The sequence below is a fragment of the Burkholderia sp. Bp8991 genome (assembly GCF_003853795.1).
Taxonomy (GTDB): Bacteria; Pseudomonadota; Gammaproteobacteria; order Burkholderiales; family Burkholderiaceae; genus Burkholderia.
In genome coordinates, this window is sequence record NZ_QTQJ01000018.1 from 1 (window position 1) to 115,343 (window position 115,343).

The 115,343-nt window shown below is 65.2% G+C and carries 88 protein-coding genes, 1 tRNA gene, 1 pseudogene and 1 riboswitch (1 of these 91 running past the window's edge); of the genes and pseudogenes, 45 read left to right on the forward strand and 45 right to left on the reverse strand.

Features of this window, described 5'->3' with window-relative positions; translation table 11 throughout:
- Positions 1-224: pseudogene (gene glyA / locus DIE02_RS20700) on the reverse strand (serine hydroxymethyltransferase); the annotation flags it as partial.
- Positions 225-361: 137 nt separating this feature from the next.
- Positions 362-462: riboswitch (ZMP/ZTP riboswitch) on the reverse strand.
- A gap of 180 nt (positions 463-642) precedes the next feature.
- Here glyA and DIE02_RS20710 point away from each other — a divergent pair.
- The 9 genes from DIE02_RS20710 to DIE02_RS20750 all read left to right on the forward strand — a co-directional run bounded on the left by DIE02_RS20710 (position 643) and on the right by DIE02_RS20750 (position 7,219).
- The gene (locus tag DIE02_RS20710; protein ID WP_044844094.1) at positions 643-1,389 is read left to right on the forward strand and encodes an SDR family NAD(P)-dependent oxidoreductase; all 747 of its coding nucleotides are present in this window, start codon (positions 643-645) and stop codon (positions 1,387-1,389) included.
- 108 nt (positions 1,390-1,497) lie between these two features.
- Positions 1,498-1,986 carry a tol-pal system-associated acyl-CoA thioesterase gene (gene ybgC, locus DIE02_RS20715; RefSeq protein WP_124487920.1) on the forward strand — a complete coding sequence of 163 codons (489 nt, stop codon included), beginning with the start codon at positions 1,498-1,500 and terminating at the stop codon, positions 1,984-1,986.
- A gap of 144 nt (positions 1,987-2,130) precedes the next feature.
- Positions 2,131-2,808: a protein TolQ gene (gene tolQ / locus DIE02_RS20720; RefSeq protein WP_010091489.1), complete on the forward strand. Its 678-nt coding sequence runs from the start codon at positions 2,131-2,133 to the stop codon at positions 2,806-2,808.
- A 10-nt stretch (positions 2,809-2,818) separates the two neighbouring features.
- Positions 2,819-3,268 (forward strand): protein TolR, encoded by a 450-nt coding sequence (gene tolR, locus DIE02_RS20725; RefSeq protein WP_124487921.1) that lies wholly within the window; start codon positions 2,819-2,821, stop codon positions 3,266-3,268.
- Positions 3,265-4,332: a cell envelope integrity protein TolA gene (gene tolA / locus DIE02_RS20730; protein ID WP_044844091.1), complete on the forward strand. Its 1,068-nt coding sequence runs from the start codon at positions 3,265-3,267 to the stop codon at positions 4,330-4,332. Before tolR ends, tolA begins: the two co-directional genes overlap by 4 nt.
- A gap of 109 nt (positions 4,333-4,441) precedes the next feature.
- The gene (gene tolB, locus DIE02_RS20735) at positions 4,442-5,737 is read left to right on the forward strand and encodes a Tol-Pal system beta propeller repeat protein TolB (RefSeq protein ID WP_124487922.1); all 1,296 of its coding nucleotides are present in this window, start codon (positions 4,442-4,444) and stop codon (positions 5,735-5,737) included.
- A 17-nt stretch (positions 5,738-5,754) separates the two neighbouring features.
- The gene (pal, locus tag DIE02_RS20740) at positions 5,755-6,264 is read left to right on the forward strand and encodes a peptidoglycan-associated lipoprotein Pal (RefSeq protein WP_044844089.1); all 510 of its coding nucleotides are present in this window, start codon (positions 5,755-5,757) and stop codon (positions 6,262-6,264) included.
- A 19-nt stretch (positions 6,265-6,283) separates the two neighbouring features.
- On the forward strand, positions 6,284-7,033 hold the full coding sequence (gene ybgF / locus DIE02_RS20745) for a tol-pal system protein YbgF (RefSeq protein WP_124487923.1): 750 nt from the start codon (positions 6,284-6,286) through the stop codon (positions 7,031-7,033).
- A 109-nt stretch (positions 7,034-7,142) separates the two neighbouring features.
- A tRNA-Lys gene (locus DIE02_RS20750) sits at positions 7,143-7,219 on the forward strand.
- Positions 7,220-7,407: 188 nt separating this feature from the next.
- Here DIE02_RS20750 and DIE02_RS36345 read toward each other — a convergent pair.
- Together DIE02_RS36345 and DIE02_RS20760 are read right to left on the reverse strand one after the other, a co-directional pair.
- Entirely contained in the window at positions 7,408-7,560 is a 153-nt protein-coding gene (locus DIE02_RS36345; RefSeq protein ID WP_409364371.1) for a hypothetical protein, read from the reverse strand.
- A 151-nt stretch (positions 7,561-7,711) separates the two neighbouring features.
- Positions 7,712-8,662 (reverse strand): AraC family transcriptional regulator, encoded by a 951-nt coding sequence (locus tag DIE02_RS20760; protein WP_124529692.1) that lies wholly within the window; start codon positions 8,660-8,662, stop codon positions 7,712-7,714.
- A 130-nt stretch (positions 8,663-8,792) separates the two neighbouring features.
- Between DIE02_RS20760 and DIE02_RS20765 the strand changes: the two genes are divergently transcribed.
- The 6 genes from DIE02_RS20765 to rfbD all read left to right on the forward strand — a co-directional run bounded on the left by DIE02_RS20765 (position 8,793) and on the right by rfbD (position 14,110).
- Complete coding sequence (locus DIE02_RS20765; protein WP_057926191.1) at positions 8,793-9,122, forward strand: carboxymuconolactone decarboxylase family protein; 330 nt, start codon at positions 8,793-8,795, stop codon at positions 9,120-9,122.
- Between the two features lie 149 nt (positions 9,123-9,271).
- Entirely contained in the window at positions 9,272-10,105 is an 834-nt protein-coding gene (locus DIE02_RS20770) for a class II glutamine amidotransferase (RefSeq protein ID WP_044844085.1), read from the forward strand.
- A 591-nt stretch (positions 10,106-10,696) separates the two neighbouring features.
- A complete protein-coding gene (gene rfbB / locus DIE02_RS20775; RefSeq protein ID WP_124487933.1) occupies positions 10,697-11,758 on the forward strand; it encodes a dTDP-glucose 4,6-dehydratase in 1,062 nt (353 codons plus the stop codon).
- An 11-nt stretch (positions 11,759-11,769) separates the two neighbouring features.
- Entirely contained in the window at positions 11,770-12,663 is an 894-nt protein-coding gene (gene rfbA / locus DIE02_RS20780; RefSeq protein WP_044844083.1) for a glucose-1-phosphate thymidylyltransferase RfbA, read from the forward strand.
- On the forward strand, positions 12,648-13,199 hold the full coding sequence (gene rfbC, locus DIE02_RS20785; protein WP_124529694.1) for a dTDP-4-dehydrorhamnose 3,5-epimerase: 552 nt from the start codon (positions 12,648-12,650) through the stop codon (positions 13,197-13,199). Before rfbA ends, rfbC begins: the two co-directional genes overlap by 16 nt.
- Before the next feature lie 8 nt (positions 13,200-13,207).
- Positions 13,208-14,110 (forward strand): dTDP-4-dehydrorhamnose reductase, encoded by a 903-nt coding sequence (gene rfbD / locus DIE02_RS20790; RefSeq protein WP_124529696.1) that lies wholly within the window; start codon positions 13,208-13,210, stop codon positions 14,108-14,110.
- A 9-nt stretch (positions 14,111-14,119) separates the two neighbouring features.
- On the opposite strand, the gene DIE02_RS20795 is transcribed toward rfbD, so the two are convergent.
- The 23 genes from DIE02_RS20795 to DIE02_RS20905 form a co-directional block, all read right to left on the reverse strand.
- Complete coding sequence (locus DIE02_RS20795) at positions 14,120-14,797, reverse strand: N-acetyltransferase (protein ID WP_124529764.1); 678 nt, start codon at positions 14,795-14,797, stop codon at positions 14,120-14,122.
- Positions 14,797-16,134, reverse strand: coding sequence for an aminotransferase class I/II-fold pyridoxal phosphate-dependent enzyme (locus DIE02_RS20800; protein WP_124529698.1), 1,338 nt, complete (start codon positions 16,132-16,134; stop codon positions 14,797-14,799). The genes DIE02_RS20795 and DIE02_RS20800 overlap by 1 nt, the downstream gene beginning before the upstream one ends.
- Before the next feature lie 37 nt (positions 16,135-16,171).
- On the reverse strand, positions 16,172-17,086 hold the full coding sequence (locus DIE02_RS20805; RefSeq protein WP_124529766.1) for a UDP-3-O-acyl N-acetylglycosamine deacetylase: 915 nt from the start codon (positions 17,084-17,086) through the stop codon (positions 16,172-16,174).
- Positions 17,083-24,696, reverse strand: a complete 7,614-nt coding sequence (locus DIE02_RS20810; RefSeq protein WP_124529700.1) for a type I polyketide synthase — start codon at positions 24,694-24,696, stop codon at positions 17,083-17,085. Before DIE02_RS20810 ends, DIE02_RS20805 begins: the two co-directional genes overlap by 4 nt.
- A 2-nt stretch (positions 24,697-24,698) precedes the next feature.
- Entirely contained in the window at positions 24,699-26,279 is a 1,581-nt protein-coding gene (locus DIE02_RS20815; protein WP_124529702.1) for an LTA synthase family protein, read from the reverse strand.
- Complete coding sequence (locus tag DIE02_RS20820) at positions 26,233-27,018, reverse strand: SDR family oxidoreductase (protein WP_044844076.1); 786 nt, start codon at positions 27,016-27,018, stop codon at positions 26,233-26,235. The genes DIE02_RS20815 and DIE02_RS20820 overlap by 47 nt, the downstream gene beginning before the upstream one ends.
- A gap of 1,105 nt (positions 27,019-28,123) precedes the next feature.
- Complete coding sequence (locus DIE02_RS20825; RefSeq protein ID WP_044844075.1) at positions 28,124-29,599, reverse strand: glycosyltransferase; 1,476 nt, start codon at positions 29,597-29,599, stop codon at positions 28,124-28,126.
- Positions 29,600-29,614: 15 nt separating this feature from the next.
- The gene (locus DIE02_RS20830) at positions 29,615-30,700 is read right to left on the reverse strand and encodes a glycosyltransferase (RefSeq protein ID WP_124529704.1); all 1,086 of its coding nucleotides are present in this window, start codon (positions 30,698-30,700) and stop codon (positions 29,615-29,617) included.
- A complete protein-coding gene (locus tag DIE02_RS20835; RefSeq protein ID WP_260441516.1) occupies positions 30,681-32,021 on the reverse strand; it encodes a glycosyltransferase in 1,341 nt (446 codons plus the stop codon). Before DIE02_RS20835 ends, DIE02_RS20830 begins: the two co-directional genes overlap by 20 nt.
- On the reverse strand, positions 32,018-33,082 hold the full coding sequence (locus DIE02_RS20840; protein WP_235879350.1) for a polysaccharide deacetylase: 1,065 nt from the start codon (positions 33,080-33,082) through the stop codon (positions 32,018-32,020). Before DIE02_RS20840 ends, DIE02_RS20835 begins: the two co-directional genes overlap by 4 nt.
- A complete protein-coding gene (locus DIE02_RS20845; RefSeq protein ID WP_124529706.1) occupies positions 32,995-33,546 on the reverse strand; it encodes a hypothetical protein in 552 nt (183 codons plus the stop codon). The genes DIE02_RS20840 and DIE02_RS20845 overlap by 88 nt, the downstream gene beginning before the upstream one ends.
- A complete protein-coding gene (locus DIE02_RS20850; protein WP_124529708.1) occupies positions 33,543-34,655 on the reverse strand; it encodes a glycosyltransferase in 1,113 nt (370 codons plus the stop codon). Before DIE02_RS20850 ends, DIE02_RS20845 begins: the two co-directional genes overlap by 4 nt.
- A complete protein-coding gene (locus DIE02_RS20855) occupies positions 34,652-35,821 on the reverse strand; it encodes a nucleotide sugar dehydrogenase (protein WP_124529710.1) in 1,170 nt (389 codons plus the stop codon). The genes DIE02_RS20850 and DIE02_RS20855 overlap by 4 nt, the downstream gene beginning before the upstream one ends.
- A gap of 345 nt (positions 35,822-36,166) precedes the next feature.
- On the reverse strand, positions 36,167-37,558 hold the full coding sequence (locus tag DIE02_RS20860) for a BNR-4 repeat-containing protein (protein WP_124529712.1): 1,392 nt from the start codon (positions 37,556-37,558) through the stop codon (positions 36,167-36,169).
- Positions 37,559-37,685: 127 nt separating this feature from the next.
- Positions 37,686-43,424, reverse strand: coding sequence for a glycosyltransferase (locus tag DIE02_RS20865; protein WP_124529714.1), 5,739 nt, complete (start codon positions 43,422-43,424; stop codon positions 37,686-37,688).
- A 12-nt stretch (positions 43,425-43,436) separates the two neighbouring features.
- Entirely contained in the window at positions 43,437-45,293 is a 1,857-nt protein-coding gene (locus DIE02_RS20870) for a BNR repeat-containing protein (protein WP_124529716.1), read from the reverse strand.
- Positions 45,290-48,007 carry a hypothetical protein gene (locus DIE02_RS20875; protein ID WP_124529718.1) on the reverse strand — a complete coding sequence of 906 codons (2,718 nt, stop codon included), beginning with the start codon at positions 48,005-48,007 and terminating at the stop codon, positions 45,290-45,292. Before DIE02_RS20875 ends, DIE02_RS20870 begins: the two co-directional genes overlap by 4 nt.
- A gap of 6 nt (positions 48,008-48,013) precedes the next feature.
- The gene (wecC, locus tag DIE02_RS20880) at positions 48,014-49,282 is read right to left on the reverse strand and encodes a UDP-N-acetyl-D-mannosamine dehydrogenase (protein ID WP_044844067.1); all 1,269 of its coding nucleotides are present in this window, start codon (positions 49,280-49,282) and stop codon (positions 48,014-48,016) included.
- On the reverse strand, positions 49,276-50,394 hold the full coding sequence (wecB, locus tag DIE02_RS20885) for a non-hydrolyzing UDP-N-acetylglucosamine 2-epimerase (RefSeq protein WP_124529720.1): 1,119 nt from the start codon (positions 50,392-50,394) through the stop codon (positions 49,276-49,278). The genes wecC and wecB overlap by 7 nt, the downstream gene beginning before the upstream one ends.
- A 15-nt stretch (positions 50,395-50,409) precedes the next feature.
- Positions 50,410-51,582 carry a chain-length determining protein gene (locus tag DIE02_RS20890; protein ID WP_260434487.1) on the reverse strand — a complete coding sequence of 391 codons (1,173 nt, stop codon included), beginning with the start codon at positions 51,580-51,582 and terminating at the stop codon, positions 50,410-50,412.
- Positions 51,579-52,241: an ABC transporter ATP-binding protein gene (locus DIE02_RS20895; protein WP_044844064.1), complete on the reverse strand. Its 663-nt coding sequence runs from the start codon at positions 52,239-52,241 to the stop codon at positions 51,579-51,581. Before DIE02_RS20895 ends, DIE02_RS20890 begins: the two co-directional genes overlap by 4 nt.
- Positions 52,238-53,053, reverse strand: a complete 816-nt coding sequence (locus DIE02_RS20900; protein WP_044844063.1) for an ABC transporter permease — start codon at positions 53,051-53,053, stop codon at positions 52,238-52,240. Before DIE02_RS20900 ends, DIE02_RS20895 begins: the two co-directional genes overlap by 4 nt.
- A gap of 6 nt (positions 53,054-53,059) precedes the next feature.
- Positions 53,060-54,226: a polysaccharide biosynthesis/export family protein gene (locus tag DIE02_RS20905; protein WP_044844062.1), complete on the reverse strand. Its 1,167-nt coding sequence runs from the start codon at positions 54,224-54,226 to the stop codon at positions 53,060-53,062.
- A 715-nt stretch (positions 54,227-54,941) separates the two neighbouring features.
- On the opposite strand from DIE02_RS20905, the gene DIE02_RS20910 reads away from it, so the two are divergent.
- On the forward strand, positions 54,942-55,754 hold the full coding sequence (locus DIE02_RS20910; RefSeq protein WP_124487949.1) for a mechanosensitive ion channel family protein: 813 nt from the start codon (positions 54,942-54,944) through the stop codon (positions 55,752-55,754).
- Between the two features lie 174 nt (positions 55,755-55,928).
- Here DIE02_RS20910 and DIE02_RS20915 read toward each other — a convergent pair whose 3' ends face one another.
- Positions 55,929-56,612 (reverse strand): DedA family protein, encoded by a 684-nt coding sequence (locus DIE02_RS20915; protein ID WP_044844060.1) that lies wholly within the window; start codon positions 56,610-56,612, stop codon positions 55,929-55,931.
- Between the two features lie 171 nt (positions 56,613-56,783).
- Between DIE02_RS20915 and mutL the strand changes: the two genes are divergently transcribed.
- Together mutL and miaA are read left to right on the forward strand one after the other, a co-directional pair.
- Positions 56,784-58,787, forward strand: a complete 2,004-nt coding sequence (gene mutL, locus DIE02_RS20920; protein WP_124529722.1) for a DNA mismatch repair endonuclease MutL — start codon at positions 56,784-56,786, stop codon at positions 58,785-58,787.
- Positions 58,784-59,761 (forward strand): tRNA (adenosine(37)-N6)-dimethylallyltransferase MiaA, encoded by a 978-nt coding sequence (miaA, locus tag DIE02_RS20925; protein ID WP_124529724.1) that lies wholly within the window; start codon positions 58,784-58,786, stop codon positions 59,759-59,761. Before mutL ends, miaA begins: the two co-directional genes overlap by 4 nt.
- 169 nt (positions 59,762-59,930) lie before the next feature.
- On the opposite strand, the gene purM is transcribed toward miaA, so the two are convergent.
- Positions 59,931-60,986 (reverse strand): phosphoribosylformylglycinamidine cyclo-ligase, encoded by a 1,056-nt coding sequence (gene purM / locus DIE02_RS20930; RefSeq protein WP_124487953.1) that lies wholly within the window; start codon positions 60,984-60,986, stop codon positions 59,931-59,933.
- Positions 60,987-61,233: 247 nt separating this feature from the next.
- Between purM and hda the strand changes: the two genes are divergently transcribed.
- The 8 genes from hda (at position 61,234) to DIE02_RS20970 (ending at position 67,330) form a co-directional block, all read left to right on the forward strand.
- Entirely contained in the window at positions 61,234-61,968 is a 735-nt protein-coding gene (hda, locus tag DIE02_RS20935) for a DnaA regulatory inactivator Hda (protein WP_044844057.1), read from the forward strand.
- An 11-nt stretch (positions 61,969-61,979) separates the two neighbouring features.
- Positions 61,980-62,657: an HAD family phosphatase gene (locus DIE02_RS20940; protein WP_124529726.1), complete on the forward strand. Its 678-nt coding sequence runs from the start codon at positions 61,980-61,982 to the stop codon at positions 62,655-62,657.
- Between the two features lie 5 nt (positions 62,658-62,662).
- The gene (pcnB, locus tag DIE02_RS20945; RefSeq protein ID WP_124487954.1) at positions 62,663-64,198 is read left to right on the forward strand and encodes a polynucleotide adenylyltransferase PcnB; all 1,536 of its coding nucleotides are present in this window, start codon (positions 62,663-62,665) and stop codon (positions 64,196-64,198) included.
- Positions 64,199-64,233: 35 nt separating this feature from the next.
- On the forward strand, positions 64,234-64,776 hold the full coding sequence (folK, locus tag DIE02_RS20950) for a 2-amino-4-hydroxy-6-hydroxymethyldihydropteridine diphosphokinase (RefSeq protein ID WP_044844054.1): 543 nt from the start codon (positions 64,234-64,236) through the stop codon (positions 64,774-64,776).
- Entirely contained in the window at positions 64,773-65,459 is a 687-nt protein-coding gene (locus DIE02_RS20955; protein ID WP_124487955.1) for a deoxynucleoside kinase, read from the forward strand. Before folK ends, DIE02_RS20955 begins: the two co-directional genes overlap by 4 nt.
- Before the next feature lie 43 nt (positions 65,460-65,502).
- Positions 65,503-66,318 (forward strand): 3-methyl-2-oxobutanoate hydroxymethyltransferase, encoded by an 816-nt coding sequence (gene panB, locus DIE02_RS20960; protein ID WP_044844052.1) that lies wholly within the window; start codon positions 65,503-65,505, stop codon positions 66,316-66,318.
- A gap of 248 nt (positions 66,319-66,566) precedes the next feature.
- Positions 66,567-66,884: a BPSL0067 family protein gene (locus DIE02_RS20965; protein WP_260426185.1), complete on the forward strand. Its 318-nt coding sequence runs from the start codon at positions 66,567-66,569 to the stop codon at positions 66,882-66,884.
- A complete protein-coding gene (locus tag DIE02_RS20970) occupies positions 66,884-67,330 on the forward strand; it encodes an STY0301 family protein (protein WP_124487956.1) in 447 nt (148 codons plus the stop codon). The genes DIE02_RS20965 and DIE02_RS20970 overlap by 1 nt, the downstream gene beginning before the upstream one ends.
- A gap of 7 nt (positions 67,331-67,337) precedes the next feature.
- On the opposite strand, the gene DIE02_RS20975 is transcribed toward DIE02_RS20970, so the two are convergent.
- The 5 genes from DIE02_RS20975 to grpE form a co-directional block, all read right to left on the reverse strand.
- Positions 67,338-69,275, reverse strand: coding sequence for a chorismate-binding protein (locus tag DIE02_RS20975; protein WP_124529728.1), 1,938 nt, complete (start codon positions 69,273-69,275; stop codon positions 67,338-67,340).
- A 4-nt stretch (positions 69,276-69,279) separates the two neighbouring features.
- A complete protein-coding gene (dnaJ, locus tag DIE02_RS20980) occupies positions 69,280-70,416 on the reverse strand; it encodes a molecular chaperone DnaJ (RefSeq protein ID WP_044844050.1) in 1,137 nt (378 codons plus the stop codon).
- A gap of 264 nt (positions 70,417-70,680) precedes the next feature.
- Complete coding sequence (dnaK, locus tag DIE02_RS20985) at positions 70,681-72,624, reverse strand: molecular chaperone DnaK (protein ID WP_044844049.1); 1,944 nt, start codon at positions 72,622-72,624, stop codon at positions 70,681-70,683.
- 147 nt (positions 72,625-72,771) lie between these two features.
- Positions 72,772-73,212: a thioredoxin family protein gene (locus tag DIE02_RS20990; protein ID WP_124529730.1), complete on the reverse strand. Its 441-nt coding sequence runs from the start codon at positions 73,210-73,212 to the stop codon at positions 72,772-72,774.
- 10 nt (positions 73,213-73,222) lie between these two features.
- Complete coding sequence (grpE, locus tag DIE02_RS20995) at positions 73,223-73,768, reverse strand: nucleotide exchange factor GrpE (protein ID WP_044844047.1); 546 nt, start codon at positions 73,766-73,768, stop codon at positions 73,223-73,225.
- Positions 73,769-74,117: 349 nt separating this feature from the next.
- On the opposite strand from grpE, the gene DIE02_RS35585 reads away from it, so the two are divergent.
- Complete coding sequence (locus DIE02_RS35585; RefSeq protein WP_006476841.1) at positions 74,118-74,279, forward strand: hypothetical protein; 162 nt, start codon at positions 74,118-74,120, stop codon at positions 74,277-74,279.
- Here the strand turns inward: DIE02_RS35585 and DIE02_RS21005 are convergent.
- From DIE02_RS21005 to hrcA, 3 genes are all read right to left on the reverse strand, one after another.
- A complete protein-coding gene (locus tag DIE02_RS21005; RefSeq protein WP_124487960.1) occupies positions 74,251-74,658 on the reverse strand; it encodes an RNA-binding S4 domain-containing protein in 408 nt (135 codons plus the stop codon). The genes DIE02_RS35585 and DIE02_RS21005 overlap by 29 nt on opposite strands.
- A gap of 5 nt (positions 74,659-74,663) precedes the next feature.
- Positions 74,664-75,728 (reverse strand): ferrochelatase, encoded by a 1,065-nt coding sequence (gene hemH / locus DIE02_RS21010; RefSeq protein ID WP_044844045.1) that lies wholly within the window; start codon positions 75,726-75,728, stop codon positions 74,664-74,666.
- 137 nt (positions 75,729-75,865) lie between these two features.
- Positions 75,866-76,888, reverse strand: a complete 1,023-nt coding sequence (gene hrcA / locus DIE02_RS21015; protein ID WP_011544637.1) for a heat-inducible transcriptional repressor HrcA — start codon at positions 76,886-76,888, stop codon at positions 75,866-75,868.
- Positions 76,889-77,018: 130 nt separating this feature from the next.
- On the opposite strand from hrcA, the gene DIE02_RS21020 reads away from it, so the two are divergent.
- Both DIE02_RS21020 and recN read left to right on the forward strand, forming a co-directional pair.
- Positions 77,019-77,921, forward strand: a complete 903-nt coding sequence (locus DIE02_RS21020; RefSeq protein ID WP_124487961.1) for an NAD kinase — start codon at positions 77,019-77,021, stop codon at positions 77,919-77,921.
- Positions 77,922-77,940: 19 nt separating this feature from the next.
- Positions 77,941-79,590 carry a DNA repair protein RecN gene (recN, locus tag DIE02_RS21025; RefSeq protein WP_124519945.1) on the forward strand — a complete coding sequence of 550 codons (1,650 nt, stop codon included), beginning with the start codon at positions 77,941-77,943 and terminating at the stop codon, positions 79,588-79,590.
- Positions 79,591-79,840: 250 nt separating this feature from the next.
- Here recN and glnE read toward each other — a convergent pair whose 3' ends face one another.
- A complete protein-coding gene (gene glnE, locus DIE02_RS21030; protein ID WP_124520277.1) occupies positions 79,841-82,642 on the reverse strand; it encodes a bifunctional [glutamate--ammonia ligase]-adenylyl-L-tyrosine phosphorylase/[glutamate--ammonia-ligase] adenylyltransferase in 2,802 nt (933 codons plus the stop codon).
- Between the two features lie 227 nt (positions 82,643-82,869).
- On the opposite strand from glnE, the gene DIE02_RS21035 reads away from it, so the two are divergent.
- The 4 genes from DIE02_RS21035 (at position 82,870) to aroG (ending at position 90,979) form a co-directional block, all read left to right on the forward strand.
- Complete coding sequence (locus tag DIE02_RS21035) at positions 82,870-87,069, forward strand: YhdP family protein (protein WP_124529734.1); 4,200 nt, start codon at positions 82,870-82,872, stop codon at positions 87,067-87,069.
- Positions 87,070-87,120: 51 nt separating this feature from the next.
- The gene (locus tag DIE02_RS21040) at positions 87,121-87,948 is read left to right on the forward strand and encodes a carbon-nitrogen hydrolase family protein (protein WP_044844040.1); all 828 of its coding nucleotides are present in this window, start codon (positions 87,121-87,123) and stop codon (positions 87,946-87,948) included.
- Between the two features lie 92 nt (positions 87,949-88,040).
- Positions 88,041-89,507, forward strand: a complete 1,467-nt coding sequence (tldD, locus tag DIE02_RS21045) for a metalloprotease TldD (protein ID WP_059451318.1) — start codon at positions 88,041-88,043, stop codon at positions 89,505-89,507.
- Between the two features lie 398 nt (positions 89,508-89,905).
- Entirely contained in the window at positions 89,906-90,979 is a 1,074-nt protein-coding gene (aroG, locus tag DIE02_RS21055) for a 3-deoxy-7-phosphoheptulonate synthase AroG (protein ID WP_059465445.1), read from the forward strand.
- A gap of 114 nt (positions 90,980-91,093) precedes the next feature.
- On the opposite strand, the gene hmpA is transcribed toward aroG, so the two are convergent.
- Positions 91,094-92,302, reverse strand: a complete 1,209-nt coding sequence (gene hmpA, locus DIE02_RS21060) for an NO-inducible flavohemoprotein (RefSeq protein ID WP_124529736.1) — start codon at positions 92,300-92,302, stop codon at positions 91,094-91,096.
- Positions 92,303-92,395: 93 nt separating this feature from the next.
- Positions 92,396-92,947 carry a cob(I)yrinic acid a,c-diamide adenosyltransferase gene (locus DIE02_RS21065; protein ID WP_124519953.1) on the reverse strand — a complete coding sequence of 184 codons (552 nt, stop codon included), beginning with the start codon at positions 92,945-92,947 and terminating at the stop codon, positions 92,396-92,398.
- A 140-nt stretch (positions 92,948-93,087) separates the two neighbouring features.
- Here DIE02_RS21065 and DIE02_RS21070 point away from each other — a divergent pair, with 140 nt between their 5' ends.
- The 6 genes from DIE02_RS21070 (at position 93,088) to proC (ending at position 100,512) form a co-directional block, all read left to right on the forward strand.
- Positions 93,088-94,497 (forward strand): FAD-binding oxidoreductase, encoded by a 1,410-nt coding sequence (locus DIE02_RS21070; protein ID WP_124487967.1) that lies wholly within the window; start codon positions 93,088-93,090, stop codon positions 94,495-94,497.
- A 37-nt stretch (positions 94,498-94,534) separates the two neighbouring features.
- Positions 94,535-96,028: an FAD-linked oxidase C-terminal domain-containing protein gene (locus DIE02_RS21075; protein WP_044844032.1), complete on the forward strand. Its 1,494-nt coding sequence runs from the start codon at positions 94,535-94,537 to the stop codon at positions 96,026-96,028.
- Between the two features lie 180 nt (positions 96,029-96,208).
- On the forward strand, positions 96,209-97,297 hold the full coding sequence (gene glcE, locus DIE02_RS21080) for a glycolate oxidase subunit GlcE (RefSeq protein ID WP_124519955.1): 1,089 nt from the start codon (positions 96,209-96,211) through the stop codon (positions 97,295-97,297).
- A 290-nt stretch (positions 97,298-97,587) separates the two neighbouring features.
- On the forward strand, positions 97,588-98,814 hold the full coding sequence (gene glcF, locus DIE02_RS21085; protein ID WP_124519957.1) for a glycolate oxidase subunit GlcF: 1,227 nt from the start codon (positions 97,588-97,590) through the stop codon (positions 98,812-98,814).
- Between the two features lie 136 nt (positions 98,815-98,950).
- Positions 98,951-99,649, forward strand: a complete 699-nt coding sequence (locus tag DIE02_RS21090) for a YggS family pyridoxal phosphate-dependent enzyme (protein ID WP_124519959.1) — start codon at positions 98,951-98,953, stop codon at positions 99,647-99,649.
- A gap of 50 nt (positions 99,650-99,699) precedes the next feature.
- The gene (gene proC / locus DIE02_RS21095; protein WP_124487970.1) at positions 99,700-100,512 is read left to right on the forward strand and encodes a pyrroline-5-carboxylate reductase; all 813 of its coding nucleotides are present in this window, start codon (positions 99,700-99,702) and stop codon (positions 100,510-100,512) included.
- A 102-nt stretch (positions 100,513-100,614) separates the two neighbouring features.
- Here the strand turns inward: proC and ubiA are convergent, their stop codons facing one another.
- The 6 genes from ubiA to recG form a co-directional block, all read right to left on the reverse strand.
- Positions 100,615-101,487, reverse strand: a complete 873-nt coding sequence (gene ubiA, locus DIE02_RS21100; protein WP_124487971.1) for a 4-hydroxybenzoate octaprenyltransferase — start codon at positions 101,485-101,487, stop codon at positions 100,615-100,617.
- Positions 101,488-101,784: 297 nt separating this feature from the next.
- Entirely contained in the window at positions 101,785-102,273 is a 489-nt protein-coding gene (gene dpsA, locus DIE02_RS21105; RefSeq protein ID WP_044844027.1) for a non-specific DNA-binding protein DpsA, read from the reverse strand.
- A gap of 120 nt (positions 102,274-102,393) precedes the next feature.
- The gene (locus DIE02_RS35590; protein ID WP_185500316.1) at positions 102,394-102,549 is read right to left on the reverse strand and encodes a hypothetical protein; all 156 of its coding nucleotides are present in this window, start codon (positions 102,547-102,549) and stop codon (positions 102,394-102,396) included.
- Positions 102,550-102,653: 104 nt separating this feature from the next.
- A complete protein-coding gene (gene katG, locus DIE02_RS21110; protein WP_124519961.1) occupies positions 102,654-104,840 on the reverse strand; it encodes a catalase/peroxidase HPI in 2,187 nt (728 codons plus the stop codon).
- Positions 104,841-105,392: 552 nt separating this feature from the next.
- Positions 105,393-106,352 carry a hydrogen peroxide-inducible genes activator gene (locus DIE02_RS21115; protein WP_044844025.1) on the reverse strand — a complete coding sequence of 320 codons (960 nt, stop codon included), beginning with the start codon at positions 106,350-106,352 and terminating at the stop codon, positions 105,393-105,395.
- Between the two features lie 137 nt (positions 106,353-106,489).
- Positions 106,490-108,838 (reverse strand): ATP-dependent DNA helicase RecG, encoded by a 2,349-nt coding sequence (gene recG / locus DIE02_RS21120; protein WP_124529738.1) that lies wholly within the window; start codon positions 108,836-108,838, stop codon positions 106,490-106,492.
- A gap of 167 nt (positions 108,839-109,005) precedes the next feature.
- Between recG and queA the strand changes: the two genes are divergently transcribed.
- From queA to DIE02_RS21150, 6 genes are all read left to right on the forward strand, one after another.
- Positions 109,006-110,073, forward strand: a complete 1,068-nt coding sequence (gene queA, locus DIE02_RS21125; protein ID WP_124487974.1) for a tRNA preQ1(34) S-adenosylmethionine ribosyltransferase-isomerase QueA — start codon at positions 109,006-109,008, stop codon at positions 110,071-110,073.
- A gap of 207 nt (positions 110,074-110,280) precedes the next feature.
- Positions 110,281-111,480 (forward strand): tRNA guanosine(34) transglycosylase Tgt, encoded by a 1,200-nt coding sequence (tgt, locus tag DIE02_RS21130; RefSeq protein ID WP_124529740.1) that lies wholly within the window; start codon positions 110,281-110,283, stop codon positions 111,478-111,480.
- A 231-nt stretch (positions 111,481-111,711) separates the two neighbouring features.
- Positions 111,712-112,035 (forward strand): preprotein translocase subunit YajC, encoded by a 324-nt coding sequence (gene yajC, locus DIE02_RS21135; RefSeq protein WP_006476868.1) that lies wholly within the window; start codon positions 111,712-111,714, stop codon positions 112,033-112,035.
- Positions 112,036-112,141: 106 nt separating this feature from the next.
- A complete protein-coding gene (secD, locus tag DIE02_RS21140) occupies positions 112,142-114,172 on the forward strand; it encodes a protein translocase subunit SecD (protein ID WP_124529742.1) in 2,031 nt (676 codons plus the stop codon).
- Positions 114,173-114,190: 18 nt separating this feature from the next.
- Positions 114,191-115,141, forward strand: coding sequence for a protein translocase subunit SecF (gene secF, locus DIE02_RS21145; protein ID WP_044844020.1), 951 nt, complete (start codon positions 114,191-114,193; stop codon positions 115,139-115,141).
- A gap of 160 nt (positions 115,142-115,301) precedes the next feature.
- Positions 115,302-115,343 carry the 5' end (the start) of a S41 family peptidase gene (locus DIE02_RS21150; protein ID WP_185702643.1) on the forward strand. The gene runs 1,530 nt beyond the window's last position, so the window shows 42 of its 1,572 coding nt (coding positions 1-42); it begins with the start codon at positions 115,302-115,304; the stop codon falls past the right edge of the window.

Here is a 115,343-nt window from a genome sequence, read left to right on the forward strand (position 1 = left end):
ACCACGTCGACGTACTCACAGCCGCCGTAGTAGCGCTTGCCCGGATAACCTTCCGCGTACTTGTTCGTGAGCTGCGAGCCCTGTGCGGCCATCACGGCCGGGCTCGTGTAGTTTTCCGACGCGATCAGCTCGATGTGATCTTCCTGGCGGCGGTTTTCCTGCTCGATCGCTGCAAAGAGTTCGGGATCGACGTTCGCGATGGTGCTTTGGGCTCTGTCAAACATACGGTTTCCGTTAAGTGTGTACAGGTTGACCGGGGCGGCCGAGTACATTGCGCTGCTGGCGGAACCAGCTCGACGTGGCGGAAGAATCCGTATGACGCGAGACGGGACAGCCACCGGCGATGCACGCAACGGCGCACAACGGCTGCCCAGGCGAACGGCAAAAACGGCGCCCCGCGCTTCACGGTGGGATGCTCCACCTTGAACCCGAAGGGTTCTATCGCCAGTCACGCAGGGGTGATGAGCGCGTTAGTTTATTGGATGCGTCATGAATAGGCAACCGCGCGGCAGCGGCCCCGAAACAATAAGGGCCAGATTTTACGCACCCGTGCCGACGCGCTTTGGCGCCTTGCCGCGGTGCGGCAATCTCAGTAGGCTTGCGGGATACTATCCGCTACTTTGTTACCGACCAGGAGCAGCAATGATCGTGTTCGTCACAGGCGCGTCCGCCGGCTTCGGCGCCGCAATCGCCCGAGCCTTCGTCAACGGCGGCCATCGCGTCGTCGCAACCGCGCGCCGCAAGGATCGTCTCGATGCGCTCGCGGCCGAACTCGGCGAGGCACTGCTGCCGCTCGAGCTCGACGTGCGCGACCGCGCCGCAGTAGAAGCCGTGCCGGCCGCCCTTCCCGCCGAATTCGCGGCGCTCGACGTGCTCGTCAACAACGCCGGTCTCGCGCTCGGTGTCGAGCCGGCCCACAAGGCCAGCCTCGACGAGTGGCAAACCATGATCGATACGAACTGCTCGGGCCTCGTGACCGTCACGCACGCGTTGCTGCCCGGCATGATCGAGCGCGGCCGCGGCCATATCTTCAACCTCGGTTCGGTGGCCGGCACCTATCCGTATCCGGGCGGGAACGTATACGGCGCAACCAAGGCTTTCGTCAGACAATTCAGCCTGAACCTGCGCGCCGACCTGATCGGCACGCCGTTGCGCGTAACCGACATCGAGCCGGGCCTCTGCGGCGGCACGGAATTCTCGAACGTCCGCTTCCGCGGCGACGATGCGAAGGCGGCGAACGTCTACCAGAACGTCCAGCCGCTCACGGCCGAGGACATCGCCGACACGATCTACTGGATCGCGACGCGCCCCGCGCACGTCAACATCAACACGATCGAGATGATGCCGGTCGCCCAGGCTCCGGCCGGCCTCACGATCCATCGCGGCTGACACGACGGGCGCAGCCGCGGGCCCGCCTCCGGCCGGCCCGCGGCATGCTGCGCCGTACTACATTCCGTTACGAATCGGTTACGAATCCGGCCTCGGCCTTCCGGTAAAATGCGCGCCATGACTCAGCCTACCCGCTCCCCGGACTCGCACTCCGGCTTCACCTGGCCGGTACGCGTGTACTACGAGGACACCGACGCAGGCGGCATCGTCTTCTATGCCAACTACCTGAAATTCTTCGAGCGCGCTCGCACCGAATGGCTGCGCGCGTGCGGCATCGACCAGCGTCGGCTCGCCGACGACACGGGCGCGATCTTCATCGTCCGCAGCACGACGCTCGACTACCGCGCTCCGGCGCGACTCGACGACACGCTGACGATCACGAGCCGGCCCGGACGCATCGGCCGCGCCTCGGTGGAATTCACGCAGGAAGCATGGCGTGGCGACACGCTGCTCGTCGCCGGACACATCCGCCTCGGCTGCGTCGAACAGATCGGCATCCGGCCCGCGGCGATCCCGCCGGTCGTGCTCGACGCGCTGCAACGCGGGCCCGTCATCGACGCCGGGCAGACTGCCGTACTGTCAACGAAGCTCGGATGAGCACCGTTTAGACAAGGCCCATGAACTTGCCTTCCTGAATCGATACTAAGCAAGGTTCGGCGCCAGGCCAGGCCGGCGCGCCGCGCCACACGCATACCGTGCGCCCTCGCCGGACACCCCCGAAGGGACGTTACTCAAACCTCTATGAACACTTCTCAAGACCTGTCGATCATTTCCCTCGTCCTCAACGCGAGCGTGCTGGCCCAGGCCGTGATGGGGCTGCTGTTGCTGCTGTCGCTGATGTCGTGGACCTTCATCTTCCGCAAGTGGTTCGCGATCCGCCGCGCACGCGCGCAGACCGAACGCTTCGAAAGGGATTTCTGGTCGGGCGGCGACCTGCAGGCGCTGTATCAGAGCGCGGCCAACAACCGTCACACGATCGGCGCGCTCGAGCGGATCTTCGAATCGGGGATGCGTGAATTCCTGAAGGCGAAGGAAAAGCGCATCAGCGACCCGGGCCTCGTGCTCGACGGGGCACGCCGCGCGATGCGCGCGTCGTTCCAGCGCGAAATGGACGTACTCGAAGCGAACCTCGCGTTCCTCGCGTCGGTCGGCTCGGTCAGCCCGTACATCGGCCTGTTCGGCACCGTCTGGGGGATCATGAACTCGTTCCGCGGCCTCGCGAACGTGCAGCAGGCGACGCTCGCGAACGTCGCACCGGGCATCGCCGAGGCACTCGTCGCCACCGCGATCGGCCTGTTCGCCGCGATTCCGGCGGTGGTCGCGTACAACCGCTACGCGCACGACATCGACCGCCTCGCGATCCGCTTCGAGACCTTCATCGAAGAGTTCTCGAACATCCTGCAGCGCCAGGCCCAGTAAGGAGCACGCCATGGCAGGAAGCCCCATTCGATCCAGCATGCGCGGCGGCCGCTCGCGCCGCGCGATGGCCGACATCAACGTCGTGCCGTACATCGACGTGATGCTGGTGCTGCTCGTGATCTTCATGGTCACGGCACCGCTCGTCGCCCCGTCGATCATCAATCTGCCGACCGTCGGCAACGCAGCACCGCAGGAACAGACGCCCCCCGTCGTCGTCAACATCAAGGCCGACCGCACGATGAGCGTCAAGTACAAGAGCGACGCCGGCGCGACGCAGGAAGACACGATGACCAAGGCCGAGCTCGACAGCTTCATCTCGGCCCGGCAGGCCGATCATCCCGACCAGCCCGTCGTGATCGCGGCCGACAAGACCGTGCAGTACGATGCGGTCATGACCGTGATGTCGGATCTGAAGGCGCGCGGCGTCAAGCGCGTCGGCCTCCTCGTCAAATCGCAATGAACCGGCAGCAATCCACGCGCGGCAACGCCTACCCGTCTCAGCCCCCGCGCGAGCGCGGCACCTGGCGCGCGTTCGCGCTCGCCGCGCTGATGCACGTGCTGCTCGCGCTGTTCCTCTATCACGGCGTGCAATGGCAGAACAGCACGCCGGCCGGCTCCGAGGCCGAGCTGTGGACCGAGGTACCCGACGTGCCCGCGCCGCGGCCCGTCGTCACGCCCGCGCCGCCCGCGAAGCTCGCACCGCCCCCTCCCCCGGTCCGGGACGAGCAGGCGGACATCGCGCTGCAGCAGAAGAAACGGCAGCAGGAAGCGGCCGCGCGCGAAGCGCTGCTCGAGCAGCAGCGCCGCGCGCAGCAACTGAAGGCCCAGCAAGAGGAAACCCGGCGCGAGCAGCTCGCGGCCCAGCAGGCTGCCGCGCTCGCCGCGCAGAAGGCCGCCGAGCGCGAACGGCAGAAGCAGGCGGACAAGCTCAAGCAACAACAGCTCGTGGAGCAGCAGAAGCTCGAACAACAGAAACTCCAGCAGCAGAAACAGCAGCAACAGAAGCAGGCGCAGCTGGAAGCGCAGCAGGCAGCGAAGGCCAGGGCCGACGCGGCCGCGAAGGCGAAGGCGGAAGCCCAGGCCAAGGCGAAGGCTGAAGCGACGGCGCGCGCGAAGGCCGACGCGGCAGCGAAGGCGAAGCTCGACCGTGAGCGCAACGCGCGCCTCGCGCAGATGCAGGGCATGTCCGGCGCCGGCGAAGGCGGCGGCGAGGGCCTCGCGAAAAGCGGCACCGGCACGGGCTCCGGCGGCAATGCCGCATCGCCCGGCTATCCCGACAAGGTGCGTCGCCGCGTGAAGCCGAACATCGTCTGGGGCGGCGAGCGCGCGGGCCTGACGACTGTGGTCGCGATCCGCTGCACGCCGTCGGGCGACGTGCTCAGTGTTTCGATCCGCCGTTCGAGCGGAAATTCGGGGTGGGATCAAGCCGTGGTCAATGCGATCCAGTCGTCGGTCCCATTGCCGCCCGATTCTAACGGTCGTACCCCGTCCGACATTACGATTACCTTCAAGGCGGCGGAGTGATCGCAAATGCGCTTACACTCCGTGCGTCGCTGCCGGACGGGAACGAATCGGGTATTTTTACTGTCTCTGCGGTTGCGCAGCGATCCAAGTCACATGGGAAGCAAGAAGCATGAGTTTGATGACGAAACTAGGTTTCAGGGCACTCGTGGCCTCGTGTCTGATTGCGGCCGGCGGCGCCGCTAACGCGCAGGTCAACGTGCTGATCACCGGCGTCGGTTCGACCCAGTTCCCCATCGCCACCGCGAACTTCGCGAACGAGGCAGGCCTGCCGCAGCAGGTCACGTCGATCGTCCGCTCCGACCTCGCCCGTAGCGGCAAATTCACCAACATCGACGCGGGCAGCACGCCCGTGCCCGAGACCGCATCGGTCGATCTCGGCGCATGGAAGGCCAAGGGCGCGAATGCGTTCGTCGCCGGCAGCGTGAACCGCGAAGCGAACGGCCAGTACAAGGTGAACTTCATCCTGTACGACACCGTGAAACAGCAAAGCCTCGGCGGCCTGTCGCTGACGGCCACCGACACCACGCTGCGCACGGCCGGCCACAAGATCGCCGACTACATCTACCAGAAGCTGCTCGGCGTGCGCGGCGTGTTCGCCACGCGCCTGTCGTACGTGATCAAGACGGGTAACCGCTACCAGCTGCAGATCTCGGATTCGGACGGCCAGAACCCGCGCATCGCGCTGTCGAGCACCGAGCCGATCATCTCGCCGTCGTGGTCGCCGAGCGGCACGAAGGTCGCGTACGTGTCGTTCGAGCGCAAGAAGCCGATCGTCTACATCCATGACCTGCCGACCGGCCGCCGCTACATCGTCTCCGACCAGAAGGGCAACAACAGCGCGCCGGCGTGGTCGCCGGACAGCAACACGCTGGCCGTTGCCCTGTCGCTGACGGGCAATACGCAAATCTATACGGTCAATGCAACCGGTGGCGGTCTGCGCCGGCTCACGCAGAGCAGCTCGATCGATACCGAGCCGTTCTACTCGCCGGACGGCCGCTGGATCTATTTCACGAGCGATCGCGGCGGCGCGCCGCAGATCTACCGGATGCCGGCGCAAGGCGAAAGCGCCGGCGCGGCACAACGCGTGACCTTCACCGGCAGCTACAACACCAGCCCGCGCATCAGCCCGGACGGCAAGCTGCTCGCCTACATCTCCCGCACGGGTGGGGGGTTCAAGCTGTACGTTCAGGATCTGCAATCCGGGGCGGCGAACGCCGTCACGAATACCAATCGCGACGAATCGCCGAGCTTCGCGGCAAACGGCCAGTACCTTCTCTACGCGACCCAGTCGGGTGGTCGTAACGTGCTGGCAGCAGTGCCCTCCGACGGCAGCGCGCCGCCGCAAATCCTGTCCGTCCAGGGCGGCTCCGTTCGTGAGCCGTCGTGGGGGCCCTTCATGCAATGACCACAAGGAGAGTAACCATGATGTCGAATAAAGCTCGTCTGGCCCTGGCCGTGATGATGATCAGCGCGCTCGCAGCGTGCAAGTCGGGTGTGAAGCTCGACGACAAGGCCAACGCGGGTGCGATGAGCACGCAGCCGAGCGCCGACAACGTCGCGCAAGTGAACGTCGATCCGCTGAACGATCCGAACAGCCCGCTCGCAAAGCGCAGCATCTACTTCGACTTCGACAGCTATTCGGTGAAGGACGAGTACCAGCCGCTGATGCAGCAACACGCTCAGTACCTGAAGAGCCATCCGCAGCGTCACGTGCTGATCCAGGGCAACACCGACGAGCGCGGCACGAGCGAGTACAACCTCGCGCTGGGCCAGAAGCGTGCGGAAGCTGTCCGCCGCGCGATGGCACTGCTCGGCGTGAACGACTCGCAGATGGAAGCCGTGAGCCTCGGTAAGGAAAAGCCGCAAGCAGCGGGTCACGACGAAGCATCGTGGGCGCAGAACCGTCGCGCCGACCTCGTCTACCAACAGTAAGTAACGGAAGAGTTGCCGTATGACGCACCGTGTATCCTGGCTGCGCATCGCCGCAGCGTTCTGCGTCGTCGGCGCGGCGTGGTCGGCCGCGCCGGCGCACGCCGGCATGTTCGACGACAACGAGGCGCGCCGCGCCGTGCTCGATCTGCGCAGCAAGAGCGACAACCTGTCCAGCCAGCTGTCGGCCGCCCAGCGTACGATCCTCGATCAATCCGGCCGTATCGACCAGCTGAACCAGCAGGTCGCGACGCTGCGCGGCGAGAACGAGGATCTGACGAATCGGCTGACGACGCTCGAGCGGCAGCAGAAGGAGTATTACCAGGATCTCGACACGCGGCTCAAGAAGTTCGAGCCGCAACAGGCGACGATCGATGGTGTCGAAGGCACCGTGCAGCCGGGTGAAACGGATGCGCTCAGCGCGGCGCAGCAGCAATTCCGCAACGGCAACTTCAAGGCGGCCGCGGCCTCGTTCCGCAGCTTCATCGCGAAGTACCCGCAGAGCCCGTACCAGCCGACTGCGCAGTACTGGCTCGGCAATGCGCAATACGCGCTGCGCGACTACCGCGGCTCGACCGCGACGTGGCAAGCGATCGTGAGCAAGTATCCGCAGCATCCGCGTGCGGCCGACGCGCTCGTCGCGATCGGGACGAACCAGCTCGAGCAAGGCCAGAAGGCGGCCGCGAAGAAGACGTTCGAGCAGGTCGTGTCGCAGTACGCCGGATCGAACGCTGCGCAGACCGCGCAGGGCAAGATCGAGAGCATCAAATAAATTACCGTGTCGAATTGTTGACAGCCCTTCAATTCGCCGATATAATCTTTTGCTCTTTGGGTCGTTGAGCAAGTTGTCAGCGCAACGGACCAACCGGTTTCAAGAACGTGGGGTGGTAACTCAGTTGGTTAGAGTATCTGACTTTTAATCAGAGAGTCGAGGGTTCGAGTCCCTCCCACCCTACCAACTATCTTTGATAGTGCAATAAAAGCCTCCCGAGTGGAGGCTTTTTTGCGTCTGCTTCCCGCAGTATTGCGCTCGGCATCTCGATGATGCTCGCGCCGCTTTCGACGAAGTCGATCGAACGGGGAGCCGGCGCGTGCCATGCGACACAGGCGGCCCGCTCGGGCGCCACGCTTCGCGTGGCGTCACCGTCACTCCTGAACGGTCGGCGCGGAATCCGCGTCGGTGAAGCGCGGCTTGGCGCGCTGCATGTCGCGCGTATTCTTCTGCACGGTCACCGCACCGAACGAACAGCACGAGCACGAACGACAAATCGCGTAGAAGCCCTTCTCGCTCGGTTGCAGCGTCGCATTGAAGAATGCCGACGACCAGCAGCGCGATCGCGATCAACAGCGCGACCCAGCCATTGGGTCTTGTTCGAAATCGTTTTCATCGGAATACATTTCGCGCATGGTAGCCGCGTTGCCGCACCACACGACGATCGCGCTGCCGGTCTTACGTGTCCCGCTGCGCGCGCCGCCAGCGCCCAGGCGTCGTGCCGAGCACCGCGCGAAACGCCTTGCCGAACGCCGCCTCGGACTGATAGCCGACCGCCTGCCCGATCTCCGCCTGGCCGCGCTGCGTGTCCTGCAGCAGCGCGCATGCATGCATCATCCGGATCTGCGCGACGAACGCGCCGACGCTCATCCCGGCCTTCTCGCGGAAATGCCGCGCATAGGTCGCGCGCGACATCGCGGATGCCGCGCCGAGCGATTCGACCGTCCACGCTTGCGCCGGCGCCTGCAGCACGGCCTGGACCGACGGGCCGAGCCGCGCATCGGCAGCCAGCGCGAGCCAGCCGGCCGGCACGCGCGCATCGCGGCCGTACGCACGCAACGCGTAGGCGAGCAATGCCTGCCCCAGCGCGTTCACGATCGCGCGCGCACCCGGCTGCGCGCTCGATGCCTCGGCACGCAGCACGCTCGTCAGCAGTTGCAGCGACGCGGGCCCCGACGCCGCGCGCAGCCCGACATGCAGCACCCGCGGTAACGTACGCATCAGCAATTCACCTGCGCCGCGCGCATAAATGAAGCGCCCGCAAAGCAGGTCGACGCTCGCATCGGCCGGATCCGCGGGATCGCGATTCGACTTGACCGGCAGCACCGCACCGCCGGCCACGCCCGGCTCGCGCAGCGACGCGACCGGCGGCCGCGCGCCACTACCGCCGACATCGGACAAATCGTGCGCGTCGCCCGCCGGCAGCAGCACGAAGTCGCCGTCGGCCAGCCGCAGCGTGCGCCCGTCGGCCGTGCGCAGCCGGCACGTTCCGGACAGCAGCAGGTGAAACGCCGCCTCGCCGGGCGGCAACGGATCGTGCGGCATCGCGAACGGGCCGTCGAGCAGGCAGCGCACGTCGAGCTCGACATGGCTGCGGCCCAGCGACAACAGTTGACTCAATGCGTCCATGAGACGTTTGCGCTAAAAATTGACACTCTAGCGTATCGAAACCCTCAGCGCGAACGCTCAGAATAAGTCCTGCATCGCCCGAGATCGCGGCATCCGCCGCCTGATCCACCTCTTCTCGAAAGGACGCATCATGCTGAACTGGAACGAATACCGGAAGGAACTCTCGACGCGCATCGGCGACATCGCGAAGCTCTCGCCCGACACGCTGGCCGGCTACAAGGCGCTGTCCGGCGCCGGCGCCAAGACAGGCCATCTCGACGCGAAGACGCGCGAACTGATCGCGCTCGCGGTGGCCGTCACGACACGCTGCGATGGCTGTATCGCGGTGCACACGGCTGAAGCCGCGAAGCATGGCGCAACCAAGGAGGAAGTGGCCGAGGCGCTCGGCGTCGCGATCGCGCTGAATGCGGGCGCGGCGCTCGTCTATTCGGCCCGCGTGATGGACGCGCTCGGCGAGTGACGCGCACCTGAAGGGTGCGGCGCCCGCCGCATCCTTCGCGGACGATCGCCGGCGCGGCCGGCCAGCCGGCGGACGCGCCGCGGTCGCGTACGCCGGCGCCGCGAAGTCGGCTACCATGCGCGAGAAGATTCATCGCGAAGGAGCGCTCCATGTGCCGCTGGCTCGCCTATACGGGTAATCCGATCCATCTCGAGACCGTCCTGTTTCGCGCGAAGCATTCGCTGATCGACCAGAGCCTGCATTCGGAGCTGGGCGCCACGACCACCAACGGCGACGGGTTCGGCATCGGCTGGTACGGCCGCCCCGAGGAACTGCCGTTCCGCTATCGGTCGGTGCATCCCGCATGGAACGACCGCAACCTGCGCGAAGCCGCGCGCGCGATCCGCTCGCGGATGTTCATCGCACATATCCGCGCGGCAACCGACACGCCCGTCCAGGAAACCAACTGCCATCCGTTCCGCCACGGCCGCTGGCTGTTCGCGCACAACGGGCTGATTCGCGATTTCCACAAGCTGCGCCGCGACCTGACGATGAAGGTCGACCCGGCACTGTTCCCGACGATCGAAGGGACGACCGACTCCGAGCTGATGTTCCGTCTCGCGCTGACCTTCGGCCTGGAGCAGACGCCGCTGCCGGCGCTCGAACGGATGGTCGGCATGGTCGAGGAAACCGCCGCGCGATACCGCGTTGCCGAGCCGCTCAACATGACGATCTGCGCGACGGACGGTGAGCGGATCATCGCGGTGCGCTACTCGAGCGAACGGCAATCGCGCTCGCTGTTCCACAGCACGTCGTTCAAGCATCTGCACGAACTCTATCCGCACAACCCGCGCATCGCGGAAGCGGGCGACGACGCGTTCATGGTCGTGTCGGAGCCGCTCGTCGACTTGCGCGGCGCATGGGAGGAAGTGCCGGAAAGCATGGCGATCGTCGCGCAGGGGGCGGATGTGCAGCAGCGGCCGTTCAATCCGCGGCATAAGTAGGTTGAAGCTGCGTTTCAACTCCTGCCGCCACGGCGAAATGTGTCCGAATCAAACCGGATTTAGCGAATAAACTGACAGGCGTGCCAACGACCACGGCGCCACCAGCCGTGACGGCAAAGCAAAGACACGGCAATACTAAATCACGACATAAAACGAGTGATTCGCACCGACTGAATCGAGCATGGTATAGTTATCGCCGATTTCAAGTATCGCAAAAACCATCACCGCATTCGACATCAACTCCCGCTTGCCGTTTCTTTGCTGCGGTTCGCGCAAATGTTTGCGCGAGATTGCATGTCTGATGAATTCCCCGCAAGAGCACGGGAAATCGTGATACCCCGTACGCAACCGGCACCGGCCGGGTCCCGCGGTATAGAGAATTAATAGTCTTTCAACGCAGACTGTCCGGTTGGCACATGCGTTGCCCCCGAGGAATATCCTAGAATATGCGTGCAATCCAGCCCGCCACGTCCGCCACGTCCGCCAGGCTCGCACGATTTCTTGATATTCTTCAACGCGCGTCAACCGAGGGCAGCGCGCGAACGAGAACAAGGCAGGATTCACTGCCATTAACGTAATGAGAGAGGCTACATGATATTGGTTACAGGTGGCGCCGGCTTTATCGGTGCCAACTTTGTGCTTGACTGGCTGCGTCAATCGGACGAATCGGTTCTGAACGTCGACAAATTGACCTATGCGGGCAATCTCGGAACGCTAAAATCGCTGCACGGAAACCCGAAGCACGTGTTCGCGCACGCCGATATCTGCGACCGTGCAGCACTCGACGCGCTGTTCGCGGAATACAAGCCTCGGGCGGTCCTGCATTTCGCTGCGGAAAGCCACGTCGATCGCTCGATTCACGGGCCGGCGGATTTTGTTCAGACCAATGTCGTCGGGACATTTACGCTGCTCGAAGCCGCGCGCCAGTACTGGAATACGCTGCCGGAGGCGGACAAGGCCGCATTCCGTTTTCTGCACGTTTCCACGGACGAGGTATTCGGTTCGCTGTCGCCTGCCGATCCGCAATTCTCCGAAACGACTCCGTACGCACCGAACAGCCCCTATTCGGCGACCAAGGCCGGTTCCGATCATCTCGTGCGCGCGTATCAGCATACGTACGGCCTGCCGACGCTGACCACGAACTGCTCGAACAACTATGGCCAGTACCAGTTCCCCGAGAAGCTCATTCCGCTGATGATCGCCAACGCGCTCGCCGGCAAGCCGCTGCCCGTGTATGGCGATGGCCAGAATGTACGAGACTGGCTGTATGTCGGCGACCACTGCAGTGCGATCCGCGAGGTACTCGCGCGCGGCCAGACCGGCGAAACGTACAACATCGGCGGGTGGAACGAGAAAACAAATCTCGAGGTCGTGCACACGCTGTGCGACCTGCTGGACGAACTGCGACCGAAATCGGCGGGCTCGTACCGCGACCAGATCACTTACGTGACCGACCGGCCGGGCCATGACCGACGCTACGCGATCGATGCGCGCAAGCTCGAGCGCGAACTCGGCTGGAAGCCCGCCGAAACGTTCGAAACCGGTCTCGCGAAAACGGTGCGCTGGTATCTCGACCATCAGGAATGGGTCGACGAAGTCGCTTCGGGCGAGTACCGCAAGTGGGTCGCAACGAACTACGCGCACCGCGCGTGAGGGGAACGGACATGGCGCGCAAGGGCATCATTCTCGCCGGCGGTTCCGGCACACGGCTCTATCCGATCACGCATTCGGTCTCGAAGCAGTTGCTTCCTGTCTACGACAAGCCGATGATCTATTACCCGCTGTCGACGCTGATGGTAGCGGGCATTCGCGACGTGCTGATCATCTCGACGCCGCAGGACACCCCGCGCTTCGAAGCCATGCTCGGCGACGGTAGCCAGTGGGGGATGAACATCCGGTATGCGGTGCAGCCGTCACCGGACGGTCTTGCGCAGGCGTTCGTCATCGGCCGCGAATTCGTGGGCAACGACCCGTCGGCGCTTATCCTCGGCGACAACATCTTCTATGGTCACGACCTGGCCAAGCAGCTCGAGCACGCAGACGCGCAGGACGCTGGCGCAACGGTGTTCGCCTATCACGTACACGATCCGGAGCGTTACGGCGTCGTCGAGTTCGACCAGCACTTCCGTGCCGTATCGATCGAAGAGAAGCCGGCCAAGCCGCGTTCGCACTACGCCGTGACCGGCCTCTACTTCTACGACAACCGCGTGTGCGACATCGCCGCCGACATCGAGCCGTCGCCGCGCGGCGAACTCGAAATCACCGACGTCAATTCCCGCTATCTCGCCGACGGCGCGTTGAACGTCGAGATCATGGGCCGCGGCTATGCATGGCTCGACACCGGCACCCACGATTCGCTGATCGAGGCCGCCAGCTTCATCGCGACGCTGCAGAAGCGGCAAGGTCTGGTCGTCGCCTGCCCCGAGGAGATCGCGTACCGCAGGCACTGGATCGATGCCGAACAGGTACAGAAGCTCGCGCAGCCGCTGTCGAAAAACGGCTACGGCAAATATTTGCTGAACATTCTTACGGATCAGGTTGCATGGCCATCACGGTAACTGCTACGGCGCTCCCCGAAGTCAAGATCGTCGAGCCGAAAGTATTCGGCGACGCGCGTGGCTATTTCTACGAGAGCTTCAACGGGCGCGAATTCTCGGCGCTCGTCGAGGCCGACGTCGAGTTCGTCCAGGACAACCACTCGCGTTCCGCGAAGGGTGTGCTGCGCGGGCTCCACTACCAGATCGAGCACGCGCAGGGCAAGCTCGTGCGCGTGGTCGAAGGTGAGGTGTTCGACGTCGCAGTCGACATCCGGCGCAGTTCGCCGAATTTCGGCAAATGGGTCGGTGTGACGCTGTCGGCCGACAACCATCGCCAGCTGTGGGTGCCGCCCGGCTTCGCGCACGGCTTCGTGGTGCTGTCGGAGTCCGCACAATTCCTCTACAAAACCACCGACTACTGGTTCCCGGAGCACGAGCGCAGCCTGCTGTGGAACGATCCGGAGATCGGCATCGAATGGCCGCTCGACGGCGAACCGCTGCTGGCCGCGAAAGACGCGGCGGGCAAGCGGCTCGCCGAAGCCGAGTGCTTCCAGTGAGGGCCGCCGTGCAAACGCCCGAACCGCGAACCATCCTGCTCACCGGAATCAACGGCCAGGTGGGATTCGAGCTGGCGCGCACGCTGCAAGGGCTCGGTAACGTGGTCGCGCTCGACCGCAACCGGCTCGACCTGTCGCGCCTCGACCAGGTGCGCGAGGTCGTGCGTGAAGTGAAGCCCGACCTGATCGTGAATCCGGCCGCGTACACGGCGGTGGATCAGGCGCAGACCGACGTCGCGCTTGCCACGCGCCTGAACGCCGAGGCGCCCGCGGTGCTGGCCGAAGAGGCGAAGCGCATCGGCGCGGCGCTGATTCACTACTCGACCGATTACGTCTTTGCCGGGACGAAGGACGGCCCGTACGTCGAGGACGATCCCGTCGATCCGCAAAACGTCTATGGCAAGACCAAGCTCGCGGGCGAACAGGCGATCGCGGCCGCCGGCTGCGCGCATCTGATCTTCCGCACGAGCTGGGTGTACGGTGCGCGCGGCAAGAACTTTCTGCTGACGATGCTGCGCCTGGGCGCCGAGCGCGACGAACTGAAGATCGTCGCGGACCAGATCGGTGCACCGACCTGGTCGAACACGATCGCAACGCTGACCGCCCATGTCGTCGCACAGGCCGCCGCCGCCGGCGCGGCCGGTCGGGAAGCATGGTGGAACGCGCATTCAGGCATCTATCACCTGTGCGCGGCGGGTTCGACTTCGTGGCACGGCTTCGCCGAGGCGATTTTCCGTCTCTCGAATCTACCAAGGAAGCCTGCGGTCATGCCGATTCCCGCCAGCGCCTATCCGACACCCGCCAGCCGCCCGGCCAATTCGCGGATGTCGAACGAGAAACTGGCCGAGCACTTCGGCGTGCGCGCGCCGCATTGGGAAGCTGCGCTCGAGCTGTGCATGAAAGAAATTTAACGCGCACCGTCAGCCGCGGCGCGTGAGCCGCATGCGGACCGAATCGAGTTCGGCGGGCAGCCGGCGCGAGCGCTGACGCGACCGCGTCAGCACGGCAAAGCCGAGCCGCTCGTACAGTTCGCGGGCACGTACATTCCGGGTCAGCACGTCGAGCACGATTTCTCGGCTGCGGTCGTCCGGCACCGCACCGGTCTCGAGCGCGTCGCGCAGCAGTGCGGTGAAGATGCCCGTGCCGCGCTGCCGCTCGTCCGTCGCACAATGCGCGATGAGGATCTGCGCACGTTTCGGCGCCGGAATCTCCGTTTCGAGCACCAGCCCGCGCAGCAACTGGCCGATCGCGCGGCGCACGCCGAAAAAGCGCGCCAGGGCCCACACGACGTGAAGGTCGTCGAACATCGTCCGGCGCCCGTCATGGATGGCCATCACGGCCTGTACCGTGCCGTCGGCGCCGACCGCGACCCGATGCCGGCGCCATGAGAACCGGCCGTGACGCGAGCGGAAAGCCTGTTGCAGGAACGCAATGCAGCGCGCGTCGCTTTCACCGAGGAAGAAGCCGAATTCGCCGACACCGGATGCGAACACGAGCGGCGCGCATGCCGCCGCATCGTCCGCGCAAGCGGCGCGAAACGGTGTCGACGCATCGGCATGCGGCGCGTCGAAGGATGGTGCGAGCGCCGCGGCGGGCATCACGTTGCCCGCCCCGCCAGGCGGGCCAGCACGGCGACGGTCCGGCTGATCTGCGCCGGCTCGTGCGTCGAGCAGATGAAGAAACGCAGGCGCGCGGCCTTCTCCTCGACGGCCGGATAGAAGATCGGCTGCACGTTGATCCCTTCGTCGAACATCGCGTTGGCCCACTGCGCGGCTTTCAGCGAACTGCCGGTGATCACCGGCACGACCGCATAGCCGGCGCTCGTGCCGGTGTCGAGCCCGGCGGCGCGCGCCTCGGTCAGGAACTGCCGGCCGCGTGCCTGCAATTGCGCCACCCGCTGCGGTTCGGCCTGCAGGCGTTCGAGCGCGGCCAGCGACGCTTCTGCGAGCGTCGGCGCGAGTCCGACGCTGTAGAGAAAGCCCGGCGCCAGATGGCGCAGCATGTCAACGAGCGGCTGGCAGCCGGCGATGAAACCACCGCAACCGGCCAGCGTCTTGCTCATCGTGCCCATCCACATGTCGACCTGGTCGGGTGCGACCGCGCAATGCTCGCGGATGCCCTTGCCCGTCGCACCGAGCACGCCGAGCGAATGCGCTTCGTCGACCAGCAGGAACGCGCCGTGGCGCGTCTTCACGTCGACGAAACGCTGCAGGTCCGGAAAATCGCCATCCATGCTGTACAGCCCTTCGATCGCGATCAGCACGTGCCGGTATTCGCGCCGCACGCGCGACAGCAGTACGTCGAGCGCCTGCCAGTCGTTGTGCGCGAAGCTCAACCGCTTCGCGCCGCTCAGCTGCGCGCCCTGCACGATGCTGTTGTGCGCGAGCGCGTCGTGGACGATCAGGTCGCCGGGGCCGAACAGCGCACCGATCACGGTCACGTTGGTCGCGTGGCCGCTCACGAACGCGACGCAATCGTCGGTCTCGTAGAACGCAGCCAGCGCGCGCTCGAGGTCGCGCTGCACCGGACGCTCGCCCGCGACCATCCGGCTCGCGGACGCCGACGTGCCATAGCGATCGATCGCGGCCTTCGCCCGCTCGGATACGGCCGGATCGCCGGCGAGACCGAGATAGTTGTAGTTCGCGAAGTTCACGTATTCGCGACCGCCGATTTGCGTGGTCGCGCCGGCGATGCCGTCATGCACGCGGAAGAACGGCGAGTCGACGCGCAGCTTCTCGCCCATCTCGCGCATGATCCTGACCTGCTGATACTGCGGCATCGATTCGAAACGGCTGCGCGCCGACGCGGCCGGTGCCGCCGGTGCCGCCGGTGCAGCGGGCACGCCGGGCGCCGCGACGGCTTCCGTCGCGCGCTCCAGCTGCCGTTTCAGGGCTTTCGCCGCCAGTTGCTGGCGAAGGTGTTCTCCGAGTGCCATGTCTTTGGTTCCGGGCAATCCGTGCGTTGCGTCCGCATTACGCGGACACGTCGACCCATTCGTACGCGTCGGGCGTACCTAGCAGCGCGCTGAGGAGTCTGTAGTTCATTTCGTGGGTGGGGCGATGTGCGATGACACGCCCGAGCAGCGGCGAACCCGCGAGCGCAAGGTCGCCGACGAGATCGAGCACGCGATGACGCACGAATTCGTCGGGCGCACGCAGCCCGCCGATCACGTGATTGCCGATGATCGACGCCGTGCACGACGGTCGTGCGCCACGCAGGATCGGCGTGCCCGTCAGATAACCGACCGCGATTGCCGGCACGGCCCACTTGATCCGTCCGTACGAACGCGACGACGAAATCTCGCTGGCAAACGTCCCCGGCGTGAGCTCGCCGTCCCACTGCATATCGCCGAACCCCTTGAGATCGTCGCGCACGCTGAATTCGTAGCGCTCGGCGGGCGCGACGCGCAATTCGCGCCGCGACGCACCTTCGCCGTCGGCCACGCTCACCGGTTTCAGCACCCGGAGGAAGCGCTTCGAACGCTGCAACTCGGCTCGGCCGCCGGCGGCGATCGCGTTGATCCAGGGCCGTGCGCTACCGTCGAGAATCGGCACTTCTTCCGCATCGAGTTCGACGATCGCGTGATCGATCTCACAGGTCAGCAGCGACGCGAGTAGGTGCTCGACCGTACGCACGCCCATGCCGTCGTCCGCTCGCAGCATCGTGCAGAGCGGTTGTGCACGACGCACCGCCGGGCCGGCGGCAAGCCTCCCCAGTTCATGCTCGCCGCGCATGCGGCGAAATACGATCCCGTGCCGTTCGGCCGACGGGGCTGCGGGCAGTATCCGCACCTGGACCCGGCGCCCGGTGTGCAGGCCATGTCCGGTCATCGTCACCGGGCGGGCGACCGTCCCTTCGCTGGCCCGCCATCCTTGCGGCGCTTTCACCCGGCATGCACCGGCGTCGATTTGCATGTTGCTGCCCTCTGGTTTTCGTGATCCTGATTGCGTGCGAGTGTCGCGCGCGCCTCGTCGCCCAGCCCATGCCTCGCGACCAGCGCATCGGCCAGCTCGTCCGCTGCCGCGACGTTCTCGTTGCCGCCCTGCGTATCGAGCAACTCGACGATGCGCTCGGCCAGCGTATGCACCGTCGCGCCTTCCGCGATCGCCATGATCGACAGCTTGACACCGAAGGTCTCCTCGACGGCCATGCCGAGCTCCATGCCCATCAGCGAGTCCATTCCGAGATCCAGCACCGACCGGCCGGCATCGACGCGCTCCGGCGACATGTGCAGAATCCGCGCGATCTGGCCGCGGAGCGCCGTCTCGACGAGCGCGACGGCCTCGGCCGCCGACAACGTTCGCAATTGCTCCAGCAACACGCGATCCTCGCTCGACGCCTCGGCCGCCCCACCCGTTTGCAATGCCGCGTAACGGTGCGCGTGTGCGGCCGGCATGCCGCGCGAGATGGCGCCCCAGTCGAGACGCACGACCGCTTCGCCGGCGCTCCCTTGCACAAGCGCGCGTTCGAGTGCGGCCATCGCCTCGTCCGACGTGATCGACGCACCGCCGATCCGCGACTGCAACGCCTCGCGCGTGTCGGCGTTGCGCGCGAGGAAACCGACGTCCTCGATCGGCCCCCATGCCATGAACATCGCCGGCAGCCCCGCCGCGCGACGATGTGCGACCAGCGCCTCGAGGAAGCCGTTGGCGGCCACATATGCACCCTGCCCCGGATTGCCGAGATAGGTCGTCGCTGATGAGTACACGACGAAGAAATCGAGCGCGCATCGCCGCGTCGCGCGATGCAGGTTCCATGCACCGGCCACCTTCGGTTCGAGCACGGCCGCAAAGCGCGCGTCATCGACGTTGCGCAGCAGACCGTCGTCGATCCGCATCGCCGAATGCAGCACACCCTTGAGCGGCGTCCCGCGACGCTCGATCTCGTCGATGAGGCTTTCCAGCGCTGCGCTGTCGGTCACGTCGCATCGTGCGACCGACACGTGCGCGCCGAGCGCGTCGCGCCAGCGATCGGCCTCCGCCTGCATCGCGGCGCCCAGTGCGCCACCGCGACTCGCGAGTGTCAGGTGCCGTGCGCCGCGCTCGATCATCCAGCGCGCGGTCGCGAAACCCAGCCCGCCGGTGCCCCCGACGATCAGGTACGCCGCCTGCGGGTCGAGCCGCAGGGTCGGCACCGCGACGCCGCGCGTCGGTACCGGCGTGCCCGACGGATAGGTGACCAGCACCTTGCCGATCTGGCGCGCCTGCTGCATGTAGCGGAACGCTTCCTCCGCACGCGCGGCCGGGAACGCGCGGTACGGCAGCGGATGCAGCACGCCGCCCGAGAACAGGTCCATCACTTCCTCGAACAGTCGCGTCGTCAGCGACGGCAGCACGCCCATCAGCTGATCGGCGTCGATGCCGAAATAGCTGATGTTGTTGCGGAACGGCCGCAGGCCGATCTGGCTGTTCTCGTAGAAGTCGCGCTTGCCAAGTTCGAGGAAACGGCCGAATGGACGCAGCGTATCGATGCTGCGCACCATCGCTTCGCCGGCGAGCGAATTGAGCACGATGTCGACACCTTCGCCGTGCGTGCGCGCGAGGATCTCGTCGGCGAACGCGAGGCTGCGCGAATCGAACACGCGGTCGACGCCGAGCAGGCGAATGAACTCGCGCTTCTCGTCGCTGCCGGCGGTCGCGAAGACTTCGGCGCCGAGATGCCGCGCGATCTGGATCGCCGCGATACCAACCCCGCCCGCACCGCCGTGCACGAGCACGCGCTCGCCGCGTCGCAGCCGCGCCAGTTCGCACAATGCGTAGTACGCGGTGAAGAATGTCGTCGGGACCGTGGCGGCCTCCTCGAACGACATCGTGTCGGGTTTGCGTGCAATCGCGGTTGCCCGCGTGACCACGCGCGTCGCAAACGATGCCGGCGCGAAACCCAGCACCGCATCGCCCGGCGCAAAACCGTCGACGTCCGGGCCGACCCGGGCGACGCGCCCCGACATTTCCATGCCGATCGTCGCTCCCGCGAAGCCCGTCTCGACGGCCTCGTCGGACAGCAGCCCCATCGCATACATCACGTCGCGGAAATTGAGCCCGGTCGCCATCGGCTCGATCTCGACCTCGCCGGCGGCGAGATCGTGTGCTGGCATCGCGAACCATTCGAGGTTGCGCAACGAACCCGGCATGTCGAATGCGAGCCGTGCTCCCGGGTGGTCCGATGCAGGTGGCAGCGCGTTGTCGCGCTCGGCCGCCTGTGCAGCCGGCAGCATGCGCGGCACGTAGCGGCCCTGCGGCGCCAGCAGCACTTCCTCTTCGCCATCGTCGCCGAGCAGTACCATCGCAAGCTGCAGCGCCGGTCGTTCGACGGCCTGATCGACGTCAATCAAACGGATCGGCAGCGTCGGATACTCGTTCGCCATCACGCGGCCGAGGCCCCATAACGTTCCATGTTCGGGATGTGACGACGTACCGGCAGCAAACAACGCACCGCCGCGCGTCACGACGCACAGCCGACCGCGCGCCGTCGCGCCGGCTGCCTCGAGATCGCGCACGAGCGACGCCAGCGCGAGTGCGCCGCCGTGCTGCGCGCGCATCACGGCCGCACCGTCGGCCGTGTCGAGCGATGCAAGCGGCGCCACGAACACGACATGCGCCGGATGCTCGGCCGGCTGACGCGCCGACCATCCAGCGGCGTCGCGCACTCCTGTCGACTCGACGCGGCAACCCAGTCGCTCGAGTTCGCCCGCCAGGGCGATGCCGAACGCATCGTCATTCTCCTGAACGATCAGCCAGTGCGCGCCACCACGCTCCGCCATGCACCGCATACGATCCTCGTCCCGCGATGCACCGGCCGTTTGCTGGTCGGCAACCGGCTTGCGCGCGACGACGAACGTCGGCATGCCCTCGAGATCGAGGCCTTGTTCGGTATCGCGCACCACGTCGACCAGTCCGGCGCGTTCGCACATCGACTCGATCGCGGCGGGCGCCAGCGCGCCGTAAGTACCGGCGGCAACTTCGCCACCGGCCGTGCCGAACACGATGTCGGAGAACCGGCTGCGTCGCGCCTCGGCGACGACGACGAGCCCGCCCGGTGCGAGCCGTTCGGTGATCGCCGTCAGCGCGGCGAGCGGATCCGGGTGATCGCCCAGCATCCGGTTGACGATCACGACGTCGAACGGCGTCGTATCGCAACATTGCGCGAACAACGGCGCGTCGGTCGCAAACGCCAGCGTTCGTACCTGCGCGTGCGCTTCTGCATCGAACCCGGCGAGCTGCTGCTGCGTACCTGCCAGCAGGTATTCGCAGCGACCGGCCGGCACGTCAACGTCGAGCGGTTGCAGCACGTCGCCGCTCGCGGCACCGATCTCCAGCACACGCAAGCGCCGTGCATCCGGCCACGCTGCGATCGCCTGCGTCACGCAGGCGGCGAGCAGCGCACGCGCATGCGCCCAGGTCGGCGAGGCATCGAAGAACTGCTCGACCAGACTGCGCCCGGTCGACGACAGCAGCGCGCCCTCGGACGACGCGTCGCTCAGCACGCGCGGCAACGCCGCGCCGACGTGCACCAGCAACGTCAGTTCGGCGACATGTGCCGGCGATGCCGCCAGCACGTCGCGCCACAGCGCGTCGCGCGCGGGCATCGCCGCGCAGGCTTCGTCATCGCGAACCAGACGATCGCCGTCGAAACGGGCCAGCCCGTCCTCGACGACGATCTCCGCCAGTCGCGCGACCTGTTGCGGGTGCGTGCCCATCGGCAGCGCCGGCTGGGCGAAGACGCCAAGCGCATCCAGTGCGTCGAGCGCATGCAGACCGGCGAGCACGTCGAGCAGCGGCAGCATTTCGGTCAGATGCTGCGTGCGGCGCGCGTGGTCTTCGCGCGCCGCGACATGCGCGTTCGCACGCTCGACGAGCATACCCGGCTGTGGCAGTGCCGCGGCCGTGTAACCGCCCGGCAGCGGCCGCGCCTCGAGCACGTAGGCAAAGCGCGCCGGCGCGCCGTGACGGCGCCCGGCCAGATCGACGCGACGGAAGCGGCACGCGGCAAGGCGCGCGACGATCCTGCCGTCGGCATCGATGAATTCGAACGATGCGACGATCGAATGCGGGCTGCGGCGGTGAATGCGCGCCAGCACGCGACGAATCGATTCGCCGCTCAGGAAATCGACGCGGCCGATCTGGACCGGAACAAATGCCGCATGCGCATCGTCCGGTGCGGCGCCGGCCTGCCCCAGCACCGCGAACAGCGGATGGAAACCGCTGTCCATCAGCGCGGGATGCAGCAGATAGTCCGACCGCGCACACGCGTCGGCCAGGGCCGTCGGCACCTCAAGCTCGGCAAGCGCCTCGTCGCCCGACACGCACAGCGACCGCACCCAGCGGAACGCTGGGCCGTAGCTGAGGCCGATCGCCGCCGTGCCCGCATACAGCGCGTCGCCGGATAGCGCCGGACGCGATTGCAGCCGGGCGATCACGGACGCCTCCGGCATGCTGTCCGCATCGAGCGTATTGCCGCTTTCGAGCAGGCGCCCCGTCACGTTCAGGTTCCACGGGCCGTCCGTCATCCGGTCGCGCGTCTCGATCGTAAACGACGCGGTGCGCACGTCGATCGCGAACCGGAACAACTTCGCGTGCTGCGGCTGGAACACGACCGGCATGCGGATCTCGACGTTCTCGATGGCCACATCCGGCGTCCCGAAGAACGTGCGCGCCGCCGCGAGCGCCATTTCGACATAACCGGCACCGGGGAACGCGACGCCACCGTCGACGACGTGATCGGCGAGCATCGCCACGCGCTGCGGATCGAGCTGGTTCTCCCAGGCGAACGCATGCTCGTGCAGGCGATAGCCGAGCAGCGGATGATCGACGCGGCGGTTCACGAGCCCGTAACCCTCGACGCTCGGCACCAGCCAGTAACGCTCACGCTGCCACGGATAGGTCGGCAGAGCGGCGTGCGGCGCGTCGGGCACGAAGCGGTCGAGATCGACGCGCGCGCCTTGCGCAACCGCCGACAGGATCGAATGGGCGAGCATCTCCGCGCTATCGTGCTGGCGCTTGAGCGTCGGCACGACGACGCCAGGCGCAACGCGCGCCGCAAGCGTCTGCTTCACGTAGGTGCGCAGGATCGAGTGCGGCGCGATCTCGACGAACACGCGCACGCGATCGTCGGCCAGGCGGGAAATTGCGTCGCCGAAACGCACCGGCTCGCGAATGTTGCGCCACCAGTAGCCCGCGTCGAGCGCGGTGCCCGGCAGCGTGTCGCCGGTCACCGTCGACACGAATCGCGTATGCGTCTCGCGCGGCGCGAGATCGGCCAGCCCGTCGCGCACGACCGGCTCGATCGCGTCCATGCGGCTGCTGTGGAACGCGTAGTCAAGGTCGAGCATCTGGTAGAAATGGCCCGCGTCCGCAAGCGCCGCGCCGAGCGCGTCGAGCGCCGCTTGCGAACCCGCGAGCGTGACCGAGTCGGGGCTGTTGGCACCCGCGATTTCGATCGCTGCGGCGAGATCGAGACGCGCGATCCAGTCGCGCGCCGCGGCTTCGCCGATGCCGGCCGCCGCCATCCTGCCTGCGCCACGCGTGAGACCCTGTGCCCCGCTGCGGATCCGGATCACGCGCACGGCTTCAACGAGCGTGAGTGCGCCCGACGCCCAGGCCGCGGCGATCTCGCCGACACTGTGGCCGACTGCCGCGTCGAAGCGGATGCCGCGCGCGGTCAGCACACGCGTGATGCCGACCTGCATCGCGAACAACAGCGGCTGCGCGTTCTCGGTCGCGGCAAGCCATGCGGCGTCGACACCTTCGCACATGACTTCGACGAGCGACGCGTTGCCGTCTGCACGCCAGAGCGCATCAACTTCGTCGAGTGCCGCGCGAAACACGGCGTCCTCGCCATAGAGCCGCTTGCCCATCCCGGCCCATTGACTGCCGTTGCCCGCATAGACGAACGCGACCGGCGCGTCGCCTTCGACGGCCTGCCCCTGCACCGCGCACGCCGGCAGCCCGCGCGCCGACGGCTCGGCAAGTGCGGCGAGCGCGGCCAGCCCTTCGGCCCGATCTGCCGGCGCGATGACCGCGCGATGCTCGAGCCACTGGCGACGCCGTGCGGCGGCGGCCGCGAGTGCGGCCCAGTCGGCACCCGACTGCAGACGTGCGAGATAGCGCGCAGCGACGGCCGCCAGCGCAACCGGTGAACGTGCGGTGAGGACGAGCGGCGGCAACGGTGCATCGATCCTTGCCGCCGACTGTGCGGTGGGCGCGGGTGCCGCTGCTTCGGTGATGACGACGTGCGCATTCGTGCCGCCAAAGCCGAACGAGTTGATGCCGATCGTCAGCGGTGCTTCGCCGCGCTCGAGCGGCGTGAATCGATCGACCACGCGCAAGCGGCCGCCATCGAAATCAATGCCGGGATTCGGCGTATCGAAATGCAGCGAGCGCGGCACCGCACGATGCTTCAGGCACAGCACCGCCTTCAGCAGGCCTGCCATTCCCGATGCCGTTTCGAGGTGCCCGATATTGGTCTTGACCGAACCGATCAGCAGCGGATCGGATTCGGGCCGGCCGCCCGACACCGCATCGATCAACGCACGCGCCTCGATCGGATCGCCGACCGCCGTGCCCGTTCCGTGTGCCTCGAGATACGCGAGCGTGCGCGGATCGATGCCAGCGCGCCGATACACGGCGCGCAGCAGGTCCGCCTGCGTCGCCGCGGCCGGCACGTTGATGCCGCCATGCGAATGGCCATCCGAATTCACGCCCGATCCGGCGATGACCGCGTGGATCGTATCGCCGTCGGCCAGCGCCTGATCGAGCGGCTTGAGCAGCACGAACGCACCGCCCTCGGCACGCACGTAGCCGTCGCCGGTCGCGTCGAACGCACGGCAGCGGCCGCGCGGCGACAGCATCGACGCCTTCGAGAAACTGACGAATCCGAACGGGTGCAGCAGCAGGTTCACGCCGCCGGCCAGCGCCATCGCGGTCTCGCCCGACTGCAGCGCCCGGACCGCCTGATGGAGCGCGACGAGCGAAGATGAGCATGCGGTGTCGACCGACATGCTCGGGCCGCGCAGGTCGAACAGGTAGGACACGCGGTTCGACGCAATGCTGAGCGTGTTGCCGGTTGCCGAATACGGATCGATCGTGTTCATGTCGTCCATATTGCGGTTGCCGTAATCCATGCCCGCCACACCGACGAACACGCCGCAGTCGCGGCCGCGCATCGCAGCCGGACGCACGCCGGCGTCCTCGAACGCCTCCCACGCGAGTTCGAGCAGCAGCCGCTGCTGCGGATCCATTTGCGCGGCCTCGCGCGGCGAGATGCCGAAGAATTCGGCGTCGAAGCCCGCGACGTCATCGACGACGCCCGCGGCGAACGTGTAGCTCTTTCCCGGCTCGCGCTTCGACGGGTGCTGGTAGAACGCCGTACCGAAACGGTCCGGTGGGATGGCGGTCACGGCATCGCGTTCGTCACACAGCAGTTGCCAGAAGTCGTCCGGTCCCTCGACCCCACCGGGAAAGCGGCACGCTATCCCAATAATTGCAATTCGTTTTTCCATCATCACGCCGGCGTCTGCAGCATCCCGGTCGGCGAAGCGGCGCGCGTGCAATCGACGTGCACCATCGCGCGCTGTATCGCGGCACCGAGACTCTCGACGCGAACGTTTCGTTGCTCGCCGAAATCGTTCGCGAAGTTGCGCCAAATAAAGTAGTCGCTATTGGTCGGTTCGGTTCCGAGCGCGTCGAACACCGAAGTCAAAGCAGGAACGTGATCGCCGTAAAAGCACAGCACGGTCGGTCGTTCCCGCATGCGGAGATAATCAGTCAGCTTGCCGATCATGCCGTCGGCATTCTCGACATGTCGAAGATAGGCGGTCAGGTCGCGCCAGCGCGCGTCGTCGCCGAGCGTATGCCGCGATTCGGACTCACCCGGCCCGACCGATTCCAGATGCAGCGGGCCATGGTTTTCCATCGTGATCGCAAATGCGAATACCGGCCTGTCGCCGTGCGCCTGGAGGGCCGCGATGATCGCATCGGCCACCGGACCGTCGCCGATATACGGCCCGATTCGCGTCGCATCGCCGAAATCCCGAATGTCCAGAAAGCGGTCGAAATGCATGAACCGGAATGCCCGGTCGCGCCCGAAGAAGTCGGCGTGATACGGATGAATCGCGAGCGTGCGATATCCGCCTTGCTTGAACCAGCCCGCCAGCGACGCGCACGCGCGGCGCACGTACATGTACGGATAAAAGCGCGAATAGCCGAGCGCCGCCGACGGCAAACCCGTCAGCATCGCGAATTCGCTGCGCATCGTATTGGCGCCCCAGGCGGGAACGTCCAGGCTACCCTGCATGAATGCTTCGCTGCGGGCGCGATCGAGATTCGCGTAAGGCTCCGACAGCACGCTTGCGCCGAGACGGCGCGCGTCGAAATAGGATTCGCTCTGGATGACGATCACGTCCGGCGTGCTGTCCGGACGGCCGCCGGAGAATGGCCCGGCATCGACCGCGCGAAAGAACGCATTGCGTTCCGCGCGCCGCAGCCCGTTGACGAGGTAAGCGACGAACGTCGCGAGGAACCCCGTGCGGCGCTGGTCCGCCATCGGGTCGAGCGTCAGCGGCATGCGACGCGACAGCGCGACGCAAACCGGCACGCAAGCGGCCGCGATCAGTGCGGCGGCGCTACGCGCCGTCGAGCCGGCCGATTGTTCGAGCAGAAACCCGGTCGTCGCGACCGCAACGGCGGCAGCGATGCCGAGCACCTTGCCGGCACTCAGAAACGGCAGATAGAGACGCGGATGTGCGAATACCTGGCTGAACAGGCTCAGGTCCGTAAAGACGAAGGGCTCGCGCAGGGATTCGTATTTTGCGTTGCTGATGACCGCCAGCAAGCCGATCAGCACGAGGGCGACGGATGCCGAGAAAAGCGGCCGTGCCGTCACGGCGAAAGTCGCGCCCGCCACGATCGCGAACGCGCAGACATGCAGTGCGATCGCCGCCGGCGAACGGACGAGCGACGCGCGCGGATACGCGATGGCCTCTACGAGAAATGAGAGTGCGGCTGCGGCAGCCGCGAACGCGAATCCGGGCAGCACGTCACGCCTTCCCGCGCGGGAGGTAGGACAGACGACCGAGAATGGCATCCGCCAGCGTCGCCGGCAGCAGGCGCAGCAACTTGATGCCGAAGGCAAGACTGAACGGAAAGGCGATTTCCACGCGGCGTCGCGCGAGGCGCTTCTTGATGTATCCGGCGGCCTTGTCCGCACTCCACATGAATGGCTTGCTGCCCGGGAAGACGTCGCTCATTGCCGTGCGGACAAAACCCGGCATCACGACCGACAGGCCGATGCCCTCGCGTGCGAGGATCGGGCGCACGGAATCGCAGTAGGCGACCAGCGCCGCCTTGCTCGCGCAATAGGCGGGCGAGATGGCCATGCCCCGCAATGCGGCGAGCGAGCTGACGACCGCGATCTGTCCGCGCCCGCGCATGCGCATCCGGTCGATGGCCGGCAGCACCGCATGGAGTGCGCCGTACAGGTTGGTATCGACGACGTCGGCGGTACGCGCCATGTGCTCCCAGTCGTCGGCGGACTGCAGCGTGCTGGCGACGCCTGCATTCGCAATCATCAATTCGATCGGGTATCGCGTATCGAAATCGATCATCCAGTCCTGGACGGCGGCCGAATCGCGCACGTCCATGCAGCCGATCACGACGCGGGCGCCGCGCGCGCGGCATTCTGCAGCGACGGATTCCAGCCGTGCCGAATTTCTGCCAATCAACCCCAGCGTGATATCGGGCGCGGCATAACTCAATGCCAGCGCGCGCCCAAGCCCGGCACTACTGCCGGTTATCACGATTGCTCGTGGCCCGTTTGCGCTCACCCGCCCTCCCCGGTTGCGAATATTGCTGTTTTTCCATCGTTTTAAACGAACATTGTTTTTCAGCGGCCGTCTGGTTATCGATCTCCAAGCGCCAAGCGCTGCCTGATATTTCGACCAAGCAGCGGACAACATTGTCGATTTATTGCGTTTGATTATTTCGTATGATTTGACTACGCCCGCAACATGCCACGCACTGATATCGCACATCGACGTGACGACGTGCGATCGCCCGAATCAGGGTTGCGAAAAAATGTGCGGACCATGCAGCGAACGCAACCACATGGAAATTTGCGCGGCGCGAAAGGCAGTTGGCCACAAGCTTACAACGCGCCGACGCGATCATACATCAATATTAATATTCGAGTAAAACCTTGCGTGTTACAACCGCTTACATCAGACATGCGCCGGCGGTCCTGCTCCATGCAAAGGTAGAAACTCGCGCTGCCTGCAATCCTCAAGTACCGGCCGCACACCGGTTCCCGAAGTACAAATATCGGAAAAAAATGCCGAACCGCTCTCCTGACCGTCCGGTCGCGACCGATCCTCAGGATGCTTTAATCGCGCAGATAACCGATGCGCGCGGCACCGCGCGGCGGACAGCATGCGGGCATCCCGCAAGCAATTCTTAAAGTTCTCCCGGCTATTTGTCAGACATACCCTCCGACCTGGCGAGTTCGACGAAAGGCTGTCTGGTGGCATTCTGCTCCGTCCAATTGGGACGGATAGAATTCCTCGAATGTTCTTTGCAAATCTTGATGATCCTTCGACTCGCTTGGTTCGCTGAACTATGTATGGAGATCGTCAGGCAGCGTCTTCGACCGGCGTCAGACCGGCGAAGCGAGCGCAACCGGACGGCCGCGCCCTCGGTAAAAATGAATGGGCCGCCCACGGCGGATCGAGCGGCCGGTCAGTGCATCAGCGGTCTGCGGAACTCGTCTTACGGTATCGATTGTTATTGCGCGTTCCCTCGTCGCGCAAACATTGAGGTTGCTTTCGATGCTGACAATTTCTTTACGCAGGCCACATGGAAGAAAGGAAGGTGCCCTTAACGAATCGGCAATTCTCGCCCGTCAATTGGACCGATTCGACTGCGCGCACCTTGAAATCACGATTGCTCACGGGCACGGCGCTCTCGCCACGACCAATAGAGAACCATCCCGAAGCCGACGCAAACCGTTACGTTGAGCGGAATCAGAACGTAGTTCTTCTTCTGAATCGCCAGCAAAATCGTCACGAGCGAATAGGAAAACGTGGCGATTTCTCCGGCCAGCAGGACTGCATTGATACGCGGCATCGTGGAACGATAGGCTTCCTTTCCTTTTGGTGTGCGATGAAAACCGCTATACACGCCGAAAACGGCGCGCACGCCCCCCGCAAAGTAATACCAGGCCATCGGCAAGAACATCGCGATATAAAGGTAGGTATCCCATACGGTTTTCAGAACACTCGGTTTGTCGTCGAATCTCGCGCCCTTGCGTGAACCGAACGCATTCGCAAGCGCCCAGATTGCCACCAGTACAAAAAAGACGAATGCGCCGAGATGAATACCTTCGCCGTCGAAATGCACCAGGCAGGTCAACGGCAGGCTGAGCAGGATCAGCACATAGATCGAAGCCAGCAGCACGGACGAGAACATCACCGAGATCGCGTGCATCCGCTTCATCAGCGGCATGCTTTGCGACAACATTTGCCCGACATGCTTGAACCCGCTGTGGATCAGGCCGCGCCCCCAGCGTTCCCGTTGAATGCGAAACGCGCTGATGGTCTCCGGCAGCACCGACATGGAAACGACCTCTCGCAGATACGCGTATTTCCATTCACCGAACTGCGCGCGATAGCCGAGGTCCACGTCTTCGGTGACCGTCGACGCATTCCAGCCGCCCAGTGCATCGACGCACTCCTTGCGCCACACACACGAGCTGCCGCTCAGCGAAGCCATGTCGCCGTCCTCGCTCAGCCCTACCGTCACGTACTGCTGGTGACCCATTTCCATGGCCTGGAAGCGCGTCAAAAACGACGCGTCGCGATTCTCGTAGCCGATACCGGTCTGAAGGAAACCGAGCTTCGGATCGGTGAAGCACGGAATGGTCTTCAGCAGGAAATCCGCCGGCGGCACGAAGTCCGCATCGAAGATCGCAAAGAACTCGCCGCACGACTGCTGGATGCCGTTGACCAGATTGCCGGCCTTGTAGCCCGTTCGCGACTGGCGCTTGACGAGCCGGATGTTGATTCCGTCGGCGGCGTAGCGATCGACTTTGGCCCGTGCCAGTTTCGTCGTCGCATCCGACGAGTCGTCGAGCACCAGGATCTCGATCTCGTTCGGCGGATAGGTCAGCCGGCAGGCCGCGTCGATCAGCCGCTCGACCACCTCGGACTCGTTGCAGATCGGCAGCAGCACACTGACCCGAGGATGAAACCCGTTTTCGGAAATCCGGACGGGCTGCGCCAGGTCGGTCAGCTTGCGCCGTTCGACCTTGCGCGAAATCAGCAGCACGCGCAGTTCGAGCAGCACGTACAGCGCAAAGTAGAGCACCACCAGCAGAAACACCAGCTGGGCAGCATAGGAAAGCAGCGCGAGCATCGTGACCGCTTCTCCTCAGATCTTCACGACGGCGAAGATTTCCTCCAGCCGGTGCGCCCACGTATGGTTTTGTCGTACGTAGCGTGCGCCTGCCTCGGCCCGGTCCAGATCGTCCTGCGACGGACCGTGCCGAAGCCGCGAAAATAACTCCCGCGCCTCGTCAGGCGTATCGATCACGTGGCAGAACCCGCGGAAGTACCGGTCGACCGAGCGGCTCGCGTTGGTCACGGCGATGCCGCCGCACGCGAGGATTTCGACCAGGCGCCGCGAGAACATCGTCTCGGAGCCCGTCACGGAATTCACGTTGATCGAGATCGCATGGGATTTGTACACATGCGCCGTTTCCCGATGCGGCACCTTGCCATGCACGCGCAGCCCGCTCTTCTTCGGATAGCGAAACTCGAAGAAGCGCGACAGGCGATCGTGATTGCGGTCGAATACGTTGAGCGGCAGATTGCTCTGCTCGCAGGCGTCGAACACCATGTCGAGAAAGCGGCGGCGTTCGTTCAGGATGCGCCGGTAATAGCTGCCCGTGAAGCACGCCTCGTTGCGCACGAAATTGAAGCCCGAGAAGTTGTGTGACGCCGGCTGATACGGCATCACGAGCGTATTCACCGGCACATGCGCGGGCACCTGCTGCCGATACCGATCGAGACACTCCTCGTCGGTCGTGAATACGTAGTCGAATACCTTCGCCACGTCGACGAACGTGTCGAAGAACGCGCCGTCGTCCTTGTTCCAGAATACGGTCGGCACACCCGCGCGCCTGGCGAAGTCGACCAGGCGAAAGATCGCCGTCGGCTTGCCCAGGCGCATCGGCAGCGACTGTCGCGCCAGCTCGTAGCGCCAGCTTCCGTCCACGCCATGAAACGCCGATTCCACGAACACGAGATCGGGCTTCCAGTTGCCGATCACGTCCGCGTAGTTGGCAGGCGTCATGGTGCGCACGCGGCATTCCGCCGACAGGCAATCCGCCGTGAAGTAATCCGTGACGAGCGCGATCTTCAGGCGCCCGAAGCGCCCGGCCTGCGCCACGTCCTCCGCAACCGTCGGGTAGTCGTAGACCAACGAACCCAGTTTTCTAATGACCCTGCCGACCATTTAACCCCTCACCCTGCGACATTGGCAGTGCGTTCATGACAAATTCGCGCCAGCGGCGCTGCGTGGCCGCGTATTCTCTCGCCTGGCCGCGCAACGCCGCGAGCGTGCCGCGATCGGACAGCGCCGCATCGATGACCCGCGCCAGGTCGACCGCATCGCCGGCCTTGAAAAACCAGCCGGCCGGACTCGGGCCCAGTTCGTCGCGAAACACCGGCAAATCCGGCACGATCACCGGCTTGCCCATCGCGAGCGCCTCCACGAGTTTGATCGGCGGCACGATCTCGCAAACCTTGAACGGTTTGCGAGGAATGCACACCAGCGCGCAACGGCCGAGCGTCCTGCGCGCCTGCTCGGGCGACGCCCGGCCCAGAAAGCGAACCTGCTCCGCCAATCCGAGGCGTCGGACCTGTGCCTCCAGCGCCGGCCGTGCCTCGCCTTCTCCGACGATCTCGACCCGCACCGTGCGCCCTTCCCCGATCAACCGCCCGACCGCATCGATCAACGTATCGAGCCCTTCATAGCCGATCAGCGAACCCGCATAGCCGATCGTGTCCGCGTCGATCTCCTCGGGTTTCGACGGCGTAAACCGCTCGGGGTCCACGCAATTCGGCAGCAGATGCATCCGCTCGCCGGCAATCCCCCAGCGGTCCCGCGCGAACCGCCCCAGCTGCGCCGAGATCACGAACAGCTTGTCCGCGTGACGGGCCACCAGGCCCTCCAGTTGCAGCCCCTGCGCGAACCCCTGGCGCCCTTCGTATTCCGGCATGCGCGAGATGCGCGTCAACTCCCACAACCCGCGCATCTCGTACTGGAACGGGATGCCCAGTTGCCGCGCCGCCAGCAGGGCCGGCAGCGCGTTCACGTGATTCGACGCCGCGTGGATCACGGACACGCGATGCTGCATGGCCACGCGCGCGATGACCGGCGCTGCCTGCAACGCATACATCAGCACCGGCCGGTTGTTCAACGGTGCGCTCGCATGCAGATACCGGACCTCGCTGACCTGCGTGTCGCTTCCCGCGACATCCATCAGGCGATCCACGCGATCGCCGGGATAACCGGGCCGCGTCAGCGGATGCACGCGACCGCCCGCAGCGGCCAAGGCGCGAACGACTTCGTGCGTGCGCGTCGTATAGCCGCTCGTGTGATACGGCAACGCGCTAGCCGCCACGTACAGCATGCTGTCCGGATCACCGACGAACGGCACGCCGCGCGAACGCTGCTTCACCTTGCGCTCGAGCACATGCGCCGTCAGTCGACGGCTCATCGCGAGAAGCGGCTCGGTCAACGCCGTCTGCAACGAATCGAGCATCGTGCTCATGCTTTCACCGCCCCGGCCGCCTTCAGTTCGGCATGGGCGAGATCAGTCGTATGCGTGGTCCGGATCTTTCCTCGGGCCTGCAGGTCCAGGAATTCCGCCGTGGTGATCACGTCGTAGTCCTTCGTCAGCCGCGACAGCAGCTTCCGGTAGCCTTCGACACGCTGGTCGTCCCGGTAGGTCGCGTGGCCGTTTTCGTCCCAATACAGCAGCGACCACGAATGGAGCAGGAAGATCGAGAACGTCGGACTGCCGCTGAACGCGTCGAGCAGCAGCTTGCCCCACCACGGACGGAACCGGAAATACGGCGACTCAGGGTAAGTCAGGCGTGCCCACCATTCTTCCTTGCCCACCTTCGGCAGGATTTTCTTTTCCGTCATCGGCACCTCGATCACGCCGTTCGACCACTGGAACGGCAGATTCGTGGGCTCGCTGTAATTGCACTGCCCGGCATGAACGGCGCACAGGGAATTGTTGAACGACAGTTGTACGCCGGTGGACTTCAGCGCCCGGATCGTCGACGCGTTCCAGCGGAACGAACCTGCACGGTGCGCCAGCACCGGCTTGCCCGTTTCCGCCGAAATCAGCCCGCCGAAGTGGCGAATCACGAACTCCGCGCGCGCATCGTCCGTGTATTGGTTCATGTATTGCGGACGCCGCGCGAGGCCGTGCTCGGCCCAGAACGCGTCCGGCAGGTATTCGGGATGCGTGTGCAGTTGCACGTCCTGCCCTGCGGCATCCAGTCGGCGCACGACGTCCTTCGTCTCGTCGAGATACGCATATGCGCCGCACTGGTCCACGAAGAACACGTGCTTGACGCCGAACTCGTCGCCGATGGAAGCCATTTCACCGACCCCCGCCCGCCCCTTTTCGTGCACACCCCACATCAGCCGTTTGACGTGATCCTCCGTGGCGCGCTTGGGCAGCGCCTCGGTATCCACCGTCAACATGGCATAGCGATTTCTATCCATCATGTTCAGTTCACTTCCACCAGTGCCTTCCAGTCGGCGTCGTTGGCCTGCGCCGCGGCCGGCGGAACGATCCGCGCATCGCGATAGCGCCACGCAAGGTACGCGCGCTTTCTCTCGCGATAGGAACGGTCCTCACCGCTCAATTCCGGCAGGTATTCCACCAGCCAGCCCAGCCGCGAATAGAAGGCGAAATCGGCCACGTCGGTCACCAGTACCGGCGCCAGCGCATCGTTACCTCTCAGCCGCGCGGAAAATCCTTCGCACGCACGGCGCAGTGCATCGCGCTCCGTACCCGGCGCCCAGATCAGCAGCGTGTTCGCTTCGGCCGTAACCGGTGCGTGCTTCAGGGTCGACAGCCACGGATATTTCGTCACGTGAGGCGGAATCACGCCCAACGTGGCCAGCAAGCGCCTGGCACCGCGCCACGCGCGCTCCTTCAGCGTGGCAGGCGGTTTCCCGGCGAGCAGGTCGTGGCGCGTCAGCAACGTCCAGTCGGGCTTCGCCGCCAACGCACGCAACTCACGCCTCAAGGTCCGGGTTTGGTCGATGATGCTCAATGCGTTCGCCTCTTGTCAGCAATCCTGGCGATGATCTCGTCCGCCGCGAGCGACGCGCCGTTCATCGGCACCGCGCACTGCGCCGGTCCTGCATCGGGCAACAGGCCCAGCAGCGCGTCGACGGCCGTCTTGCGCTCCTGTTCAGTCTCGCACGCCGAAACGACAGCCGGCATCACGTCGGCGACCATCAGTGCGCGACGCACCTGATCGTCCACCAGTTGTGCGTTGGGCACCAGCAGCGCGGGAACGCCCGACTGCACAAGTTCGCAGCAGGTGTTGTAGCCCGCTGCGCCGACAAATGCATCGAACGCACGCAGATAGCGCGCCAACGGATAGACCGAGACCGGCAACACGCCGGCCGGCAATTCGACGTCACGCACCGAAATGGGCGCACGCGCCCAGACCACCTGGAAACCGGCCGCCTCGAAGGAGGCGATCAGTCCGTGCCCGATTCCGGCGACATCCTTCAGATTGCCCGGGCCGAGCGAAAAGAGGACGAAGCGGCCCGCCTGCGGCAGGCCAAGCGCATCTCTCGCCGCTCCTCGGTCGAGCAACTCGTCGTCCTCCAGCAGGCAGACCGGCGGAACCGTCAGCCGCGTGCCGCCGTTCGTCAGGGACGCGCGTGCTTCGGTCGCACCCAGTTCACCGGGCTGGATCACGAGATCGAACAACGATTCGTCCACCGGCACCGCCTTGGTATCGGCTTTGAGCAGCCCGCGATTGGACCACACGAGGACGGGCGATCCATACATTTCGCAGGCCGTCAGCAAACCCTTGAACGGCCACGTGCCGTCGAATACGACCGCATCCGGACGTACCCGCTCCAGCATCAGGCCCAATCGGACGGCCAGTTCACTGTTCCAGCCGAACGTCGAACTCGACGACCAGTAATGCGAAACGAAGTAGTCCGCTTCGAATCCCATCTCCTCGATGATTTCGATCGCCGACGCCAGCGAAAAGAAATACGGGCGAGCGCGGCCCCGCAGGCGACGCGCGTATGCGAGGCAACGGTTCAGGTGGCCCATGCCCGAGCCGTTCACGTTGAAGAACAGGATGCGCGGCAACGCGCTCGCCGCGCCTACCGCGTGACCGGACTGCTGGTCGATCATGCGTCCCCGCCGAACAGGTCGCGCGTGTAGACCTTGGCTGCGACGTCGGTCAGATCGTCGGTCAGCCGGTTTGCAACGATCACGTCGGCGGAGTGCTTGAATTCGGCCAGATCGTGCACGACCGACGAATTGAAGAACGTCGATTCGTGCAATGCCGGCTCGTAGACGATGACCTCGACGCCCTTGGCCTTGATACGCTTCATGACGCCCTGGATGCTCGACGCGCGGAAATTGTCGGACCCCGCCTTCATCACGAGACGGTAAATGCCGACAACCTTCGGCTTGCGCTTGAGAATGCTTTCGGCGATGAAGTCCTTGCGCGTGCTGTTCGACTCGACGATCGCGCGGATCAGGTTCTGCGGCACGTCGCGATAGTTGGCCAGCAGCTGCTTCGTGTCCTTCGGCAGACAGTAGCCGCCGTAGCCGAAGCTCGGGTTGTTGTAGTGCGCGCCGATGCGTGGATCGAGACAGACGCCGTCGACGATCTGATGCGTATCGAGACCGTGCTGCGCGGCGTAGGTGTCCAGTTCGTTGAAATACGCCACGCGCATCGCCAGATACGTATTCGCGAAGAGCTTGATCGCCTCGGCTTCCGTGCTGCCGGTGAACAGCGTCGGAATGTCCTGCTTGATCGCCCCCTGCTTCAGCAGATCGGCGAACGCCTCGGCTCGCCGCGAACGCTCGCCGATCACGATCCGCGAAGGGTGCAGGTTGTCGTACAGCGCCTTGCCTTCGCGAAGGAATTCCGGCGAGAAGATCAGGTTGTCGGCGCCGAGTGCCGCACGCGTGCGCTCGGTGTAGCCGACCGGAATGGTCGATTTGATCACCATTACCGCGCGCGGGTTGATCGCCATCACGTCGCGGATGACGACCTCGATCGAGCGGGTGTTGAAGTAGTTCGTATCCGGATCGTAGTCGGTCGGCGTGGCGATCACCACGTAGTCGGCCCCGGCGTACGCGTCTTCCTTGTCCAGGGTCGCGCGGAAGTTCAGATCCTTGTGGCGCAGGTAGTCCTCGATCTCGGCATCCTCGATCGGCGACTCCTTGCGGTTGAGCATCGCCACCTTCTCGGGGACGATGTCCAGAGCAACGACTTCATTGTGCTGCGACAGCAGGACGGCGTTGGACAGGCCGACGTAGCCTGTGCCGGCGATAGCGATTTTCATGCAAACATCTCTCAGACAGATAAAGAAATCCGCTGCCTTCCTTCCGGCCAGGACAAGCGCACCCATAGGCGATCCGTGCCACGAAAAGCAACTTCATTCCATTGCAAACATCCCCCAAACGGCCGAGGCCAATGGGCCGTCGTCCAGGGGAAGTCTGTTCAAATTCAGCGGTGCCCGAAATTGCGTTTCAATGCCGCGCTTTCAGAGCCAGGCTCCAGTGCCAACAGGATCAAACCGATCACATCGTCACACTCAACCGCGAAACGGGAGCCCTCTGACATGCGGCAACGCACTAGCTTCCGTGACATGATCCGCAACCTCCACAATCCGTGGCCGCTTCACTCGCTAGTTCGAGGCGTCACTTGACGTCCGAATCAGTTTCAACACCAGATCAGAGACGAAGTTACACGGCACCTCAGACTTGCAGTCCCTCGGGCGATCTCTATTGTCCGCAGGTAAGCTAAACCACGAAATCGCATAATTGGCGTCGGCGCTATCAGGTGCCGCGTCCCCAATGGCGACGGGACGAATATTCAGCTCGGCGCCCTTCGGGGCCTGACGATCCTTGATGGCAATTGTCGGCGCCCATACGCTTGCACCAAGCACTTGTCGAGCCTTGAGTGAATCGTCATCGTACACAAACGTCTTCGTACCGATATCCCGTTGATGAACCTGTTCGATCAGGCGACCGTTTCTCATCTTCACGCCTGAGAAATTGATCTCACTCGGAATCGTCCCGCCGCCCCTCGGGTCCCACCGATAGGTCCATTGGGTCGCTGGCACTGACTTCCACCCGTTGTTTTCTCGTCTGGCGTGGAACAACTGTGTAGCACCGGTCGAATCGAATTTCAGGTATGAGATGACCGGGCGGCCTGTTGCATCGAATCCGATCCGCACATTGTTGATCAGTCCGCTACCCTTCGGAATGGCGTCCACAACCTCAGCTGTGGCTGGCGTAATAGGCAATGGTACAACCTCTCCTCGACTATTCCTCCAGGTGCGCAGATCAGAGCTCTTCGCATAACTGACGTTAAAGTTGGTTTCGACTCTGTAGGTCTCCCGCCAAACCCAAGCTACGTGGAAGAAGCCGTCCGGCCCTAACTGGTAATCCGAATGGTACGCGTTGACTGTGCTCTTTCCCGAGTTCGGAGCGAAGATCGGCTGGTCTGTCCAGCGGACCCACCGCGAACCTTCCAGCCGGTTGATCAATTCAATACCGTTGCCACTCCGGCCAGATCGGTATGAATATCCGAGCGCCCCATCAGCGAAGCGAAAAAAATACGGATAGGTTGTTCGGGCCTCGTCCGTTCCGGTCATCGGTCGTAGCGCATCAAGTCCAGTCAATCGATCCGGGCCGTCTGTTCGGGCATAAATCAACGGAGACACATGCATATTCCCCGATACATGCAGTCGGTTCTTGTCGTCCAGCACGAGAGAAATATAGTTGTGCTCGTCCCATCCCTCGAAGCGAGACGGAACCCTGACTTTCTCCTTGTCACCGGTGCATTTATTGATTTGCGCAACGGTGAGCCAGCGATCAGCGTCGTAGTAGGCAACGTAGACGAATTTCTTGCTTTCGAGCGAAGCGAACTCGACGTGCGCGCTCCCCCAGACCTGATCGATCGGCAGTTCTCGCGGCAGACCCTTGCAAGTATCGATGTCGCCGCCCGCAAACGACGAGGTTGAAAAAGCCATCGCCGCTGCAACAGCAAGACATTCGATCAAATATCTCGGCATCTCAACCCCTCTTTTGAGCAAAATCCACTTTTTCCATCGTTCAAGAACTCTTCAAACTGACGCTACAAATTTCGCAAGAGTTCCACTCACCACCCCAGCGACTTGCCTGTACCGATCCTTGCGTTTCCTACATTTGACTAAGTTCCGCAGCTCTCACATCGTATTCACGAACCGCCGCCTGAACAGCGCTATGCAGATCTTTGATTGCAGAAGACGAGAATGCTTCCCGAACTCGCCCCGGATAATCAGGATGCAATTTTTCGAGCGCGGCATTACCTTCGGCAACCAACTTGGCTTTCTCACCCTTGAAGCTGGCAGTTCGTACGTGGAATACGAACGACCACGGAGACAGAAGATTTTTATAACCAGCCTTCAGTCCACGCATGCAGAAGTCATTTTCCTCTCCATAGCCTCGCGGAAATGCTTCCTCATCAAATGCTCCAATCTTGTCGACAAGTTCCCGCTTGATATACATACAGAAGCCATTGCCGGTCGGAAGTTCAATCGGATCTTTAGGCGTACTCCCCGACAGAACCACGGACGCATATTCGTCATACGACATGCTGTCCGGTTTCGGATTCGCTCGGCCTGGAACAGGAAACGAAAATGCGCCTGCGTTGTCACTCATTGCAGTCACCGTGCCGACCGAGTCGGGCCCATACGCTGCGATTCTCAGTCCAAGTAACCAATTCGACGTCACCACCGTATCGCTGTTCAACAGAACGACGTCATCCGTACCGGCGAGCTTCAGCCCTCTATTGACCGTTTTCGTATAACCGATGTTTCGCTCGTTACGAACGACGGTCACATTGCCCACGCCGTCGAATTTCGAGAGAGCGGGAAACACTTGCTGATCCGGACTTCCATCATCGATAACGAGCAAGCGCGTATGTTGCGGGTCCGTATTTGCGATGACGCTTTCGATGCACGCTATCGACTCGTTCAGTGCGTTATATACAGGAACGATTACCGTGACATCCCGACTAACTGCGTGTGACGGAAAACGCCCGTATCTTTCCGTCGCGAGCTTGAGCATCTGCTTGGCTTGGTCTGCAGCCCGCGATACTTCATTCACGACCTGCTCTCGTCGGAGAATTTTCGAGAACGCCTTGCCGAGGTTGCCTTGAAGCGTTGCAGGGGTGTATTTCTCGAGGACAAATTGCCGCCCTGCCTCGCCGAAGGTGTCTATCAGTGCCGGGTTCGCACAGAGCGCCCTGACCTTCTGTGCAACCTGTGCAACATCCCGATATGGAACCAAGAATCCTGTTTTCCCAGATTGGACGAGCTCGCCCAATGCACCCCAGTCGTACGCGATAACGGGGCGTCCTGCCGATAGCGCTTCGGCTACCGTTCGTCCGAACGATTCGGCAAACAACGACAGGTTGAGGACCACATTGACACCCACTAGCGCCTCACGAGGCGTTTGTTTGTATCCTGCAAAAACCACATTTCGTGGAATCCGTCCACTCTCCTGAAGCGCCATGAGCTCGCTTATTTCCTTTCGCTCTGGCCCAACCAACCAGAATCTCGCCGCCGGGGCGATTCTTTCGCAAATTCGAGCCACCTCGACAAGATCATAGATCCCCTTTTTCGGGATATTGCTGCTGATCAGCGCGAATGTGATCTCCCCCGGATAAATGGGGTTGGGCACATCAAGGCACGTCAGATCGACGACGTTTGGTGCTACAAACGTGCGATCCGGGTGTCCCAGCGCCTGAGCAGTCGTCCTCGAGTTCGCCACGACGTAGTCGGCGCTCGCATACACGTGGCGGGCGATGTCCTCGGGCGACATCCCGATAGCCTTCGAAAGATGCTCATCATTCGAAATCATTTCCCGCACGTGAACGACGCTGGGCACGCCACACTCCCGAGCAGCGAGCAACGGCTCCCGGATAACGATCGTGTTGACGTAGACGGCATCGATCGAATGCTTTTTAACGATGGCAGAGAATCGTTCCACGGCAGATCGCGACATCGGTACTTCTTTTTGCCAGTGGTGATACTCGAAAACATATAGCGCATGGACGTACTGTAGAACCTCTGCCAGATACTCCTCATTGCCGAAACCCGGAAAGGTTGCAACGACGTTGAAACCGCATCCGTTCAATGCGACGAGCATATCCAGGAAGCTTCGCTCACCTCCGAACAACTGCGTTCCGGCCGCGTGCGCACACAGGAGCAGCCACGGCGCATCCGGCCGGATCGACCGCTTTCCGCCGACAAACGTATCTCGCTTAGGCACAACAGCGTCACCCGATACGTCCGTAATAGGCCAGGACACGGCGTGCTCCCGGTCAAGGGTGGTCCGTGTCTCGGCGCGAGCGACCACAGGACGATAGACCGCAATACCCCTCTCCAGATTTCTTTCCGAATCGACTCGCCACTCCTTCACGACGTACCCATCCTCCGCATAGTAGGAGAAGTCGTCAGGCGTGTGCTTTTCCGACCATCGCGCAATAAATTTTGCTCGATTGTGCGCAATATATTTTCCGCGGCCGGGCGTCTTGCCTTCATAGTGAATCACCGTGGCGTCTGCGGCGTACCAACAATGTCCATGAAAGCGCTCTCTGAGCCTGAGGCATAGATCGATGTCCTCTTGCCCGTTGATGAATACAGGATCGAATCCTTCGATTTCCGCAAAATCCTCGCTGCGCAGCGCTATACAGGCAGCCGTAATGGCCTGGAACGGCCGACTCTTGTTGATGCACTCGGCATCCCCCGGAAATTCCACGTATATCGGATAGCCGAGGGCACTCCATCGCGAAAACACCACCCCGCCACATTGCAGCGTTCCGTCCGGGAACAGGAGCTTGGGCTGGACGGCCATGACCTTTGCATCCGCAAGGGGCTGTACCAATTTTTCCAGCCATCCATTCGTGACCGTCGTATCGTTGTTCAGAAACACGACTGACTTCCCGCTTGCGTGCGCAAAGCCGACGTTGCAGCCAAGGGCAAAATTCAGGTTCTCCCAATTTCGCACGACTTTGACCCGCGTACCGCTCTTGAGCTTTTCGACCTGCGCCGCCGTAACTGGGTCGCTGCCATTGTCGACGAGAATGACTTCCCATGACAGCGTAGAATCCGCGTCCAATATCGATTGCACGCATTTCACGGTGAGCTCGGGTTGGCCATACACAGGAATCACGATAGACACGTCGAGCGTGCGAGGCTTCCGAGATTCCGCGGCGAGCCGATTCCAGTCGATCAGCGTCCTGTTCAGTACTTCGAACCGAAACTGCGGCTCCCTCTCAGGCTCGCTGAACAGCAACCTGCCCTCTCGCGCACCGCTGGACAGATAATGGAACAACGGCTCAACCCTGTGTCGCCTGACATCCTGATTCTGAGACAGATATTGTGTCGGACTGAATGACTTGACCGGACGCTTTCCGCTGAAGCAACCGATCAGAATGTAATGCGCCAACGCATCGACATCCATCGGCAGTTCTTCGGAATACTGAAATCTGTAAAGCGCTTCGTCAAAGACCCCCGCCTTCCGGATCGCGTCCACATATCGCGCAAGACTAGCTCGATGCGCAAGAGCGGCACCTACGTCAGCCTTGCCGACGAAAGCGGAATTGTTCGTCAACTGAAGCGTGCAATTTCCTTCGCCGCTGCTCGAGCCGTGCAGCAGGCCGACGCTGCCTCCGTAAATGGTCGGCAGTAGTCCAAATGCGCGCTCTAATGCGTGTTCGAGTTTTCCGTCCTTATTATTCGCAGCCTGCTGGTCCGCGATATGAAAGGTTGCATACTCGCAAATTTTTTCGAGCAGTTCGGGGCGAACCCAAAACATCGTTCCAGCAAAAAATCCCCAGTCCGTCTCGGGAATGTCCCTCCCGTAGCTCTCCCTCAAGATGCGCGAAACGTTCGTCTTGTTCTCGTACATCAGTCTGGGCGCCGATTGATACAGCATCGCTGGTCCTGCCAGGCAGAGTTCCGGATGCTCATCGAATGCGCGAACCACAGAGGAAAAGGAGTCGTCGGAACCCAGCAAGCTGTCGAGCATCACATTTCGCCACACCACCGCAGATTCGTCATAGCCGCGCTTGGTGTGAATCTTGCACACAGCCATGTATCGCTCGTTGATCAACGTAGGAATCACCGAGAGAAATGGAAGGATGTCCATCCCGCGATTGGGACCAAAGGCGAATCGCGCATTCGGGAAACTGCGAAGAACATTTTCGTGCGCGCTCGACGCGAGTTCAACAGGCGCCGTCACAAAAAGGTCGAAAGCGGTACCGATTCGCTCCAATCGCCCACAAATTTCCGGCCAGATCTCCGGATAAAAATAGTGGACGACGACGGCAATTCGACCGGACACGCCACTGCGCCCTGCGTTCGCCCACGGACGAGCGCCTGCCGATCCAGCGGCGCCCCCAGTCGCAAGCTGGCGTGCGTCTACACCTCCCCGGTCATTCGTTGTCTCAGATCCCGGATGGCGTGCGTCTGCGGTGTTCAACAGGTATTGCAGCGTCTCGCGAACATTTGCGTCCAAGCTGTTGAGAAGGAGTTCACCGCCTTTCGACAGGGGTAAATTGCGGTATTGCTCGACAGCCTGACGCAGGCGAAGCACATTTGTGTCGTGGCCAAGCTCGGTATGAAAATAGGCACGCCCGGCCTCGCTCAAGCGGTCAGCAGTACCGGAATCACTCAATACCTGCCCCAGCTTGGCACTCAACGTTTCTGGCGTGACCGCCAGAAGCGCGCCTCGCGCAAAGACATCGACCAGCGCCTGGGTCTCGCTTGCCAGAACAGGCATGCCGACGGCCAACGCGTCAGAGAGCTTGGCCGGAATCTGACGCTGTGCAACAGCCGAACCGACATCCTGCAACAGAACGCAGACGTCCCCTACCGCAGCGATTTCTGGAGCACTTTCGATGGGTTGATTGCCGATGAAAAGGTATTCGACACCGGCAATCGCTTGCAATCTCGCCTTCAGTGCCGCATCGGAGAATTCGCCGACTATGACGAACACCAAGTCATTCCGCTTGAGTGCCGCTATGGCCTCGGCTGTTTCAAGCAACCCCTTGTGCGTCCTCGGCGTACCGAAAAACAGTACGACCTTCTTCTCTTGCGGCACACCGTGCTTTTCCCGGCACTTTCGCTTGAACTCCGGAGATGCATCAAAGAGCTTTTCATTCCGCGCATGCTGAATGACTTGACCGCCGTAGCGCTGCTTGAGAACGGTGTTCGAAACAGTAACGCCGTCGAAAGATTCTGCAAGCCCGACGGCCAGACGCGTCCAGTTCTTCCCCGCAAGGTCTGCTAGAGCAGGCAGTTGATGGTGTTTCTGGATGTATTCGTCAATGCCGACAGACGCGTCGTCGCCAAAAAAGGCAAGTTCGTCGTCGTCGACGTCAACGATGACCTTGGCACCCCAAATCAGCTTGTAGAGAATCCCCAGGAAGATATTCGGGGCTCGCGGCTTGGACAGATGCACGATGTCGCAAGGATGGTCCGCAACCAGTTCGATCGCCTGATCGATATAGCGCGACTCGTCGTCCGCCACGAAGCAGTGCTTCGCGATCCGACTTCCTCGAATAGGCTCCCAGATCTGTCGCCCGTACTTCGGAAATATGCTGCCGACGATTTCCACGTCCGCGAAGTCTTCGTACAACATTGCCAGCGTGTACGCACGCCCGGCGGGATTGCGCCCGAGATCCCAACCACACACGCCTACACGCGGTTTTTTGACACATTGGCGCTCTCTCAGGTACTTCCTCCGCGCCAAAACGAAATTCGCCGAGATGTGCTTGGCCAACCCCGGAGCCTTGAGCAACACCCGTGCGTAGTGGCGAATAGCGTCTTCGAAGTTTCCCGCCCGCATCGATGCGTTGCCAAGTGCGAGAGACGTATCCAGATTTTTCATATTTTTTTGGACTTAGTTTTTAAATTTGAATTGAATGTCCAGCAGTGTGACGGGCCCATTCGTCTGCCGCCAGCCGATGTCATGACTGGGTTGCTCGTTGTACTGCAGCAACATACTCAATACGTTTTCCTGCTCCCACCGCAATCGGTCGATTACGGGTTCCGCGAACCCGAGATCCTCATCCCACAGAACCCGGGTGTTGTCTTGATGCCAGGTGTACTCGGGGGCGGCCAGTACTGTCGCAACCATTCTTCCGTCGCTGTGATCTCCGCGAGTAATGATGTACGCGTTGTCCAGGCGGTCGATAACGATTTCCGGCCGACTGATCGGGATCTGCAGCGTTCCACCACCTTGCAACGCAAATGGCTCAACGCGTTGCGATACGATCTGGTGATGCCATTGCTTACCGTCGTACCGCAAGTGTTGATACTGCGGGATGCCGTTTGAATCATCGGCATAAAAAACGATATGCGGACGATTGCAGCTATCGAGCGCCATGCTGCATTGATTAATGAGGTTGCTGCCCGGAGACACCGGATGAACCGTTTCAGCATTTACCGGCGTAATCGGAAGCTGGTAGCCTCGCCCTTTGGACGTTACCCAACTGACCCCATTGTCTAGCGAGCAGGCGTAGCCGATATTGATGTTGTTGACTCGCTCCTCCACACCGAGCGTATGTGTACGCCAGACAAAGCTCAGGTGAAGGCTGCCGTTCCGACCGATAGCCGGGTGGTTCCAATAGGCGTTACTGGTCCACGGTTTCGACTCGCTACCGCTCAAAACAGGTGTCGGATGGTCCGTCCAACCCGCGGATGCCTCGTCGTAGGTCTTGAGACGCGCGGTGCCATTGTTGTGTACGCCATCGCGATATAGCAGCGTCAACGGAAAGCCATGATGCGGCTGCATGAAAGTCGGGTAGGTTACCTTCGTTTCAGCCTCTCCAGTCATGGGCAGTTCGTCGGTCCAACTCGATATATCGTTGGGTCGAGTGCTTCTGCGATATCGCAACTGCGTAGCGTGGTGATCGTAACAAATGTGCAGATGGTCAGCGCGATCGATACCGAGACTGATGCTGTTGTGAGCGTCTGCCAAATTGTATTCACCATACAGGTCAAACGTCTGCAGATCATCTGTCTCCAGATCACGGCGCACGACGCGCAGCGTATGCGCATCGACATAAAAGGCCGTGATTTGCTTTCCCTGATGAGTCAGAACACCGTGGTGGCGAAAGATAACCGTATTGATCGTATTTCCGGCCCAAGCATCACCTAGATCGAACTCAGCCAGCTTGACGACATGAAAACGTCGTGTGGATGAGTGCGAGAAAGGTCGATCCGATCGCGCAACGCTTTCCAGCTCTCTGTCAAGATGACCGGGCGCTACGCCAAGTTCGCTGCACTGCTGGTGGATTCGTGCCTTGGTCAATAGCGATCGGTCGGCCTCCGGTGTACCGACAGCAATGGAAGATTCGAAATGAGCGAGCGCCCGCGGCAGATTACCGGCCACAGCGGCGGCACGCCCCAAGCTGTTATGAACGCCTGCTGCAAGAATCTGGCAAAGGACCTTCTGGCTGATCCCCCAATCCTGGGCGAGTCGAATGAACTGTTTGGCTTCGGCGATTTGCCCGGTTTGCAGGCGGCCTGCCGCTGCAAGCAGGGCCAGCTTGGCTCGATCCGGATGGTGCTGCAAGACACCGCGCCCGAGTTGGGCGAGGCTGTGCCAGTCGCCGAACTGCCATTGCGTGCGCGCACGCTCCAGCAGATTCTCGTCGTAAGGAACAACGGCGGAATCGATCTCGACTACCGTGACGGGCTGTGCAGATTCCTTCGCCGCCGTCGTATAGCGAACGGACGCGGATTTCTTTCTCATAACCCGGACTCTCGAAGCAGAATATCCTTGATCAGGTCGAGTTGAGCTTCGGCCCGAACCATCTCCTCTTGCACAATCTTCTGACGCGCCGCCAGCTCCGCCTCGTACACCTGACGACTTTGAATCAGTTGTTCCAATACGTTGACTCGCGCGAGGCGTTCAGTTGCCTGCCTGGCAGAGTCATTATGTTGCCCAGCGAGCACCGACTTCTCCTGCTCCAGCTGTGCCCTGGCTTGCTTCAAGGCTTCGATTTCGTGACTGCGTTCGGCCATCTGCTTAGCGGCCTCTTCGTACCGACCAGTGAGCGCTGCCTTATCCTGCTCCAGTTGTGCCTTGGCCTGCTTGAGAGATTCAACCTCTCGGCTGCGCTCTCCAGATTGCTTCGCGGCCTCTTCGTACTGCCTTGCCAGCAGGAGCTTGCTCTGCTCCAGTTGCGCCCTGGCTTGTTTCAGCAATTCGACCTCCTGATACCGCTCGGCAGCCTGCTGCGCAAGTTCCTGATGTCGGCTCGCAAGTGCCACCTTGTCCTGTTCCAGAAGTGCATTCGCCTGCTTCAGCGCTTCGACCTCACGACTTTGCTCGGCCGCTTGCTTCGCCGCTTCTTCTTGCTGCCCCACCAGCATCAGTTTGTCCTGCTCCAACCGGGCGTTGGCAGTTTGCAGCGCTTCGACCTCCTGACTGCGCTCGGCCACCTGTCTAGTAGCGTCATCATGCTGGCCGATCAGGGCCGCTCGGTCTTGTTCCAATTGCGCATTGGCCTGTTTTAACGCATCGACTTCCCGGGCACGTTCAACCGACTGCTTGGTCGCATCTTCACGTTGTCTCGCCAGCGTCGCCTTGTCCCGCTCCAACTGCGTTGCGAGTTGCTTGAGTGAGTCGATCTCGCGGCTACGCTCGACCATCTGCTTCGCGGCCTCCTCACGTTGAGCCACCAGCTTCGCCTTGTCCTGCTCAAGCTGCACGTTAAGTTGTTTCAGCGTGTCGATCTCGCGGCTACGCTCGACCATTCGCTGCGTCGCTTCTTCGCGCTGCTGCGCGAGTACCAGCCCTTCTTGCTCCAGTTGAGTGTTGGCACTCTTCAACGCATTGGTTTCCTGAACACGTTCAGCGACTTGCTTCGCGACATCTTCATGCCGCCCCATCAAGACCGCATGGTCCTCTACCAATTGCATGTTGACCTGTTTCAATGCATCGACTTCACTGCCGCGCTCAGCCAGCAGTTTCTCGGCCGCCTGATGCAGACCGGCCAAAGTCGTCTTGTCCTGCTCAAGCTGCGCGTTGAGTCGCCTCAGTGCTTCGACTTCGCGGTCGCGCTCGGACGCATGCTTCGCTGCAGCATCGTGCAAATCGGCCAGTACAATCTTGTCTTTCTTGAGCTGCGCCATGATGCGCTCCAGCGCATCGACTTTCCGCATCTGCTCAGTCGCCTGTTTTGCGACCTTTGCGTACCGCATCTCCAGCGCCGACTTTTCCTGCTTGAGTTGCACCTTGGCTTGCTTCAGCACTTCGACCGCACGAGTACGGTCCGCCGCTTGCTTTGCAGCCTCGCGGTGCTGCCAAGTCAATGCCACCTGTTCTTGCCCAAACTGGGCGTTGGCTTGCTTCAGGCTCCTGATTTCCAGGGCATATTCATGCACCTGCCTAATGGCCTCGTCATGCCGGCCCGTAAGAGCCAATTGGTCCTGCTTGAATCGGGTATTGAGCTGCTTCAATTCCTCGACTTCGCTCGCCCGTTCACGAACCTGCCGAGCGACCTCTCCGTAGAGATCTGTCAACGACTGCTTGTCCTGTTCGAGCCGGGCGTTCGCCTGCTTGAGCGTCTCGTTTTCGTCGCGAAGCGAATCGAGCTGCTTCGATAGCTCGTCCCTTTCCTGTACCAGGCCGCTCAACTGACGCTCAATCTCGGCGCGGCGCTCCGAAAACCCGATCTTCTGCTTGGCCTCGCGCTGCAGCGCGTGCCGTGCCTCATGGCGCAATTGGGCAGCCTGCCGGCCTTCCGACTCGCTAAACTGAATGTCAGAAGGCAGGACGTCCAGCATGGCACTCGCTTCGATGACATCACCCGCTTCATGAAGTCGGAACGCGAGCCATTTCAATCGGTAAGGCTTCGGATCCAGTGCATACGCGCGACGTGCAGCTTCAGCCGCGCACAGGCGATCACCTTTCATCAGATACCGCGCCAACGCAGTGTATCCGTCGGCCTGCATGGCGGGCGAACTCGACGTCTGCGACATAAGCTTGTCGACCGCGTCGAAACTCCCCGCACCGTACGCGTCGATGATCTTGTCGAATCCTTTTCCACCGAGCGATTCCGGAGGTGTCTGCCGACTATATGACCGCCAGATCCTCCAGAGCTTTCCAGGCAACGTCGCAATCGAGCCCGGGGAATCCGCGCCCTCGATCAGCAAGTCCCCCAGCTTCGAATTCAATGCGTTGCGAGACTCGGTCTGATGGACTTGCCGCTGAACGTCCACCAACGCATGTAAACGCCGGCTTTCCGCCAACGCTTCGGGCAGTTCATCGTCCACCCAGCCCCAACCGGTCGCACCACCAGCTTGCGGCTCGGCTGCAAGGTCGCCCGAAAACGGCTTATTCTGCAGATGGTGATGCTCGAGCGCCTCCTGAACCTGATGGAGTTGCAGGAGTAACAGCTCGTTTTCTTCTCCCATCTCGTGGAGACGAGACTCGAGATCATCCTGAATATTCTGGTTCATTATCATTTATTTTGCGTTTTTCCAGACACCACGCGTGTCGACAAGCAATTGCCTGCCGCCAAGCTCGGGCTTCAAGTTTTTGAACTCTGCATGATCGACAAGCAGGACGAGGACGTGAGCCTCCGCAATCGCATCATCCAGTGCGGACAATGTTGCTCTTCCCGCTGCAAGCTCATCGGGTAACGTTTGAAGGTTCGGTTCCACGATCGCGATTTTTCCGCGATGGCAATTCGCGAGCGCCTGCGCAACTTCAAGGGCCGGGCTTTCGCGCAAATCGTCGATATCCGCCTTGTATGTGATACCGAGGCAAGCAACACAAATTTCCTCGGCCGGGACACCCGAACGGGACAGCACTTCGACAGCCTCACCGACCTTGCGAATAACCCAGTCCGGCTTCGCGTCGTTGACACTGCGTGCAGCACGGATAAGCGTCGCGTCCTGCGGTGCGCCGTCCACGATGAACCACGGGTCGACCGCAATGCAGTGCCCCCCCACCCCGCACCCCGGTTGCAAGATATTGACGCGGGGATGCCGGTTTGCCAGCTTGATCAGTTCCCAAACGTCGATACCTTGCTTGTCGCAAATCATCGACAGTTCATTCGCAAAGGCGATATTGACGTCACGGAAACTGTTTTCGGCGAGCTTGCACATTTCAGCAGTGCGAACATCCGTGACAATGCAGTCGCCTTGTACCACTAAGCTGTAAAGCGCAATCGCCGCCTTGGAGCAACTCGCGGTCATCCCGCCGATCACACGGTCGTTAACGACCAGTTCATGCACGATGCGGCCAGGTAAGACGCGCTCGGGACAGTGAGCGATCCGAATATCGGATGCTTCTCCAGTCTGTTGCGGAAAAGTAAGATCCGGGCGGATTTCTGCCAACCAGTTCGCCAGCAATTCGGTCGCACCGACCGACGATGTCGATTCGAGAATGACCAAGTTGCCCTTGGCCAGCACGGGCGCAATCGATTTGGCCGCAGCCTTGATGTAGCTCAAATCCGGCCTTCGGTCTGCCGTCAGCGGCGTCGGCACGGCAATGATGAACGCATCGGCAGGCTCGACGTGAGTCGTCGCGCGCAGGTAACCGGCACCCACCGCGGCGTGAACCAGAATGTCGAGTTCTGGTTCGACAATATGGATATTCCCTCGGTTAATGGTATCGACGACATGCGAAGACACATCGACGCCAATAACCCGAATCTTGCGCGACGCGAATAACGTAGCAGTCGGCAGGCCTATGTAGCCGAGGCCAATTATGGAAATCGTATTCAACATGCGTTCACCAAAATATCGCGGATGCGCTGGGCAGCATTGCCATCGCCGTAGGGGTTGGCCGCCCGGGCCATGGCGGCATATCCAATCGGATCGTCGAGAAGTCTGCACGCCTCCGAAACTATTGCCGCTTGGCTAGTGCCGACGATCCGCACCGTGCCGGCGGCCACCGCTTCCGGACGCTCCGTCGTCTCACGTGTCACAAGCACCGGCTTGCCCAAGGCCGGCGCCTCCTCCTGAATTCCACCCGAATCCGAAATCAGCAGCGTGGCTCTGTCCATCAGGTAAACAAAGGGCAGATAGTCCTGCGGCCCCATCAGATACACGCCCGGAACGTCGCCGAGAAGGCGATATACGGACTGTCGGACCCGAGGATTGAGATGGACCGGAAAGACGATTTCCACGTCGCCACGCCGGACAATTTCCCGCAATGCGTAGCACACGGAGTCGAGGCCACCGTCCAAATTCTCTCTGCGATGTCCGGTGACAAGAATCAAACGCTTCTTCGGATCGAGAAAACCGAAACGCGAATCAAGCTCGCTGCGCTGTGCAGTGTCGTCACGCATCTTTGCTGCCGTGGCCAGAAGGGCATCGATAACTGTATTTCCGGTTATGTGGATACTCGATTCAGCAATGCCTTCCCGCAGCAGATTGTCACGAGCGCTGGATGTCGGCGCGAAATGGTATTTGGCCAGAACGCTCGTCAACCTGCGATTTGCCTCCTCCGGCCAAGGAGCTAGCATGTCACCGGTCCGCAGACCGGCCTCGACGTGCCCGACTTCGATCTGTCGATAGTGTGCGGACAGAGCGGCGGCAAGCGTGGTCGACGTGTCTCCCTGCACCAGAACCAGATCCGGCCGAGCCTCACTCAATACGATGTCGAGGCCAGCCAGCGCTCTGCTCGTCATCCCGGTCAGCGTTTGATCCGGTGCCATGACGTCAAGATCGTAGTCGGGACAGATGCCGAAAAAATCGAGCATGGAGTCGAGCATCTGACGATGCTGTGCCGTTACGCAGACTTTCGTCTCGATCTCAGGTTCATTCCTCAGTACACCGACCAATGGTGCCATTTTTATCGCTTCTGGCCGGGTTCCAAGGATAATCAAGGCCCTCATTGAATCCCCCGAAACTCAATCTACGTGATCACGAATGATGCTTTCCAACAATTTCAAAACCCCAATCAAGGAGGTAGCAAGCAGCAGAGTCAGAAATGCGTTATAGAGTCGCTTCGGCTGCAATGGATAACTCGGTCTCGTTGGTGCTTGCAGGATTGAAACCATCTTGAGCGTGCGGGCTGCGTCCATCCGCCCTTTCTCAAGCGCCGAAAGCGCAGTTTTGTACAAGTCCTGTGCAAAACTCACCTGCATCTGTAGGCGCTGGAACTCCTCTACGGTGTAGTTGAGCGTCCCTTTCGACGGTGACGCCAATTCAGCCCGCTTTTGCGCGATCTGCTTTTGAAGCGCGTTGAGGTTGTTCCGGAGCATCACCACGGTGGGCTGATCCGGGCTCAACGTTGGAGGCAATGAAGCAATTTGCGTCTGCACATCAACTTTTTGCGCTTCGAGCTTGTCAATCAGCGCATTCTGGCTCTCGGCCGTTGCCTGTGGAGCCATTAACCCCTTGCGGTTCTGAAAATCGATCAGCGTATGCGTCGCATCTAGAAGACCGCCATGCGCCAGCGTCACCTGCCGCTCGAGGAAGCGCACCTGTGACAAAGCCAATTCATGATCAATCTGATTCATGTGTGCTTCACCTTCGCGAACCATGAAATTGACGATTTCCTGCGCAGTCTTCGAATCATAGGCTTGTGCCTGGATGCGCAGTACACCGCTGTAGTCGTCGTACTCGACATCGATACGCGACAGCCAGTAGCGATAGAACCACTCCATCGGTGCGTTCTTGAACCACATCCGCGAAATAGGATCTCGATGTCCATCGCTGAAATGAGAGCGCAAATCCAAAGCGGCATCCAACTTCTTAAGAACATCTTCCGACAGAAGATATTCGCGCAACAGCAACTGATCACCGCGATTGGGACCACCAGCACCGGGAACGAGCGTTGATACATCGACACTCGGACTGCTGATCTGATCGGTGGATCGGATGATCACATTCGCATCCGATACAAATCGATCGGAAGCGATGAACAGCCAATACACGGTGGCGAGAACCGCATAAATCAAGATCACCTTGATAATCAGCCGAAATACTTCCATCGAGAAAAGCGTCGACTTCCCTCTTCCATATACCGCAGCCAGCTTGGCACCAATGCGCCCACTTCTGCTCACTGTTAGTTCTTTCATACCAAGATAGCGTCCTTATAAGCCCTCAATGCCTCATCAAGTTCGTCGAACCAATATGCCTTACCGCCATTGATCCAGATACCGGACTGGCAAAACTGTTTTAGCGTACCTTCGTCATGGGACACCATGATCACGCTAGCCCGATCAACCTTATTCTTGAAAGCATCAGCGGCTTTTTTTCTAAATCTAGCATCGCCCGCAGCCGTCACTTCGTCTGAAATATATACATCGAACTCGAAAGCAATCGACAGCGCAAACTGGAGACGCGACCGCATCCCAGACGAATACGTCTGCACGGGCTCATCAAATGAATCACCCAGTTCGGTGAAGTCCTGAATAAACGAGAGTCGATCCTTCAATTCTTCTTCACGACCGTACACCCTGCAAACGAACTTCGCATTCTGACGCCCGGTCAGCGTCCCTTCCAAACCCCCTCCACCTACTGGCCAGGATACGCGACAGCGTCGCTCAACTCGTCCCTTTGTCGGGTAATCAACGTTCCCAATAATACGCAGCAGCGTCGACTTGCCCGCACCGTTCACACCGATCAGGGCAATATTCCGTTTCGGCGGGATCGTCATACTAATACCCTGCAGCACCCACTTGCCGGCTCCGTGCTCTGTCAGATATCGCTTATGAACATCTTCGATAATGATCATTTCATCACCAGCTTTTTTGCAAATCGCCGATAGAGCATCAGACCCACAAGCATAAATATAATCCCGCCTTCATATAGATAGGCAAGACTCACTTCGGGGAGCGTATGATATGAGGACAAAAATCCGAGCCGCAGCAACTCAACGCCATGCACAACCGGATTAATTAGCAATATTTCACGATACGGCGTTGGTACCAGCGCAATCGGAAACATCGCCCCGGAGATATAAAACAATGGCAAAAAAAGTATTTTGAAAACGTGGTCGAGCTCCGGCACGAATTTCATCGCAACCGAAGTAATCAAACCAAAGCCTAGCGCAAACAGCCACAGTCCAAAAATACTGGCTATCATCAGCAACGGATCTGCCGGCAGAAAAACCGGATTCAGCATACCCGGCGTGATCATCCGACCCGCAGCGACAGCGATGAAGAAGATGACGATTGAAATCGGAATCATCAAAAACAACTCGAGAACAGCCCGCATGAACGCCGCATCGAATGGCTTGACCTGCCGGTATACGAAGAAGGCCTTATTGCAGTCGATCCCATGCAATACCTGAACCCAAGTACGCCGCCAAAGCAGAAATCCAATGAAGCCGGCGATGATCCACATGGTTATCTCGATTCCGCCAATCTGGTGAATGTGGAACGTGATATATCCAAAGGCGTGGATCGCAATATAGAACACGGGCTCGATCAGCAGCCAGAGCCAAGCCGCCCGTGCTTCAAAGAGGCGATCCAACGCCTCGCGCAGAAACATCGCGCGCCAGACCGAAACCGTAATCTCCATCGGAGTACGCACGTTTCCGTCCATGGCGCGTTACTCCAGTTCCCGGTTAATGGTAGCCGCCGGGCTGGCGACCATCACAACGAGCGTAAGGAACTTCTTGAACTCAACCTCGGGCGAGTTCGAGACGTAAATCACGTCATGATTCTGAATCGGGAAGTTCTGTGTCACGAAGAACGCTGCTGGATCCCGCAGGTTGATCTCGTAGACCACCGGCACGGTGCCGTTGATGGCCCTGACCGCCTTGTCCTGCGCATCGACCAGCTTCGCGTCTTCGAACCGGAACACGAACACGCCGCGCGCGTCGGCGCGGTTGTCGTTGAGGCCACCCGAACGCGCGAGCGCCTGGGCCAGCGAAATGCCTTGTGCTTCGAAAGGAATCTCGTCGTTCTTGCCCGTTGCGCCTAACACCGAAAAGCTCTGCGACTGGAAGAGTGCCGTCACGACATCGCCCGGCTTGAGCACGACGTTCTGGTGCGGATCACGAATGACCGAATCGAGCGGCATCGTCGCGGTGACACTGCCTCGCGAAAGCTGCACGGCCATGCGGTTGACCGACTGCTTCACGCCGCCCGCAAATGCCAGCGCATCGAGCAGACGCTCGCCCTTCGGGGTCAGCGGCATCAGCGCGCTCGTGTTGACTTCGCCCACGACCGTGATGTTCGACGCATTGTTCTTGGTGACGCTGACGAGAACCTGCGGCAGGTTCGCCTTGCCCTTGAGATGGCCGACGATGCTCGACTCGATCTGCTCCGTCGTGCGCCCTTTGACCGGGATCCGCCCCGCGAACGGGATGGTGATCGTGCCGTCCGAGGCCACCATCTGGTTGGGCAGCGTGACGCTGTTGGCCGTGCTCGTCGTCATCGGCTGCGCGGGCGCCAGCGTGCTGAACAGCATCGCCGGCGGCGCCTCCCAGATCGTCACTTCGATGACGTCGCCCGGGCCGATCAGGTAGTTGTTGGTAACCGCACTCGGAAAGATGTTCGCGAATTGGCCCAGCTTCTTGCTGTCGGCAAGTTTCCGCGCCAACGTATCGTTGACGTCCACCAGTTGGATGCCTTCGATCCGTCCGCCGGTTTCCGGCACTTCCTGCACTTTCTGGCGCGACGCACCGGAAGCAGGTATCCAGTCCGGATAGGTTGCACACCCCGAAAGCGCCACAGCGGCAAGAACGGAAATTGCCAATACACTCTTTTTCATGGATCTTGAGGCCAAGACTTTTTACTATTGATTTGCAAGCGTCATTTCCCGGGCGTTCAATCAACGCATCCCCCGAACACCCGAACGCTCATTCCTCAGCCGATTGACTCGATCAGGCCACCGGCGTCTCAAAAATTCTTCACTTAAATTTGCACTCTTTCGGACATTGACGACCGAAAAAGCAACAAATCCCCCCTCTGTGACAACAGAAGAAATGGTTACTGCACGTCGAATCCCGCCACGGATACCTGGCCAGTTAGCGAACGAACGTCGGAAAACCACGGAAAATAACCAACACGACGGCACACCTGCAAAGCACGTCCGGCATTGGCAGCCGGCCGATTGCGCCTGTTATCAGGGGTGTTCGACCGTCTCATGCAATCGAACTGCCCGCTCAGGTTCTTGCGACTTACAGCGCAGGGTCTCCCGACGCCGGCATTATCGCATGGAAGTCGGACACACCCGAAATCACTCTGTAAGTTACAGAATCAGTCCGCATCACGATCGACCGGTAATAAGCGGTAATTAATACGGACTGCATACCCGATTTAACAATGTTCGTGTCGGTGGCAAACGGCATGCGACACGCGGATTGAAACGTTTTACATGCCGCTGCTCCGGCAGGTGCGGTGGTTGTCTCGGTCATGCAGGTCGGTTATAACCGTGCGACGAAAATCGGCCGCAGGCCATTCTTTAAACCCGCCATGGAGCCCCCATGCCGAACCTGGAATCCACCCAGCAATTCCTGATGACCCGCGGCCTCGACTTCGGCCTCAACCTCCTCGCCGCGATCGTCCTGTGGTTCATCGGCCGCTGGGCGATCCGCCTCGGCACGCGCCTGCTGGGCAAGGTGGTACGCCGCAGCGGCAAGGTCGACCCGACGCTCACCGACTACCTGACCTCCGTAGTCAGCGTGCTGCTGACGATCCTGCTGATCCTTGCGATCCTGCAGATCTTCGGTGTTCAGACCACGTCGTTCGCCGCCCTGCTCGCCGGCCTCGGCCTCGCGATCGGCACGGCGTGGGGCGGCCTGCTCGCGCACTTCGCCGCCGGCGTGTTCATGCAGGTGCTGCGTCCGTTCAAGATCGGCGACGTGATCAGCGCGGGCGGCGTCACGGGCACGGTGAAGGAACTCGGCCTGTTCGGCACGACGATCATCACCGCCGACAACGTCGTGACGATCGTCGGCAACAACAAGATCTTCTCGGACAACATCGCGAACTACAGCGCGACGCCGCATCGCCGCGTGGACCTGACCGCGAAGATCGCGAACGGCGTCGACGCGGCCGATGCGATCAACCGCCTGAAGACGCAGATCCAGTTGATCCCGAACGTGATGAAGGTGCCTGCGCCGGACGTCGGCGTGCTGCAGTTCACGCCGGAAGGCCCGCTGCTGTTCGTGCGTCCGTCGACGCAGCCGGAGAACTACTGGCAGGTGTACTGCGACACCAACCGCGTGATCCTCGAGACGTTCCGCGACGCGCAATACCCGACGCCCGAAACGCCGATCTTCCATCGCACGACCTGAGGAACGGTGTCGCCAAGCGGTTCGCAGGATTCTGACTGAAGCAGCCGGCGTCAAGCAGCCGGATCGGCCGATACCGCACATCGGCAATCGATCGGACCGCACGAACCGCACGGACGAAAAAAAAGCGTGGCAACTGCCACGCTTTTTACTGCGCCGAAGCGAAAACGCGCAGGCTCAGTGGCCGCGCGTGTTCTGCGTACCGCCCGAATGCCGCCCGCGCACCAGCTTCCACAGCGCGCCGAGCGCGACCGGCACGATCGCCGCGCCGATCCCCGCCAGCACGATCACGTTCAGATACTGGCGGATGAACGGAATATTGCCGAAGAAGTAGCCGAGCAGCACCAGCAGCAGCACCCAGAGCAACGCGCCGACCACGTTGAACAGCTGGAAGCGCGCGACGCTCATCGACGACGCGCCGGCGACGAACGGTGCGAACGTGCGCACGACCGGGATGAAGCGCGCCAGCACGATCGTCTTGCCGCCGTGCTTGTCGTAGAACGAGTGGGTCTTCTGCAGCGCCGCGCGATCGAGGAAGCGCTCGAGCACCGGGATATGCGTATTGAACACCTTCGGCCCGACCCAGCGGCCGATCAGGTAGTTCACGGTATTGCCGGCAATCGCCGCGACCAGCAGCAGCACGATCAGCCCGCCGACGTTCATGTCGCCCGTCGCCGCGAACGCGCCGCCGATGAATAGCAGCGAATCGCCCGGCAGGAACGGCAACACGACGAGCCCCGTCTCGCAGAACACGATCAGGAACAGCACCAGATACACCCACGCACCGTACTGCCGGATGAAGTCGCCGAGGAACGCGTCGATATGCAGGACCAGGTTGACGAAATGAAGCAGCGTATCCAAATGCGATTCCTCGAAGGCGAAAGGGCCGGAGTGGCCGAAAAGCGGGAGTGCCCGCCGGACAAGGCGGTGCGCGGAACGCAGTCATCATACCGAAACTACCTTAAGGCTCCGTGAAAAAAACGTAAGCGGCCCCGGCCACGGCATCCGCCGCCGCCTCGCTATAATTCGGCCATGTCCGAAATCACCGAAACGGCCGCAGGCGCCGTGCCCACGCCCGCCGCGCGCCCGCTGCGCGCGATCCAGCCCCTGCCCGACCAGCTGATCAGCCAGATCGCCGCCGGCGAGGTGGTCGAACGCCCGGCGTCGGTCGTCAAGGAGTTGCTCGAGAACGCGATGGACGCCGGCGCGACGACGCTGCGCATCGTGCTCGAGGAAGGCGGGGTCAAGCGCATCTCGATCACCGACGACGGCTGCGGGATTCCGCCCGACGAACTGCCACTCGCGCTTATGCGCCACGCGACGAGCAAGATCCGCTCGCTCGAGGAGCTCGAGGCGGTCGCGACGCTGGGTTTTCGCGGCGAAGCGCTCGCGTCGATCGCGTCGGTCGCCGAGATGTCGATCACGAGCCGCACGGCCGAGGTCGCGCATGCGACGAAGATCGACGCGACCACGGGCGCGCTATCGCCGGCCGCCGGCGCGGTCGGCACGACGATCGAGGTGCGCGAGCTGTACTTCAACACGCCCGCGCGCCGCAAATTCCTGAAAAGCGAGCAGACCGAGTTCGGCCACTGCCTCGAAATGATCCGCCGCGCGGCGCTCGCGCGGCCGGACGTCGCGATCTCGGTGCTGCACAACGGCAAGGCCGTCGAGCACTGGAACGCGACCGAACCCGCACAGCGCGTCGCGAAGATCCTTGGCGACGGCTTCGCGACCGCACACCTGCCGCTCGACGAGCAGGCCGGGCCGCTCGCCGTCTACGGCTGCGCGGGCCTGCCGACCGCGAGCCGCGGCCGCGCCGACCAGCAATACTTCTTCGTCAACGGCCGCTTCGTGCGCGACAAGCTGCTCACGCACGCGGTGCGCGCGGCGTACGAGGATGTCCTCCACGGCGACCGTTACCCGTCGTACGTGCTGTTCCTCGATCTGCCGCCCGAATCCGTCGACGTGAACGTGCACCCGTCGAAGATCGAGGTGCGGTTCCGCGATTCGCGCTCGATCCACCAGTACGTCTTCCACGCGGTGCAGCGCGCGCTCGCGCGCCATGCAGGCGCGTCGCCGGAAACCACCGTGGGCGGCCATGCCGCACAACTCTCACCGGCGCCGAGCGGCCCCGCGTCGTTCCTGAATACGCCGCTCGGCCAGGGCGCGGCCGCCGGCACGGGCGGCAGCGGCTTCTCGTCGCCGTCGTCCTCTTCGTCGTCGGGCAACACGTGGATGCGCCAGGCGCGCATGACGCAGGGCACGCTGCCGGTCGCGCAGCCGCTCGCGCTCTACGACGCGCTGTTCGGCCGCAAGGACACCGGCGCGGGCACGCCGGACGGCACGACGATCGTCGCGCGCGACGCGGCCGATGCAGCGGCTGCGCCGGCCGCGCCGGCCGCGCCGCTGTCGGGCTTCGTCGCGTCGCCGCTCGCCGCCACCGCGCACGACGAGCAGCCGCTCGGCTTCGCGCTCGGCCAGATCCACGGGATCTACGTGCTCGCGCAGAACGCGCACGGCCTCGTGATCGTCGACATGCACGCGGCGCACGAACGGATCCTGTACGAACAGTTCAAGAACGCGCTCGCCGACCGCACGGTCGCCGTGCAGTCGCTGCTGCTGCCGATCTCGATGACGGCGACGCCGGTCGAGATCGGCACGGTCGAGGAAGAACGCGACACGCTCGAATCGCTCGGCTTCGACCTCGCGGTGCTGTCGCCGACGTCGCTCGCGATCCGCGCGGTGCCCGCGCTGCTGAAGGACGCGGACCTGCAGTCGCTCGCGCGCGCGGTGCTCGCCGACCTGCACGCGTTCGGCGGTTCGCGCGTGCTCACCGAACGCCAGCACGAGTTGCTCGGCACGCTTGCGTGTCACCACGCGGTGCGCGCGAACCGGCGCCTGACGCTCGACGAGATGAACGCGCTGCTGCGCCAGATGGAAGCGACCGAACGTGCGGACCAGTGCAATCACGGCCGGCCGACGTGGTATCAGCTCACGCTGAACGATCTCGACCGTCTCTTCATGCGCGGGCAATGAACGCTTCACCGCAGTCCGCTCCGACGACGATCGCCTGCCTGCTCGGCCCCACTGCATCGGGCAAGACGGCCGCGGCGCTGGCGCTCGCCGCGCGCCGTCCGATCGAGATCGTCAGCGTCGATTCGGCGCTCGTCTACCGCGACATGGACATCGGCACCGCGAAACCGACGCGCGACGAGCGCGCGAGCGTGCCGCATCACCTGATCGACATCATCGACCCGGCCGACGCATATTCGGCGGCCGAATTCCGCGCGGACGCGCTGCGCCTGATCGGCGAGATCGCCGCGCGCGGCCGCACGCCGCTGCTCGCGGGCGGCACGATGCTGTACTACAAGGCGCTCACGCAGGGCCTCAACGACCTGCCGACCGCCGATCCCGCCGTGCGCGCGGAGCTCGACGCCGAGGCCGCGCGCGACGGCTGGCCGGCACTCCACGCGCGGCTCGCGCAGGTCGACCCCGCGACGGCCGCGCGGCTCGCACCGAACGATTCGCAGCGGATCCAGCGCGCGCTCGAAGTGTTCCTGCTGAGCGGGCAGCCGATGTCGGTGCTGCTCGCCGCGCCGCGGCGCGCGGACGACGCGGCCGCGGCCTATCGCTTCGTGCCGGTCGCGCTCGAACCGTCGGACCGCGCGGTGCTGCACGCGCGCATCGCGCAACGCTTCGACGCGATGCTCGACGCGGGCTTCATCGACGAAGTCGAACGGCTGCGCCGCCGCGAGGATCTGCATCTCGGCCTGCCGTCGATGCGCTGTGTCGGCTACCGGCAGGCATGGGAATTCCTCGACGGCAACACCGACTACCGGACCATGCGCGACAAAGGCATCTTCGCGACGCGCCAGCTGTGCAAACGGCAGATCACGTGGCTGCGCGCGATGCCGGAGCGGATCGTCGTCGACTGCGTCGCGCCGGATTCGACGGCGCAGGCGCTCGACACGCTCGAACGCGTGCTCGACGGCCGCATCGACGATCAATAACGGGGCAGGATCGCCGCGCATCGATCCTGCTTGCGCGCGATACCCTCGTCTTCGGTCAGCGTCGTTCCTCTTTCGGGCCGCCCGCCAATACGCCAAGCGCCACGCCAGAAAAAAAGCCGCCCGGATCGACTCCGGGCGGCTCTCCTTGCTGCATCCTGCGTGCGCTGCGTCAGACCACGACCGTCTGCGCCTCGCCTTCGCGGCTCGCACGCACGGTGCCGATCTTCCACACCTGTTCGCCGGCGGCCGTCAGGTCGGCGATCGCCGCGTCGGCATCGGCCGCCGAGACGATCACGGCCATCCCGATCCCGCAGTTGAACACCCGGTGCATTTCCGCGTCGGCGACGCCGCCGTGCTCCTGCAGCCACTTGAACAGCGGCGGCAGCGGCCACGCGGTCTGGTCGAGCTCGGCCGTGAGGCCTTCGCGCAGCACGCGCGGAATGTTCTCGACGAGGCCGCCGCCGGTGATGTGGGCCATGCCCTTCACCGACAGCTTCTGCATCAGCGCGAGCAGCGGCTTCACGTAGATGCGCGTCGGCGCCATCAGCGTGTCGGCCAGCGAGCGGCCGTGGAAATCGGCCGACAGGTCGGGGTTCGCGCGCTCGATGATCTTGCGCACGAGCGAGAAGCCGTTCGAGTGGATGCCGCTCGAGGCAAGGCCGAGCACCACGTCGCCTTCGGCGATCGTGCTGCCGTCGATGATCTTGCTCTTCTCGACCGCGCCGACCGCGAAACCGGCCAGGTCGTATTCGCCGTCCGGGTACATGCCCGGCATTTCGGCCGTTTCACCGCCGATCAGCGCGCAGCCCGACAGTTCGCAACCATGCGCGATGCCCTTGACGACGGTCGCGGCCGTGTCGACGTCGAGCTTGCCGCACGCGAAGTAATCGAGGAAGAACAGCGGCTCGGCGCCCTGCACGAGGATGTCGTTCACGCTCATCGCCACCAGATCCTGGCCGACGGTGTCGTGTTTGTTCAGATGAAAGGCCAGCTTGAGCTTGGTGCCCACGCCATCGGTGCCCGACACGAGCACGGGCTCCTGGTACTTCTTCGGCACTTCGAACAGCGCGCCGAACCCGCCGATGCCGCCGAGCACGCCGTCGCGCAGGGTTTTCTTCGCAAAAGGCTTGATCTTGTCGATGAGCGCGTCGCCCGCGTCGATGTCGACGCCTGCGTCGCGGTAGGACAGACCTTGGGCGTCGGGAGCGGATTTCGGAGGATTCATGGGGGAATGCGAGAAGGTCGGTAAAATGCGATTTTACCCGAAGCCGGCCCGTTGGCCGGAATTCCCAGCACCGAATCGTCAGGGATTGCATCTTGGTCGACACGTCCCCGTTTTCATCGCCCCGCGAGCCGCGCCGGAAACCGCGCGCCGCCGTGCGTGCGGCCGCGTGTTCAGGCACCGGAGCAGCCCCCCGCGCGTGCCCGGCGTACGGCGCGCGTTTCATCAACCGACCTGCATTGTGACTGTTGTGTCCCGTCAACTGACGCTCGATCTCGGCACGCCGCCGCCCGCCACGTTCGACAACTTCATCATGAATGAGGAGAACGACGAGCTCATCTCGCGGCTCCAGAAGCTCGACCTCGCGCTCGCGGCGGGGCCCGTGCCGGACCGGTCGTTCTACATCTGGGGCGAGCCCGGCAGCGGCCGCACCCACCTGCTGCAGGCGCTCGTGAGCGACGCGTCGTACGGCTACGCGCGCTACCTGACGCCGCAAAGCCCGCTCGGCGCGTTCACGTTCGACCCGCGCATCGGCATCTACGCGATCGACGACTGCGACAAGATGAGCGACACGCAGCAGGTCGCGCTGTTCAACCTGTTCAACGAGGTCCGCGCGCACCCGTCGAGCGCGTTCGTCGCGGCGGGCCCAGCGGCGCCGCTCGCGCTCGACGTGCGCGAGGATCTGCGCACGCGCCTCGGCTGGGGGCTCGTGTTCCACCTGTCGCCGCCGTCCGACGCCGGCAAGATCGCCGTGCTGAAGCTCGCGGCGAAGGAGCGCGGGATCGCGCTCACCGACGACATCGCCGCTTACCTGCTCACCCATTTCCGCCGCGACATGCCGAGCCTGATGGCGCTGCTCGACGCGCTCGACCGCTTCTCGCTCGAGCAGAAACGCGCCGTCACGCTGCCGCTGCTGCGCCGGATGCTGGCCCGCCCCGGCGACGACATCGCACCACCGGGCACAGGCCCGAACCGCTTCGAGTAAAATGCGTTTCCATGACTAATCTGGCACTCTTTGACCTCGATCACACGCTGATCCCGACCGATAGCGACCACGAATGGGGCCGCTTCATGGTGAAGCTCGGCATCGTCGACGCGGAAAGCTTCTCGCGTCAGAACGATCAGTTCTTCGCCGACTACAAGGCCGGCAAGCTCGACATCCATGCGTACCTGTGCGCGATGCTCACGCCGCTCGCGAAGTATTCGCGCGCGCAGCTGGCCGAATGGCACGAGCAGTACATGCACGAGGTGATCCGCCCCGCGATGACGCCCGCCGCGCTCGAACTCGTGCGCAAGCACCTCGATGCCGGCGACCTGTGCTGCGTCGTGACCGCGACCAACGAGTTCATCACGCGTCCGATCGCGACCGCGTTCGGCGTCGACACGCTGATCGCGTGCGAGGTCGAAACGACCGACGGCCATCCCGACTCGCCGTACACGGGCCGGCCGACCGGCACGCCGAGCTATCGCGAAGGCAAGATCGTGCGCACCGAAGCGTGGCTCACGTCGCTCGGCAAGCACTGGGACGACTTCGAACACAGCTACTTCTACAGCGACTCGCACAACGACATCCCGTTGCTCGAGAAAGTCACCGACCCGATCGCGACCAACCCCGACGACACGCTGCGTGCGCATGCAAGCGACCGCGGCTGGCGCATCCTCGATCTCTTCTGAACGTCGTGATCAAAAAATTCATTCGCAAGCTGCTCGGCCAGGACGGCGCCGAACACACGTCGCCCGTCGAGGCGCCCGCCGTCGAAACGGCCCCTGCCCCGCGCCCCGCGAAGGGGAGCCGCGGCGGCGGCGCCAGGAAGGCGCGCAGCAACCACGAGCCGACCGTCGTGCCGGCCAGCGTGCACCAGATCGATCCGTCGCTGATCTCGCGGAACGCCGTGCGCGTGACCGACACGCTGCAGCAGGCGGGCTTTCGCGCGTTCATCGTCGGCGGCGCCGTACGCGACCTGCTGCTCGGCATCGCGCCGAAGGACTTCGACGTCGCGACCGACGCGACGCCGACCGAGGTGCAGCGCCTGTTCCGCCGCGCGCGGCTGATCGGCCGCCGCTTCCAGATCGTCCACGTGCAGTTCGGCCAGGAACTGATCGAGGTGTCGACCTTCCGCGCGCTGGTCGACGCGCCGCCCGAAGCCGCCGCGGCCGAGCCGCCGAAGCGCCTGAAGCGCGACGAGCTCGACCGCCGCACGCACGCGGTGGACGCGAGCGGCCGCGTGCTGCGCGACAACGTGTGGGGCGAACAGCACGAAGACGCCGCGCGCCGCGACTTCACGATCAACGCGATGTACTACGACCCGTCGACGCAGACGGTGCTCGACTACCACGACGGGATGGCCGACATGCGCGCCCGCCTGTTGCGGATGATCGGCGACCCGGCCACGCGCTTCCGCGAGGATCCGGTGCGGATGCTGCGCGTCGTGCGCTTCGCGGCGAAGCTCGGCTTCGAGATCGAGCCGCACACGCGCGAGCCGATCAACGCGCTCGCCGACCTGATCAACAACGTGCCGGCCGCGCGCCTGTTCGACGAAATGCTGAAGCTGCTGCTGTCGGGCCATGCGCTCGCGTGCCTGCAGCAGCTGCGCAAGGAAGGCCTGCACCACGGGCTGCTGCCGCTGCTCGACGTCGTGCTCGAGCAGCCGCAGGGCGAGAAGTTCATCACGCTTGCGCTGAACAACACCGACGCGCGCGTGCGCGCCGGCAAGCCGGTGTCGCCGGGCTTCCTGTTCGCGACGCTGCTGTGGCACGACATGCGCCAGCGCTTCGAGCAATACACGGCGGAGGGCGAAATCCCGGTGCCGGCGCTCCATCGCGCGATGGACGACGTGCTCGACATGCAGACCGAGAAGCTCGCGATCCACAAGCGCTACTCGGCCGACATGCGCGAGATCTGGGGCCTGCAACTGCGCCTCGAAAAACGCTCGGGCCGCAGCGCGATGCGGCTGCTGGAACACCAAAGGTTTAGAGCGGGGTATGATTTCCTCCTGTTACGCTGCGAATCCGGCGAGCTCGATGCGGAAGTCGGACAGTGGTGGACGGATTTCATCGAAGGCGACGCGGCCGCCCGTGAGGCACTCCTCACGCAGGGCGGCTCGAAGGAAAAATCGCCCCGCAAGCGGCGCCGCCGCGGCGGTGCGCGAAACCGCAAGCCGGGCGAAGGCGCCGCCGAGCAGGCGCCGGACACCGCGGGCGGTTCCGACGACTGACGCGCTCGCCGGCGAACGACGTAGGAAGTGATGCCATGACGGTTGCATATATCGGACTGGGGGCGAATCTCGGCGATGCGCGCCAGACCCTGAAGGACGCGGTGGTGTGCCTCGCGCAGCAGCGCACCATCTCGATCCTCGGCAAATCGAGCCTGTATCGCACGGCGCCCTTCGAAGCGGGCGGCGACGATTACTACAACTGCGTCGTCAAGCTCGACACGACGCTGTCGGCCCGGGAGCTGCTCGCGCTCTGCCAGAAGATCGAACATCACTTCGGGCGCGAGCGCCCGTATCGCAACGCGCCGCGTACGCTCGACCTCGACATCCTGCTGTTCGGCTCCGATTCGATCGACGAACCCGACCTGATCGTCCCGCATCCGCGCCTCACCGATCGCGCATTCGCGCTCGTGCCGCTCGTCGAAATCGAACCGGCGCTCGACATCCCCGCGCGCGGCCGCGCCGATGCGTTCCTCGCCGCCGTCGCCGATCAGCGCGTCGAGAAGGTGCAGACCTGCCAATGCCTGATGCAGAAGGCCCTTGCCGCCGGCGCTGACGCCGACAAGAACCCCTGCCGATGAACACCACTCCGCTGACCGTCACCGCGCCCGACCTGCGCGCCCCGCATCGCTACCTCGTGATCGAAGGCCCGATCGGCGTCGGCAAGACGACGCTCGCGCGCCTCTTCGCCGAGCGCTGGTCGATGCAGGCGCTGCTCGAACGCCCGCAGGACAACCCGTTCCTCGAACGCTTCTATCGCGACACCGCGCGCTATGCGCTGCCCGCGCAGCTGTCGTTCGCGCTGCAGCGCGCGCAGCAGGCGCGCGAACTGATCGGCGCGCTCGATACGGGCCGGCCCGTCGTCGCCGATTTCATGCCGCAGAAGAACGACATCTTCGCGCGGCTGAACCTGCCGGAAGACGAATGGCAGCTGTACCGGTCGATCGCGACGCACCTCGACGTGCCGCAGGCACCCGCGCCCGATCTCGTCGTCTACCTGCAGGCGAGCCCCGAGGTGCTGTTCTCGCGCATCCAGAAGCGCGGGCTGCCGATGGAGCTGCAGATCAGCGACGCGTACCTGCGCTCGCTCGTCGATGCATACAACGAATTCTTCTATCACTACGACCGCACGCCGGTGCTAACGGTCGCAGCCGAACACCTGAACCCGCTGGATTCCCCCGAAGACCTCGCGCTGCTGATCGAGCGCATCGACACGATGCGCGGCCGCAAGGAATTCTTCGTCAAGGGCGAGACGACGCGCTGACGCGTCCTCGCCTGTCGTTCCTCCCCATCGAACCGGATTTCCCATGACCTATCTCCAGGAATCGAGCCGGCCTGCCGTCACGGTGCCCAAGCTGCAGGCAATGCGCGAAGCCGACGAGAAGATCGCGATGCTCACCTGCTACGACGCGAGCTTTTCCGCGCTGCTCGATCGCGCCGGCACCGACGTGCTGCTGATCGGCGATTCGCTCGGCAACGTGCTGCAGGGCCACACGACCACGCTCCCGGTGTCGCTCGACGACATCGCGTACCACACCGCATGCGTCGCGCGCGTGCAGCCGCGCGCGCTCGTCGTCGCCGATCTGCCGTTCGGCACGTACGGCACGCCGGCCGAGGCGTTCGCGAACGCGGTCACGCTGATGCGCGCCGGCGCGCAGATGGTGAAGCTCGAAGGCGGCGAATGGCTCGCCGACACGATCCGCTTCCTCGTCGAACGCTCGGTGCCGGTGTGCGCGCACCTCGGCCTCACGCCGCAGTCGGTGCATGCGTTCGGCGGCTTCAAGGTGCAGGGCCGCACGGAAGCCGGCGCCGCGCAGCTGCTGCGCGATGCGCGGGCGATCGAAGATGCGGGCGCGCAGCTCGTGGTGCTCGAGGCGGTGCCGACGCTCGTCGCGTCCGAAGTCACGCACATGCTGAAGATCCCGACGATCGGCATCGGCGCAGGGCTCGATTGCTCGGGTCAGGTGCTGGTGCTGCACGACATGCTCGGCATCTTCCCCGGCAAGCGGCCGCGTTTCGTGAAGGATTTCATGCAGGGCCAGCCGAACATCCAGGCGGCCGTCGAGGCGTATGTGAGCGCGGTGAAGGACCGCACGTTCCCGGGCCCGGAACACTCGTTCTGACGCGGGACGGGCGTGCCGTGGCGCGCGGTCGGCGCTTGCTGCGGCACACTCGCTGACGTGGCCGCGATGCGGTGCGCCGTTTCTCGTAGTGCATGACGAACAGCGCGTACTTTCTAACTCGTCCTATTCCTGCACACCTTCGTCGCTGCGACCATCAAGCCTTCGTCGATCGAAGGAGTGGAAAGGATGGCGCACGTGTATGAAAAGGCGGCTGACCTCGTCGGGCAAAAGCTGGCAGGCGACGGAGAATGCGTCGCGCTGGTCAAAATTTTTACTTCCGCCGGCCCCACCGCCATCTGGCGCCCAGAAAAAAGATAGGCGGCGACGGGAGTATCCGCGCCGGTACCGTCATTGCGACTTTCGAGAACGATCGCTACCCAAGCCGATCGCATGGCAATCATGCGGCGTTCTATCTGGGCCAGGATGTGCGCGGTATCCACGTCGTTGAACAATGGCGCTCACTCAAGGCAATTCAGAGAAGATGCATTCCGTTCAAAGGCAAGGACAAAAATGGCCGTTACATCGATCCGAGCAATAACGCCGATGCATTTTCGGTCGTGAAATAATGACGCTCATCCGCCAAACACCGTATCGGCTGCTCGCCATCGCCGCGCTCGCATGCAGTTCACTTGTCGCATTACCCGCGTCCGCTGCGACCGAAGACTGCCCCGCACGCGTTGCCGTTACCCAGCAACTCGACGGTCAACCACCCGATGGCTGGAAAAGCTTCGACACGCAAAGCACCTACCCGCTTGCCAGCGTCACCTTCTGGTCAGGGCCGCCGGACCGGATGATGTCCTTGCTGCCGAACCGCTCGCGCTCCGAACCTAAAAGCGACGTCTATACCTGGTCGCTCGCTGAAAACCGTGAGGATTACTGGGTCTCATGCGACTACGGGAATACGAGCGTCGTGATCGCACGACCGCTCGGCAGACAGGCGCAGACTTGCGTCGCGCGTTACAGGCGTGGGCACGCCATCGTACAAAGCTGGCAATGCACGCCGCGGAAGTAATCCGCGTTCAGGCCGGTGCGCTGCCTTGAATCAGCCGCGCCGCGACCGACCCGCGCAATGCATTGCAGATCATCAACTCGTCTGCGTTCAGCACATCGTCGAGCGTCAGCACACGCTCTTTTGCGCCTAGCGCCGGATCGTCGAGCAGCACACCGCGCATCACGCCGGGCAACACGCCGCACGACAACGGCGGCGTCAACCACACGCCATCACGCTTCACGAACACATTCGACCGCCCGCCTTCCGTCACCTCGCCGCGCTCGTTCACGAACAGCATGTCGAAGCCGCCGAGCGCTTCCGCCGCCTGCCACGCGCGATCGTACTCGGCGCGGCGCGTCGTCTTGTGCAGCAGCAGCGCGTCGTCCGTGCGGGTTGGCGCAAAGCCGTGCGCGGACGCGAGCATCACGCCGACCGGCCCCGCGGGCAGCAGCTTCAATACCGCGGCCGTGATGTCGACCGTGCCGTCCTTCGCGAGCGCGAGCTTCATCCGGTACGGGCCGTCGCCGTCGAGCGCCGCGCAGCGCACGTCGATCTCGCGGCGCAACGCGTCGGCGTCGAGGCGGAAGCCGAACGCATCCGCGCTGCGCTGCAGCCGCGCGAGATGGCGCTCGAGATGCCGGATGCCGTCCGCACGTGTCGCGGCCGTGGTTTCGAACAAATGGAAGCCAGGATCGGCATCGGTCAGGAATCGCGCTTTCAATTCGCACTCCGCATATTCGTCGGCGGCGACGCTGTCGAGCACGATGCCCGCGCCGACACCCATCCTGCCGCGCCGCCGGCCGCTAGCGGCCGTTGCCGCGTCGCGCGCGTCGATCGTTGCGGCCGCATCGACGGCGATCGCATCGAGCGTCAGCGTCCGGATCGCGACCGACAGGCAGAAATCGCCGCAGCCGGCCACGCCGTCGGGCACCGCAGCGCCTGCCGAAGGGCCTTCCTTCGGTGCATCGAGCCAGCCGATCGCGCCCGTATAGAGCCCGCGCGGCGTCGACTCGATTGCGTCGATCAGTTCCATCGTCTTGTGCTTCGGCGCACCGGTGATCGATCCGCACGGAAACAGCGCACGCAGCATCTGCGCGAACGTGGTGCCGTCGCGCCAGCCGGCCTCGACCGTCGACGTCATCTGCCACACCGACGCGTACGGCTCGACCGAGAACAGCGCCGGCACCTTGACCGTGCCCGTGCGCGCGATCCGCGACACGTCGTTGCGCAGCAGGTCGACGATCATCACGTTTTCCGCGCGGTTCTTCGGATCGTTCGCGAGGAACGCGGCAGCCGCCGCATCGTCGCGCGGATCGGCCGAGCGCGGCGCGGTGCCCTTCATCGGCCGCGCGCACAGCACGTCGCCGTGCTTCTCGACGAACAGCTCCGGCGAGCACGACACGACCCACGCGCCGTCGGGCAGCGCGATCAGCGCGCCGTAACGCACGGGCTGACGCGCGCGCAGCCGCCGGTACAGCGCGAGCGGCGTGCCGAACATGTCGAAATTCAGCCGGTACGTGTAGTTGATCTGATACGAATCGCCCGCCCGCAGCGCGTCGTGCACCGCGGCGATCGCCGCGTCGAACGCGTCGCGCGACACACTCTTCGCGACGTGCGCGACGCCCGCGATCGACGGCGGGCCGCCGCCGTCCTGCTGCGCGAGCCATGCATCGACTTCATCGCGCGACAGGCGCTCGCAGCGCGCATACAGCAAAAAGCGCAGCGGGGCATGGCCCGGCTGCGCTCTGTCCAGATTGCGTCCGAATTCGTAGTCGCCGACGACGATCGCATGCAGCCCGTCGCGCAGATCCTGCGCCACCGCCGCATCGACTTCGTCGAGCCGTGCCGGATCCGTGCACACGCGTTCGCGCACGAAACCGGAATACAAACGACTCGACCGCGCGGACGCGGTCGAGTCGCAATCGTCCAAGAGCGCGAACGACGCGCTCTCGTTGCCTTCAGTCATGCCGTTACTCGAAGAAGCTCTTCACCCGGTCGAACCAGCTCTTGCTCTGCGGGCTGTGACGCGCACCGCCCTCGGCCAGCGACTTCTCGAACTGCTTGAGCAGATCGCGCTGCTGGTCGGTCAGCTTCACGGGCGTCTCGACCTGCACGTGTACGTACAGATCTCCCGCGATGCTCGAACGCAGACCCTTGATCCCCTTGCCGCGCAGGCGGAACGTCTTGCCCGACTGCGTGCCTTCCGGCACCGGGAACGACGCACGGCCGGCCAGCGTCGGCACCTCGATCTCGCCGCCCAGTGCGGCGGTCGTGAACGGAATCGGCATCTGGCAGTGGAGATCGTCGCCGTCGCGCTCGAACACCGAGTGCGGCTTGATGTGGATCTCGACGTACAGGTCGCCCGGCGGCCCGCCGTTGATGCCCGGCTCGCCGTTGCCGGCCGAGCGGATCCGCATCCCGTCGTCGATGCCGGCCGGGATCTTCACTTCGAGCGTCTTGGTTTCCTTCACCTTGCCCGAGCCGTGGCAGTGCACGCACGGTTCCGGGATGTAGGTGCCGGTGCCGTGGCACTTCGGGCAGGTCTGCTGGATGCTGAAGAAGCCCTGCGACATGCGCACCGTGCCCTGGCCGTGACAGGTCGGGCAGGTTTCCGGCTTCGTGCCGGGCTTCGCGCCCGACCCGTGACAGACTTCGCACGATACCCAGCTCGGCACGCGGATCTGCGTGTCGTAGCCGTGCGCGGCCTGCTCGAGCGTGATTTCCATGCTGTAGCGCAGGTCGGCGCCGCGATACACCTGCGGACCGCCGCGGCCGCCGCGCGCGGCACCGCCCGCGGCCTGGCCGAAGATGTCGCCGAAGATGTCGCCGAACGCATCCGCGAAGCCGCCGAAACCCTGTGCGCCCGCACCGCCCATGTTCGGATCGACGCCCGCGTGGCCGTACTGGTCGTACGCCGCGCGCTTCTGGTCGTCCGACAGCATTTCATAGGCTTCCTTCGCCTCCTTGAAATGCTCTTCCGCATCCTTGTTGTCCGGATTGCGGTCAGGGTGATACTTCATCGCAAGCTTGCGATACGCCTTCTTGATTTCGTCGTCGCTCGCGTTCTTCGCGACGCCCAGAACCTCGTAGTAATCCCGTTTCGCCATATCGATTCACTGTGCCGTCGCGCGTCACGCACGCGGCGGCTCCTTTCGCCCGCAGTAAAGTCTCTCGACTCGTCTGGCGCTGCGCCGTCCGCGGACGGCTCGCGCAGCACCCGCCAAAAAACAAATGTGCCCGGAGGGCCGCGAAGCCCGCCAGGCGTGGAGTCGATCCGGCCATCCGGAAGGAAAGACAGACCGCTTTCAGTCGTTGGTCAACCGCGCCGCGCGCGTTTTCACGCGCGGCGTACGGTGCCATTGCAACCCGGCTTAGTCCTTCTTCACTTCCTTGAACTCGGCGTCGACGACGTCATCGGCAGCCTGCTGCGCACCGCCCGCCTGGGCCGCGCCTTCCGCTGCACCCGCCGCGCCGGCTTGCTGCGCCTGCATGTCGGCGTACATCTTTTCGCCGAGCTTCTGCGAAGCCTGACCGAGTTCCTCGACCTTCGCGTCGATCGCCGCCTTGTCGGCCGACGTATCCTTCAGCACGTCCTCGAGCGACTTCAGCGCCGCTTCGATCTTTTCCTTCTCGCCCGCGTCCAGCTTGTCGCCGTACTCGGTGAGCGCCTTCTTCGTGCTGTGGACCAGCGCGTCGCCCTGGTTGCGCGAATCAGCCAGCTCGCGCAGCTTGTGGTCTTCCGCTGCGTTCGCCTCCGCGTCCTTGATCATCTGGTCGATTTCAGCGTCGGACAGGCCCGAGTTCGCCTTGATCGTGATCTTGTTTTCCTTGCCGGTCGCCTTGTCCTTCGCGCCGACGTGCAGGATGCCGTTCGCGTCGATGTCGAAGGTCACTTCGATCTGCGGCACGCCGCGCGGCGACGGCGGGATGCCTTCGAGGTTGAACTCGCCGAGCAGCTTGTTGCCTGCCGCCATCTCGCGTTCGCCCTGGAACACCTTGATCGTCACGGCCGACTGGTTGTCGTCCGCCGTCGAATACACCTGAGCGTGCTTCGTCGGGATCGTCGTGTTCTTGTTGATCATCTTCGTCATCACGCCGCCGAGCGTCTCGATACCGAGCGACAGCGGGGTCACGTCGAGCAGCAGCACGTCCTTGCGGTCGCCCGACAGGACCTGGCCCTGGATCGCCGCGCCGACTGCGACGGCTTCGTCCGGGTTCACGTCACGGCGCGGATCCTTGCCGAAGAACTCCTTCACCTTCTCCTGCACCTTCGGCATGCGGGTCTGGCCGCCGACCAGGATCACGTCGTCGATGTCCGACACCTTGACGCCGGCGTCCTTGATCGCGATGCGGCACGGTTCGATCGTGCGCTCGACCAGATCCTCGACCAGCGCTTCCAGCTTCGCGCGGGTGATCTTCAGGTTCAAGTGCTTCGGACCCGATGCGTCGGCCGTGATGTACGGCAGGTTGATTTCGGTCTGCTGGCTCGACGACAGCTCGATCTTCGCCTTTTCAGCGGCTTCCTTCAGGCGCTGCAGCGCGAGCACGTCCTTCGACAGGTCGACGCCCTGCTCCTTCTTGAACTCGCCGATGATGTAATCGATGATGCGCTGGTCGAAGTCCTCGCCGCCGAGGAACGTGTCGCCGTTGGTCGACAGCACTTCGAACTGCATTTCGCCGTCGACGTCCGCGATCTCGATGATCGACACGTCGAACGTACCGCCGCCGAGGTCATACACGGCGATCTTGCGGTCGCCCTTCTCGGCCTTGTCGAGGCCGAACGCGAGCGCGGCTGCCGTCGGCTCGTTGATGATCCGCTTGACTTCGAGGCCCGCGATGCGGCCGGCATCCTTGGTTGCCTGGCGCTGGCTGTCGTTGAAGTACGCCGGCACCGTGATCACGGCTTCCGTGACCGGCTCGCCGAGGTAGTCTTCGGCCGTCTTCTTCATCTTGCGCAGCACTTCGGCCGAAACCTGCGGCGGCGCGAGCTTCTCGCCGTGCGCTTCGACCCATGCGTCGCCGTTGTCGGCCTTGATGATCGCGTACGGCATCAGGCCGATGTCCTTCTGGACTTCCTTCTCTTCGAAGCGGCGGCCGATCAGGCGCTTCACGGCGAACAGCGTGTTCTTCGGGTTGGTCACGGACTGACGCTTGGCCGGCGCGCCGACGAGCACTTCGTTGTCGTCCATGTAGGCGATGATCGACGGCGTCGTGCGCGTGCCTTCCGAGTTCTCGATGACCTTGACCTGGTTGCCTTCCATGATGGCGACGCACGAGTTCGTGGTGCCGAGGTCAATACCGATGATCTTTCCCATTTTCACTAATCTCCAGAAATGCTTGTTTGCTGCGCGAAACCCCGCGTTTTTGGGCAGTTTCGCGCGCCAGAATTCAACTCTGTTCCCGAAATGCGTCCGGCCGATCCGTTTTCAAGACCCGCCAAGCGATGCGGATATTAAATTTTTTCAATCGCCGCCGGTAGCCGGATCGTACGAACCGGCGTCGCGGCCCGACTGCGCGCCGGCCGCCGCGGCGATCTTCGCGCGCGCCGCCGACACCGCCGCCTGGAACTGCGCGAGGCCATGCCAGCCGGTCGCGCGGCCGAGCCGCTTGCCGCGGTGGAAGAAGAACCACGTCGGCACGCCGTGCAGGCCGAAGCGGCGCCCCAGCTCATGATGTTCGTACACGTTGCAATGGAACCACTTCAGATCCAGCGCGCGGATCGCGTCCGGCTGGGCGAGCATCGCCTTCTTGGCGATCTCGCAGTTGAAGCAGTCGACGCCCCAGAAGAACACCACGGCGAGCGCATCACCGGCGCCGGCGATCGCGGCGTCGAACGTGTCGGCCGCCAGCGCCTGCATGTCGAACGCGTCGAACGCGGCCGGATCGACGCCGGCGGGAACCATCGCGTCGGCCTTACTTCGGCTGGGCGACCGTGACGAGCGCCGGGCGCAGCACGCGGTCGGCGATCATGTAACCCTTTTGCAGGACGGTCACGACGGTGTTCGGCTCCTGCTCGGCCGGCACCATCGAAATCGCCTGGTGCTGGTGCGGATCGAACTTCTCGCCGACCGGGTTGATCGCGACGACGCGGCCCTTCTCGAGCGCGCTCGTCAGCTGGCGCAGCGTCAGTTCGACGCCTTCGCGCACCTTCGTGATGTCGCCGGACGTATCGCCGACGGCAGCCTCGAGGCTGTCCAGCACGGGCAGCAGGTGCTCCGCGAAGCCCTCGATCGCGAACTTGTGCGCCTTCGAGACATCTTCCTGCGCGCGGCGGCGGACGTTCTCGGTCTCGGCCTTCGCCCGCAGGAAGCTCTCCTGCAGCTCGGCGACCTTGGCTTGAGCCTCCGCGAGCGCCGCGTCGGCTGCTTCGGCGGCGGGCGCCGCGCCTTGCGCCGCCTGCTTCTCGCTGCCGATGTCTTCGGCCGATTGGGTAGCCGGGTTCTCTTGCGTGTTTTCCATGTCGCTGAAAGTCGATTAGAGGTTGAAGCCAAATCGGCAACGCCGGACCGTATGCCGGCGGCACCGCACATTGTTGGTGCAAATAAGGGCGAAAACTGCGATTTCAAGGGGGTTATTCACCGGCATTCGCCAATGCCGTGAAACAACCGCGCTGCGCGCCGCCGATTACGTGCATTTGTCGCCGGATCGGACGAAACGACCGGTAACAACGCTTACCAGGCAAGTACTAGCTCGGCACAGGGGGGTGCACTACACTCCATTCAAGCGTCGAAAAAGCGCGTTTACCCTAGCTTACCGGCGCCTGACATCCACCTGGCGCTGCATTCACAGTCCCATCGAGGCGCGTACCGTGAAACTGACCTTTGCCATATCGGTGGTCGCGCTGGTACTGATTGCCGGCACCACCACCATCTGCCTGTCCGGAGCCGTCACCGACCGCACGACCGAATACGGAAGCGCGCGGGCGACGTTCGACCAGATGTTCAGCTCCCACCAGAAAATCTGTCGATGATGCGCCGGTCGCGCTTGGTCGGCCGGCCGTGCAGTTCCGCCGCCGGCTCGCGATAGGTGCGGCGCCGCTCCAGTTCGGCGAGCCGCGCGACGCGCCCCGCTTCCGTTTCCTCGTAAAGCGTCTGCGCGATGCTCGCGGGCCCGCGCACGTCGCAAATTCCCAGCACGGCAATGTGCCAGACGACACCGTCGATCGCAATCTCGACCTCGTCGCCGACGCGCACGTCCTTGGCCGGCTTCACCGCCGCGCCGCCGATCTTCACGTGGCCCTTGTCGACCGCGTCGGACGCGAGCGAGCGCGTCTTGAAGAAGCGGGCCGCCCACAGCCATTTGTCGATGCGCAGCTTTGCGCCGGGTTCAGTCGAAATCCTGTAGTTCATCGCGTTCAACTCACCGTTTCGGGCTGCGCGGCCTTCACCGGCCAGCCCTGCAGATTCTCGGCGACGATCTCGCCCAACGCGCCGATCCACGCGGGCGCGCCGTTCAGGCACGGAATCCGGTGGAACGCTTGGCCGCCGCCCGCGATGAACTCGTCGCGCACCTCCATCCCGATCTCCTCGATCGTCTCCAGACAATCGGCCGTAAAACCGGGACAGAACACGTCGGCCCGCCGCACGCCCGCCTCGCCGAGTTCGCGCAGCGTCGGCGCCGTGTACGGCTGCAGCCACTCGGCCTTGCCGAAGCGCGACTGGAACGTCACGCGGCATTCGAGCGTCGACAGCCCGAGCGCGGCCATCAGCAGCGCGCCCGTCTGCTGGCACTGGTCGTGATAGGGGTCGCCCAGGTCGAGCGTGCGCTTCGGCACGCCGTGGAAACTCAGCACGAGCTTGTCGCCGGCCGCGAAGTCGGGCCGGCCATGCTGCGCCCAGTACTGGCGCACCTGCTCGGCGAGCGCGTGGATGTAGGCCGGATGGTCGGCGTAGTGCCGCACCGTGCGCACTTCCGGCTGGTTGCGCATCCGCGCGAGCGCGGCGAACGCGGCATCGAATGCCGTCGCGGTGGTGGACGCCGAGTATTGCGGGTACATCGGCATCAGCAGCACGCGCTCGACGCCAGCACGCTTGAATTGCGCGAGCGCCTGCGCAATGCCCGGGCTGCCGTAGCGCATCGCGTAGTCGACCGTCACCTGATAGCCGTTCGACGCGAGCAGGTGGCGCACGCCGTCGGTCTGGCGCTCGGTGTATACGCGCAGCGGCGAGCCTTCGGGCATCCAGACGGCCGCGTACTTCTTCGCGGACGCGCGACCGCGCAGCGGCAGGATCAGCGTGCGCAGCAGCACCTGCCAGACGACCTGCGGGATTTCGACGACACGCGGATCCGACAGGAACTCGGCCAGATAGCGCCGCACCGCGCGCGGCGTCGGGGCGTCGGGCGTGCCGAGATTGATCAGCAGCACGCCGATGCGATGGGCAGCTGCGACGCTCGAAGGCGGCTCAAGATCGAAACGCATGGGCAGGAACGTGCTCGGGGCACGCAGTCGGACGGCCCTCAATTATAGCGGGCCGTCTCGCCCGGGTCGGCTGGCCGTTCGGCCGACTGGCGGTGCGCACGGCGCCGCGGCACGATGGCGGGACGGTATCGGTCGGGTTACTGCTGGCTCAGCGTGAGCGACAGCAGCCGCGCGGTGATGTCGACGATCGGGATCACGCGGTTGTACGCCATGCGGGTCGGGCCGATCACGCCGAGCGTGCCGACGATCTGGCCGTTCACCTCGTAGGGCGCGGTCACGACGCTCATTTCCTCGATCGGCACGAGCGTCGATTCGCCGCCGATGAAGATCTGCACGCCCTGGGCGTGGCTCGACACGTCGAGCAATTGCAGGAGGCCCGTCTTTTGGTCGAACACGTCGAACAGCTTGCGCAGCCGCGCCATGTCGGACGACAGATCCGCCACTTCGAGCAGGTTGCGCTCGCCGGAAATGAGCACGGTGTCCTCGGTGTCGGGCACCTCGGTGCTGGCCGTCACGGCCGCATGCATCAGCGTGGTCATGTCGCCGCGCAGCTGGTCGATCTCGTCGCGCAGGCGGCGGCGCACCTCGTCGAACGACAGCCCGGCGAAGTGCGCATTGATGTAGTTGGACGCCTCGGTGAGCTGCGACGGCGAATAGTCGCGCGGCGTCGCGAGCATCCGGTTCTGCACGTCGCCCTCGGGCGTGACGATGATCAGCAGGATGCGCTTGTCCGACAGCCGCATGAACTCGATCTGCTTGAACACGTGGCTGCGGCGCGGCGTCAGCACGACACCCGCGAACTGCGACAGGTTCGACAGCACGCTCGCCGCGGCCGCCACGACCCGCTGCTGCGGTTCGCCGGCCTGCAGCGTGTTCTGCACCTGGCGCGCGACGGCCTCGGCGTCGATCGGCGCCTCGACCGTCAGCATCGTGTCGACGAACAGCCGGTAGCCGCGCGGCGTCGGCACGCGGCCGGCCGACGTATGCGGGCTCGACACGAGGCCGAGCTCCTCCAGGTCGGACATCACGTTGCGGATCGTTGCCGGGCTCAGTTCGAGCCCGGAGTAACGGGACAACGTGCGCGAGCCGACCGGCTGACCGTCGGCGATATACCGTTCGATCAGGGTTTTCAGGAGGGTTCGTGCGCGAGGATCTAGCATGGTGGAAAATTTTAGCGCAACCGCGCGAGCACGGCGAGTGGCCGCGGCCACTGTCGCCCGGGCCGACCGATCCGGCCCCGTTCGCGCACAGCCGGTTCTTTTCGTCAACGAGCTATGGTGTAATGCCGGCATGAAAACCGGTAATCAGTTCAACACCGTCGCGCTCGTCGGCCGGAGCAACACGCCCGGCATCGCCGAGCCGCTCGCCACGCTGGCTGGCTGTATCGCGAAGCTCGGCTTCGAGGTCGTGTTCGAAGCCGAAACGGCGCGCGAGATCGGCATCTCCGGCTATCCGGCGCTCACCCCGGCGGAGATCGGCGCGCGCGCGGACGTGGCGGTCGTGCTCGGCGGCGACGGCACGATGCTCGGCATCGGCCGCCAGCTCGCGCCGTACAAGACGCCGCTGATCGGGATCAACCATGGGCGGCTCGGCTTCATCACCGACATCGCGGCGGCCGACATGCAGGCGCGCGTCCCGGTGATCCTGTCGGGCAAGTTCGAGCGCGAGGAGCGCTCGCTGCTCGAGGCCCGGATCGTGCGCGACGGCGAACCGATCTACCACGCGCTCGCGTTCAACGACGTCGTCGTGAACCGCAGCGGCTTTTCCGGGATGGTCGAGCTGCGCGCGTCGGTCGACGGCCGGTACATGTACAACCAGCGTTCGGACGGCCTGATCGTCGCCACGCCGACCGGCTCGACCGCGTACGCGCTGTCGTCGGCCGGCCCGATCCTGCATCCGCAGCTCCAGGGCATCGTGCTCGTGCCGATCGCGCCGCACGCGCTGTCGAACCGGCCGATCGTGCTGCCCGACGATTCGAAGATCGCGATCCAGATCGTCGGCGGCCGTGACGTCAACGTGAACTTCGACATGCAGTCGTTCACCTCGCTCGAACTGAACGACACGATCGAGGTGCGCCGCTCGAAGCACACGGTGCCGTTCCTGCACCCGGTCGGCTACAGCTACTACGCGACGCTGCGCAAGAAGCTGCACTGGAACGAACACGCATCGAACGAAGACGACAAGGCGTCCTGACGCACCCACGCCCGACACCATGCTCCGCCACCTCTCGATTCGCGACTTCGTCATCGTCGCCGCGCTCGATCTCGAATTCGACAGCGGCTTTACCGTCTTTTCCGGCGAAACCGGCGCCGGCAAATCGATCCTGATCGACGCCCTGGCCCTCGCGCTCGGCGAACGCGCCGACGCGAGCGTCGTGCGCGCCGGCTGCGGCCGCGCCGACATCACCGCCGAATTCACGCCGCACGACCGCGTCGCGCGCTGGCTCGACGAACACGCGTTCGACGCCGAGGACACCGTGATGCTGCGCCGCGTGATCGACGCGAACGGCCGCTCGCGTGCGTTCATCAACGGCACCAGCGCGACGCTCGCGCAGCTGCGCGAGCTCGGCGAGATGCTGGTCGACATCCATGGTCAGCACGCGCACCAGCTGCTGATGCGGCCCGACGCGCAGCGCGAGCTGTTCGACACGCACGCGGGGCTCGTGGCCGATGCCGCGAACGTCGCACGCGCGTGGCGCGTCTGGCGCGACGCAACGCAGGCGATCGACGCCGCGAAGGCGCATGAGCGCGAACTGCAGCTCGAACGCGAGAAGCTCGCCTGGCAGCTCGCCGAGCTCGACAAGCTCGCACCGCAACCCGGCGAATGGGACGAAGTCGGCAGCGAGCACAAGCGCCTGTCGCATTCGGCGAACCTGATCGCCGGCGTGCAGGGCGCGCTCAACGCGCTGTCCGAGGCCGACGACGCGATGCTCCCGCAGCTCGGCGCGATCGTGTCGAAGCTGCGCAGCCTGGCCGACTACGACACGGGGCTCGGCGATGCGCTCGCGTCGCTCGAACCGGCCGAAATCCAGCTGCAGGAAGCCGTCTATTCGCTGTCGCACTACGCGCAGCGCCTCGATCTCGACCCGGCCCGGCTCGCGCAGGTCGAAACGCGCCTCGACGCGCTGCACTCGACCGCCCGCAAGTTCCGGCTGCCGCCCGACACGCTGCACGAGGAACATGCGGCACGCCGCGCGCAGCTCGCCGCGCTCGACGCGGCCGCCGATCTCGGCGCGCTCGAAGCCGCGCAGGCGAAGGCACGGGAAGCCTATCTCGCCGACGCGAAACACCTGTCGACGGCCCGCGCGCAGGCCGCGAAGGCGCTCGGCACGGCCGTCACGGCCGGCATGCAGGAACTGTCGATGGCGGGCGGCAGCTTCGAAGTCGCGCTCGTGCCGCTCGCCGACGGCGGCCCGCACGGGCTCGAACAGGTCGAATTCCGGGTCGCCGGGCACCCCGGCGTGCCGCTGCGGCCGCTCGCGAAAGTCGCGTCGGGCGGCGAACTCGCACGGATCAGCCTCGCGCTGGCCGTGATCGCTAGCGCCGCCAGCCCGACGCCGACGCTGATTTTCGACGAAGTCGACACGGGGATCGGCGGCGGCGTCGCCGAGGTGGTCGGCCGCCTGCTGCACCAGCTCGGGCGCGACCGCCAGGTGCTGTGCGTGACGCACCTGCCGCAGGTCGCCGCACGCGGCGACCATCACTTCCAGGTCGCGAAAGGCGCCGACGAGCGCGGCGGCACCGTCTCGTCGGTCGTCCCGCTCGACAAGGCAAGCCGGGTCGAGGAAGTCGCGCGGATGCTCGGCGGGCTCGAGATCACCGCCACCACGCGCAAGCACGCGAAGGAAATGCTGGCGGCCTGACGCCGGCTTCGTCGGCCGAAATGCAGAAGATCGGCGCATGCGCCGGTCCCGGACCGCCGACGAACCCCACGTTTTTCGGAACGCGGCGTGTCGCCTTTCCCGGAACAGGCCTGCAGCGGCACGGCGAGCAGGCAGACCGATCTGCCGGTCGAACCGCTCGCACGGCGCAGTTTTTCGATGGACGAGCGCCGCCCGCCCTACCCCGCGGATTCGAGCGTCCTGCCGCGAACGCGGGATTCAAACGTCCGCCTCAAACGCCCGTTTCGACCGCGCCGAACACACGCTCCCACAACGCCGTCACGGCCGCCCGCTCGTCGGCCACCAGCGCCGGATCGACCCGCGCCTTCTCCATCCCGTCGAGCCGCAGCTTGTGCTGCAGCTTCCGGTACTTGCGGTACGCGGCGCCGACGCGCTCGGCCTCGTCCTCGCCCATCAGCCCGAACCGCGCGACCTCGCGCAGCAGCGCGATGTTGCCGGTGTTGCGGATCAGCTCGGCATCGCTCGACGCATGCAGCAACACCCAGTACTGGACGATGAACTCGATGTCGACCATCCCGCCGCGATCGTGCTTCAGGTCGAACAGCTCGGTCTGGTTCGGGTGGCCGGCGAACACCTTGCCGCGCATGTCGACGATTTCCTTCGCGAGCACCGCCCCGTCGCGCGGCGTCGTCAGCACCTGCTGGCGGATCGCCTCGAAGTCCGTGCCGATCTGCGGGTCGCCCGCGCTGTAGCGGGCGCGCGTCAGCGCCTGGTGTTCCCACACCCACGCGGTATTGGCCGCGTCGCCCTCGCGCAGCTGGTAGCGGCGGAACGCGTCGAGATCGGTCACGAGCAGCCCGGCCTCGCCGTTCGGCCGCAGCCGCAGGTCGATGTCGAACAGGGCGCCCGCGCCGGTCGCGGTCGTGAGCCACGTGATCAGCCGGCGCGTGAACGTCGTGTAGACGTCCGCCGAGCGCTCGTCGGGGTCGTCGTACAGGAAGATCAGGTCGAGATCCGATGCGTAGCCGAGCTCCTTGCCGCCGAGCTTGCCGTACGCGATCACCGCGAACTTCGGCACGTCGCGGTGGCGCTTCGCGAGCTGCGACCAGACGACTTCGATCGTCACGTCGAGCACCGCGTCGGCGAGCTCGGACAGGCGGTCGCTCACATGCTCGACCGACAGCTGGCCGGCCAGGTCGATCAGCAGGATGCGGAACACTTCCGCGTGCTGCGCGTGCCGCAGCAGGTCCATCTGCTGCTCGGGGCCGTCGGCGGCCGCGAGGCGCGCACGCAATGCGTCCTTGAACGCAGGCCAGTCGAACGGGCTCGCGATCGCTTCGTCGTCGAGCAGTTCGTCGAGCAGCTGCGGATGGCGAATCAGGTAGCCGCCGCCCCAGCGCGTCGCGCCGAGCACCGACAGCACGCGGTCGAGCGCGGCCGGATATTCGGTCAGCAGCGCGAGATAGACGCCGCGCCGGCTGACCGTCTCGAGCAGGTCGAACAGCCGCACGATGGTGTCGTCGCGGCGCGCGGCGTCGATCCGCGGCGCGGCCTCGAGCGCGCGCTGCGCGACGCTGTCGAAGCGCTGCCGGCTCTTTTCGGGCAGGCCCGCGTAGCGCGACGACTGCCAGATCGCGCGCAGCCGCGCGAGCACGGCCGCCGGATCGGTGAAGCCCACGCCGTCGAGGCGCGCGAGCAGCGCGTCGTCTTCGCCGTCGTCGGCGAGCGCCCCGCTCCAGATCCACGTGGCGGCCGTGTCCTCGCCCGCCGCGCAGGGGCCGCCGTTCACCTTGTCGGCAAAGATCTGGTCGAACTGCGCCTCGACGAACGTCCGGTGACCGTCGAGCACCGTCATCAGCGCCGCATAGTCGGCAAAGCCGAGCGACGCGGCCAGCACCGCCCGCTCGCCCGCATCGACCGGCATCGCGTGCGTCTGCGCGTCGTCGCGGTACTGCAGCCGGTGCTCGAGCGTGCGCAGGAAGTTGTAGGCGTCGGTCAGGCGCTCGCGCACGTCCTCGCCGATCAGCCCGCGCGCCTGCGCATGGCGCAGCACCGCGAGCGTCGGCCGCACGCGGAATTCCGCATCCTGGCCGCCGCGGATCAGCTGGAACACCTGCGCGCTGAATTCGATTTCGCGGATCCCGCCGCGCCCGAGCTTGATGTCGTCGGCCTTGTCGGGCCGCATCGACGCGCGGCGCGCGGCTTCCTGGCGAATCTGCTGGTGCAGCGCACGGATCGCGCCGATCACGCCAAAGTCGAGATAGCGGCGGTATACGAACGGCTTGACGATCGATTCGAGCTGCGCCGCCAGCCGCCGCGCCGCGTCGCTGTCGCCTTCGGATACGAGCCGCCCCTTGATCCACGCGTAGCGCTCCCATTCGCGCCCCTGCACGTAGAAATACTCCTCGAGCATCCCGAGACTGCAGACGAGCGGCCCCGAATCGCCGTTCGGGCGCAGCCGCATGTCGACGCGAAACACGTAGCCGTCGGCCGTGACCTCGGACAGCACGCCGATCAGGCGGCGGCCGAGCCGCGTGAAATATTCCTGGGTGGACAGCGGCGAGCGCGTGCCGCCGGCCGTTTCGCCGTCGTCCTCGTAGACGAAGATCAGGTCGATGTCCGACGACACGTTCAGCTCGCGGCCGCCGAGCTTGCCCATCCCGACCACGCCGAGCACGACGCGCTGGCCGTCGGCGCCGCGCGGCTCGCCGTACATCGCCTCGAGTTCGGCCGACAGCAGCGCGAGCGAGCGCTGCACGGCCACTTCGGCGAGATCGGTCATCGCGCCCGTCACCTCGGCGACGCTCGCGACGCCGCGCAGGTCGCGCTCCGCGACCGCGCCGAACACCTCGATACGCAACTGCCGCAGCGCACGCTTCAGTTGCTCGTCGCCCGGCGCGGCCGCGCCGGCCGGCGTGGCGAGCAGTTCGGTCAGGCGCGCGTCGAGCTGCGCGCGCGTGAGCGGCGCGGCGGCCCACGCGGCGATCTGGTCGGACAGCGCGGGACGCGCGGCGGCCGCGCGGGCGAGATAGCGGGAATAGGACGTGCTGATCAGGGCGGAAGCGTCGGTCATCGAAAAGCGGGCCTGGCAGTATGGCCCCGCTGCGGGAACAACGCGTGCGCGCCCCGCTGCCGACAGGCCCCTTGGACTCGGCGCGGTGTCGCGACGCGGATGCGCCGCCGCGACAACCGCGCGCCGGAAAGCCCGTGCCGTGCGGCCTCAACGGCCGCCGGCACGAACCCGTGTGATACATTTCAACGTCAGTCTGCAAAACTACCATATCGCCGCCCTTCCGCCGCATGTCCGACCGTCAGGAATCCGCCGTAGCTGAGCCCGAAGCGGGACCTCCGAAGCACGATCATCCGGTCCTGCGTCGCGTGTTCAGGGTGACGCTGGCAGTCGGGATCGGCACGTACTTCGTCGCGTCCGGCGTGTTCCTCGGGATGCGCTACGTGCTGCTGCCGCGCATCGACGAGTACCGCCCGCGCATCGAGCGCGCGGTGTCCGACAAGCTGCACGCACAGCTTTCGATCGGCAAGCTGTCTCCGCACTGGTCCGGCATGCAGCCGGGCGTCGAAGTCGCCAACCTCACCATTCGCGGCCGTGACGGCCAGATCGCGCTGTCGGTCCCGCACGCGACGGCAGCGCTGTCGTGGATGTCGCTGCTGCGGCTGTCGCCCGCGCTGTCGAGCCTGATCGTCGACCATCCCGACCTCGTCGTCGCGCGCGCCGCCGACGGCTCGCTGAGCGTCGCGGGCGTCGGCGTCGCGACCACCCATGGCGGCAACGACACGTTCGGCACGTGGCTGCTGAAGCAGGAAGCGATCGTGCTGCGCAACGGCACGCTGCGCTGGCGCGACGCGCAGCACGACGCACCGGAACTCGCGCTGTCCGGCATCCGCCTCGCGGTGCTCAACCACGGCCGCGAGCACAAGGCCGCGCTGCAGGCGCCCGCGAACGGCACGCTGCTGCTCGGCCCGCTCGATTTCCGCGCGCGTTTCCGCCACAAGCCGCTCGCGCCGATCGGCAAGCCGACGAACTGGACCGGCGACGCGTACCTGTCGACCGGCCCGGTCGACCTGCAGACGCTCGGCCGCTATCTCGACATTCCGCTCACGATCCACGCGGGCCGGATCGACAACGCGATCTGGGCGACCTTCCAGGACGGCCACCTGCGCTCCGCGGGCGGCGACCTGCAGGGCGCCGACGTCGTGCTGCGCGTCCGGCCGACCCAGCCGCGCCTCGACGTGCCGACGGTCGGGTTCGGCTGGGACATGGCGCTGGACGCCGGCCACGACTACACGCTGCACCTGACGCGCTTCAACGCGGAGCTCGGCCAGCCGCCGCTGCCGGACGGCACGCCGCTCGCCCGTTCGCTCGCGCTGTCGACGCTGACCGCCCGCTACCGCGTGCCGACCGCCGACCAGGGGCAGCTGCTCAGCGTCGTCGGCGACCGCGTCGATCTCGGCATCCTCAGCGAGTTCATCCGCGGGCTGCCGCTGCCCGCGCGGCTGCGCAACGAGCTGATCAAGCTCGACCCGCGCGGGATGGTGTCGAACTATCACATCGAGGTCGAACGCGCGAAGCCGGCGCGGCCCGACCTGGCCGACGAAGAGCGGCGCATGGGCGCCGCGCCGATCGTCCGCTACCGCTTCCTCGGCGATCTGCAGGGCATCAGCGTCGCCGCGCAGGAGCCGCCGCCGGGTCTTTCCCCGCGCGGTCACCCGCGCGCCGGCTGGCCGGGCGTCGAGAATTTGTGGGGCCACATCGACGCGAACGAAACCGGCGGCAGCGCGCACTTCGACACGGTCAATGCGGCGGTCACGGTGCCCGGCGAATTCGACGAGCCGCGCCTGACCTTCGACCGGCTGCGCGGCAACGCGAAATGGGTGATCACGCCGGCGCCGGGCGAGAAGCACGCGCGCGTCGACGTGACGTTGCCCGACCTGTTCGTCGCGAACCCCGATGCGGAAATCGCGGTGTCGGGCACGTACACGAACCCCGGCCACGGCCGCGGCTCGCTCGACCTGCGCGCGGATTTCGCGCGCGCATCGGTTGCGCGCATTCCGCGCTACCTGCCGACCGGGATGTCCGAGCACCTGCGCGACTATCTCGGCCATGCGCTGCAGGACGGCCAGGTGACCAAGGGAGCCTCGATCGTCGCCCGCGGCCCGCTCGAGAAATTCCCGTTCGAACACGAGCCGGACGCCGGCGTGTTCCACATCGTCGCGCCGTTCACCGGCGGGCGCTTCGAGCCGACGCCGTACCCGCCGCGCAAGCTCGCGAACGGCACGCCGAGCATCTGGCCCGCACTCGACGGAATCGACGGCGTGTTCGAGCTCGCGCAGAACAAGCTGCGCTTCGACATCGCGCGCGCGCACTACAAGCGCGTCGCGCTGACGAAGGTCGCCGGCCGGATCGACGATCTCGGCAATCCGTCGAAGTCGCCGCTCATCATCGACGGCCATGCGCAAGGCCCGCTCGCGGACCTGATCGACTACGCGGACAACAGCTCGCTCGGCGCGATGAGCGGGCACATCGGCCAGCGGATCGATGCGCAGGGGCCCGCGGCACTCGCGCTCAAGATCACGATTCCGCAGCACGTTCCGCATCCGCATACGCACGTCGAGGGCACGCTCGCGTTCGGCGGCAACACGCTGTCGACCGACGGCGTGCCGCCGCTGTCCGCGCTGCGCGGCAGCGTGCGCTTCAGCGAGGCCGGCGCGTCGCTGCACGAGCTGTCGGGGCGCTTCCTCGGCGGCCCGGTGCGCGCGAACGGCAACTTCCAGTCGCACGGCCCGTACGCGGTGGACGTCGACGGCAAGCTCGCGCTTGACGCCGCGCGCGGCCTGAACCTGCGCGGCACGGCCGCGGCGCTGCTCGAGCACGTGGTCGGCGACGCGCCGTACCAGCTCGCCGTGCGCGGCGCGCCGGGCCGCCTGCCGGAGGTCACCGCGCATTCCGACCTGACGGGCGTCGCGCTGAATTTCCCGGCGCCGTTCGCGAAACCGGCCGGCACGCCGATGCCGTTCCGCTTCACGCTGCAGCCGGCCGCCCAGGCCGGCGGCAAGCGCCTCGAGCATGCCGACCTGACGCTCGGGCCCGTGTCTGCGACCTACCTGCTCGACGCCACGTCGGGCCAGCCGCTGCGCGCGGTGCGCGGCGCGATGGGCATCCACCGGATGCCCGATCTGCCGCAGGACGGCGTGAGCGCCGCCGTCGACGTCGACGAACTGGACGCCGACGCCTGGCTCGCGCTCGCCCGCACGCTGCAGCACGACACGCCGCGCGCGCCGGAGCCGCAGGCCGCGCCGCGCGTCGACGTCGCGAGCTTCACGCCGAAGCGCTTCGCGCTCCACTTCGGCACGCTGAAGCTGCTCAAGCGCAACTGGGAAAACGTGATCATCGGCGCGTCGCACGTCGACGAGCTGTGGCAGGCGAACATCGCGTCGAACCAGGTATCGGGCTACCTGTCGTGGGCGCCGGGCGGCGGCCACAACGGTGCGGGCGTGCTGAACGCGCGGCTCGCGAAGCTCGTGATCCCGCAGAGCGCGCAGCACGACCTCGTCGGCCGCGCGATGAACCTACCGACGCCGACCGACCGGCCGATGCCGTCGGTCGACCTGATCGTCGACCAGGTCGTCGCGCGCGATCACGACATCGGCAGGCTCGTCGTCAACGCGCGCAACCTCGAGGAAGACGGCGCGCCGGTGTGGCAGCTCGACAAGTTCGAGCTGGCGAACCCGGCCGCGAAGCTGACGGCGACCGGCAACTGGCGCACGTCGCGCCGCGCGCTGGCCCGCGGCGTCGACGAAAACGATGCGCCGCGCCGCAGCGTGTTCGACTTCAAGCTCGACGTCGGCAACGCGGGCGCGCTGCTCGACCTCGTGGGCCTGCCGCGCACGCTTGCAAACGGCCACGGCACCGTGACCGGCAAGGTCGGCTGGCGCGGCGGCCCGACCGCGGTCGATCTGCCGTCGCTCGGCGGCCAGGTCGCGCTCGACCTGGAACACGGCCAGATCCTGAAGGTCGATCCGGGTGCCGCGAAACTGCTCGGCGTGCTGAGCCTGCAGAGCCTCGCGCGCTTCCTGACGCTGAATTTCCGCGACGTGATCGGCAAGGGACTGCCGTTCGACAAGATCACGGGCACCAGCCGGATCTCGAACGGGATCGCGCGCACCGACGACTTCTCGATGACGACGGCACCGGCGAACGTGACGGTGCGTGGCGCGGTCGACCTCGGCGCCGAGACGCAGGACCTGCACGCGCACGTCGCGCCGAAGATCGGCGCCGGCACGGCGGCAATCGCGGCCGCGATCATCAATCCGCTGCTGGGTGTCGGCGTGCTGGCCGCGAACTACGCGCTGTCGGAGACGCTGTCGCACGCGTTCGCGCTCGACTACGCGATCACGGGCTCGTGGGCGCATCCGCACATCGAGCGGGTGCGAGGCGATCAGGGTAAGATGAATCACGGTCCGGCCGATGCGGCGAGCCACTGACGCGCGCAGGGTGCCGGGCCGCACCCCATTTATGACGCAACCGATCCAGCGATGACCGATCACACCCGTTCCGCCACGCCCTTTCGGGTCGCCGCGCTGCAGATGGTGAGCACGCCGGACGTCGCACGCAATCTCGCCGAAGCCGGCCGCCTGATCGCGGAAGCGGCCGGCGACGGCGCGCAGCTCGTACTGCTGCCCGAGTATTTCTGCTTCATGGGCCATCGCGACACCGACAAGCTCGCGCTCGCCGAACCCTACCGCGACGGCCCGATCCAGCGCTTCCTGTCGGAGGCCGCGCACCGTCACGGCATCTGGGTGATCGGCGGCACGCTGCCGCTGAAGGCGCCGGAGCCCGATCGCGTGCTGAACACGACGCTCGTGTTCGACCCGAACGGCCAGGAAGCCGCCCGCTACGACAAGATCCACCTGTTCAACTTCGAGAAAGGCGACGAATCGTTCGACGAGGCGCGCACGATCCGCGCGGGCGACACGGTCGTCGCGTTCGACGCGCCGTTCGGGCGGGTCGGCCTGTCGGTCTGTTACGATCTGCGCTTTCCGGAGCTGTATCGCAGGATGGGCGACTGCGCGCTGATCGTCGTGCCGTCGGCGTTTACGTATACGACGGGCCGCGCGCACTGGGAAATGCTGCTGCGCGCGCGGGCCGTGGAGAACCAGTGCTACGTGCTCGCGGCCGCGCAAGGCGGCAAGCACGAGAACGGCCGGCGCACCTGGGGCCACAGCATGCTGATCGACCCGTGGGGCGAGATCGTCGCGGTCCGCGACGAAGGCGCGAGCGTCGTGACCGGCGCGCTCGATCCGCAGCGCATCGCCGACGTGCGCCAGAGCCTGCCCGCGTGGCGGCATCGCGTGCTGGCCTGAACCGCTGAACCGCCCGGCGCTTGAAACGCCGCCCGGCCAACCCATCTGCCCAGAACGCACCCGACAACTTTTTGAGAACCCTCGATACCCGCATGAACATCATCGAACCCGGCATCCGCAATCTTGCGCTGGCGAAGGACATCCTCCTCACGCCGTACGGCCTCGACGAGAGCCTGCTCACGCGCACGATCGCCGACATCTTCACGCATCGCGTCGACTACGCCGACCTGTACTTCCAGGCGACCCGCAGCGAAGCGTGGAGCCTCGAGGAAGGCATCGTGAAGTCGGGCAGCTTCAGCATCGACCAGGGCGTCGGCGTGCGCGCGGTCGCGGGCGACCGCACCGCGTTCGCCTACTCGGACGACCTGTCGCCGGAAGCCATCGCGCAGGCGGCCGCGGCCACCAAGGCGATCGCGGCGGCCGGCGGCGGCCGCCAGAAGATCAAGGCGGCGACGTCCCTGAAGGGCATCTCGGGCCGCGACCTGTACCTGCCGTCCGATCCGCTCGCGTCGCTCGACGCGACCGCGAAGGTCAAGCTGCTCGAGCGCATCGAGCAGATGGCGCGCGGGCGCGACCCGCGCGTCACGCAGGTGATGGCGGGCCTCGCCGGCGAATACGACGTCGTGCTGGTCGCGCGCAGCGACGGCGCGCTCGCGGCCGACATCCGCCCGCTCGTGCGCGTGTCGGTCACGGTGATCGCCGAACAGAACGGCCGCCGCGAGATCGGCTCCGGCGGCGGCGGCGGCCGCTTCGACTACGGCTACTTCACCGACGAAGTGCTGTCGCGCTACGTCGACGACGCCGTGCACGCGGCGCTCGTCAACCTCGACGCGCGCCCCGCGCCGGCCGGCGCGATGACCGTCGTGCTCGGGCCGGGCTGGCCGGGCGTGCTGCTGCACGAGGCGATCGGCCACGGCCTCGAGGGCGACTTCAACCGCAAGGGTTCGTCGGCGTTCGCCGGCCGGATCGGCGAGCAGGTCGCCGCGAAGGGCGTGACGGTGGTCGACGACGGCACGCTGCCGAACCGCCGCGGCTCGCTGAACATCGACGACGAAGGCAACCCGACGCAGTGCACGACGCTGATCGAGGACGGCATCCTGAAGGGCTACATCCAGGACACGCTGAACGCGCGCCTGATGAAGATGCCCGTCACCGGCAACGCGCGGCGCGAGTCGTACGCGGCGCTGCCGATGCCGCGCATGACCAACACGTACATGCTGAACGGCGACAAGGATCCGCAGGAAATCATCGCGTCGGTGAAGAACGGCCTGTACGCGGTGAACTTCGGCGGCGGCCAGGTCGACATCACGAACGGCAAGTTCGTGTTCTCGGCGTCCGAGGCGTACATGATCGAGAACGGCAAGATCACCTACCCGGTGAAGGGCGCGACGCTGATCGGCAGCGGCCCGGAATCGCTGAAGTACGTGAGCATGATCGGCAACGACATGTCGCTCGACTCGGGCGTCGGCGTGTGCGGCAAGGAAGGCCAGAGCGTGCCGGTGGGCGTCGGCCAGCCGACCCTGCGGATCGACAAGATGACGGTCGGCGGTACGGCATAACCGCATCGCAGCGCATACAATCCGCGCATTTTGGCAAAAGCGCGCGGATTCTCCGCATTTTTGAGCACCCCCGGTTGCCAGCGACGCGGCGACCGGGTATAAATTCCGAATCAACTTTTTTGACGAACCGAATCTCCGTCATGTCCGCCAAGTTTTATTTTTACTTTTTTTGGCATCTCAGACCGCTGGCGGATCGAGAGGGTTGATGGCGCGTGAAGCGCAACCGAAATTCCCGAAAAAACCGCCGGCGAACCCGGCGGTTTTTTTTCGCCCTTCGCCACCCGGTCGCCGCCGCAGCGGATCCCGCGGCCCCGACCGAAATCACTGAATCGCTTGAATCGATGAATCTGCCGCACGCGCACTGACCGAACGGCGCCCGCAAAACCAGGAGAAACAGCATGCCCCCGCACAACACCGACGACGTCCGCATCCGCGAACTCAAGGAACTGACGCCGCCCGCCCACCTGATCCGCGAATTCGCGTGCTCCGAGGCCGCGTCCGAGCTGATCTACAACTCGCGCCAGTCGATGCACCGCATCCTGCACGGGATGGACGACCGGCTGATCGTCGTGATCGGGCCGTGCTCGATCCACGATACGAAGGCGGCGATCGAGTACGCGGGGCGGCTCGTGAAGGAGCGCGAGCGCTTCAAGGGCGAGCTGGAAATCGTGATGCGCGTGTACTTCGAGAAGCCGCGCACGACGGTCGGCTGGAAGGGGCTCATCAACGATCCGCACCTCGACAACAGCTTCAAGATCAACGAAGGGCTGCGCACCGCGCGCGAGCTGCTGCTGCAGATCAACGAGATGGGGCTGCCGGCCGCGACCGAATACCTCGACATGATCAGCCCGCAGTACATCGCCGACCTGATCTCGTGGGGCGCGATCGGCGCGCGCACGACCGAGTCGCAGGTGCACCGCGAGCTGGCGTCGGGGCTGTCGTGCCCGGTCGGCTTCAAGAACGGCACCGACGGCAACGTGAAGATCGCGGTCGACGCGATCAAGGCCGCATCGCAGCCGCACCATTTCCTGTCGGTGACCAAGGGCGGCCATTCGGCGATCGTGTCGACGGCCGGCAACGAGGACTGCCACGTGATCCTGCGCGGCGGCAAGACGCCGAACTACGACGCGGACAGCGTGAACGCCGCGTGCGCGGACATCGGCAAGGCCGGCCTCGCCGCGCGCCTGATGATCGACGCGAGCCATGCGAACAGCTCGAAGAAGCACGAGAACCAGATTCCCGTGTGCGCGGACATCGGCCGCCAGGTCGCGGCCGGCGACGAGCGCATCGTCGGCGTGATGATCGAGTCGCACCTCGTCGAGGGGCGCCAGGACCTGAAGGAAGGCTGCCCGCTGACCTACGGCCAGAGCATCACCGACGCGTGCATCGCGTGGGACGACAGCGTGAAGGTGCTCGAAGGCCTCGCGGAATCGGTGAAGGCACGCCGCGTCGCGCGCGGCAGCGGGAACTGATCGCCGGCGGGCCCGAGGCGGCACATGCCGCCTGCGGGCTCCGGCCTGTGCCGCAAGAAACGAAGCCCGGCTTGCGCCGGGCTTCTTCATGTGCGAGCAGCCGCCGTCAGATCCTCACACGAGCGCGCCCGAGCCGAAGACCTCGGTATTGATGCGTTCCGGCGCGACGCCGAGCGCGACCAGCGCGTCGCGTTGCGCCTTCATGAACGCGATCGGGCCGCAGATGTAGTAGTCGGCATCCGGCACCAGCGCATCGTACTTCACGCGCTCCGGCGTCAGGCGCCCCTCGAGGTCGTGATCGACGCCGACCCGGTCGGTCGGCCCCACCAATTCATACAGCACCGTGCGCTTGACGTTCGCGTGTTCGCGCACCGTATCGTTCAGCCAGTCGCGGAACGCATGCACCGCGCCCGACCGGCATGCGTGGACGAACCGTACTTCACGCGTGCTGCCTTCGCCGACCAGCGTCGAGGCCATCGACACCATCGGCGTGAGCCCGACGCCGCCCGAGATCAACACGACCGGCGTATCGACGCCGCGCTTCAGCGAGAATTCGCCCATCGGCGCGGTCACCTCGACGATCGCGCCCTCCTCCACGCCGTCATGCATCAGCGTCGACACCTTGCCGGCCGGGATCGCTTCCGGCTGGCCGGCCTCGCGCTTCACCGAGATGCGCAGCCACTTGCCGTGCGGCGCGTCGGACAGGCTGTACTGGCGCGGCTGATCGACGCCGAGATCGCCGACGAAGCGCTTCACCGTGACGTACTGGCCGGGCGCGAAGGTCGGCGCGTCGCCGCCGTCGGCCGGCGTCAGGTAGAACGACGTGATCTCGTCGCTCTCACGCACCTTGCGGGCAACCTTGAACGGACGGAAGCCGCTCCACGCGGCGCCCGCGTACAGGTCGGCCTCGGCGCCGATCAGGATCTGCGCGAGCTGGCCGTACGCGACGCGCCATGCCTCGAGCGTCTCGGCGTCGACCGCATCGCCGAGCACTTCGACGATCGACGCGAGCAGGTTCTCGCCGACGATCGGGTAATGCTCGGGGCGGATGTTCAGGCTCGCGTGCTTGTGCGCGATGTGCGACACCGCCCCGCCGAGCGCGCCGAGGTTGTCGATGTTCGCCGCATACGCATAGACCGCCTTCGCGAGCGTTTCCGGCTGGCTGCCGGTCTTCTGGTGCGTCTGGTTGAACAGGTTCTTCAGTTCCGGATGCCGCGCGAACATGCGCTGGTAGAAATGCTTCGTGATCGTCGCGCCGTGCACGGCGAGGACAGGGGCAGTGGCCTTCACGCGAGCCATCTGGTCAGCGGTGATGTGGGTCATGTCGTTCTCCGTTAAACATGCTTTTACGATACATCTTTAAAAACAGACGTCCGTCGGGCAAATTGTCGCAGTGCGGAAACACGACGCCGGGGGTCAGCGGACGCGCCCGCGCTCCCACAGCACGTCCGAGCCGCCATCCGCGCGGTTCAGCACACGCGCCAGCACGAACAGCAGGTCCGACAGCCGGTTCACGTAACGCCGCGGCGCGTCATTGAGCGTGTCGGTGCGCCCGAGCGCGACGATCGAGCGCTCCGCGCGGCGGCACACCGTCCGGCAGACGTGCGTGAGCGACGCCGCACGCGAGCCGGCCGGCAGGATGAATTCCTTCAGCGGCGGCAGCGTCGCGTTGTAGTCGGCCAGCCAGTTGTCGAGGCGCGCGAGGTGCGTGTCGTCGAGCACCGCATGGCCGGGAATGCACAGCTCGCCGCCGAGATCGAACAGGTCGTGCTGGATCGTGACGAGCGCCGTGCGCACGTCGTCCGGCAGCGTCTCGGCGAGCAGCACGCCAAGATTCGAGTTCAGTTCGTCGACGTCGCCGATCGCGGCGATCCGCGCGTCGTCCTTGCCGATGCGCCGGCCGTCGCCGAGGCCGGTGGTGCCGTCGTCGCCCGTGCGCGTCGCGATCTTGCTCAAGCGGTTGCCCATGCGAATGTCCTCTCGTGCGCGGCCGCGATGCGGCCCGGTTGGGTTGGTACGCGATTATCGCAGCCCGCGGCGGCGGGCGCAGCGGGCGTTCCAGCGTAGAATGGGCCGAAGGTTTGACAAGCAGTCGTCAGGAGACATTCGTGAATCACCCTGCCCCGCCGGCCACCACGCGCCGCCCGCTGCCCCCCGCCATGCTCGATGCGCTGCGCGCCGCCTTCGGCGAGCGCGTGTCGACCGCCGACGCCGTCCGCGCCCATCACGGCCGCGACGAATCGCCGTTCGATCCGCAACTGCCCGACGCCGTCGTGTTCGCCCGCAACGCCGATGAAGTCCGCCAAGTCGTGTCGCTGTGCGCGCTCTACAGCGTGCCGCTGATCCCGTACGGCGCCGGCTCGTCGCTCGAAGGCCATCTGCTCGCGGTGCGCGGCGGCGTCTCGCTCGACCTGTCGGAGATGAACCGCGTGCTGTCGATCAACGCGGAAGACCTGACGGTCACGGTCGAACCGGGCATCACGCGCAAGGCGCTCAACGAAGCGCTGCGCGACACCGGCCTGTTCTTCCCGATCGATCCGGGCGCCGACGCCAGCATCGGCGGGATGACCGCGACCCGCGCATCGGGCACCAACGCCGTGCGCTACGGAACCATGCGCGAAAACGTGCTCGGCCTGACCGCCGTGCTCGCCGACGGCCGCGTCGTGAAGACGGGCTCGCGCGCGCGCAAGTCGTCCGCCGGCTACGACCTCACGCGCCTGTTCGTCGGCTCCGAAGGCACGCTCGGCGTGATCACCGAGATCACGCTGCGCCTGCATCCGCTGCCCGAAGCCGTGTCGGCCGCGATCTGCACGTTCCCGTCGATGGGCGACGCGGTGCGCACGGTGATCGAAACGATCCAGATCGGCGTGCCGATCGCGCGCGTCGAATTCGTCGACGCGCTCGCGGTGCGCTCGATCAACCGCCATTCGAACCTGACGCTCGCCGAAGCGCCGACGCTGTTCTTCGAATTCCACGGCACCGAGGCCGGCGTGAAGGAACAGGCCGAGCTCGTGCAGGCGCTCGCGGGCCAGAACAACGGCCAGGGCTTCGAATGGGCGACCCGCCCCGAGGACCGCACGCGGCTCTGGGCCGCGCGCCACAACGCGTACTTCGCGATGCTGCAGCTGAAGCCCGGCTGCCGCGCGGTGACGACCGACGTGTGCGTGCCGATCTCGCAGCTCGCCGCGTGCGTCGAGGAAACCGAGATCGACCTGCGCGCATCGTCGCTGCCCTGCCCGATCGTCGGCCACGTCGGCGACGGCAATTTCCACGTCGCGATCCTGATCGATCCCGACAGGCCCGAGGAAATCGACGAAGCCGAACGCATCAACGACCGGATCGTCGAGCGCGCGCTGCGCCTCGGCGGCACCTGCACCGGCGAACACGGCGTCGGGCTGCACAAGATGCGCTTCCTGCCGAAGGAGCACGGCGACAACGCGATCGATGCGATGCGCGCGATCAAGCTGGCGCTCGATCCGCGCAACCTGATGAATCCCGGCAAGATCTTCACGTGCTGACACGGCGGCGCGCCGCCGCGCCCCGGCTGGAGACCCAATGAACGCTTCCGTCGAACTGTCGAGCGCGACCCGCGCGCAGCGCCAGCGCGAAGTCGTGCAGGCGCTGATGGCCGTGCTGCCGACGCATTGCCTGCTGTTCCGCGACGAAGACACCGCGCCGTACGAATGCGACGGCCTGTCGGCGTACCGCCGGCTGCCGCTCGCGGTCGCGCTGCCCGAAACCGAATCGCAGGTGCAGCGGATCGTGCAGATCTGCCGCCGCATGGAAGTGCCGATCGTGCCGCGCGGCGCCGGCACGAGCCTGTCCGGCGGCGCGCTGCCGATCGCGAACGGCGTCGTGCTGTCGCTCGCGCGCTTCACGCGCATCGTCGAGGTCGATCCGTACGCGCGCACGGCCACCGTGCAGCCCGGCGTGCGCAACCTCGCGATTTCGGAAGCCGCCGCGCCTTACGGGCTGTACTACGCCCCCGATCCTTCGTCGCAGATCGCCTGCACGATCGGCGGCAACGTCGCCGAAAATTCCGGCGGCGTCCATTGCCTGAAATACGGGCTGACGGTGCACAACGTGATGCGCGTGCGCGCGGTCACGATCGACGGCGAGGTCGTCGAATTCGGCTCGCTCGGTCTCGACGCGCCGGGCCTCGACCTGCTCGCGGTGATGATCGGCAGCGAAGGGATGTTCGCGATCGTCACCGAAATCACGGTGAAGCTGATCCCGAAACCGCAGACCGCGCAGCTCGTGATGGCAAGCTTCGACGATGTCGTGAAGGGCGGCGAGGCTGTCGCCGCGATCATCGCGTCGGGCATCATCCCGGCGGGGCTGGAAATGATGGACAAGCCGGCCACCCAGGCCGTAGAGGCATTCACGCACGCGGGCTACGACCTCGACGCGAAGGCGATCCTGCTGTGCGAATCGGACGGCACGCCCGAAGAAGTCGCGGAGGAAATCGTCCGCATGACGGCCGTGCTGCGCGAGCATGGCGCGACGCGCATCCAGGTGTCCCGCAACGAAAGCGAGCGACTGCGCTTCTGGTCCGGCCGCAAGAACGCGTTCCCGGCCGCCGGGCGCATTTCCGCCGACTATTACTGCATGGACGGCACCGTGCCGCGCCGTGCGATCGGCCCGCTGCTCGCCCGCATCGAGCAGCTCGAGACACGCTACGGGCTGCGCTGCATCAACGTGTTCCATGCCGGCGACGGCAACATGCATCCGCTGATTCTCTACAACGCGAACGATCCGGACGAGCTGCACCGCGCCGAGCAGTTCGGCGCGGAAATACTCGAATGCTGCGTGGAATTCGGCGGCAGCGTGACGGGCGAGCACGGCGTCGGCATCGAAAAGCTGAATTCGATGTGCGTGCAGTTCTCGCCGCAGGAGCGCGATGCGTTCTTCGCGGTCAAGCGCGCGTTCGATCCGGCCGGGCTGCTCAATCCCGACAAGGGCATCCCGACCCGCGCGCGCTGCGCCGAATACGGCCGCCAGCACGTGCGCGGAGGGCTGCTGCCGCACCCCGACCTGCCGCGTTTCTGAGCGCCGCGCGGTGCGCGGCCCGTGCCGCCGCGCGGGCCGCGATGTGCCGCCCTGCCCGCGCCGGCCGTGCGCGCGGCGACGCCCGCATGCATTCGTCATGCGTGGCTTAGGGATAGTCGCGATGTGGATTCGCGCCACCCCGGTACAATCGACCGGACAACAACGAGGCAGCAATACAACATGGAAGAGGACGACATCGTCGCCGGATGGGCCGAGCGCATCCGTGCCGCCAGTGCCGACGGCCGGCCGCTGCGGATTCGCGGCGGCGGCACCAAGGACTGGTACGGCCAGGCGCTGGACGGCGAAATACTCGACACGCGTGCGTTTCAGGGCGTCGTGTCGTACGACCCGGCCGAACTCGTCGTCACGGTCCGCGCGGGCACGCCGCTCGCGCAGCTTGAAGCCGTCCTCGCCGAGTGCGGCCAGATGCTGCCGTTCGAGCCGCCTCACTTCGGCCGCGCGGCCACCGTCGGCGGCTGCGTCGCGGCGGGCCTCGCGGGGCCGCGCCGCGCGACCTGCGGCGCGCCGCGCGATTTCGTGCTCGGCGTCACGCTGATGAACGGCCGCGGCGAAGCGCTGCGCTTCGGCGGGCAGGTCGTGAAGAACGTCGCCGGCTACGACGTGTCGCGGCTGATGGCCGGCTCGCTCGGCACGCTCGGGCTGATGCTCGAGCTGTCGATCAAGGTGCTGCCGGTGCCCGTCGCCGAAGTCACGCTGAAGTTCGAGATGACCGCGACCGACGCGGTGCGCAAGCTCAACGAATGGGGCGGCCATCCGCTGCCCGTCAGCGCGAGCGCGTGGCGCAACGGCACGCTCGTGCTGCGGCTGTCGGGCGCCGAGGCGGCCGTGAAATCGGCGAAGACGCTGCTCGGCGGCGAAGTCGTCGACGCGGTCGAGGCCGAGCGCTTCTGGGCCGGCGTGCGCGAGCACACCGACCCGTTCTTCAACGGCATCCCGCCCGGCTATGCGCTGTGGCGGCTCGCGCTGCCGTCGATCACCGAACCGATGCACCTGCCCGGCACCCAGCTGATGGAATGGGGCGGCGCGCAGCGCTGGTGGATCACCGACGCCGACGCGCAGACGGTGCGCATGAGCGCGAAGCAGGCCGGCGGCCATGCGACGCTGTTCCGCGCGGGCGAGTCGTACGACCGCAGCGCGGGCGTGTTCACGCCGCTGCCCGCGCCGCTGATGAAGATTCACCGCGGGCTGAAGGCTGCGTTCGATCCCGCGCGCATCTTCAATCGCGGCCGGCTCTACCCTGATCTTTAGGGTCTGTTTATATATGGAACGCACATGCGAATGCCCGAAATCGCGCGTAGGGCAAGAAGTGAGGAGCGCCGTTTGGCCGAGCCAAACAAGCGACGAGCGACGCCGCCATACGGGCGATTTCGGGCATTCCCGTGGAATGAATCTTTTGATTAGGGGTTGCCACGAGAACGGCCGCTCGCCGCGTTGCGCTCCTTGCGAATACGCCAGTATTCGCGGCGTCACGCGCCTCGCGAGCGGCCGTTCTCGTGGCAACGCATGCGCGTTCCATATATAAACAGACCCTAAGATCGATGCAAACGAACCTCGCCGATTTCATCCGCAATACGCCCGACGGCGACGAGGCCGACGCGATCCTGCGCAAGTGCGTGCATTGCGGCTTCTGCACCGCGACGTGCCCGACCTATCAGCTGCTCGGCGACGAACTCGACGGCCCGCGCGGCCGCATCTACCTGATCAAGCAGATGGTCGAAGGCGCGCCCGTCACGCGCAGCACGCAGCAGCACCTCGACCGCTGCCTCACCTGCCGCAGCTGCGAGACGACCTGCCCGTCGGGTGTCCAGTACGGCCGGCTCGTCGAAATCGGCCGCAAGCACGTCGAGGCGCAAGTGCAGCGCCCCGTGCAGCAACGGCTCGTGCGCCGCGTGCTCGCCAGCGTCGTGCCGAACGCGGCGCTGTTCTCGCCGCTCATGCGGCTCGGCCAGCACATGCGGCCGCTCTTGCCGAAACGGCTGCGCGACAAGGTGCCGCCGCGCACGCGGCTGCTCGAATGGCCGCAGCGCCCCCATTCGCGCAAGATGCTGATGCTCGCCGGCTGCGTGCAGCCGTCGATGCTGCCGAACATCAACATCGCGACCGCGCGCGTGCTCGACGCGCTCGGGGTCGAGACGATCGTCGCGCCCGACGCGGGCTGCTGCGGCGCGATCCGCCTGCACCTGAACTATCACGACGAGGCCCTCGACGACGCGCGCCGCAACATCGACGCGTGGTGGCCGTACGTCGAGCAAGGCGCCGAAGCGATCGTGATGAACGCAACGGGCTGCGGCGCGACGGTGCTCGAATACGCGCACCTGCTGCGCGACGATCCGGCCTATGCGGAGAAGGCGCAGCGCATCGTCGCGCTGACGCGCGACATCTCCGACGTGCTGCTCGCGTTCGAGGCCGAGATCGCGACGCTCGCGCGGCGCCGCGCGATCCATACCGTCGCGTACCACCCGCCGTGCACGCTGCAGCACGGCCAGCAGTCGCGCGGCAAGGTCGAGCGCCTGCTCGAGACGCTCGGCATCGACGTGCGGCTGCCGGCCGACAGCCATCTGTGCTGCGGCTCGGCCGGCACCTATTCGCTGACGCAGCCGTCGCTGTCGTACCGGCTGCGCAAGCAGAAGCTGCTGAAGCTGCAGGCACTCGAGCCGCAGATGATCGTGTCCGGCAACGTCGGCTGCATCGCGCACCTGCAAAGCGGCACGCAGATTCCGGTCGCGCACTGGATCCAGCTCGTCGAACATCTGCTGTACGGCTGACGCGGATGGCCGGCCCCGCCGGCGCCCCGTCCGTATAATGGGCGAACCGATGCGGCGCGTGCCGTGCCGCACCCGCTGCCGCATTCGTCGCCATTCGCCGCCGTACTCGCTTCCCGTGCCTGCTTCCGTGCCCGTCATGTCCGATTTCGCCGTCCGTCTCGATTCCGTTCACCGCCGCATCGCCGACGCCGCCCGCGCGGCCGGCCGCGATCCCGCCACCGTCTCGCTGCTCGCCGTGTCGAAGACGTTTCCCGCCGACGACGTGCGCGCCGCGCATGCGGCCGGCCAACGCGCGTTCGGCGAGAACTACGTGCAGGAATCGATCGACAAGATCGACGCGCTCGCGGATCTGCGCGCCGCGCTCGAATGGCATTTCATCGGGCCGCTGCAATCGAACAAGACGCGCCCGGTCGCCGAACGGTTCGACTGGGTCCATTCGGTCGACCGGCTCAAGATCGCGCAGCGCCTCGCCGAACAGCGCCCCGCGCACCTGCCGCCGCTCAACGTATGCGTGCAGGTGAACATCAGCGGCGAGGCGTCGAAGAGCGGTGTCGCGCCGGCCGACGTGGCCGACGTCGCGCGCGCGGTCGCCGCGCTGCCGGCGCTGCGCCTGCGCGGCCTGATGGCGATTCCCGAGCCGGCCGGCGATATCGATGCGCAACGCGTGCCGCATCGCGCGCTGCGCGCGCTGTACGACGCATTGCGCGCCGACGGCCTGCCGCTCGACACGTTGTCGATGGGCATGTCCGCCGATCTCGAGGCCGCGGTGCTCGAAGGCGCGACCATCGTGCGCGTCGGCACCGCGATCTTCGGCGCCCGCGATTATTCGCACTGAGCGCCGCCCTTTTCCGCCTTCCCGTTCACTCACTTGCTCAATTCGACACCATGAAAATCGCATTCATCGGCGGCGGCAACATGGCCGCGGCCCTGATCGGCGGCCTGATCAAGCGCGGCGTCGCCGCTGACGGCCTGTATGCCATCGACGTCAACGAAGACGCCCGCGCGCGCACCGCGCAGCAGTTCGGCATCCGCACCGGCGCGGCCGTCGACGCGACGCTCGCGGACTACGACGCGATCGTGCTCGCGGTGAAACCGCAGGTGCTGAAGGACGTCGCGCAGGCGCTCGCGCCGCACCTGAAGTCGCAGCTCGTGATCAGCATCGCGGCCGGCATCCGCGGCACCGACCTCGCCCGCTGGCTCGGCGACTACGCACGCGTCGTGCGCACGATGCCGAACACGCCGGCGCTGGTCGGCATGGGCGTGACGGGCCTCGCCGCGCTGCCGGGCGTCGACGCGGCCGGTCGCGAGCTCGCGTCGAACGTGCTCGGCGCGGTCGGCGAGATCGTCTGGTTCGACGACGAAGCGCAGCTCGACGCGGTCACGGCGATCTCGGGCAGCGGCCCGGCGTACGTGTTCTATTTCATCGAAGCGCTGCAGGAAGCCGCGCGCCGCCTCGGTATGAACGACGAACAGGGCCGCGCGCTCGCGGTCGCGACGTTCGCGGGCGCCGCGCAACTCGCCGCGCAGTCGGGCGAACCGGCGAGCGTGCTGCGCGAGCGCGTGACGTCGAAGGGCGGCACGACGGCCGCCGCGCTCGCGTCGTTCGACGCGCAAGGCGTGAAGGAAGCGATCGTGCGCGGCGCGCTCGCGGCCGAGGCACGCGCGAAGGAAATGGGCGACGAGCTCGGTCGCGCGTAAGCGCCGCGTCGTCGGCCGGGCTTGCCCGGCCGCGCCAACAAAAAAAGCGGCCACGGCCGCTTTTTTGTTGGCATCGCGCACCGGCGAGGTGCCCGTACCGCTTCAGTTGGCAGCCGGCCCCGCCAGCAGGTAATGCACGGCGATCCCCGCGAACAGCACGCCGCCGAGCCAGTTGTTGTGCCGGAACGCCGCGAAGCACGGCATCCGCTCGCGATCCTTGATCAGCGTGTAGTGATACAGCGCGCAGCCGACCGCCGCAGCCCAGCCGGCCCAGTACGCGAGACCGAAGCCGAGCGTCACGCCGATCCACACGTAGATGCCCAGCGTCACCGCATAGCACGCCATCACGGCCGCGACGTCGAAGCGGCCGAACGTCAGCGCGGACGTGCGAATGCCGATCTTGATGTCGTCGTCGCGGTCGACCATCGCGTATTCGGTGTCGTACGCGACCGACCAGAAGATGTTCGCCACCAGCATCACCCACGCGAGCATCGGCACCGTGTCCTGCACGGCCGCGAACGCCATCGGGATGCCAAAGCCGAACGCGATGCCGAGATACGCCTGCGGAATAGCGAAGAAACGCTTCATGAACGGGTACGAGCCGGCGACGAACAGCGCGACGACCGACAGCTCCTTCGTCAGCGTGTTGAGCGGCAGGATCAGCAGGAACGCGATGAACGACAGCACCACCGCGATCGCGACGGCTTCCCATGCGCGGATCTTGCCCGACGTCAGCGGCCGGTCGGCCGTGCGCTTCACGTGACGGTCGAAATCGCGGTCGGCATAGTCGTTCATCGCGCAGCCGGCCGAGCGCATCAGCAACGTGCCGAGCGCGAAGATCACCAGCAGCGGCCAGCGCGGATGACCGTCCGACGCGATCCACAGTGCGTTGAGCGTCGGCCAGAGCAGCAGCAGGCTGCCGATCGGCTTGTCCATCCGGACGAGCCGCAGGTACAGGGGAAAGCGAGCGAGCATGGCGAACCACCGGGAAGAGAATCCCGGCATTTTAGAGCCGAGCGGCGGTTCGCGTCATGTCGGGACGGCCCGCAGCCGGGTGCGGCGGCGCGCGCGCAGGCTGCCCGGGCCCGCTGCACGCGGCCGAGCAGCCGCATACGTCGATCAGGGGACAGATGCATGGGCGGTGCGCAGCCCGCCCTGCCGACATTCGATGCCGATGCAGGCAATCCGACCCCGCTTCGACTTCGGGACACCGCCCGGTTGCCGATCACCCGCTGACACCGGCCGCACGACGCACGGCCGGTCACCCCGGATTCAGGCAAGCAGCGACCGCAGCATCCACGCAGTCTTTTCATGCGTCTGCAGGCGCTGCGTCAGCAGGTCGGCGGTCGGCTCGTCGCTCGCCGCATCGGCGATCGGGAAGATTTCGCGCGCGGTGCGCACGACCGTCTCGTGCCCTTCGACGAGCTGGCGGATCATCTCTTCGGCCGCCGGCACGCCGTTCGCTTCCGGCACCGACGACAGCTTCGCGAAATCCGCGAACGTGCCCGGCGCGACGACGCCGAGCGTGCGAATGCGCTCGGCGACCAGGTCGACCGCGAGCCACAGTTCGTTGTACTGCTCTTCGAACATCAGATGCAGCGTGTTGAACATCGGCCCGGTGACGTTCCAGTGGAAGTTGTGGGTCTTCAGGTACAGCGAAAACGTATCGGCGAGCAGACGCGACAGGCCGTCCGCGATCTTCTTGCGGTCCTTGTCGCTGATGCCGATGTTGATCTGCGTGGCGTTGCCTTTCCTGGCCATCTTCGGGACTCCTCATTCGAAATGTTGAACCGGCGAAAACGCGTCGAGCAATCCGCATGCCGCGCCGTGCGGCATCCGTTCGCGACGTGCCAGTCTAGCGCGGCGCGCGATTCGCTGCGCTCAGCCGCCGGCGCTCGACACGAGCGGTGCGAGCGCGTGCAGCGCCTGCGCGACCAGCTCGGCCGCACCGCCGATGACGATCGCGAAACCGACGATACGGCGCGCCAGCTCGGCCGGCGTGAACGCGGCGCGCATGTTCAGCATCATTTGCGTCATGGTCGTCACTCCTTCGACAAGACCTTGAATCGGAAGAAAAAACGGCCGGTCGTGCGACCGGCCGTTTCACGTTACAGCGTGACTGCGTCAGCGCATCGCGACTTTCACGCGAGGTCGAAGCGGTCGAGGTTCATCACCTTGTTCCAGGCCGCGACGAAATCGCGCACGAACTTCTCGTGCGCGTCGGCGCTGCCGTACACCTCGGCCAGCGCCCGCAGCTGCGAGTGCGAACCGAAGATCAGGTCGACGCGCGTGCCGGTCCACTTGACCTGGCCCGTCGCCCGGTCGCGCCCTTCGAACACGTCGTTCGCGGCCGACACCGGCTTCCACTCCGTGCCCATGTCGAGCAGGTTCACGAAGAAGTCGTTGGTCAGCGCGCCCGGACGATCGGTGAACACGCCGTGCTTTGCGTCACCGACGTTCGCGCCGAGCACCCGCAGGCCGCCGACGAGCACCGTCAGCTCCGGCCCGCTCAGCGTCAGCAGCTGGGCCTTGTCGACCAGCAGCGCCTCGGCCGGCGTCTTGTACGCGTGCTTCAGGTAGTTGCGGAAACCGTCCGCAACCGGCTCGAGCACGGCCATCGCCTCGATGTCGGTCTGCTCTTGCGACGCGTCCATCCGGCCCGGTGCGAACGGCACCGTCACCGCGACACCCGCGTTCTTCGCGGCCTGCTCGACGCCGGCTGCACCGGCGAGCACGATCAGGTCGGCGAGCGACACCTTCTTGCCGCCCGTCTGCGCATCGTTGAACGCCTTCTGCACGCCTTCGAGCGTTTCGAGCACCGCGGCAAGTGCCGCCGGCTGGTTCACTTCCCAGTCCTTCTGCGGGGCGAGGCGGATGCGCGCGCCGTTCGCGCCGCCGCGCTTGTCCGAACCGCGGAACGTGGAAGCCGACGCCCACGCGGTCGACACGAGCTGCGCGACCGACAGCCCCGACGCGAGCACCTTCGCCTTCAGCGCCGCGACGTCGGCGGCGTCGATCAGTGGGTGGTCGACGGCCGGGATCGGGTCTTGCCACAGCAGTTGCTCGGCCGGCACTTCCGGGCCCAGATAGCGCGCACGCGGACCCATGTCGCGGTGCGTGAGCTTGAACCAGGCGCGCGCGAACGCGTCGGCGAACTCGGCCGGGTTCTCGTAGAAGCGGCGCGAGATCTTCTCGTAGGCCGGGTCGAAACGCAGCGACAGGTCGGTCGTCAGCATCGTCGGGCGATGCTTCTTCGCCGGATCGAACGCATCGGGAATCACCTCGTCGGCGCCCTTCGCAACCCACTGGTGCGCGCCGGCCGGGCTCTTCGTCAGTTCCCATTCATAGCCGAACAGGTGCTTGAAGAAGTCGTTGCTCCACTTCGTCGGTGTCGACGTCCACGTGACTTCGAGGCCGCTCGTGATCGCGTCGCGGCCCTTGCCCGATGCGTACGTGCTCTTCCAGCCGAGGCCCTGCTGCTCGATGGCCGCCGCTTCCGGCTCGGGGCCGACGTTCGTAGCGGGGCCGGCGCCGTGCGTCTTGCCGAACGTGTGGCCGCCGGCGATCAGCGCAACCGTCTCTTCGTCGTTCATCGCCATCCGCGCGAACGTCTCGCGGATGTCGCGGGCCGCCGCGACCGGGTCGGGGTTGCCGTCGGGGCCTTCCGGGTTCACGTAGATGAGGCCCATCTGCACGGCCGCGAGCGGGTTCTCGAGATCACGGTCGCCCGAGTAACGGCTGTTCGGGCCGCCGCTCAGTTCCAGCCAGATCTTTTCCGAACCCCAGTAGACGTCGTCCGGTTCCCATGTGTCGACGCGGCCGCCCGCGAAGCCGAAGGTCTTGAAGCCCATCGATTCGAGCGCGACGTTGCCGGTCAGGATCAGCAGGTCGGCCCACGAGATGTTGCGGCCGTACTTCTGCTTGATCGGCCACAACAGCCGGCGCGCCTTGTCGAGGTTGCCGTTGTCCGGCCAGCTGTTCAGCGGGGCGAAGCGCTGTTGCCCGCCGCCCGCGCCGCCGCGGCCGTCGGCGGTCCGGTACGTGCCGGCGCTGTGCCAGGCCATCCGGATGAACAGGCCGCCGTAGTGGCCGAAGTCGGCCGGCCACCAGTCCTGCGACGTGGTCATCAGCGCCTGCAGATCGCGCTTCACCGCCGCGAGGTCGAGCTTCTTGAACGCTTCCGCGTAGTCGAAATCCTTGTCCATCGGATCGGACAGCGCCGAGTGCCGGTGCAGGATGTTGAGATTGAGCTGGTTCGGCCACCAGTCCCTGTTCGACGTGCCGCCGGCCGCCGTATGGTTGAACGGACACTTCGATTCGGTCGACATGCTTTTTTCTCCTTTGCTTGACTCGTAAGCCCCCACTTGCCGGGCGCGGTTCATGGAGCATTGCGGGGGGATGAAACGGAACAGGTTGATCCTGTCGTACTACGGGGTGTCAGGCCGCGTGGCCTTCGATGCGGGTTGCGGGACTTCGGACATGCAACGCTCCCTCATGGCTGAACGGCGGTGAGTCGGGGAACACCGAACCTGCATGCAACGGCACTCATCCGCCATACGTACGGTCCGCCAGGTACGCGAACGCAATCGGGCGCAGGCTCCGGGCCGCGGCCCTCGCACGATTGACGACCTCGTCGCGCGACGGGATGTTCCGCTGCGCGTGCTGCAGTACCGACCGCATCATGACATCCTCCTTTGACGCTTGCATTCAACGTGCGAATCGAACCGCCGATCCGACGCAATCCATGGAAATGATTCTAATTACGTCTATCGATAATTTGAATTTAATAAATTTCATCTATTCGATAGGCAAAAATAAACGGGGTCGCCAGACCCCGTTCATCCGCCTGCCTCGGGAGCACTGCTCCCTGATCAGTTCACTCAGTTCATCGTCGCCGGCATGTCGAGCTTCGCGACGCCCGGCAGCTCGCACGCGGCGATCGCCTCGCTGATCGCGTCGATCGCGGGCATCCGCGTGAAGCTCTTGCGCCACACCAGCACGACGCGGCGATCCGGCACCGGTTCGTTGAACGGCACGTACGACAGCAACTCGGCGTCGGGGCCGTTCGCGCGCGGACCAACCTCGGCGACCGACATCCGCGGCAGCACCGTGATGCCGACGCCGCTCGCGACCATATGGCGAATCGTTTCGAGCGATGAGCCCTCGAAGGTCTTCTGGATGCCGTCGGCCGTCTGCGAGAAGCGCATCAGCTCCGGGCACACGCCGAGCACGTGATCGCGGAAGCAATGGCCGTTGCCGAGCAGCAGCATGGTTTCCTGCTTCAGGTCCTCGGCGTCGATTTCCTCGCGCTTCTCCCACGGATGGCCAGCCGGCAGCGCGACGACGAACGGCTCGTCGTACAGCGGCCGCACCATCAGGCCGGTTTCGGGGAACGGCAGCGCCATGATCGCGGCGTCGATCTCGCCCTGCTTCAGCAGTTCGAGCAGCTTCAGCGTGTAGTTTTCCTGCAGCATCAGCGGCATCTGCGGCACGCGCTGGATCATCTGCTTGACGAGCGTCGGCAGCAGGTACGGCCCGATCGTGTAGATCACGCCGAGCCGGAACGGGCCGACGAGCGGGTCCTTGCCCTGCTTCGCGATCTCCTTGATCGCGAAGGTCTGCTCGAGCACGCGCTGCGCCTGCGTGACGATCTGGTCGCCGATCGGGGTCACGCTCACCTCGCTCGCGCCGCGCTCGAAAATCTGCACGTTGAGCTCGTCTTCGAGCTTCTTGATCGCCACCGACAGCGTCGGCTGGCTCACGAAGCACGCTTCGGCCGCGCGACCGAAGTGCCGTTCGCGCGCGACCGCGACGATGTATTTCAATTCAGTCAGGGTCATTGTGGGTCAATCAGGGATATACAGGCGATAGGTTTAATTTATACACCCGTTGGCACCGGTTCGCCAAGTTTCTCTGTATCGCAACACGCCGAATCAGCGCTGCATGGCGGTTTTAAATCCGACCCTGAATGCGCGAATCAGGCCTTCAGATATTGCTCGCGCGCGCCGAGCCAGCGGGCGAGATGCTGCGTGACCACGTCGGGATACGCGGCGATCAGCCGCGCCGCCGCGTCGCGGGCCGGATCGATCAGCCAGCCGTCGGTCTCGAGGTTCGCGAAGCGCAGCATCGCCGCGCCGGACTGGCGCGCGCCGAGGAATTCGCCGGGGCCGCGGATCTCGAGGTCGCGCCGCGCGATCTCGAAGCCGTCGGTCGTCTCGCGCATCGTCTTCAGCCGCTCGCGGCCGGTCAGCGACAGCGGGCCCGTGTACAGCAGCACGCACACCGACGCCGCGGTGCCGCGCCCGACGCGGCCGCGCAGCTGGTGCAACTGCGCGAGGCCGAAGCGCTCCGCGTGCTCGATCACCATCAGCGAGGCATTCGGCACGTCGACGCCGACTTCGATCACGGTCGTCGCGACGAGCAGCTGCACGTCGTTGCGCGTGAAGGCCTCCATCACGGCCGCCTTGTCGGCCGGCGACAGCCGCCCGTGCACGAGCCCGACCTTCAGCTCGGGCAGTGCCGCGGCCAGCGTTTCATAGGTTTCGACGGCCGTCTGCAGCTGCAGCGTCTCGCTCTCCTCGATCAGCGGACACACCCAGTACACCTGGCGGCCGGTCAGCGCGGCCTCGCGCACGCGGGCGATCACCTCCTCGCGCCGCGCGTCGCCGACGAGGCGCGTCAGCACCGGCGTGCGGCCCGGCGGCAGCTCGTCGATCGTCGACACCTCGAGGTCCGCGTAATACGTCATCGCGAGCGTGCGCGGGATCGGCGTGGCCGACATCATCAGCTGGTGCGGCTGGAAATCGCGCGCGCCGTTGGCCGCGTTCGCGGCCTTCGCGCGCAGCGCGAGACGCTGCTCGACGCCGAAGCGGTGCTGCTCGTCGACGATCACGAGGCCGAGCCGCGCGAATTCGACGGTGTCCTGGATGATCGCGTGCGTGCCGATCACGAGCTGCGCGGTGCCGAGCGCCGCGGCCTCGATCGCCGCGCGCTTCTCCTTCGCCTTCAGGCTGCCCGCGAGCCATGCGACCGTGACGCCGAGCGGTTCGAGCCACGCGCGCAGCTTGCGCGCGTGCTGTTCCGCGAGGATTTCGGTCGGCGCCATCAGCGCGGCCTGGTAGCCGGCGTCGATCGCCTGCGCGGCCGCCAGCGCCGCGACGACCGTCTTGCCGCTGCCGACGTCGCCCTGCAGCAGCCGCTGCATCGGGTGCGCGAGCGTGAGGTCGTGCGCGATCTCGTCGACGACGCGCGACTGCGCGCCCGTCAGCGTGAACGGCAGCGCCGCGTAAAGGCGTGTGGTCAGCGCATCGGCATCGGTCGCGGCGCGACGCGGCATCGCGGGCGCCGCGCGCGTGCGGCGCTCCTCGTGCGCGCGCTTGAGCGACAGTTGCTGCGCGAGCAGCTCCTCGAACTTGATGCGGGTCCACGCCGGATGCGAGCCGTCCATCAGCGCGGCTTCGTCGGAATCGACGGCCGGGTGGTGCAGGATGCGCACGGCCTGCGCGAGCGTCGGCACGCCGAGCGGCTTCAGGTAGTCGCGCTCGATCTCGGGCGGCAGCAGCTCGGGCAGCGGCGTGCGCTCGACCGCGTTCTCGATCGCCTTGCGCAGATACGCCTGCGACACGCCGGCCGTGCTCGGATAGACGGGCGTGAGCACCTGCGGCAGCGGCGCATCGGCCTCGACGACGCGCACGGCCGGATGCACCATCTCCATCCCGAAGAAGCCGCCGCGGACGTCGCCGCGCACGCGCAGCCGCTGGCCGACGGCCATCTGCTTGACCTGCGAGCCGTAGAAATTGAGGAAGCGCAGCACGAGCTGCTCGCCGTCGTCGTCCTGGATCTTCACGACGAGCTGCCGACGCGGCCGGTACGCGACCTCGTTGTCGAACACGACGCCTTCGGTCTGCGCGATGCCGCCCGGCAGCAGTTCGCCGATCGGCGTGAGCGTGGTTTCGTCTTCGTAGCGCATCGGCAGATGCAGCACGAGATCGATCGAGCGCGTGAGGCCGAGCTTCGCGAGCTTGTCGACGGTCTTCACGGGTTTGTCGGCGGCCGGCTTCTTCTTGCGTTTCGCACCGGATGGTCCCGCTGCGCCCGCTTCACCCGCTTCGTCACCGCCCGCGCCCGGTTCGGCGTCGGGTGCGGCAGCGGCCGGCTGCGCGAGCCGCCCGTCGGCACCGCGCTTCGGGCCCGTGCGCCGCGGCGCGATACCGCGCGGTGACTCGTGCTCCCCCGCGCTGCGCGCGGGTAACGCGGCATCGTCCGCGTCGAACGGATCGGCGGAATCGGCAACGGCGGCGGTGGAACGGCGTGGTGACACAGGCATCGGATCGTCTGGGTGCTTCGCAAGGCAAGTACAATAGCGGCTTTCACGTCGTCCGAACGAACGACGCCGGCCAGGCCGCGCATCCCGCCATCATAGCGGCTCGCGCGCCCCATTCATGCGTTTCCGCCTTGTCGGCGGCGCCCGCCGGCCGTTTCGAACCAGCCCGCATGTTCACGCTTTCCGATTTCGATTTCAATCTGCCTCCCGAGCTGATTGCGCAAACCGCGCTGCCCGACCGTACCGCGAGCCGCCTGCTCGAGGTCGACGGCACCGTCGAGCCCGCGCGCCTCGTCGACCGCCGCTTCGCCGAGCTGCCGTCGTGCATCGCGCCCGGCGACCTGCTCGTGTTCAACGATACCAAGGTCCTGAAGGCACGCTTCTTCGGCCAGAAGGCCAGCGGCGGCAAGATCGAGGTACTGATCGAGCGCGTGACCGGCACGCACACCGCGCTCGCGCAGATCCGCGCGAGCAAGTCGCCGGGCGCCGGCACGACGCTGCGCCTCGCCGACGCGTTCGACGTGACGGTCGGCGAGCGCGTCGAGCCGTTCTTCACGCTGATCTTCCCCGAGCCGTGCCTCGACCTGATCGAGCAGTTCGGCCGCCTGCCGCTGCCGCCCTATATCGAGCACGATCCGGACGCGACCGACGAAACGCGCTACCAGACCGTCTATGCGAGCAATCCGGGCGCGGTCGCCGCGCCCACGGCCGGGCTCCATTTCGACCAGCCGCTGCTCGAGCAGCTCGACGCGATGGGCGTCGAGCGCGCGACGCTGACGCTGCACGTGGGCGCCGGCACGTTCCAGCCGGTGCGCGTCGAGAACCTCGCCGAGCACAAGATGCACAGCGAGTGGTACGACCTGCCGCAGTCGCTTGTCGACAAGATCGCCGCGACCCGCGCGCGCGGCGGCAACGTGATCGCGGTCGGCACGACCTCGATGCGCGCGCTCGAAGCCGCGGCGCGCAGCGCCGACGAAGCCGGCCGCCCGCTCGCGGCGACGCAGGCCGAGACCGACATCTTCATCACGCCCGGCTACGCTTTCCGGATCGTCGACCGGCTCGTCACGAACTTCCACCTGCCGAAGTCGACACTGCTGATGCTGGTGTCGGCGTTCGCGGGCGTCGAGACGATCCGCGCCGCGTACCGGCACGCGATCGACGCACGCTACCGCTTCTTCAGCTACGGCGACGCGATGCTGCTCACGCGGCGCGACACGCCGGAGGCGCCGCGCGCGTAAGCGCGGCAGGTGCGAAGACACGCCGGCCCGCGACCGCGCTGCGGCCGCTGCGCGTCGCGCCGTCGCGCCGTTGTCCCCGCGCCGTCGCCCCCGTTTTGCTGCGGTACGCGCTACGATGGCGCGCACCCGCTTTTCCCCGCCGCCGGTTGCCCGGCGGCGTTTCCAACATGCGCCGGACTGTTCTCCGGTGGCAAGGAGAATGACGCGATGACCGAAGGTTCATCCCACGATACGCACGCTCATCCGCACGCCCCCGTGCAGGACCGCCCCGCGAACGGGCTCGAATTCGAACTGCTGACGACCGACGGCCATGCGCGCCGCGGCCGCGTGAAGCTCAACCACGGCGTGGTCGAGACGCCGATCTTCATGCCGGTCGGCACGTACGGCACCGTGAAGGCGATCCAGCCGCGCGAGCTGCACGAGATCAAGGCCCAGATCATCCTCGGCAACACGTTCCACCTGTGGCTGCGCCCGGGCCTCGACACGATCGACGCGCACGGCGGCCTGCACGGCTTCATGGGCTGGAACAAGCCGATCCTGACGGACTCGGGCGGCTTCCAGGTGTTCTCGCTCGGCGACCTGCGCAAGATCACCGAGGACGGCGTGACGTTCGCATCGCCGATCAACGGCGACAAGCTGTTCCTGTCGCCGGAAGTGTCGATGCAGATCCAGAAGGTGTTGAACTCGGACATCGTGATGCAGTTCGACGAGTGCACGCCGTACGCGACCAACGGCGTGCCGACCACGCACAAGGAAGCGGCCGACTCGATGCGCATGTCGCTGCGCTGGGCGAAGCGCTCGCTCGACGAGTTCGACCGGCTCGGCAACCCGAACGCTCTCTTCGGGATCGTCCAGGGCGGGATGTTCGAGGACCTGCGCGACGAATCGCTCGCGGGCCTCGCGGAGCTCGGCTTCCACGGCCTCGCGATCGGCGGGCTGTCGGTCGGCGAGCCGAAGGAAGACATGATGCGCGTGCTGCGGCACGTCGGCCCGAAGCTGCCGGCGCACAAGCCGCACTACCTGATGGGCGTCGGGACGCCGGAGGACCTGGTCGAGGGCGTCGCGAACGGCATCGACATGTTCGACTGCGTGATGCCGACCCGCAACGCGCGCAACGGCTGGCTCTTCACGCGCTTCGGCGACGTGAAGATCCGCAACGCGACGCACAAGAACTCGCTGAAGCCGCTCGACGCGAGCTGCACGTGCTACACGTGCCAGAATTTCTCGCGCGGCTACCTGCATCACCTGCACCGCGTCGGCGAAATCCTCGGCGCGCAGCTCAACACGATCCACAACCTGCACTACTACCTGCAGTTGATGAGCGAGATCCGCGACGCGATCGAGACCCATACGTTCGACGCATTCCGCCAGCGCTTCGCGGAGGATCGCGCGAGAGGGGTCGACTGACGGGCCGGCGGCCCGCAGCGCGCCCGTCACATAGGACACGTACTAAATAATGCGTTCCGGGTGCCCGTCGCGACCGCCAAACATTACAATCGCCTTTCCAAACGAGTCGCAACGGCGTCGTTTCACGCTTAACAGCTTGATCCGAAAGCGCATTTGCCGAGCCGTTCGCGCATGGGGCCGGTGGTAGAATAACCGGCTTATTTTTCGATCTTCCCCTACGGAGAGACCAACGTGCCGTTCATTTCCAATGCCTTCGCGCAAGGCGCCGGTGGCGCCGAATCGAGCCTGATGAGCTTCCTGCCGCTCATCCTGATGTTCGCGGTGCTGTACTTCATCATGATCCGTCCGCAGATGAAGCGCCAGAAGGAACACCGCAACATGCTCGCGGCCATGGCGAAGGGCGACGAAGTCGTCACGAGCGGCGGCCTCGTCGGCAAGGTGACGAAGGTCACCGAAGGCTACATCGGCGTCGAAATCGCCGAAGGCACCGAAATCACCGTGCAGAAGGCTGCGGTCACGACCATTCTGCCGAAGGGCACGATCAAGTCGCTGTAAGGTTTTCACCGAGCGTCCGGCTCCCCGCGCCGTGCCCGCCTGACAGCGCGGGCCGCCGCGGCGCCGGACGCGACGCTTTCACGCCAACCACCCGTTCGGCCCCCTCATGAATCGTTATCCACTCTGGAAATATGTCGTGATGGTCGTGGCGCTCGCCATCGGCCTTCTGTACACATTGCCCAACTTCTTCGGTGAAGCGCCGGCGGTGCAGGTGTCGAGCGGCAAGGCCACGGTCAAGCTCGACTCGACCACGCTGACCCAGGTCGAATCCGCGCTCGCGTCCGCGCAGATCACGCCGGACGACGTCACCTTCGAGAACACGGCGTCCAACGCGAACATCCGCGTGCGCCTGAAGGACACCGATACGCAGCTGCGCGTCAAGGACCTGCTGCAGAAATCGCTGAACACCGACCCGAACGATCCGCAGTACGTCGTCGCACTGAACCTGCAGAGCGCGTCGCCGCGCTGGCTGACCGCGCTGCACGCCCTGCCGATGTATCTCGGCCTCGACCTGCGCGGCGGTGTGCATTTCCTGCTCCAGGTCGACATGACGGGCGCGCTCACCAAGAAGCTCGACTCCGACGCGTCCGACGCCCGTGCGCTGCTGCGTGACAAGAACATCCGCGACGGCGGCGTGAGCCGCGTCGACCAGTCCGTCGTCGTCAACTTCAGCGACGCGCAAACGGCCGAAGACGCCCGCAAGGTGCTCGCCGCGTCGGTCACCGAACTGCAATGGGCGACCCAGCCCGGCGGCGGCGGCACGCAAGTCGTCGGCACGTTCACGCCGGCCGTGCAGAAGGCCGTCGAGGACGCCGCGCTCAAGCAGAACCTGACCACGCTCCACAACCGCGTGAACGAACTCGGCGTGTCCGAGCCGATCCTGCAGCAGCAGGGCAACGACCGTATCGTCGTCGAACTGCCGGGCGTGCAGGACACCGCGAAGGCGAAGGACATCATCGGCCGCACCGCGACGCTCGAGGCGCGCCTCGCCGATCCGCTCAACACGCACCCGAACCCGAACGACCCCGTGCCGCCGGGCGAGGAGCTGTTTACGCAGGGCAACCAGGCGCCCGTGCTGCTGAAGAAGGAAGTGATCTTCACCGGCGACCGCATCATCGATGCGTCGGCCGGCTTCGACGAACACCAGCGTCCGTCGGTCAACATCCGCCTCGACTCGGCGGGCGGCCGCTCGGTGCGCGCGGTGTCGCGCGAGAACATCGGCAAGCCGATGGCGATGGTGCTGTTCGAGAAGGGCAAGGGCGAGGTGCTGACGGTCGCGACGATCCAGTCCGAACTCGGCGACCGCTTCCAGATCACGGGCCAGCCGACGCCGCAGGCGGCGGCCGACCTCGCGCTGCTGCTGCGCGCCGGTTCGCTCGCCGCACCGATGGACATCATCGAGGAACGCACGATCGGCCCGAGCCTCGGCGCGGACAACATCAAGATGGGCGTCCACTCGGTGATCTGGGGCTTCTGCGCGATCGCCGTGTTCATGATCGCGTACTACATGCTGTTCGGCGTGATCTCGGTGATCGGCCTGTCGGTGAACCTGCTGCTGCTCGTCGCGGTGCTGTCGCTGATGCAGGCGACGCTGACGCTGCCCGGTATCGCCGCTATCGCACTCGCGCTCGGCATGGCGATCGACTCGAACGTGCTGATCAACGAGCGCGTGCGTGAAGAACTGCGCGCCGGCCAGCCGCCGCAGCTCGCGATCCAGGCCGGTTACGCGCATGCGTGGGCGACGATTCTCGACTCGAACGTCACGACGCTGATCGCCGGCCTCGCGCTGCTCGCGTTCGGTTCGGGCCCGGTTCGCGCATTCGCGATCGTGCACTGCCTCGGCATCCTGACGTCGATGTTCTCCGCGGTGTTCTTCTCGCGCGGGATCGTCAACCTCTGGTACGGCGGCCGCAAGAAGCTGAAGTCGCTCGCGATCGGCCAGGTGTGGAAGCCGGAAGGCGCCACGGCCGGTGCCGCAGGCGCAGCGTTCGGCGCGGCCGACGAATCGACCGACACCGCGCGCGCCGCGAAGCTCGCCGCTCCCGCGAAGGGCGACGCACCGCGCGCCGGCAAGCCGCAGCTGCGCAACCGCGCGCAGCAAGGCGTGTCGCCGAAGAAACCGGGCTCGACCCAATAAGGCCCCGGAGACGAAGCCATGGAATTTTTCCGCATCCGTAAAGACATTCCGTTCATGCGGCACGCGCTGGTGTTCAACGTGATCTCGCTGGTCACGTTCCTCGCCGCCGTGTTCTTCCTGTTCCACCGCGGGCTGCACCTGTCCGTCGAATTCACCGGCGGCACGGTGATCGAGGTCCAGTATCAGCAGGCCGCGCAGCTCGAACCCGTGCGCGACACGCTCGGCAAGCTCGGCTATGCCGATGCGCAGGTGCAGAACTTCGGCACCTCGCGCAACGTGCTGATCCGCCTGCAGCTGAAGGAAGGCCTGACGTCCGCGCAGCAGAGCGACCAGGTGATGACCGCGCTGAAGGCGCAAAGCCCCGACGTGACGCTGCAGCGCGTCGAGTTCGTCGGCCCGCAGGTCGGCCGCGAGCTTGCGACCGACGGTCTCCTCGCGCTCGCGTGCGTGGTGATCGGCATCGTGATCTACCTGTCGATCCGCTTCGAATGGAAGTACGCGGTCGCCGGTATCATCGCGAACCTGCACGACGTCGTGATCATTCTCGGCTTCTTCGCGTTCTTCCAGTGGGAGTTCTCGCTGGCGGTGCTCGCGGCGATCCTCGCGGTGCTCGGCTACTCGGTCAACGAGTCGGTCGTCATCTTCGACCGGATCCGCGAAACGTTCCGCCGCGAACGCAAGATGAGCGTGCAGGAAGTGATCAACCACGCGATCACGACCACGATGTCGCGGACGATCATCACGCACACGTCGACGGAAATGATGGTGCTGTCGATGTTCTTCTTCGGCGGCCCGACGCTGCACTACTTCGCGCTCGCGCTGACGGTCGGCATCATGTTCGGCATCTACTCGTCGGTGTTCGTCGCGGGCTCGCTCGCGATGTGGCTCGGCATCAAGCGCGAAGACCTCATCAAGGAAAAGAAGACCGCGCACGATCCGGACGATCCGAACGCGGGCGCGCAGGTTTAAGCGCTGTATCGCTTCGGCTGATACCGGAAGGCCGGTCCCTCGTGGACCGGCCTTTTTTCATGGGCGAGCCGCCGCCCTCCTCGTCCGTCGCGACTGCACGGACCGTCGGCTACAATCGCGTCACCGTCCCGCCCCGCCACCCGCCGAAGCCGCGGTCCTCATGATGCCAGCCACGCGTGTCGTTCATCGCATCGTCGCCTGG

Coding starts and splice junctions, on each gene's coding strand:
- DIE02_RS20855 (WP_124529710.1), bottom strand. CDS start 35,821: ATGAAAATCGCTATCGCCGGCACAGGCTACGTCGGCCTGTCCAACGCC.
- secF (WP_044844020.1), top strand. CDS start 114,191: ATGGAATTTTTCCGCATCCGTAAAGACATTCCGTTCATGCGGCACGCG.
- miaA (WP_124529724.1), top strand. CDS start 58,784: ATGAACGCTTCACCGCAGTCCGCTCCGACGACGATCGCCTGCCTGCTC.
- DIE02_RS20830 (WP_124529704.1), bottom strand. CDS start 30,700: ATGGTCGGCAGGGTCATTAGAAAACTGGGTTCGTTGGTCTACGACTAC.
- hrcA (WP_011544637.1), bottom strand. CDS start 76,888: ATGCTAGATCCTCGCGCACGAACCCTCCTGAAAACCCTGATCGAACGG.
- tolB (WP_124487922.1), top strand. CDS start 4,442: ATGAGTTTGATGACGAAACTAGGTTTCAGGGCACTCGTGGCCTCGTGT.
- DIE02_RS20970 (WP_124487956.1), top strand. CDS start 66,884: ATGACGCTCATCCGCCAAACACCGTATCGGCTGCTCGCCATCGCCGCG.
- DIE02_RS20760 (WP_124529692.1), bottom strand. CDS start 8,662: ATGGACGCATTGAGTCAACTGTTGTCGCTGGGCCGCAGCCATGTCGAG.
- DIE02_RS20900 (WP_044844063.1), bottom strand. CDS start 53,053: ATGGACGGAAACGTGCGTACTCCGATGGAGATTACGGTTTCGGTCTGG.
- ybgF (WP_124487923.1), top strand. CDS start 6,284: ATGACGCACCGTGTATCCTGGCTGCGCATCGCCGCAGCGTTCTGCGTC.
- panB (WP_044844052.1), top strand. CDS start 65,503: ATGACCTATCTCCAGGAATCGAGCCGGCCTGCCGTCACGGTGCCCAAG.
- folK (WP_044844054.1), top strand. CDS start 64,234: ATGACGGTTGCATATATCGGACTGGGGGCGAATCTCGGCGATGCGCGC.
- queA (WP_124487974.1), top strand. CDS start 109,006: ATGTTCACGCTTTCCGATTTCGATTTCAATCTGCCTCCCGAGCTGATT.
- rfbA (WP_044844083.1), top strand. CDS start 11,770: ATGGCGCGCAAGGGCATCATTCTCGCCGGCGGTTCCGGCACACGGCTC.
- DIE02_RS21005 (WP_124487960.1), bottom strand. CDS start 74,658: ATGAACTACAGGATTTCGACTGAACCCGGCGCAAAGCTGCGCATCGAC.
- DIE02_RS20710 (WP_044844094.1), top strand. CDS start 643: ATGATCGTGTTCGTCACAGGCGCGTCCGCCGGCTTCGGCGCCGCAATC.
- tgt (WP_124529740.1), top strand. CDS start 110,281: ATGACCGAAGGTTCATCCCACGATACGCACGCTCATCCGCACGCCCCC.
- DIE02_RS20990 (WP_124529730.1), bottom strand. CDS start 73,212: ATGGTTCCCGCCGGCGTCGATCCGGCCGCGTTCGACGCGTTCGACATG.
- DIE02_RS21115 (WP_044844025.1), bottom strand. CDS start 106,352: ATGACCCTGACTGAATTGAAATACATCGTCGCGGTCGCGCGCGAACGG.
- DIE02_RS20875 (WP_124529718.1), bottom strand. CDS start 48,007: ATGAACCAGAATATTCAGGATGATCTCGAGTCTCGTCTCCACGAGATG.
- rfbC (WP_124529694.1), top strand. CDS start 12,648: ATGGCCATCACGGTAACTGCTACGGCGCTCCCCGAAGTCAAGATCGTC.
- grpE (WP_044844047.1), bottom strand. CDS start 73,768: ATGGAAAACACGCAAGAGAACCCGGCTACCCAATCGGCCGAAGACATC.
- DIE02_RS20835 (WP_260441516.1), bottom strand. CDS start 32,021: ATGAGCACGATGCTCGATTCGTTGCAGACGGCGTTGACCGAGCCGCTT.
- DIE02_RS20865 (WP_124529714.1), bottom strand. CDS start 43,424: ATGAAAAATCTGGATACGTCTCTCGCACTTGGCAACGCATCGATGCGG.
- tolR (WP_124487921.1), top strand. CDS start 2,819: ATGGCAGGAAGCCCCATTCGATCCAGCATGCGCGGCGGCCGCTCGCGC.
- DIE02_RS20770 (WP_044844085.1), top strand. CDS start 9,272: ATGTGCCGCTGGCTCGCCTATACGGGTAATCCGATCCATCTCGAGACC.
- tldD (WP_059451318.1), top strand. CDS start 88,041: ATGAACATCATCGAACCCGGCATCCGCAATCTTGCGCTGGCGAAGGAC.
- recN (WP_124519945.1), top strand. CDS start 77,941: ATGCTCCGCCACCTCTCGATTCGCGACTTCGTCATCGTCGCCGCGCTC.
- DIE02_RS21040 (WP_044844040.1), top strand. CDS start 87,121: ATGACCGATCACACCCGTTCCGCCACGCCCTTTCGGGTCGCCGCGCTG.
- proC (WP_124487970.1), top strand. CDS start 99,700: ATGAAAATCGCATTCATCGGCGGCGGCAACATGGCCGCGGCCCTGATC.
- glnE (WP_124520277.1), bottom strand. CDS start 82,642: ATGACCGACGCTTCCGCCCTGATCAGCACGTCCTATTCCCGCTATCTC.
- DIE02_RS21035 (WP_124529734.1), top strand. CDS start 82,870: ATGTCCGACCGTCAGGAATCCGCCGTAGCTGAGCCCGAAGCGGGACCT.
- DIE02_RS20810 (WP_124529700.1), bottom strand. CDS start 24,696: ATGGAAAAACGAATTGCAATTATTGGGATAGCGTGCCGCTTTCCCGGT.
- DIE02_RS21075 (WP_044844032.1), top strand. CDS start 94,535: ATGAACGCTTCCGTCGAACTGTCGAGCGCGACCCGCGCGCAGCGCCAG.
- glcF (WP_124519957.1), top strand. CDS start 97,588: ATGCAAACGAACCTCGCCGATTTCATCCGCAATACGCCCGACGGCGAC.
- wecB (WP_124529720.1), bottom strand. CDS start 50,394: ATGAGGGCCTTGATTATCCTTGGAACCCGGCCAGAAGCGATAAAAATG.
- recG (WP_124529738.1), bottom strand. CDS start 108,838: ATGCCTGTGTCACCACGCCGTTCCACCGCCGCCGTTGCCGATTCCGCC.
- rfbB (WP_124487933.1), top strand. CDS start 10,697: ATGATATTGGTTACAGGTGGCGCCGGCTTTATCGGTGCCAACTTTGTG.
- ybgC (WP_124487920.1), top strand. CDS start 1,498: ATGCGCGCCATGACTCAGCCTACCCGCTCCCCGGACTCGCACTCCGGC.
- DIE02_RS20910 (WP_124487949.1), top strand. CDS start 54,942: ATGCCGAACCTGGAATCCACCCAGCAATTCCTGATGACCCGCGGCCTC.
- DIE02_RS20850 (WP_124529708.1), bottom strand. CDS start 34,655: ATGATCGACCAGCAGTCCGGTCACGCGGTAGGCGCGGCGAGCGCGTTG.
- dnaK (WP_044844049.1), bottom strand. CDS start 72,624: ATGGGAAAGATCATCGGTATTGACCTCGGCACCACGAACTCGTGCGTC.
- hemH (WP_044844045.1), bottom strand. CDS start 75,728: ATGCGTTTCGATCTTGAGCCGCCTTCGAGCGTCGCAGCTGCCCATCGC.
- secD (WP_124529742.1), top strand. CDS start 112,142: ATGAATCGTTATCCACTCTGGAAATATGTCGTGATGGTCGTGGCGCTC.
- dpsA (WP_044844027.1), bottom strand. CDS start 102,273: ATGGCCAGGAAAGGCAACGCCACGCAGATCAACATCGGCATCAGCGAC.
- wecC (WP_044844067.1), bottom strand. CDS start 49,282: ATGTTGAATACGATTTCCATAATTGGCCTCGGCTACATAGGCCTGCCG.
- pal (WP_044844089.1), top strand. CDS start 5,755: ATGATGTCGAATAAAGCTCGTCTGGCCCTGGCCGTGATGATGATCAGC.
- glcE (WP_124519955.1), top strand. CDS start 96,209: ATGGAAGAGGACGACATCGTCGCCGGATGGGCCGAGCGCATCCGTGCC.
- katG (WP_124519961.1), bottom strand. CDS start 104,840: ATGTCGACCGAATCGAAGTGTCCGTTCAACCATACGGCGGCCGGCGGC.
- DIE02_RS20965 (WP_260426185.1), top strand. CDS start 66,567: ATGCGTCGCGCTGGTCAAAATTTTTACTTCCGCCGGCCCCACCGCCAT.
- DIE02_RS20860 (WP_124529712.1), bottom strand. CDS start 37,558: ATGCCGAGATATTTGATCGAATGTCTTGCTGTTGCAGCGGCGATGGCT.
- DIE02_RS35590 (WP_185500316.1), bottom strand. CDS start 102,549: ATGACGCAAATGATGCTGAACATGCGCGCCGCGTTCACGCCGGCCGAG.
- DIE02_RS21065 (WP_124519953.1), bottom strand. CDS start 92,947: ATGGGCAACCGCTTGAGCAAGATCGCGACGCGCACGGGCGACGACGGC.
- aroG (WP_059465445.1), top strand. CDS start 89,906: ATGCCCCCGCACAACACCGACGACGTCCGCATCCGCGAACTCAAGGAA.
- DIE02_RS21020 (WP_124487961.1), top strand. CDS start 77,019: ATGAAAACCGGTAATCAGTTCAACACCGTCGCGCTCGTCGGCCGGAGC.
- tolA (WP_044844091.1), top strand. CDS start 3,265: ATGAACCGGCAGCAATCCACGCGCGGCAACGCCTACCCGTCTCAGCCC.
- DIE02_RS20765 (WP_057926191.1), top strand. CDS start 8,793: ATGCTGAACTGGAACGAATACCGGAAGGAACTCTCGACGCGCATCGGC.
- DIE02_RS20815 (WP_124529702.1), bottom strand. CDS start 26,279: ATGCCATTCTCGGTCGTCTGTCCTACCTCCCGCGCGGGAAGGCGTGAC.
- purM (WP_124487953.1), bottom strand. CDS start 60,986: ATGAATCCTCCGAAATCCGCTCCCGACGCCCAAGGTCTGTCCTACCGC.
- tolQ (WP_010091489.1), top strand. CDS start 2,131: ATGAACACTTCTCAAGACCTGTCGATCATTTCCCTCGTCCTCAACGCG.
- DIE02_RS20870 (WP_124529716.1), bottom strand. CDS start 45,293: ATGAGAAAGAAATCCGCGTCCGTTCGCTATACGACGGCGGCGAAGGAA.
- DIE02_RS20905 (WP_044844062.1), bottom strand. CDS start 54,226: ATGAAAAAGAGTGTATTGGCAATTTCCGTTCTTGCCGCTGTGGCGCTT.
- DIE02_RS20795 (WP_124529764.1), bottom strand. CDS start 14,797: ATGCCCGCCGCGGCGCTCGCACCATCCTTCGACGCGCCGCATGCCGAT.
- dnaJ (WP_044844050.1), bottom strand. CDS start 70,416: ATGGCGAAACGGGATTACTACGAGGTTCTGGGCGTCGCGAAGAACGCG.
- DIE02_RS20975 (WP_124529728.1), bottom strand. CDS start 69,275: ATGACTGAAGGCAACGAGAGCGCGTCGTTCGCGCTCTTGGACGATTGC.
- DIE02_RS21090 (WP_124519959.1), top strand. CDS start 98,951: ATGTCCGATTTCGCCGTCCGTCTCGATTCCGTTCACCGCCGCATCGCC.
- DIE02_RS20800 (WP_124529698.1), bottom strand. CDS start 16,134: ATGGCACTCGGAGAACACCTTCGCCAGCAACTGGCGGCGAAAGCCCTG.
- DIE02_RS20890 (WP_260434487.1), bottom strand. CDS start 51,582: ATGAAAGAACTAACAGTGAGCAGAAGTGGGCGCATTGGTGCCAAGCTG.
- ubiA (WP_124487971.1), bottom strand. CDS start 101,487: ATGCTCGCTCGCTTTCCCCTGTACCTGCGGCTCGTCCGGATGGACAAG.
- hmpA (WP_124529736.1), bottom strand. CDS start 92,302: ATGACCCACATCACCGCTGACCAGATGGCTCGCGTGAAGGCCACTGCC.
- DIE02_RS20955 (WP_124487955.1), top strand. CDS start 64,773: ATGAACACCACTCCGCTGACCGTCACCGCGCCCGACCTGCGCGCCCCG.
- DIE02_RS20895 (WP_044844064.1), bottom strand. CDS start 52,241: ATGATCATTATCGAAGATGTTCATAAGCGATATCTGACAGAGCACGGA.
- mutL (WP_124529722.1), top strand. CDS start 56,784: ATGTCCGAAATCACCGAAACGGCCGCAGGCGCCGTGCCCACGCCCGCC.
- DIE02_RS20940 (WP_124529726.1), top strand. CDS start 61,980: ATGACTAATCTGGCACTCTTTGACCTCGATCACACGCTGATCCCGACC.
- DIE02_RS20825 (WP_044844075.1), bottom strand. CDS start 29,599: ATGCTCGCGCTGCTTTCCTATGCTGCCCAGCTGGTGTTTCTGCTGGTG.